General features: G+C 58.2%; 103 protein-coding genes, 1 tRNA gene and 3 pseudogenes (2 of these 107 only partly in view). 56 read left to right on the top strand and 51 right to left on the bottom strand.

The features are described from left to right. Positions 1-497, bottom strand: partial view of a nicotinate phosphoribosyltransferase gene (gene pncB / locus AAHA39_RS12315; RefSeq protein ID WP_041209470.1) — the 5' portion only. The gene continues 682 nt to the left of window position 1, outside the view; 497 of the gene's 1,179 nt are visible here — the first part of the coding sequence; the start codon lies at positions 495-497; its stop codon lies off the left edge, out of view. Position 498: 1 nt separating this feature from the next. Then, a complete protein-coding gene (locus tag AAHA39_RS12310; RefSeq protein WP_041209471.1) occupies positions 499-1,134 on the bottom strand; it encodes a nicotinamidase in 636 nt (211 codons plus the stop codon). 74 nt (positions 1,135-1,208) lie between these two features. On the opposite strand from AAHA39_RS12310, the gene AAHA39_RS12305 reads away from it, so the two are divergent. Both AAHA39_RS12305 and AAHA39_RS12300 read left to right on the top strand, forming a co-directional pair. After that, the gene (locus AAHA39_RS12305) at positions 1,209-1,859 is read left to right on the top strand and encodes an NUDIX hydrolase (RefSeq protein WP_042031952.1); all 651 of its coding nucleotides are present in this window, start codon (positions 1,209-1,211) and stop codon (positions 1,857-1,859) included. Next, entirely contained in the window at positions 1,856-2,359 is a 504-nt protein-coding gene (locus AAHA39_RS12300) for a DUF523 domain-containing protein (RefSeq protein WP_320655759.1), read from the top strand. The genes AAHA39_RS12305 and AAHA39_RS12300 overlap by 4 nt, the downstream gene beginning before the upstream one ends. On the opposite strand, the gene AAHA39_RS12295 is transcribed toward AAHA39_RS12300, so the two are convergent. The 3 genes and pseudogenes from AAHA39_RS12295 to AAHA39_RS12285 all read right to left on the bottom strand — a co-directional run. Next, positions 2,284-3,249 (bottom strand): acyltransferase, encoded by a 966-nt coding sequence (locus AAHA39_RS12295; RefSeq protein WP_320655758.1) that lies wholly within the window; start codon positions 3,247-3,249, stop codon positions 2,284-2,286. The two genes, AAHA39_RS12300 and AAHA39_RS12295, sit on opposite strands and share 76 nt — an antisense overlap. A gap of 6 nt (positions 3,250-3,255) precedes the next feature. Continuing rightward, a complete protein-coding gene (locus tag AAHA39_RS12290) occupies positions 3,256-4,155 on the bottom strand; it encodes an acyltransferase (protein ID WP_320655757.1) in 900 nt (299 codons plus the stop codon). 126 nt (positions 4,156-4,281) lie between these two features. Further along, a pseudogene (locus AAHA39_RS12285) lies at positions 4,282-4,983 on the bottom strand (ATP-binding protein); the annotation flags it as partial. A gap of 124 nt (positions 4,984-5,107) precedes the next feature. Here AAHA39_RS12285 and AAHA39_RS12280 point away from each other — a divergent pair. The 6 genes and pseudogenes from AAHA39_RS12280 (at position 5,108) to AAHA39_RS12260 (ending at position 11,087) form a co-directional block, all read left to right on the top strand. Beyond that, a complete protein-coding gene (locus AAHA39_RS12280) occupies positions 5,108-5,767 on the top strand; it encodes a heteromeric transposase endonuclease subunit TnsA (RefSeq protein WP_236326978.1) in 660 nt (219 codons plus the stop codon). Next, positions 5,760-7,688: a Mu transposase C-terminal domain-containing protein gene (locus AAHA39_RS12275; RefSeq protein WP_320655756.1), complete on the top strand. Its 1,929-nt coding sequence runs from the start codon at positions 5,760-5,762 to the stop codon at positions 7,686-7,688. The genes AAHA39_RS12280 and AAHA39_RS12275 overlap by 8 nt, the downstream gene beginning before the upstream one ends. Next, positions 7,685-8,575 carry a TniB family NTP-binding protein gene (locus tag AAHA39_RS12270; protein ID WP_236326989.1) on the top strand — a complete coding sequence of 297 codons (891 nt, stop codon included), beginning with the start codon at positions 7,685-7,687 and terminating at the stop codon, positions 8,573-8,575. The genes AAHA39_RS12275 and AAHA39_RS12270 overlap by 4 nt, the downstream gene beginning before the upstream one ends. Then, positions 8,572-9,000 (top strand): annotated as a pseudogene (locus AAHA39_RS20580) (TniQ family protein); the annotation flags it as partial. The gene AAHA39_RS12270 and the pseudogene AAHA39_RS20580, both read left to right, overlap by 4 nt. Before the next feature lie 108 nt (positions 9,001-9,108). Then, positions 9,109-9,648 carry a hypothetical protein gene (locus AAHA39_RS12265; protein WP_236326991.1) on the top strand — a complete coding sequence of 180 codons (540 nt, stop codon included), beginning with the start codon at positions 9,109-9,111 and terminating at the stop codon, positions 9,646-9,648. A 581-nt stretch (positions 9,649-10,229) separates the two neighbouring features. Further along, positions 10,230-11,087, top strand: coding sequence for a hypothetical protein (locus AAHA39_RS12260; protein ID WP_320655755.1), 858 nt, complete (start codon positions 10,230-10,232; stop codon positions 11,085-11,087). 36 nt (positions 11,088-11,123) lie between these two features. On the opposite strand, the gene AAHA39_RS12255 is transcribed toward AAHA39_RS12260, so the two are convergent. The 3 genes from AAHA39_RS12255 to AAHA39_RS12245 all read right to left on the bottom strand — a co-directional run bounded on the left by AAHA39_RS12255 (position 11,124) and on the right by AAHA39_RS12245 (position 15,330). Continuing rightward, positions 11,124-12,365 carry a hypothetical protein gene (locus tag AAHA39_RS12255; protein WP_320655754.1) on the bottom strand — a complete coding sequence of 414 codons (1,242 nt, stop codon included), beginning with the start codon at positions 12,363-12,365 and terminating at the stop codon, positions 11,124-11,126. Between the two features lies 1 nt (position 12,366). Then, positions 12,367-13,458, bottom strand: coding sequence for a nucleoid-associated protein (locus AAHA39_RS12250; RefSeq protein ID WP_320655753.1), 1,092 nt, complete (start codon positions 13,456-13,458; stop codon positions 12,367-12,369). A 69-nt stretch (positions 13,459-13,527) separates the two neighbouring features. Beyond that, positions 13,528-15,330, bottom strand: coding sequence for a hypothetical protein (locus AAHA39_RS12245; protein WP_320655752.1), 1,803 nt, complete (start codon positions 15,328-15,330; stop codon positions 13,528-13,530). 252 nt (positions 15,331-15,582) lie between these two features. Here AAHA39_RS12245 and AAHA39_RS12240 point away from each other — a divergent pair, with 252 nt between their 5' ends. Then, complete coding sequence (locus AAHA39_RS12240) at positions 15,583-15,765, top strand: helix-turn-helix domain-containing transcriptional regulator (RefSeq protein WP_320655751.1); 183 nt, start codon at positions 15,583-15,585, stop codon at positions 15,763-15,765. Positions 15,766-16,946: 1,181 nt separating this feature from the next. On the opposite strand, the pseudogene AAHA39_RS12235 reads toward AAHA39_RS12240, so the two are convergent. Then, positions 16,947-17,798, bottom strand: a pseudogene (locus AAHA39_RS12235) (YifB family Mg chelatase-like AAA ATPase); the annotation flags it as partial. A gap of 384 nt (positions 17,799-18,182) precedes the next feature. On the opposite strand from AAHA39_RS12235, the gene ilvG reads away from it, so the two are divergent. From ilvG to ompA, 6 genes are all read left to right on the top strand, one after another. Continuing rightward, complete coding sequence (ilvG, locus tag AAHA39_RS12230) at positions 18,183-19,829, top strand: acetolactate synthase 2 catalytic subunit (RefSeq protein WP_320655750.1); 1,647 nt, start codon at positions 18,183-18,185, stop codon at positions 19,827-19,829. Further along, on the top strand, positions 19,826-20,104 hold the full coding sequence (gene ilvM / locus AAHA39_RS12225; RefSeq protein ID WP_005342011.1) for an acetolactate synthase 2 small subunit: 279 nt from the start codon (positions 19,826-19,828) through the stop codon (positions 20,102-20,104). The genes ilvG and ilvM overlap by 4 nt, the downstream gene beginning before the upstream one ends. Positions 20,105-20,116: 12 nt before the next feature. After that, positions 20,117-21,061: a branched-chain amino acid transaminase gene (locus AAHA39_RS12220; RefSeq protein WP_320655749.1), complete on the top strand. Its 945-nt coding sequence runs from the start codon at positions 20,117-20,119 to the stop codon at positions 21,059-21,061. A gap of 144 nt (positions 21,062-21,205) precedes the next feature. After that, positions 21,206-23,047 carry a dihydroxy-acid dehydratase gene (gene ilvD / locus AAHA39_RS12215; protein ID WP_236765218.1) on the top strand — a complete coding sequence of 614 codons (1,842 nt, stop codon included), beginning with the start codon at positions 21,206-21,208 and terminating at the stop codon, positions 23,045-23,047. 3 nt (positions 23,048-23,050) lie between these two features. Then, a complete protein-coding gene (gene ilvA / locus AAHA39_RS12210) occupies positions 23,051-24,571 on the top strand; it encodes a threonine ammonia-lyase, biosynthetic (RefSeq protein WP_201913314.1) in 1,521 nt (506 codons plus the stop codon). A gap of 232 nt (positions 24,572-24,803) precedes the next feature. Beyond that, positions 24,804-25,895, top strand: coding sequence for a porin OmpA (gene ompA / locus AAHA39_RS12205; RefSeq protein ID WP_320655748.1), 1,092 nt, complete (start codon positions 24,804-24,806; stop codon positions 25,893-25,895). Between the two features lie 373 nt (positions 25,896-26,268). Here ompA and AAHA39_RS12200 read toward each other — a convergent pair whose 3' ends face one another. After that, a complete protein-coding gene (locus AAHA39_RS12200; RefSeq protein WP_320655747.1) occupies positions 26,269-26,571 on the bottom strand; it encodes a hypothetical protein in 303 nt (100 codons plus the stop codon). Between the two features lie 439 nt (positions 26,572-27,010). On the opposite strand from AAHA39_RS12200, the gene mgtA reads away from it, so the two are divergent. Next, positions 27,011-29,773 (top strand): magnesium-translocating P-type ATPase, encoded by a 2,763-nt coding sequence (gene mgtA, locus AAHA39_RS12195; protein WP_320655746.1) that lies wholly within the window; start codon positions 27,011-27,013, stop codon positions 29,771-29,773. 129 nt (positions 29,774-29,902) lie between these two features. On the opposite strand, the gene AAHA39_RS12190 is transcribed toward mgtA, so the two are convergent. From AAHA39_RS12190 to AAHA39_RS12165, 6 genes are all read right to left on the bottom strand, one after another. Beyond that, positions 29,903-30,937 carry a YeeE/YedE thiosulfate transporter family protein gene (locus tag AAHA39_RS12190; RefSeq protein ID WP_320655773.1) on the bottom strand — a complete coding sequence of 345 codons (1,035 nt, stop codon included), beginning with the start codon at positions 30,935-30,937 and terminating at the stop codon, positions 29,903-29,905. 205 nt (positions 30,938-31,142) lie between these two features. Next, on the bottom strand, positions 31,143-32,762 hold the full coding sequence (locus AAHA39_RS12185) for a methyl-accepting chemotaxis protein (protein ID WP_320655745.1): 1,620 nt from the start codon (positions 32,760-32,762) through the stop codon (positions 31,143-31,145). Positions 32,763-32,904: 142 nt separating this feature from the next. Next, positions 32,905-33,807 carry an EamA family transporter RarD gene (gene rarD / locus AAHA39_RS12180; RefSeq protein ID WP_071913728.1) on the bottom strand — a complete coding sequence of 301 codons (903 nt, stop codon included), beginning with the start codon at positions 33,805-33,807 and terminating at the stop codon, positions 32,905-32,907. A 113-nt stretch (positions 33,808-33,920) separates the two neighbouring features. Further along, positions 33,921-34,091, bottom strand: coding sequence for a hypothetical protein (locus tag AAHA39_RS12175; RefSeq protein WP_005341999.1), 171 nt, complete (start codon positions 34,089-34,091; stop codon positions 33,921-33,923). 125 nt (positions 34,092-34,216) lie between these two features. Further along, positions 34,217-35,713, bottom strand: coding sequence for an aldehyde dehydrogenase (locus AAHA39_RS12170; RefSeq protein ID WP_043850693.1), 1,497 nt, complete (start codon positions 35,711-35,713; stop codon positions 34,217-34,219). Between the two features lie 124 nt (positions 35,714-35,837). Then, a complete protein-coding gene (locus AAHA39_RS12165; RefSeq protein WP_041209486.1) occupies positions 35,838-36,380 on the bottom strand; it encodes a cupin domain-containing protein in 543 nt (180 codons plus the stop codon). 186 nt (positions 36,381-36,566) lie between these two features. Here AAHA39_RS12165 and AAHA39_RS12160 point away from each other — a divergent pair, with 186 nt between their 5' ends. From AAHA39_RS12160 to AAHA39_RS12135, 6 genes are all read left to right on the top strand, one after another. Next, entirely contained in the window at positions 36,567-37,898 is a 1,332-nt protein-coding gene (locus tag AAHA39_RS12160; protein ID WP_320655744.1) for an aspartate aminotransferase family protein, read from the top strand. 91 nt (positions 37,899-37,989) lie between these two features. Next, entirely contained in the window at positions 37,990-39,486 is a 1,497-nt protein-coding gene (locus tag AAHA39_RS12155; protein ID WP_021231495.1) for a CoA-acylating methylmalonate-semialdehyde dehydrogenase, read from the top strand. Between the two features lie 86 nt (positions 39,487-39,572). Beyond that, positions 39,573-40,301: a glutamine amidotransferase-related protein gene (locus tag AAHA39_RS12150; RefSeq protein WP_041209488.1), complete on the top strand. Its 729-nt coding sequence runs from the start codon at positions 39,573-39,575 to the stop codon at positions 40,299-40,301. Positions 40,302-40,456: 155 nt separating this feature from the next. Beyond that, positions 40,457-41,428, top strand: a complete 972-nt coding sequence (locus AAHA39_RS12145; protein WP_033114758.1) for a LysR substrate-binding domain-containing protein — start codon at positions 40,457-40,459, stop codon at positions 41,426-41,428. 106 nt (positions 41,429-41,534) lie between these two features. After that, positions 41,535-42,374: a PfkB family carbohydrate kinase gene (locus tag AAHA39_RS12140; protein ID WP_320655743.1), complete on the top strand. Its 840-nt coding sequence runs from the start codon at positions 41,535-41,537 to the stop codon at positions 42,372-42,374. A 323-nt stretch (positions 42,375-42,697) separates the two neighbouring features. Continuing rightward, complete coding sequence (locus AAHA39_RS12135; protein ID WP_033114760.1) at positions 42,698-43,150, top strand: Rrf2 family transcriptional regulator; 453 nt, start codon at positions 42,698-42,700, stop codon at positions 43,148-43,150. A 53-nt stretch (positions 43,151-43,203) separates the two neighbouring features. Here AAHA39_RS12135 and AAHA39_RS12130 read toward each other — a convergent pair whose 3' ends face one another. After that, positions 43,204-43,725 carry a ferredoxin-type protein NapF gene (locus tag AAHA39_RS12130; RefSeq protein ID WP_033114761.1) on the bottom strand — a complete coding sequence of 174 codons (522 nt, stop codon included), beginning with the start codon at positions 43,723-43,725 and terminating at the stop codon, positions 43,204-43,206. Between the two features lie 141 nt (positions 43,726-43,866). Here AAHA39_RS12130 and AAHA39_RS12125 point away from each other — a divergent pair, with 141 nt between their 5' ends. Together AAHA39_RS12125 and rmuC are read left to right on the top strand one after the other, a co-directional pair. Continuing rightward, entirely contained in the window at positions 43,867-44,082 is a 216-nt protein-coding gene (locus AAHA39_RS12125) for a hypothetical protein (protein WP_320655742.1), read from the top strand. Continuing rightward, on the top strand, positions 44,079-45,419 hold the full coding sequence (rmuC, locus tag AAHA39_RS12120; protein WP_320655741.1) for a DNA recombination protein RmuC: 1,341 nt from the start codon (positions 44,079-44,081) through the stop codon (positions 45,417-45,419). The genes AAHA39_RS12125 and rmuC overlap by 4 nt, the downstream gene beginning before the upstream one ends. A 95-nt stretch (positions 45,420-45,514) precedes the next feature. On the opposite strand, the gene AAHA39_RS12115 is transcribed toward rmuC, so the two are convergent. The 6 genes from AAHA39_RS12115 to glnA form a co-directional block, all read right to left on the bottom strand. Next, complete coding sequence (locus tag AAHA39_RS12115; protein ID WP_320655740.1) at positions 45,515-46,180, bottom strand: class I SAM-dependent methyltransferase; 666 nt, start codon at positions 46,178-46,180, stop codon at positions 45,515-45,517. 157 nt (positions 46,181-46,337) lie between these two features. Next, positions 46,338-47,339 (bottom strand): adenosine deaminase, encoded by a 1,002-nt coding sequence (gene add / locus AAHA39_RS12110; protein ID WP_042031978.1) that lies wholly within the window; start codon positions 47,337-47,339, stop codon positions 46,338-46,340. Positions 47,340-47,480: 141 nt separating this feature from the next. Further along, positions 47,481-48,899 (bottom strand): nitrogen regulation protein NR(I), encoded by a 1,419-nt coding sequence (gene glnG, locus AAHA39_RS12105; RefSeq protein ID WP_033135371.1) that lies wholly within the window; start codon positions 48,897-48,899, stop codon positions 47,481-47,483. 9 nt (positions 48,900-48,908) lie between these two features. Next, a complete protein-coding gene (gene glnL, locus AAHA39_RS12100) occupies positions 48,909-49,964 on the bottom strand; it encodes a nitrogen regulation protein NR(II) (protein ID WP_320655739.1) in 1,056 nt (351 codons plus the stop codon). A gap of 80 nt (positions 49,965-50,044) precedes the next feature. Then, the gene (locus AAHA39_RS12095) at positions 50,045-50,626 is read right to left on the bottom strand and encodes a DUF4124 domain-containing protein (RefSeq protein ID WP_320655738.1); all 582 of its coding nucleotides are present in this window, start codon (positions 50,624-50,626) and stop codon (positions 50,045-50,047) included. A gap of 114 nt (positions 50,627-50,740) precedes the next feature. Further along, complete coding sequence (glnA, locus tag AAHA39_RS12090) at positions 50,741-52,150, bottom strand: glutamate--ammonia ligase (RefSeq protein ID WP_320655737.1); 1,410 nt, start codon at positions 52,148-52,150, stop codon at positions 50,741-50,743. A gap of 351 nt (positions 52,151-52,501) precedes the next feature. Between glnA and typA the strand changes: the two genes are divergently transcribed. Next, positions 52,502-54,313 (top strand): translational GTPase TypA, encoded by a 1,812-nt coding sequence (typA, locus tag AAHA39_RS12085; RefSeq protein ID WP_041209495.1) that lies wholly within the window; start codon positions 52,502-52,504, stop codon positions 54,311-54,313. A gap of 493 nt (positions 54,314-54,806) precedes the next feature. On the opposite strand, the gene AAHA39_RS12080 is transcribed toward typA, so the two are convergent. The 5 genes from AAHA39_RS12080 to def form a co-directional block, all read right to left on the bottom strand. After that, positions 54,807-56,249, bottom strand: a complete 1,443-nt coding sequence (locus AAHA39_RS12080; RefSeq protein ID WP_041209496.1) for a TrkH family potassium uptake protein — start codon at positions 56,247-56,249, stop codon at positions 54,807-54,809. 96 nt (positions 56,250-56,345) lie between these two features. Then, positions 56,346-57,722, bottom strand: a complete 1,377-nt coding sequence (trkA, locus tag AAHA39_RS12075) for a Trk system potassium transporter TrkA (RefSeq protein WP_320655736.1) — start codon at positions 57,720-57,722, stop codon at positions 56,346-56,348. A 79-nt stretch (positions 57,723-57,801) separates the two neighbouring features. Next, positions 57,802-59,094: a 16S rRNA (cytosine(967)-C(5))-methyltransferase RsmB gene (gene rsmB, locus AAHA39_RS12070; protein ID WP_320655735.1), complete on the bottom strand. Its 1,293-nt coding sequence runs from the start codon at positions 59,092-59,094 to the stop codon at positions 57,802-57,804. 60 nt (positions 59,095-59,154) lie between these two features. Continuing rightward, a complete protein-coding gene (gene fmt / locus AAHA39_RS12065) occupies positions 59,155-60,099 on the bottom strand; it encodes a methionyl-tRNA formyltransferase (protein ID WP_320655734.1) in 945 nt (314 codons plus the stop codon). Positions 60,100-60,111: 12 nt separating this feature from the next. Next, positions 60,112-60,624 carry a peptide deformylase gene (gene def, locus AAHA39_RS12060; RefSeq protein ID WP_041209500.1) on the bottom strand — a complete coding sequence of 171 codons (513 nt, stop codon included), beginning with the start codon at positions 60,622-60,624 and terminating at the stop codon, positions 60,112-60,114. Between the two features lie 108 nt (positions 60,625-60,732). Between def and AAHA39_RS12055 the strand changes: the two genes are divergently transcribed. The 9 genes from AAHA39_RS12055 to AAHA39_RS12015 all read left to right on the top strand — a co-directional run bounded on the left by AAHA39_RS12055 (position 60,733) and on the right by AAHA39_RS12015 (position 67,474). Then, the gene (locus tag AAHA39_RS12055) at positions 60,733-61,824 is read left to right on the top strand and encodes a LysM peptidoglycan-binding domain-containing protein (protein WP_320655733.1); all 1,092 of its coding nucleotides are present in this window, start codon (positions 60,733-60,735) and stop codon (positions 61,822-61,824) included. 2 nt (positions 61,825-61,826) lie between these two features. Continuing rightward, positions 61,827-62,942, top strand: coding sequence for a DNA-processing protein DprA (gene dprA / locus AAHA39_RS12050; RefSeq protein WP_320655732.1), 1,116 nt, complete (start codon positions 61,827-61,829; stop codon positions 62,940-62,942). Beyond that, entirely contained in the window at positions 62,935-63,408 is a 474-nt protein-coding gene (locus tag AAHA39_RS12045) for a DUF494 family protein (protein WP_041209503.1), read from the top strand. Before dprA ends, AAHA39_RS12045 begins: the two co-directional genes overlap by 8 nt. A 55-nt stretch (positions 63,409-63,463) precedes the next feature. Next, on the top strand, positions 63,464-64,021 hold the full coding sequence (locus AAHA39_RS12040; RefSeq protein WP_320655731.1) for a DNA topoisomerase family protein: 558 nt from the start codon (positions 63,464-63,466) through the stop codon (positions 64,019-64,021). 74 nt (positions 64,022-64,095) lie between these two features. After that, positions 64,096-64,599 carry a 5-(carboxyamino)imidazole ribonucleotide mutase gene (purE, locus tag AAHA39_RS12035; RefSeq protein WP_033114778.1) on the top strand — a complete coding sequence of 168 codons (504 nt, stop codon included), beginning with the start codon at positions 64,096-64,098 and terminating at the stop codon, positions 64,597-64,599. Positions 64,600-64,720: 121 nt separating this feature from the next. Further along, the gene (locus AAHA39_RS12030; RefSeq protein WP_043850707.1) at positions 64,721-65,281 is read left to right on the top strand and encodes a Sua5/YciO/YrdC/YwlC family protein; all 561 of its coding nucleotides are present in this window, start codon (positions 64,721-64,723) and stop codon (positions 65,279-65,281) included. Positions 65,282-65,383: 102 nt separating this feature from the next. Next, entirely contained in the window at positions 65,384-66,292 is a 909-nt protein-coding gene (gene hemF / locus AAHA39_RS12025) for an oxygen-dependent coproporphyrinogen oxidase (RefSeq protein WP_320655730.1), read from the top strand. A gap of 103 nt (positions 66,293-66,395) precedes the next feature. Further along, a complete protein-coding gene (aroE, locus tag AAHA39_RS12020; protein ID WP_320655729.1) occupies positions 66,396-67,217 on the top strand; it encodes a shikimate dehydrogenase in 822 nt (273 codons plus the stop codon). After that, on the top strand, positions 67,214-67,474 hold the full coding sequence (locus AAHA39_RS12015) for a DUF1488 domain-containing protein (protein WP_041209509.1): 261 nt from the start codon (positions 67,214-67,216) through the stop codon (positions 67,472-67,474). The genes aroE and AAHA39_RS12015 overlap by 4 nt, the downstream gene beginning before the upstream one ends. A 776-nt stretch (positions 67,475-68,250) precedes the next feature. Here AAHA39_RS12015 and yihA read toward each other — a convergent pair. Then, positions 68,251-68,907 carry a ribosome biogenesis GTP-binding protein YihA/YsxC gene (yihA, locus tag AAHA39_RS12010; RefSeq protein ID WP_209297589.1) on the bottom strand — a complete coding sequence of 219 codons (657 nt, stop codon included), beginning with the start codon at positions 68,905-68,907 and terminating at the stop codon, positions 68,251-68,253. 142 nt (positions 68,908-69,049) lie between these two features. Here yihA and AAHA39_RS12005 point away from each other — a divergent pair, with 142 nt between their 5' ends. The 4 genes from AAHA39_RS12005 to hemN all read left to right on the top strand — a co-directional run bounded on the left by AAHA39_RS12005 (position 69,050) and on the right by hemN (position 72,947). Next, the gene (locus AAHA39_RS12005; protein WP_033114784.1) at positions 69,050-69,667 is read left to right on the top strand and encodes a c-type cytochrome; all 618 of its coding nucleotides are present in this window, start codon (positions 69,050-69,052) and stop codon (positions 69,665-69,667) included. An 841-nt stretch (positions 69,668-70,508) separates the two neighbouring features. Beyond that, a complete protein-coding gene (yihI, locus tag AAHA39_RS12000) occupies positions 70,509-71,090 on the top strand; it encodes a Der GTPase-activating protein YihI (protein WP_208737602.1) in 582 nt (193 codons plus the stop codon). A gap of 11 nt (positions 71,091-71,101) precedes the next feature. After that, positions 71,102-71,542, top strand: a complete 441-nt coding sequence (locus AAHA39_RS11995; protein ID WP_124242169.1) for a DUF2489 domain-containing protein — start codon at positions 71,102-71,104, stop codon at positions 71,540-71,542. Positions 71,543-71,573: 31 nt separating this feature from the next. Then, on the top strand, positions 71,574-72,947 hold the full coding sequence (hemN, locus tag AAHA39_RS11990) for an oxygen-independent coproporphyrinogen III oxidase (protein ID WP_208737603.1): 1,374 nt from the start codon (positions 71,574-71,576) through the stop codon (positions 72,945-72,947). Between the two features lie 727 nt (positions 72,948-73,674). On the opposite strand, the gene AAHA39_RS11985 is transcribed toward hemN, so the two are convergent. From AAHA39_RS11985 to AAHA39_RS11975, 3 genes are all read right to left on the bottom strand, one after another. Next, positions 73,675-74,043: a hypothetical protein gene (locus AAHA39_RS11985; RefSeq protein ID WP_033114790.1), complete on the bottom strand. Its 369-nt coding sequence runs from the start codon at positions 74,041-74,043 to the stop codon at positions 73,675-73,677. Position 74,044: 1 nt separating this feature from the next. After that, complete coding sequence (locus tag AAHA39_RS11980; RefSeq protein ID WP_041209517.1) at positions 74,045-74,692, bottom strand: AAA family ATPase; 648 nt, start codon at positions 74,690-74,692, stop codon at positions 74,045-74,047. A gap of 95 nt (positions 74,693-74,787) precedes the next feature. Beyond that, a complete protein-coding gene (locus AAHA39_RS11975; protein ID WP_165791442.1) occupies positions 74,788-74,964 on the bottom strand; it encodes a hypothetical protein in 177 nt (58 codons plus the stop codon). Positions 74,965-75,713: 749 nt separating this feature from the next. Here AAHA39_RS11975 and arcA point away from each other — a divergent pair. The 4 genes from arcA to AAHA39_RS11955 all read left to right on the top strand — a co-directional run bounded on the left by arcA (position 75,714) and on the right by AAHA39_RS11955 (position 80,556). After that, complete coding sequence (gene arcA / locus AAHA39_RS11970) at positions 75,714-76,934, top strand: arginine deiminase (protein WP_041209518.1); 1,221 nt, start codon at positions 75,714-75,716, stop codon at positions 76,932-76,934. 62 nt (positions 76,935-76,996) lie between these two features. Continuing rightward, positions 76,997-77,923, top strand: a complete 927-nt coding sequence (arcC, locus tag AAHA39_RS11965) for a carbamate kinase (RefSeq protein ID WP_005356275.1) — start codon at positions 76,997-76,999, stop codon at positions 77,921-77,923. 101 nt (positions 77,924-78,024) lie between these two features. Next, positions 78,025-79,029 (top strand): ornithine carbamoyltransferase, encoded by a 1,005-nt coding sequence (gene argF / locus AAHA39_RS11960; protein WP_033114793.1) that lies wholly within the window; start codon positions 78,025-78,027, stop codon positions 79,027-79,029. A 123-nt stretch (positions 79,030-79,152) separates the two neighbouring features. Continuing rightward, positions 79,153-80,556, top strand: a complete 1,404-nt coding sequence (locus tag AAHA39_RS11955; RefSeq protein ID WP_043850717.1) for a YfcC family protein — start codon at positions 79,153-79,155, stop codon at positions 80,554-80,556. 139 nt (positions 80,557-80,695) lie between these two features. Here the strand turns inward: AAHA39_RS11955 and AAHA39_RS11950 are convergent, their stop codons facing one another. The 4 genes from AAHA39_RS11950 to AAHA39_RS11935 form a co-directional block, all read right to left on the bottom strand. Further along, positions 80,696-81,187, bottom strand: coding sequence for an arginine repressor (locus AAHA39_RS11950; RefSeq protein WP_041209520.1), 492 nt, complete (start codon positions 81,185-81,187; stop codon positions 80,696-80,698). Positions 81,188-81,403: 216 nt separating this feature from the next. Beyond that, positions 81,404-81,868 carry an aspartate carbamoyltransferase regulatory subunit gene (gene pyrI, locus AAHA39_RS11945; protein WP_041209521.1) on the bottom strand — a complete coding sequence of 155 codons (465 nt, stop codon included), beginning with the start codon at positions 81,866-81,868 and terminating at the stop codon, positions 81,404-81,406. Between the two features lie 16 nt (positions 81,869-81,884). Continuing rightward, positions 81,885-82,805, bottom strand: coding sequence for an aspartate carbamoyltransferase (pyrB, locus tag AAHA39_RS11940; RefSeq protein ID WP_041209522.1), 921 nt, complete (start codon positions 82,803-82,805; stop codon positions 81,885-81,887). 276 nt (positions 82,806-83,081) lie between these two features. Continuing rightward, positions 83,082-83,624: a hypothetical protein gene (locus tag AAHA39_RS11935; RefSeq protein ID WP_320655728.1), complete on the bottom strand. Its 543-nt coding sequence runs from the start codon at positions 83,622-83,624 to the stop codon at positions 83,082-83,084. A gap of 201 nt (positions 83,625-83,825) precedes the next feature. Between AAHA39_RS11935 and AAHA39_RS11930 the strand changes: the two genes are divergently transcribed. Together AAHA39_RS11930 and AAHA39_RS11925 are read left to right on the top strand one after the other, a co-directional pair. After that, positions 83,826-83,902 (top strand) — tRNA-Trp (locus AAHA39_RS11930). Between the two features lie 224 nt (positions 83,903-84,126). Next, on the top strand, positions 84,127-85,497 hold the full coding sequence (locus AAHA39_RS11925) for a phosphatidylserine decarboxylase family protein (protein WP_041209524.1): 1,371 nt from the start codon (positions 84,127-84,129) through the stop codon (positions 85,495-85,497). Positions 85,498-85,551: 54 nt separating this feature from the next. Here the strand turns inward: AAHA39_RS11925 and AAHA39_RS11920 are convergent, their stop codons facing one another. Further along, on the bottom strand, positions 85,552-86,424 hold the full coding sequence (locus AAHA39_RS11920) for a LysR family transcriptional regulator (protein ID WP_320655727.1): 873 nt from the start codon (positions 86,422-86,424) through the stop codon (positions 85,552-85,554). A gap of 100 nt (positions 86,425-86,524) precedes the next feature. On the opposite strand from AAHA39_RS11920, the gene AAHA39_RS11915 reads away from it, so the two are divergent. After that, the gene (locus tag AAHA39_RS11915; protein ID WP_042031906.1) at positions 86,525-87,022 is read left to right on the top strand and encodes a lactoylglutathione lyase family protein; all 498 of its coding nucleotides are present in this window, start codon (positions 86,525-86,527) and stop codon (positions 87,020-87,022) included. Between the two features lie 209 nt (positions 87,023-87,231). Next, positions 87,232-89,124 carry a methyl-accepting chemotaxis protein gene (locus AAHA39_RS11910; RefSeq protein WP_185228103.1) on the top strand — a complete coding sequence of 631 codons (1,893 nt, stop codon included), beginning with the start codon at positions 87,232-87,234 and terminating at the stop codon, positions 89,122-89,124. A gap of 65 nt (positions 89,125-89,189) precedes the next feature. Here the strand turns inward: AAHA39_RS11910 and AAHA39_RS11905 are convergent, their stop codons facing one another. Genes AAHA39_RS11905 through AAHA39_RS11890 form a run of 4 tightly spaced genes read right to left on the bottom strand, consistent with a single transcriptional unit; the run spans position 89,190 to position 91,931 of the window. After that, entirely contained in the window at positions 89,190-89,654 is a 465-nt protein-coding gene (locus tag AAHA39_RS11905; protein ID WP_320655726.1) for a gamma-glutamylcyclotransferase family protein, read from the bottom strand. Then, positions 89,651-90,298 (bottom strand): pyroglutamyl-peptidase I, encoded by a 648-nt coding sequence (gene pcp, locus AAHA39_RS11900; protein ID WP_320655725.1) that lies wholly within the window; start codon positions 90,296-90,298, stop codon positions 89,651-89,653. The genes AAHA39_RS11905 and pcp overlap by 4 nt, the downstream gene beginning before the upstream one ends. A gap of 14 nt (positions 90,299-90,312) precedes the next feature. After that, positions 90,313-91,236 carry a DUF979 domain-containing protein gene (locus AAHA39_RS11895; RefSeq protein WP_320655724.1) on the bottom strand — a complete coding sequence of 308 codons (924 nt, stop codon included), beginning with the start codon at positions 91,234-91,236 and terminating at the stop codon, positions 90,313-90,315. Then, positions 91,236-91,931, bottom strand: coding sequence for a DUF969 domain-containing protein (locus tag AAHA39_RS11890; protein WP_041209532.1), 696 nt, complete (start codon positions 91,929-91,931; stop codon positions 91,236-91,238). Before AAHA39_RS11890 ends, AAHA39_RS11895 begins: the two co-directional genes overlap by 1 nt. 73 nt (positions 91,932-92,004) lie before the next feature. On the opposite strand from AAHA39_RS11890, the gene AAHA39_RS11885 reads away from it, so the two are divergent. Then, positions 92,005-92,337: a hypothetical protein gene (locus AAHA39_RS11885; RefSeq protein ID WP_320655723.1), complete on the top strand. Its 333-nt coding sequence runs from the start codon at positions 92,005-92,007 to the stop codon at positions 92,335-92,337. Between the two features lie 5 nt (positions 92,338-92,342). Here AAHA39_RS11885 and AAHA39_RS11880 read toward each other — a convergent pair whose 3' ends face one another. Continuing rightward, positions 92,343-92,855: a lipocalin family protein gene (locus tag AAHA39_RS11880; RefSeq protein WP_041209533.1), complete on the bottom strand. Its 513-nt coding sequence runs from the start codon at positions 92,853-92,855 to the stop codon at positions 92,343-92,345. A gap of 17 nt (positions 92,856-92,872) precedes the next feature. Further along, positions 92,873-93,775 (bottom strand): AraC family transcriptional regulator, encoded by a 903-nt coding sequence (locus tag AAHA39_RS11875; RefSeq protein WP_320655722.1) that lies wholly within the window; start codon positions 93,773-93,775, stop codon positions 92,873-92,875. A gap of 157 nt (positions 93,776-93,932) precedes the next feature. Between AAHA39_RS11875 and yqhD the strand changes: the two genes are divergently transcribed. The 7 genes from yqhD to AAHA39_RS11840 all read left to right on the top strand — a co-directional run bounded on the left by yqhD (position 93,933) and on the right by AAHA39_RS11840 (position 104,013). Further along, on the top strand, positions 93,933-95,096 hold the full coding sequence (yqhD, locus tag AAHA39_RS11870; protein WP_320655721.1) for an alcohol dehydrogenase: 1,164 nt from the start codon (positions 93,933-93,935) through the stop codon (positions 95,094-95,096). 507 nt (positions 95,097-95,603) lie between these two features. Then, the gene (pntA, locus tag AAHA39_RS11865) at positions 95,604-97,130 is read left to right on the top strand and encodes a Re/Si-specific NAD(P)(+) transhydrogenase subunit alpha (RefSeq protein ID WP_320655720.1); all 1,527 of its coding nucleotides are present in this window, start codon (positions 95,604-95,606) and stop codon (positions 97,128-97,130) included. Between the two features lie 11 nt (positions 97,131-97,141). Next, positions 97,142-98,626 (top strand): Re/Si-specific NAD(P)(+) transhydrogenase subunit beta, encoded by a 1,485-nt coding sequence (gene pntB / locus AAHA39_RS11860; protein WP_041209536.1) that lies wholly within the window; start codon positions 97,142-97,144, stop codon positions 98,624-98,626. A gap of 98 nt (positions 98,627-98,724) precedes the next feature. After that, positions 98,725-99,504: a substrate-binding periplasmic protein gene (locus AAHA39_RS11855; protein WP_320655719.1), complete on the top strand. Its 780-nt coding sequence runs from the start codon at positions 98,725-98,727 to the stop codon at positions 99,502-99,504. Between the two features lie 279 nt (positions 99,505-99,783). Then, on the top strand, positions 99,784-101,070 hold the full coding sequence (locus tag AAHA39_RS11850; RefSeq protein ID WP_215802840.1) for an L-cysteine desulfidase family protein: 1,287 nt from the start codon (positions 99,784-99,786) through the stop codon (positions 101,068-101,070). 134 nt (positions 101,071-101,204) lie between these two features. Then, entirely contained in the window at positions 101,205-102,605 is a 1,401-nt protein-coding gene (locus AAHA39_RS11845; RefSeq protein WP_042031893.1) for an L-cystine transporter, read from the top strand. A gap of 79 nt (positions 102,606-102,684) precedes the next feature. Beyond that, complete coding sequence (locus AAHA39_RS11840) at positions 102,685-104,013, top strand: CoA-disulfide reductase (RefSeq protein ID WP_320655718.1); 1,329 nt, start codon at positions 102,685-102,687, stop codon at positions 104,011-104,013. A 72-nt stretch (positions 104,014-104,085) separates the two neighbouring features. On the opposite strand, the gene arnF is transcribed toward AAHA39_RS11840, so the two are convergent. From arnF to arnB, 7 genes are read right to left on the bottom strand one after another with little or no spacing between them, the layout of a single operon-like run. Further along, entirely contained in the window at positions 104,086-104,493 is a 408-nt protein-coding gene (arnF, locus tag AAHA39_RS11835; RefSeq protein ID WP_320655717.1) for a 4-amino-4-deoxy-L-arabinose-phosphoundecaprenol flippase subunit ArnF, read from the bottom strand. Next, positions 104,490-104,834: an EamA family transporter gene (locus tag AAHA39_RS11830; RefSeq protein WP_320655716.1), complete on the bottom strand. Its 345-nt coding sequence runs from the start codon at positions 104,832-104,834 to the stop codon at positions 104,490-104,492. Before AAHA39_RS11830 ends, arnF begins: the two co-directional genes overlap by 4 nt. Continuing rightward, positions 104,834-106,477: a lipid IV(A) 4-amino-4-deoxy-L-arabinosyltransferase gene (arnT, locus tag AAHA39_RS11825; RefSeq protein ID WP_320655715.1), complete on the bottom strand. Its 1,644-nt coding sequence runs from the start codon at positions 106,475-106,477 to the stop codon at positions 104,834-104,836. The genes AAHA39_RS11830 and arnT overlap by 1 nt, the downstream gene beginning before the upstream one ends. A gap of 31 nt (positions 106,478-106,508) precedes the next feature. Next, positions 106,509-107,408 (bottom strand): 4-deoxy-4-formamido-L-arabinose-phosphoundecaprenol deformylase, encoded by a 900-nt coding sequence (gene arnD / locus AAHA39_RS11820; protein ID WP_320655714.1) that lies wholly within the window; start codon positions 107,406-107,408, stop codon positions 106,509-106,511. Beyond that, positions 107,401-109,392, bottom strand: coding sequence for a bifunctional UDP-4-amino-4-deoxy-L-arabinose formyltransferase/UDP-glucuronic acid oxidase ArnA (arnA, locus tag AAHA39_RS11815; protein ID WP_320655713.1), 1,992 nt, complete (start codon positions 109,390-109,392; stop codon positions 107,401-107,403). Before arnA ends, arnD begins: the two co-directional genes overlap by 8 nt. Next, a complete protein-coding gene (gene arnC / locus AAHA39_RS11810; protein ID WP_320655712.1) occupies positions 109,389-110,369 on the bottom strand; it encodes an undecaprenyl-phosphate 4-deoxy-4-formamido-L-arabinose transferase in 981 nt (326 codons plus the stop codon). Before arnC ends, arnA begins: the two co-directional genes overlap by 4 nt. Positions 110,370-110,375: 6 nt before the next feature. Then, the gene (arnB, locus tag AAHA39_RS11805; protein ID WP_320655711.1) at positions 110,376-111,512 is read right to left on the bottom strand and encodes a UDP-4-amino-4-deoxy-L-arabinose aminotransferase; all 1,137 of its coding nucleotides are present in this window, start codon (positions 111,510-111,512) and stop codon (positions 110,376-110,378) included. Positions 111,513-111,914: 402 nt separating this feature from the next. Here arnB and AAHA39_RS11800 point away from each other — a divergent pair, with 402 nt between their 5' ends. Then, entirely contained in the window at positions 111,915-113,282 is a 1,368-nt protein-coding gene (locus AAHA39_RS11800; RefSeq protein WP_279009327.1) for a UDP-glucose dehydrogenase family protein, read from the top strand. After that, entirely contained in the window at positions 113,269-114,951 is a 1,683-nt protein-coding gene (locus tag AAHA39_RS11795) for an ArnT family glycosyltransferase (RefSeq protein WP_320655710.1), read from the top strand. The genes AAHA39_RS11800 and AAHA39_RS11795 overlap by 14 nt, the downstream gene beginning before the upstream one ends. Before the next feature lie 213 nt (positions 114,952-115,164). Here the strand turns inward: AAHA39_RS11795 and AAHA39_RS11790 are convergent, their stop codons facing one another. Continuing rightward, on the bottom strand, positions 115,165-115,343 hold the end of the coding sequence (locus tag AAHA39_RS11790) for an outer membrane protein assembly factor BamD (protein ID WP_033114826.1). 577 nt of this gene lie beyond the right edge of the window; only the last 179 of its 756 coding nucleotides appear in the window; its start codon lies beyond the right edge, outside the window; its stop codon occupies positions 115,165-115,167.

Here is a 115,343-nt window from a genome sequence, read left to right as displayed (position 1 = left end):
TTGAACTCGCTCATCTCGTCGCGACTCAGCTCTCGCTCCAGCTTGTCGAGCTTCTGATCGAGCCGCTCCAGCGCGTGGCTGACGCCAAACTGGGGGTAGCGGAAGCGGTTGCGCATCTCGCTGATGATGGCGAGCACCGGGATCTCCCACAGGATCACATCCTGCCACGGCCCCTCGACCCGCACATTGATGCGGCCATCCTGTTCGAACACCTTCAGCAGGGAGGCGTCGAGCGGCTTGCGGCGCAGATGGTCGAGGTAGTCAGGGGTGAAGAAGGGGCGCTCGGCCAGAAAGTGGTGCTCGGATTTGGTCAGCCGCAGGGAGCCGGCGAGGCGCAGTTGCTCCTCGATCTGCCCCATCATGGGCAGCAGGTCCTCTTCGTTGCGGCTGTGGAATTCAGCCACCACCTCGGCATCCGGATAGCGATGAAACACCGCTTGCTGCATGTGCAGCTTGTAGGCGTCGGTGTCGAGCAGGCTGGTTAGGATAGGGGGCATATCAGGCGTCCAGCAGGCGTTGAACATCGGTCAGGGTCTGGGCCAGTTCGGCGCCAGCCTCGATCATCTGGGTGTGGGCGCTGGCAATCGTCTCGGGGGCGATACCACGGCAGGCATCGAGGTGGACGATCACCCGGAAACCGGCGCGGCGCAGTTGCAGCACGCTGGTCTTGACGCAGTAGTCGGTGGCCAGGCCGCCGACCAGCACAGTGGTGACACCACGGGCTTGCAGGAATTCGATGAGGCCGGTGCTGCGGCGCTCTGCCAGATCGTGGAAACAGGTGCCATAGGGGTGCAGATCCGGCTCGACTCCCTTCCAGATGAAGAAGTCGTAATCGATGGGAGCGGGCAGACCATCGAGCAGCTCGAACCCCTTGCTGCCGGGGACGCAGTGTACCGGCCAGGTGAGATCGGCGTTAGGAAAATCAAGCGGTTGCAGCATGGTAGCAGGCTCGCTGGCCACCCAGACCGCATTGGCGGGGTGGGCATCCTTGCTGCCGATGCGCAGGCTGGCGAGGGTGGCCTGAGCGTTGAGGGCCGCCACAATATCATCCCCGCCCGCGACGGGCAGTTCGTTCGGGCAGAGAGGGGTAAAGCCCTTCTGCGCATCAATATCCAGACTGGCGACGGTTCCCATGATTGGCTCCTGCACATACTATTCGTGTGATATTATCTACCAAACATTAATGGAAGGCGAGCAGGGCGATCGGGATGCTGAGAATGAGTCTGGATATGGTGGTGCTGCGGTTGCATGAGGAGCGGCTCGAACTGCTGCTCGAGACCCGCGATCGCCCCCCTTTTGCCAACTGCTGGCAACTGCCTGCCCTGCGCATCGACGAGACGCTGGACCGGGATCTGGATGCCGCCCAGCGCCGCCTGCTGGCGGAGTGGGGGCTGGGTGACTGCTACAGCGAGCAGGTCTGTACTCTCGGCAATCTGGAGCGGGATCCCCGTGGCTGGTCCACTACCCTGGTTTACCTCTGTCTGGTGGCGCCTGAAGTGGAGACCCGCCACGGTTGCTGGCATCCGGTTTCGACCCTGCCGGGCATGAGCCTCGCCTTCGACCATCTCCAGCTCATCGCCAAGGGATTGGAGCGACTGCGCATCAAGAGCCGCTACAGCACCCTGCCGCTGCAACTGCTTGGCACCGAATTCACCCTCTCCGAGGTGCAGCGCGCCTTCGAGATCATCCTGCAGACGCCGATGAATACGGCCGCCTTTCGCAAGCGGATCCACCGCGCCGACATTCTGGTGGACACCGGCCGCAAGCGTACCGGCAAGCAGCGCCCCGCCATTCTCTACCGGTTGGAAAGCCCCTGCTGCGTGATGTTCGATCAGGTGATGCACGGAGCGGAAGCGTGAGCGCATCCCCTGTTCGTGTGCTGGTCAGCGCGTGTTTGCTCGGTCAGCCTGTGCGCTACGACGGTCAAAGCAAGGGGATAGTCAGCGACTGGCTGAGTGAGCTGGGTGCCGAGGGGCGGGCTCTGGCGTTTTGCCCCGAAGTGGCGGGTGGTCTGCCGACCCCGCGCCCTCCTGCCGAGCGGCAGGGAGAGCGAGTGATGACGGCGAGCGGGCTGGATGTGACTGCCGAGTTTGATCGCGGCGCCGAGCTGGCGCTGGAAATCTGTCAGGCGCAGGGTATTCGCTTCGCCCTGCTGAAAGAGGGGAGCCCCTCATGTGGCAGCGGCCGTATCTATAACGGCCGCTTCGAAGGTGTTTCTGTGGCGGGCGAGGGCAAGACCGCCGCCCTGCTGCGCCGCCACGGTATTGCAGTGTTCTCCGAGGATCAGTTGGCCGAGTTGGCTTCTGCGCTCTCTTTGGATTCATCCCCGGATTTGGCGGCCACCGGCAGCGGCTCCTGACCGCTCTGCCACTCCTCCAGCACCTCGTCTTTCTCCTGCCAGCGCTGGTTTAGCCACTCCTGAAAACCGCGCTTGAACTGCTTGTCGTTGAAGTAATCCCCAATCAGGGCCTCATCCACCGGCAGCTCCTCGATCCGTACCTGAATGCGTTTTACCCGTCCCATCAGGAAGTCCTTGAACGGGGTCTCGGCGTTGTCCGGATAGCGGATGGTGACGTTGATCAGGCTGTCGAACTGCTCGCCCATGGCGGCCAGCGTAAAGGCCAGCCCTGCCGCTTTGGGCGGCATCAGGTGGCGATAGCGGGAGCGGGCGGCATCCCGTTTCTGCTCGGTGAAGCGGGTCCCTTCCACGAAATTGATGACGGTAGTGGGGATATGGCGAAACTTCTCGCAGGCGTTGCGGGTGGTCTCGATATCCTTGCCGCGCAGGTGCGGGTTGCGCAGCAGGAATTCCCGTGAATAGCGGCGCATAAATGGCATATCGAGCCCCCAGCAGGCGAGCCCCAGCAGAGGGATGTAGATCAGCTCGTGCTTCATGAAGAACTTGGGCACCGGCAGCCGATCCCGGAACAGGTGGCCGAGCACCACGATGTCGGTCCAGCTCATGTGGTTGCTGATGATGAGATACCAGCCATCCTTGCGCAGCCGGGTGCTGTCTTCCACCTGCCAGTCGATGCGGGTGGTGAGGCGGATCACCAGCGCGTTGCAGGCCAGCCACAGGCGCATGAAGCGGTTGTTGAGGCGGCTGCAGGCGCGGCCAAAGGCTGGCACCGGCAGCAGCAGTTTGGCCAGCGAAACCAGCAGGATCAGGCTGGCACACAAGGTGGTAAAGAGAATGGTCAGGCCGGCGCTGATGATCAGCACCAGCGGGCCGGGAAGCATGGATAACATGAGTGTTTACTGCGCCTTGGTTGCCAGCAGCTGGTTCAGGGTCTGGTCCTTCTCGTGCCAGACCCCGTTCAGCCACTGCTGAAACTCTTGTTGGAACTCGGGGTCATTGAAGTAATCCCCCACCAGTTTGCGGTCGATCGGCAAATAGCGGATCTGAACCTTGATTTGCCCGACCCGGCCACACATGAAATCCCAGTAGCTGGGAATACCGTCCGGATAGGCGATGGTGACATCCACCAGTTGATGCAACTGGTCACCCATGGCGGCCAGAGTAAAGGCGATGCCGCCTGCGCGCGGATGGAGCAGGTGACGGTAGGGCGAACCCTGCTTCTGATGTTTGCCCTTGGTGAAGCGGGTGCCTTCGACGAAGTTCATCACACTCACTGGAATGTGGCGGAACCGGGCACAGGCTTTACGGGTTGTCTCTATGTCTTTTCCCTTCAGATGGGGATGCTTTTCCAGAAATTTCCTGGAATATCGCCGCATGAAGGGGAAGTCGAGCGCCCACCATGCCAGACCGAGAAAAGGTACCCAAATCAGCTCTTTCTTGAGGAAAAACTTCAGGAAGGGAATTTTTTGGTTAAAAACCCGCTGCAGTACCAGTATGTCGACCCAGGATTGATGGTTGGCAATCACCATATACCACTCATTCCGGCGCCCTTTGTCCACTCCGACCACATCGAAAGGGGTTCTGATGATGGTTTTCTGGATCAGATTGTTGAAACCGATCCAGCAGCTGGCACAGCCATCCAGCAGCAAGTTGCAGAGGGTGCGCCACCCCTTGAGGGGGAGCAGAAGTTTGAGCAGACCCAGCGAGAAGATGGGAACAAACCAGAAGAGGGTGTTGAAAAAATAGAGCAGGGTGGAGAGGCTGCCGCGCAGTCGCTCTATCAGCTTGTTGGGCATGAGTCGGGTCCGTCTTGCTGTCGATAAAGGGCCATCAAGTGGTCAGATCTGTGGCCATAATATCAGCCGATGGCCCGTGAGACCATTCAGAGCCGTTACGGGGTTGGACTCACCCTTTCCCTTCTGTCAGCTGCTGCGCAGTCGCGATAGCAGCCGATCCATGGCCCGGTAGCCGAGCGCCTCGATAAGATGCTCCTTGCCGATAGCGGGTTGCCCGACCAGATCGGCGATGGTACGCGACACCCGCAGGATGCGATGCCAGGCCCTGATGCTGAGCCCCAGCTTCTGAATGGCACTCTCCAAAAATTCGGCATCTTGCGGTGATAGTCGGCAAATATCCTCTATTTCGCGACTATCCAGCAGGTTGTTGAGCTTGCCGTTGCGGCTCAGCATCCGCTCCCGTGCCGCCAGTACCCGATCGCGGATCTGCTGGCTCGACTCCCCTCGTTCTGCCTTGCCGGTCAGACTCCCCTTGGGCAGCAGTGGCACCTCCACCGTCAGGTCGAAGCGGTCGAGAAAGGGGCCGGAGAGCTTGCCGAGGTAGCGCAGGATCTGATCCGGGCTGGAGCGGGTCTGGCCATCGCCATAGTGGCCGCAGGGGCTGGGGTTCATGGCGCCCACCAGCTGGAAGCGGGCGGGGAAATCCACCTGACGGGCGGCCCGGCTGATGGTGATGTGGCCGGTTTCCAGCGGCTCGCGCAGGGAGTCGAGCACCTTGCGCTCGAATTCGGGCAATTCATCCAGAAACAGCACTCCGTTGTGGGCCAGCGATATTTCGCCGGGCCGCGGGTGGCTGCCACTGTAAGATATGGAAATAAGTGCAACACTACGAACGTCGGATCAATGAGTCCACGCAATAAGTGCACAAATTATTGCGACCAAAATCTACTGATTAACTGCAATGAGGATCGCTATGTATACCAATAACTGCGATGACGTACGGCCCAGACAGATGCGTAAGATCAAACCAACACGCCGTAGCGTTTCTGGGTTGTATATGTTCAATGGCCACTCATCTATTGCATACGAATCTACTTTGGAACGTGATTTTTTGATCCGTACAGAGTTTTCTCTGAGCGTACTCGACGTGATTCCTCAACCTGCTCAGATTCCTTTTGTCTCAGCAAATGGACGGACATACACATATACACCGGACTTTCTTATCTATTACCGTCTTGGTAGTTGCAGCTCTTACGATGACTATCCCAAGCCTGTTCTTGTAGAGGTCAAACCCGAGAAAGAATGGCGTAAGCACTGGCGTGAGTGGCTACCAAAATGGAAGGCTGCTTGGCGTTATGCTCGGTCCCAAGGATGGGAGTTTCATATTCGTGACGAGTCCCGAATTAGGGACCAGACGTTCGACAATATCCGCTTCTTGGAACGTTACAAGAGGATGTCATTTTCGGTAGAGGAAAGCCGATGGGTAATTGAGACAGTTCGTCATATGGGGTGTGCAACGATTGACTACCTGCTTGCCCGCCATTTCATGGGCATTTATCGAGCTGAAGGTGTGGCGCATCTTTGGCACTTGCTTGCTACTAGACAGCTGGATTGTGATATCAGCCGACCGCTCAACGAATTCAGCGAATTATGGATCTCCACTCATGAATAAAAATGATGAATTCGACATGCCGAATATAGCATTCGAGCCTAACCGAAAGCGGGTAAAAATTGATGTTGGGCAGTTTGTACAACAGGACAATACCGTTTATCAGATCGCACAGGTTCTTGATTTTGAGTCTGTTATTGGTGTTGCTGTAGAGACTGGACGCAGTGTCCCGCTGAGGATTGGCGATCTGCGATCAGTTGCTGATACCAAGGATACCAAACTTCAGATTGCACAAGACCTTGCAGAAATTTCGGATGAAGGTTGGCAAATCGCACAACAGCGCTTTGCTGCGATAAGTCCGTTCGTTGGTAAATTCCAAATTGGTCGAGATGAGGCAGAACGCCGGGCGAAAGAACTGGGGATTGATCCTTCAACTCTTTACCGTTGGCTACAACGTTACAATGCCTACGGTACCGTGACAGCGCTAATTCCCAAAAAACGAGGCTGGCAGGAAGGAAAAAGTCGCATTTCCCCAGATTGTGACGAGATTATCGAAAAGACGATCAGAGACTATTACCTGACGCTTCAGCGGCCTACTGCCAAGAAGACAATAACGGAGGTTCTGCGTTTGTGTGCCGAACGCGGAATCAAAGCACCAAACCACATGACCATTCGGGCGCGTATCGCTAAGGTTTCAGAGAAGGAACGGCTACGCGGCCGTGGGTTCAAGGAAAAGGCCCAGAATAAATTTCTACCCGTCCCTGGTAGCTTTCCAAATGCCGATTACCCCCTTGCAGTCGTGCAGATTGACCATACACCGGCAGATATAATCTTGGTCGACGATTTATATCGGAAACCAATAGGCCGTCCTTGGATCACGCTTGCAATGGACGTTCATAGCCGTATGGTTACTGGCTATTACCTATCCTTTGATCCACCTTCGGAAACATCCGTCGCTATGTGCGTAGCACATTCTATGCTACCCAAAGATGACTGGCTCTTACTCCATAAGGTTGATACCTCGTGGCCTATTTGGGGGGTTCCCAGAACTATTCACGTCGATAATGGCGCAGATTTTCGTTCGAACAACTTTCAGCAGTCGTGTCTTGCTTACGGTATTAATCTCGAGTTCAGACCGGTCAAACAGCCGCGCTACGGTGGTCATATTGAGAGGATGCTTGGTACCTTATTACGCGAGATCCATGACCTTCCAGGTACCACATTTTCGTCTATCAAGGCTCGTGAAGGTTACGATGCGGATAAGCATGCAGCGATGACCAAGTCTGAGTTCGAGACTTGGTTGGTAACACTGATCTGTAAGGTTTATCACCAGCGTCTACATGCTTCTATCGGGATGACTCCGCTGAAAAAGTGGGAGATTGGCGTTTTTGGTAATAATGATTGTCAGGGCGTTGGTGTGCCACCTAGACCAGGAGACAGGCTAACGATACTTCTGGATTTCTTACCAGCCTTCCGGCGCACAGTACAGACCTTCGGCGTGACTATCGACGGTATGACCTACTATGCCGAGGTACTACGCCCGTGGATCAATATAGAGGATTCGGAAACTAAGAAGAAATTGGCTCTCGTTTTTCGACGTGACCCTCGTGACATAAGTTCTATATGGTTTTTTGATCCAGACCTTCAGCAGTATTTCAAGATCCCCTTCGCTAACCAAGCTCTGCCAGCTATGAGCATTTGGGAATACCAGCAAGCCAAGGAGAATTTGAAACGTGAGGGCGTAGCCAGTGTCAATGAGCCTGGAATTTTACGTGCAATCACGGAGTTGCGAACGTATGTAGAAGAAGCCCAAGAACGAACTAAGAAAGCTCGCCGTCAAGCACAGAGACGTAAAGAGCACGAAAAAAATATATCACCGGCAGCACCACTACCAGTTAAGTCAACCCAGGTGGACGAGTCCTCCCGGCCAGCATTCATAGGCCTCATAGACGGCGACATTGATACTTTTGGAGACATCGCATGAGTCCACTCAAGCACATCCACTCAGATTTTCATCACATCATGTTGCTTTCCGATAAGGAGCGAATTGAGTTTCTGGATGAACCGCGGTGGATTGGTTACAAGACTGCTCAGCAGGTCATGGATACCCTCCAAGGTCTACTGCATAAACCGGTACGGCCACGTATGCCTAATCTCCTCCTCGTGGGCGATTCCAACAATGGCAAAACCACAATTGTTCGACGTTTTTTTGAACTGTGTGGGCAAGGTTATGTCAACGAGGACGCAGATCCAGTGAAGCCCATAATCCTCGCAGAGGCTCCGCCTAGTGCCGATGAAAAAGGTCTATATATTTCCATTTTGGAGCGTTTTTTTACTCCGTACAGGGCAACAGATCCAGTATCTAAACTGCGCTATCAGGTCATCCACCTTTTCCGTGCATGCCATGTTCGCATGCTCATCATTGACGAGTTTCATTCACTACTCACTGGGTCTGCTGTTAAACAGAGAGAGGTAATGAACGCCATCAAGTTGCTTTGTAACGAGCTCGCGATCCCTATCGTCGGCGTTGGGACTCGTGAGGCCGTAAGGGTCTTACACACCGATCCACAACACGCTAGCCGTTTTGATGTCATGAGTTTACCTGTTTGGGAACTGAACCCCGATTTCCAGCGTCTTTTGGCCGACTTCGAGAAGGTGTTACCTCTGAAGAATCCATCCCGGCTTCACCAACCTGAATTGGCCACAGCCCTGCATGCAATTTCCCAGGGCAACATCGGTAACCTCCATTGCCTCTTGGTTGAATGTGCTAAGGAGGCAGTCAAGAGCGGGAAAGAGCACATAGACAAGAACATCATAGAGTGTAAAGCCTGGGTTCGACCTACACGCGGCATCCGAGAGTTGATGGCGTGAGTACCTATTGGGTTGTGTCTGTAGCCATTTTGCCAGATGAGCTCTTTTCTTCTTGGCTTACGAGGGCTGCGTTAGTTCAGGGATGTGACCCATTGGTACTCACGGGTGTGCTCTGGCCTCGCTGGAGGGTCTGGACGAGTGATCCTGATCGTGGTTTGAATGAGGTGCGGCTTTCTACTCTGGCGGGTGTCTCTGGTATTGATGCATTGAGGCTTGAGATGGCAACTCTTCGTCCTATTGCATCGGCAATCACATCGGTATCTCTTGAACACTTGTCTCTCTGGCCATGGATACTTGCGTTGGGATCGAAGAACCGAAAACATCATGGAGGTTTGCAATACTGCCCCTGCTGTTTTCAGGCAGACAGGAAGCCTTACTACCGCCAGCAATGGCGGTTAGCATGGCATACATGTTGTCCGACGCATGGCATACACCTTCTAGACCGGTGTCCCGCCTGTAATGCTCCTTTGGAGCCTCACAGGTTATCAGCAGAAGACGGCCATCTGGCGAGATGTGCTACGTGCAAGTCCGACTTGCGTAAAGCCGATGCCGCAGTGACTCCGATGGCGGCACTCGCTTTCCAGCGTGCTGCCGATCATGTTCTGAAGACCGGACTAGGGGTTTACGGTACAGAGAGTCTTCATACTCACGATTGGTTCGAGCTTTCCCGGTACTTTGTGATGATTCTACGGAAGGCTGCTCTAATGAGGAATGAAGGGCTGTTGACGTTTGTACAAATGCTGGGCGTCAACACCGATAATCTGTGGTCACCTGCAACTGGACTTGCACTTGAGCTTCTGCCCTTTGGAGAGAGGGCGCTGTTGCTCGCTGGAGCCTGGGAAATGCTTAATGCTGGACCTGAGTGCTTTCTTGCCTCAGCCATGGGGGCGCGGCTCACCAAGGAATCACTCCATTATCGGAACCATCAGGTTCCCTATTTGATCGCTACCCTAATCCAAACACTACCAGGAAAAAAAATCACCCGGACACGTAAAATTCAGGATGGTATGGATAGGCCTCGGTCACGCCAAACCGTCATGCGTATGTTCGCTCGCTTGCAACGCAAACTGTAGGTGGTGACTCGGTGCAAGCGGCTCTAATTCTCCTGAGTTGTGATCAGTGCGGTCGGGAAATGATCAAGGCACATCGCATTTACAAGGGACATCGTTACTGCTCGACCTGTTATTCCCGCGTGTTCAAGCGCCGTATTTGCCCGAAATGTGGCGATTTTGCACGGCTTCCTGAGAGTGAGCCGGTCGCAGTGTGCCGAAAGTGTGAGAATGACAGGCCTTGCATTCGTTGCGGAAAAAACAGCTATGCCATAGGCAAGATCACGATCTATGGCCCAGTTTGCAATGCCTGCTCACCATATTTCCGAAAGCCTGAACAATGCGAGGTATGCGGCGTGCTTTCATCAAGGCTTACCCGGCTGAGCCGCCTTGGGGACGACCGCCGAGTCTGTCCAAAATGTGCTCGCGCTGATTATGGTACATGCCAAGCTTGTCGCCGCTATCGGTGGCTACTAGGGACTTCAGATGGTCGGATGTTATGTAAGATGTGCCTTGAGAAGGGTGAGGTGGCTTGCCCTAAGTGCCAGGAAGAGATGCCTGCAGGATATGGTAGTCAATGTCGGCAGTGTTATTGGCGAGGGGTGTTGGAAAAGCGCATCAAGATGGATTGTACAGCCTTTTCATTGCCCAGAATGGCGATGCATTTTGAGGTCTTTGGTCACTGGCTAATGGTTTTGGTGGGCGTAAACAAGGCGGCTCAGACAATCCATCGTTACCTACCATTCTTCATGGAAGTAGAACGTAATTGGAAGGATTTCCCCGAGTTTGCAGTGTTGCTGGCACACTTCGGTACCGCCAAGCTGCGCCACGTGTTTTTACCCATGAGGTGGATGGAGGTAACAGGCCTCGTGGTGCCTGATATGGCGGCAAAGGCTGACGATTCCGATCGCCGGCGTATTACAGCCACACTAGACAAGTTTGCTAAGGGGATGAAGGCTCGAGCGCTCCTTGAGGGCTATTACAAGACTCTCATGAAGAACATGAATGCAGGCAAGATGACATTACACTCGATTAGGCTGGCCCTGTCGCCCGCAGCCGCTCTACTGTGCAAGGCGAGTGAGATGGATCGCATTCCACCGAATCAAAGGGTGCTTGATATCTACCTAGCAAAGCGACCAGGTCAGCGGGCTACCATCTCCGGTTTTGTACGGTATCTACGTGAGGTACACGGCGCCAAGATTGCTTTACCAAAAGCCAATCGTGGTAGAGCATTACGGCAACGGCGAAAGAAGCTAGAAATCGAGCTACTATTACTTATGAGAGCCGGCTGTTACAGCAGTGAGTTAAAAAAGCAGTGGCTATCAGTCTCGTTGGCATATTTTCATGGGTTAAATAGAAAGGTCGGATTCCAGGTTTTGAATAAATATCTTAGTGAGTCTGATGATGGATTGGTTGTTGTGTGGAATAATGAATTATATTGGCTGCCTATGTATCCAAAATGAGTCATAACAATAGGTTATGATACGGAGTGTCTAGATTCACCCATACATAACCCAAAATAATATTGCACCAGAGACCGCTGGGAACCAAGCCAAAAATCTATATAGCGTTAGCCAGCATCGCGCAGTTTCGATATTTGAGTTCAATCTTTCAGACATGTCATCAATATCTTTTTTTAGCTTTTCTGGATAATTGTTTTTATTTCCCTCAAAAGACTGGTCCATCATGTTCTTAGAATGCTTTACTGACTCAAGTTGAGCTGATTGATTTATGATAACGCCAACAACTAGAATCGCAGCAATCAACAGGCCAAAAACAAGCAACATACTAATAAGTAAAGAGCTATCTTTATGAAGCATTGCAACAATCGCTGCAAGAGATACAGGGATCGAGAACAACTTACCAATTAGGTCGCTGGTGATTTTTGAAAGCTGCTCTGCGATTTTTATCTCAGCTTCGGCAATCTCTTTTCTGACTTTATGAAATGCAAAACCACTGAGATAGGTACCCAAATTGTTTTGATATATTTCTGCAAAAGCGGTCCAATTTTCAGAGAGTTTTTTGAATGCAGCCTTTGGCTCCATGCCTTTGACAAATTCATAAATTGAACTATATAGAATGCTTTTCCTTGGTTGGTAGTGAGGGTCTAAAACTGCATCTGATGACAATATAGATGTTAATAAAGACAGGTCGTCAAGATTCGCATTCATAATATCATCGGTAAGTTCAATATCAAGAACTACTGGGTGTGGTGTTTTATCTTCGGTAGATAGGAACACCAATTTATTTTTGTCATCAATTATTTTTGCATCATGATAGTGTGCAAGTTTCGATAGACTTTGCACAAGAGTACATATTTTCTGTAGTTGACAAATCTCAGCGCTCTCTTGATTGTCACTATCAGAGGAGAAAAAAATGTCCCTATCTAAAATATAAAATGAATCTGGTAATTTTAAACTCATCCGTATAGGGGATGTTAAGATGGATGGTACGTCATTATAAAATTTTTCAGAAGAACTTGATGCTAAGCGATAAGATAGGTTAATTATCTCGCCGTCAATCAATTCTCTAGAGTCATCCAGCCGGTCATCTCCATTGCTGGCGGTTGCCCATTTTAGTCTGCCATAACCATTATTGCTCTCCGTGGATGTAGCTATGCGTAAGGCCTCGAAATGAATTCGAGTCTCATCTGAGATAGCAAACGCCCCCTCAAAGACACTATTACACACTGGGGGGCGATTACACGCTCTGTAAATAGCAACTACATCACGTAGAGACATTTTACTTTGCCGTCGGATTGAAATGTTCGTTTAACATATTTTTTAGTCCATCGGGAAGCTCATTTATCACGAGCTTATCTCCAGTAAAGCAATATTTAGCACCATGGTCTTTACCCAGATCATCTTTATCAAAGATGATTTGTAAGTCGTCCCCCTTATACACAATATGTGTCATTTTCTGGAGTTTTGACTTATTGACCACGAATTCATATGGTACACCAATCTCGTCACTATTTAAATGCTCGACAAGATTTTCTGCATGCTTATCTGCACTATCAGCAGGGAAAAATTGCCTCGCAATCTTCTCTATCTCTGAAAGCTTAGCAGAGTCTTGGGTGTCCCGCTTACTTTCAAGGTAGTCATAAAGCTTGGAGCGTAATGGTATTGCGTAGTCTTTTAAGTCATCATTTTGCTTGAAATACGCAACGCTTTCAGTAACAACAGCCTGGGTAGCTCGTGCTGATGGTGCTCCAGCCTGACATCCGAAAGCTAGGATAAAGTAACCCGAAGTTTTATTACTAGCAGGGCTTACAAAACTAAGGTAATTAACGTCTTGTCGCTCTAGGTCATTTGCACTTTGATATTCGCCATATTTTTCAAAGCTTATCTTTGATGCTTGATGAAGGCGACTTAAATCAATATATTCTAAGTCCTCAATACTTAGCTCACCGGTTATTTTATAACCCGGTTTTTGTTTGATCATTGCGGTGATGAAATAACGAATATCATTGCTTATGTAGTCAGCAAATAGTATGTAGCCGCCACTGGCAAGTAATGTGTTCTCTGCTCTTGTAAAGAGCTCATCCATACCCACCAATGATATATCCCGAAAATTATCATCTGTAGAATTTTGAAGGTTATAATATTGGTCAAATGCGGAAGGAAAGTCCCCTTTTCCTTCTCCTGTTTTAAAAACCCCATATTGTGCACTATTGTTTTTCTTTCCGTATAACTCTACAACACCTTCTACCAAACTAATAATAGAAGGATTGGTTGCATCGATAACCTTATCCCTGATTACGGAAGGTTTAATTCCCTCTCTTTGTTCTTTTACCAGTTCATGTATAATTACTTTATTTAAAATGATACCCATTATTGTCTCGCATTGAATTGTTTTTAATGAGGCTACGCCTATCCATTCAGTCAATAGTGTAATATATTTTTACAAGTTAATCCTTAGCTTTCGTAGGGCTAAAAGTACTGTGTTTTCACATGTTACTTCTTCATTTTTGGATTCTGCATGAGAAAAAGTGTCTGCTGTCCCTGGGCATGTACCACTAATTTTTTTAAAAACACCCTCAGCATACCTAATGTTACTAAATAAATCGCCTAGCCATTCATGTAGATCAGATTCATTTTTTAATTTAAATACAAGACCTTGAAATGGTTCTTCAGCTTGATATGTATTGCCATGTTTATCTTTAGTTCTTCTCAGCTTTCGCTGAATCTCAACTATAAAAATTGACATCGAATCAATAACTATTCTTATGACAAGAAAGCCTCGAGCCTGTGTTTTCAATGAGTTAATGTAAACCCAGTTTCGTATGCTAGTCTCTATATCGTCATAAATTGAGAACTCTTTAGCTGGAATAAGTGCAAACTCATCGTGATCTGAGAATGTCTGGTCAGCACAATACCACGAAACAGATTTAACTCTTTGTGGATATTTTTGTTTTAGATATTTCATTGCATTCCACATATCGCGAAGAATACCATGTGTTTCTAGGGTTTGTACTGCATGTATCGATGCATAACCAGTAGAACCATTTGATCCCACTGGCTCTCCCGCAGAATAGTTTGTTGCGTCAAGACCCTCTCCTTTGCTTCCTGCCATAGACTTTGACTCTTTATTCCGAATATCAATCACATATCTTGGCTTTCCGGTAAGAATAAAGTCTTCATCATGAAGTTCAATCGCTGATACGGCATGCTGTGGATCAATATCACCAGTTAGATCAATAATAGATGGTGGTGTTATCAAGTGTTTTCTCGGGGTGCCCGCCCATGCCTTTGGAGTCAAATTTTCTCCTTTGGTTAAGGGGTTGTTTGGATTTTCTCTCGAACGTTCAATATCAAGCCCCCCCGGTTCACCACAACCAACTACATGCAAGGCCAAAAAGCTTTTGCCATCATCAAACGGGATTCCTCTAACAATTAACTTGGTTTTCTCTTGAAACCAAGGATTGATTTTTAAAAATATTGGGCCACGTTTAGACGGATCTTTTTTATTACTAGATGCTGTGCTTATAGTGCTAAAAATTAATTTTGCCTGCTTCTCTGCATATTTGTCATACTTCAGGTGAGCTAAAAACACAACATCGCTATTAACAAAGCGACGTTTAAGTTTTACCTTCCAAACGCCATTAACTTCTGGCTCATTTATGGTGGCATAAAACCTATCGATAACCCCATCACCAGGTACATCCCATGCGTAAGTGGTCAGTACCCTTTTTATTTCTGAAGAGCGACCGTAGCATCGAGAAAAAAACTCTAAGCATGGAATGACTAATTTCCCTTTAGAGGGTAAATCAAATTCAATCATCCAATTGCTGTCTGGCTGATAACCTAACTTGTAAAGTTCTGGAGGGAATGGAGGGGTAATATTGTGACTCTTTGCATAAAAGAAAGAGTTATTTCTATAGTTACCAAATGAAAAATCAACGATAAACTCGGCTTGTTCAAAAATCATTGCGTAATGTGATACGTTTTTTTCCCAAACACTCCCAATTTTTATTTGTCCTAACCAAGTTATAGGAACTTCTTTTTGTGAATAATAGTCACTTAGCATTCCATTCGTTAGTTCTCTGAAAATAATCTTCACATGGGGTTGAGAACCTTTTAATGGATTTGTGTGTACACCATGATACCACCATGCAACTTTCGGCTTGTCATCCTCAAAGAGCTCACCTAGAAGCTTAATAACTTGAGAGTATCTCTTTAATGGGTAAGGGTTTTTTGTTGCCATCACATCGCTCTAAGTATCAAACGCATCCTCATTTCCTTATACTTCGTATTGAATGCTTGTCGCAATAATTTTCATACCATTATTGGTGACTTTGTTCACATCAAGAGAAAATTATCTATGAATAGCACTTGTAGGGGCTTGGGGCTGAACTCAAGCGAGATAAGGATTGAAGATACCCTTCAACCCACTACAATTTGGGGGGTGGGTTAAGATACAGTGCATACCCATACTTGTGGAAATGCAGGAAATGTTATGGAAAAAGAGGTGTTTAGCAGATTTCAAGTGGCTGATTACCTGACTAGCGTCAGGGAGGCAGAAGCTTACATTGAAGCTGCAAAAGAGGAAAATGACCCAGTACTACTGGCTGCAGCTCTTGAGGATGTTCGTCAGGCTATATTGACTAAAAAATCCGAGCAGTCTCATGTGGGCGAGTAATAGAGTTTCATACCAGATCTGACGGTAGGCCAACTTTTCATGGTTTTGAATACCCCATCACGGATGTAATAGTGTTATGCCAACTGGCGAGATCTACGTCCATTGGATAACATCCAAGAGCAATAAAATGTCATACCGCCCTGTTTTATTGTTCCCTGAACCTATTTAACAGAACGTTTGATTATGCTCAGTCAGACCTGTAGGTAGAACAAAGGGGCCAGAGGCCCCTAGGCTGCTAGATTAGTTTTTTATCGTGGTGGATGCCCCTGAACTGTCGAGGCTTTTTTGCTGAAACCTTGGTGTTCCATTGTAGTCCTAAGCTCACACTTCCCGTTACTCAAGCTCTCTCCAATTTCGCCTTCTGTAACCGTAAGTTCTAGGCTAGTCCCATCCCTATGACTTGCCGTCACGAAGCAGCGTTCTTGTGCTGGGAGCTTCTTTTGATCCTTGAAAAACTGAATCAGTGCGTCTTTAGACTCAATACTGGGAATTATGAACACCTCAAATCGAGCTGATGGCGGGCGTTTTGGAGTTACGTGGAAACACCGAATTTCACCAACAGAGGGAACGTATAGCCTGTCACCGTCTCGGCTGTCATAGGCATTAGTCATGGAGATATCCTTGTAAAAAATGAAAATTGGCTTGGCTGGCTAAGGTTTAGCCATGCCAGATTTGAGAACAGCAGGTATATGCCTGTATTCGTAGTACGTGGGTACTTAAAGCAAAGCAAGGAGCTGATGCCGATAAAGCTAGCTATCGGCATCTTTTGCAACGTTGCTTGCATGATTAGGACGTGGCACTTTTTAGACACTAACAGCACAAAAGAGATCGTATCCCTCGCCTGTGGCTGGCGTGAGCATGGTTGTCTGGGAATTCCCCCCGTATTACTGGACGGAGAGGCTGTCGTTCAATAGATATTTGTACCGGATTCAGACGGTAAACCAACGGGGCGTGGCTACGGCCTAAGTAAGGATGAATCTTTATTGCTCGGTATGACACTTTGATACTTGGTATGGCACTTTATTACTCGCCCACATCTCAATACGACAATGATGCTCAATAAGTAGATACCCCCGAGTATTTGTGGTGCCACTCGGTGCTTTTCGATTCGAGGGTCTGACAATGGGTATGTATGAGTTACATCGCAGCTAATTTTAAGGTTGTCGCGAAATATTCTATATATGACAGCCACCGCCCACCAGCGCCACCGCCGAGGCGCTGTGGTGGGGTGTGCGGTATGGTCTGTGGTGCCAGTGGCCGGCGCGCGGAGTGAGGCCCCCGATGGAGTGGATGGCGGCGGTCTGCTGCGCCTCCTGCTCGCTCAGCGGCGGCAGAATGCCGGGCAGACGGCTCGCCAGCATGCTCTTGCCGGTGCCGGGCGGGCCGATGAACAGCAGGTTGTGGCTGCCGGCGGCGGCAATCTCCAGCGCCCGTTTGGCCTGTGACTGGCCGATCACATCCTGTAGATCCGGTACATCGGGCAGGCTCTCCGCGCTTTGTTGATCCGGCAGTGGCAGCTCGTACTGGCCGGCCAGCCAGGCGGTGACGGCCAGCAGTTGGTGAGCGGTGCGCACCTCGGCATCCTGAATAAGGGAAGCTTCGGGGCCGTTCTCCCGCGGTACCAGCAGGGTGCGCCCCGCATCGCGGCAGGCGAGTACGGCAGGCAGTACGCCGAGCACGGGACGAATTTCGCCGGTCAGGGCCAACTCCCCCAAAAATTCGTGATCGAGCAGATATTTTGCGGGTATCTGCTTGGAAGCGGCGAGAATTCCGATGGCGATGGCCAGATCGAAACGGCCCCCCTCCTTGGGCAGATCGGCGGGGGCCAGATTGACAGTGATGTGTTTGCTCGGGAACTCGAAATTGCCGTTGAGCAGGGCGCTGCGCACCCGATCCCGCGACTCTTTCACCGAGGTTTCCGGCAGGCCGACCATGTTGAAGGCGGGCAGGCCGTTGGAGAGGTGAACTTCCACTGTAACTTGCGGGGCCGCGATCCCGAGGCTGGCACGGCTATAAACCACAGCTAATGACATAAATCCCGTCCTTGAGTTGATATATGTTCTGACTAACTGCTTATTGTTGGTTTTTTATTCCATAGTTCCGGCTGAGGAATAGCCAAAATCAGTGGGTTGTCACAGAAAAAAGGCTTGCCCAATAAAAATCACCGTGCTAGTTCTAATAGCCATTCGCGGTAGAAACCGCCCCAATTTCACAGGATTTCCGGTTGTAACTATGAACATGGCCTCCCGTTTCGTCAGCATTATTGTGGTCCTAGTGGTGATTATTATCTCACCGCTCGGGGCTCGTTTAGCTGCACGGAACAAGGGATAGACCCACCACCGGACAGAACGAAACAAGCGACCCCCGAGCCTCACAGCTCGGGGGTTTTTTTTCGACCAAAGGACAGGATTTTCCACATGAACGGCGCGCAGTTTTTGGTACAGGCTCTCAAGAAACAGGGTGTGACCCAGGTGTTTGGTTACCCGGGCGGAGCCATCATGCCGGTCTACGATGCCCTGTATGACGGTGGTCTGGCCCATCAGCTATGTCGCCACGAGCAGGGCGCCGCCATGGCTGCGGTCGGTTATGCCCGCGCCTCCGGTCAGGTGGGGGTCTGCATCGCCACCTCCGGCCCCGGCGCCACCAATCTGGTGACCGGTCTGGCGGAGGCGCTGCTCGACTCGGTGCCGTTGGTGGCCATCAGCGGTCAGGTGCCCTGTGCCGCCATCGGCACCGATGCGTTTCAGGAGGTCGACGTACTCGGCATGTCCCTCTCCTGCACCAAACACTCCTTTATGGTGACTGATGCCGCCGATCTGGGGCGGGTGCTGGCAGAAGCTTTCGCCATCGCCACCGAAGGGCGCCCCGGCCCTGTGCTGATCGATCTCCCCAAAGATGTGCAGCTGGCCGCCGTGCCGCCCCAGAGCCCGCTGTTTGCGGTGGAGGAGCCCGAGCATCTCAATCCGGCCGAGCTGACGGCCGCCCGCACCCTGCTGGCTGCCGCCGAGCGTCCGGTGCTCTATGTCGGTGGCGGAGTGGGCATGGCCAATGCCGAGCAGCAGTTGCGTGACTTTGCCGCCGCCACCGGCATGCCAGCGGTCACCACTCTCAAGGGGATCGGCGCGCTCGACCCCGACAGTACCGTTTATCTGGGCATGCTCGGCATGCACGGCACCAAGGCGGCCAACTATGCGGTGCAGCAGTGCGATCTGCTGCTGGTGGTGGGCGCCCGTTTCGACGATAGGGTGACCGGCAAGCTGGAGGAGTTTGCCCCCGAGGCCAAGGTGATCCATCTCGATGTGGATGCCGCCGAGTTCGGCAAGCGCCGCGCCGCCGAGGTGGGTATCACCACGGATCTCAAGCAGGTGTTGCCACGCCTCGCCATGACTCTCGACATTGCCCCCTGGCGTGAACACTGCGCCGCCATGGCCCGCGAATATGCGTTTCGCTACGACCATCCGGGTCAGGCCATCTATGCCCCGGCTCTGCTCAAACAGCTATCTGCCAAGTTGCCGGAGAGCAGCGTGGTCGCCTGCGACGTGGGTCAGCACCAGATGTGGGTGGCCCAGCACATGCGTTTCACCAGCCCGCGCAACCACCTCTCCAGCGCCGGTCTCGGCACCATGGGTTTCGGTCTGCCCGCCGCCATCGGCGCCAAGATGTCGCGCCCGGAGGATGAAGTGGTGCTGGTAAGCGGTGACGGCTCTTTCATGATGAACGTACAGGAGCTCGGCACCATCCGCCGCGCCCAGCTCAAGGTGAAGATGGTGCTGCTGGATAACCAGCGCCTCGGCATGGTGCGCCAGTGGCAGGAGCTGTTCTTCGACGGCCGCTACAGCGAGACCATCCTCTCCGACAACCCCGATTTCGTCGCCCTGGCTGCCGCTTTCGGCATTCCGGGTGAGACCATCACATGCAAGGAGCAGATAGCCGGAGCCCTCGATCGTCTGCTGGCAAGCGAGAGTGCCTACCTGCTGCATGTGGCTATTTCAGAGGAAGAAAACGTCTGGCCCCTGGTTCCGCCGGGAGTCGCCAACCACCAGATGATGGAGCAACGCCCATGAACCCGCACACCCTTGCCCAGCCAGCATTTGCACAACACACCCTGCATATCCACGCCCAGCCCAGACCCGAAGTGATGGAGCGGGTACTGCGGGTGGTGCGCCACCGCGGCTTCAATCTCTGCGCCTTGAATATGGAGCAGGATTGCCAACAGCTGCGGATCACGGTTACTGTCGAGTCGGTGCGTCCCATCCAGCAGTTGTGGAGCCAGCTGGTGAAGCTGGTGGACGTCTCCCGGGTCGATGCACTGGAACAGCAACCCCGGATCAGAGCTTAAGGAGCCAAGCCAATGTCACAGCCTTCCCAATCCGCCACTCACCCCCAATACATCTGGTTCAACGGCAAACTGGTGCCTTGGCAGGATGCCCAGGTGCACGTGATGAGCCACGCCCTGCACTATGGCTCCTCGGTGTTCGAGGGGGTACGCGCCTACGATACCCCCAAGGGCACCTGCATCTTCCGTCTGCAGGAGCATACTCGCCGCCTGTTCGACTCCGCCAAAATCTACTGGATGGACGTCCCCTACAGCGAGTCCGAAGTGAATGAAGCCTGCCGCACCGTGGTGCGCGAGAACGGCCTGAAGAGCGGCTACCTGCGCCCGCTGGCCTTTGTCGGCAGCGTGGGGCTGGGGCTGCATCCGCCGCTGGATGCCAAGGCTGACCTGATGGTTGCCGCTCTGCCGTGGGGCGCTTATCTGGGGGAAGAGGGGCTGAAAAACGGGGTGGATGTGTGCGTCACCTCATGGAACCGGCTCGCGCCCAACACCATTCCCACCGGCGCCAAGGCGGGCGGCAACTACCTCTCCTCCCAGCTCATCAGCCGCGAGGCAAAGCGCAACGGCTTTGCCGAGGGGCTGGCGCTGGATGTGAACGGCTACCTGAGCGAAGGGGCGGGGGAGAACCTGTTTCTGGTGAAGAACGGCGTGCTGTTTACCCCGCCCGCTACCGCCGCCATCCTGCCCGGCATCACCCGTGACACCATCATGACGCTGGCGCGTGACTTGGGTTACGAGGTACGCGAGCAGGCGTTGCCCCGTGAGGCGCTCTATGTCGCAGACGAAATCTTTATGACCGGCACCGCCGCCGAAGTGACCCCGGTGCGCTCCGTCGATCGGATGAAGGTAGGGGCTGGCAGCCGTGGCCCGGTGACCGAGCGGCTGCAGAACGCCTTCTTCGGCCTTTTCAATGGCAAGACCGAGGACAAGTGGGGTTGGCTGACGCCCGTCAATGACTGATGAGAGAGGGGAGGCGCTGTGCCTCCCCGAGTCGCTTCCGGTGAGTGCTTCCCAGAGGAGTCTTCACCAGGATCGATTCCGATCCACTCGTATCATCACCGCATAACGCATCGAGCCCATATGGGCATTCAGGGAGTAGAGACAATGCCGAAGTTGAGATCCGCCACCACCACCCACGGACGTAACATGGCCGGGGCCCGCGCCCTGTGGCGTGCCACCGGAATGACCGATCAGGATTTCGGCAAACCCATCATCGCCGTGGTCAACTCCTTCACCCAGTTCGTACCGGGCCACGTCCACCTCAAGGATCTGGGCCAGCTGGTGGCGCGCGAGATTGAAGCCGCTGGCGGCGTCGCCAAGGAGTTCAACACCATCGCCGTGGATGACGGCATCGCCATGGGCCACGGCGGCATGCTCTACTCCCTGCCGTCGCGGGAGCTGATTGCCGATTCGGTGGAGTATATGGTCAACGCCCACTGCGCCGACGCCATGGTCTGTATTTCCAACTGCGACAAGATCACCCCGGGGATGCTGATGGCCGCCCTGCGCATCAATATCCCGGTGATCTTCGTCTCCGGCGGCCCGATGGAAGCGGGCAAGACCAAGCTCTCCGACCAGATCATCAAACTGGATCTGGTGGACGCCATGATCCAGGGCGCCGATCCCAAGGTATCGGACGCCCAGAGCGAGCAGGTGGAGCGCAGCGCCTGCCCCACCTGCGGCTCCTGCTCCGGCATGTTTACCGCCAACTCCATGAACTGTCTGACCGAGGCGCTTGGCCTCTCCCAGCCGGGCAACGGCTCCATGCTGGCGACCCACAGCGACCGCGAGCAGCTGTTCAAGCTGGCGGGCCAGCGCATCGTGACTTTGGCCAAGCGCTGGTATGAGCAGGACGATGCTTCGGCACTGCCGCGCAATATCGCCACCAAGGCGGCGTTCGAGAACGCCATGGCGCTGGATATTGCCATGGGCGGCTCCACCAATACCGTGCTGCACCTGTTGGCGGCGGCGCAGGAGGCCGGTGTCGACTTCACCATGGCCGATATCGACCGCATGTCGCGCAAGGTGCCGCAGCTCTGCAAGGTGGCGCCCTCCACCCAGAAATACCATATGGAAGATGTGCACCGCGCCGGTGGGGTGGTCGCCATTCTGGGCCAGCTGGAGAAAGCGGGTCTGGTGCATGGGGATGCCCGTACCGTGCTGGGTTGCACCCTCGTCGAACAGCTCAATGAATATGACGTCAGCCGCCAGCCAAGTCAGGAGGTGGTGGACTTCTACCGCGCTGGCCCTGCCGGCATCCGCACCACCAAGGCGTTCAGTCAGGATTGCCGCTGGCCGGAGCTGGATCTGGACCGTGCCGAAGGGTGCATCCGCTCGCTGGACAACGCCTACAGCCAGGAGGGTGGTCTGGCGGTGCTCTCTGGCAACCTCGCTGTCAATGGCGCCATCGTCAAGACTGCCGGGGTGGATGAGGAGAACCTCACCTTCCGTGGCCCGGCCCGGGTGTTCGAGAGTCAGGAGAGCGCGGTGAACGGCATCCTCGACGGTACCGTGAAAGCGGGCGAGGTGGTGGTGATCCGCTACGAAGGGCCGAAAGGGGGCCCGGGCATGCAGGAGATGCTCTACCCCACTACCTATTTGAAATCCATGGGATTGGGCAAGGCGTGTGCCCTGATTACCGACGGCCGCTTCTCCGGCGGCACCTCGGGTCTCTCCATTGGCCACGTCTCGCCGGAGGCCGCTTCCGGCGGCACCATAGGTCTGGTGGAGGATGGCGACATCATCAGCATCAACATCCCGGCCCGCAGCATGGTGCTGGAGGTGGCCGATAGCGTGCTGGCTGCCCGCCGCGTCGCCGTCGAGGCTCGGGGCTGGAAGCCGCTCGATCGTCAGCGTCAGGTCTCCTTTGCCCTGCGCGCCTACGCCATGTTCGCCACCAGCGCCGACAAGGGCGCGGTGCGCGATCGCACCCTGTTGGGGGAATAAATCATGGTCTCTGCGGCTGATTATCTACGCAAGGTGTTGCTCTCTCCCGTCTATGAGGCGGCGCGGGTCACCCCCTTGCAAACCCTGAAGAAACTCTCCGAGCGACTCGGCAACCATGTCAGCCTGAAGCGGGAGGATCTGCAACCGGTCCACTCCTTCAAGCTGCGCGGCGCCTACCACAAGATCGCCACCCTGACCGAGGAGCAGAAGGCGCGCGGCGTTATCGCCGCCTCTGCCGGCAACCACGCGCAGGGGGTCGCCCTGTCGGCCGCCAAGCTCGGCATCAAGGCGATCATAGTGATGCCCAAGACCACGCCGGACATCAAGATCGATGCGGTGCGCCGTCAGGGCGGCAACGTCATGCTGTTTGGCAACAGTTTCGACGAGGCCTACGGCGAGAGCCGCCGCCTCGCCACGCTTGAGGGCTACACCCTGATCCCGCCGTTTGACGATGTCGAGGTGATCGCCGGGCAGGGCACCATCGGCAAGGAGCTGCTGGAGCAGGATACCCATCTCACCCACGTCTTCGTGCCGGTGGGTGGCGGCGGACTGGCCGCCGGGGTGGCGGTCTACATCAAACAGCTGCTGCCGGATGTGAAGGTGATCGGGGTGGAGGCGGAGGGCTCCGCCTGTCTCAAGGCCGCGCTGGCGGCCGGCGAGCCGGTCAATCTGGAGCGGGTCTCGCTGTTTGCTGACGGTGTAGCGGTCAAGCGGATCGGCGAGGAGACCTTCCGCCTGTGCAACCAGTATCTGGACGAGGTGGTGACCGTCTCCAACGACCAGATCTGCGCCGCGCTGAAAGACATCTTCGATGACTGCCGCGCCATTGCCGAGCCGTCGGGCGCCCTGTCGCTGGCGGGCCTCAAGGCCTACAGCGAGCGGGAGCAGGTCAAAGGGGGGCGGATGGCGGCCATTTTGTCCGGCGCCAACGTCAACTTCCACAGCCTGCGCTACGTGTCGGAGCGCTGCGAGATCGGCGAGAAGCGCGAGGGCATGCTGGCGGTGACCATCCCCGAGCGCAAGGGGGCCTTCCTCGACTTCTGCCGTCAGCTCGGGCCGCGCATGGTGACCGAGTTCAACTATCGCTACGCCGATGCCGAGCAGGCGTCGCTGTTCGTCTCGGTGCGCCTCACCGGCGGTGACGAGGAGCTCGGCCAGATCATCGATCAGCTCGGCGGCAACGGCTACCCGGTGGTCAACATGACCGAGAGCGAGCTGGCCAAGAACCACGTGCGCTACATGATTGGCGGCCGTCCGGCCCGGCCCCTCGGCGAACGTCTCTACAGCTTCAAGTTTCCGGAGCAGCCTGGCGCTTTGATGCGTTTTCTCGAGACCCTGGGCTGTCGCTGGAACATCAGCCTGTTCCACTACCGCAACCACGGTGCCGACTACGGCCGGGTGCTCTGTGCGTTCGAGCTGCCGGACGAGGACGTGGCCGCCTTCCACGACTACCTGCACGAGATTGGCTACGGCTGGAAAGAGGTGAGCGACGACCCTGCCTACCGACTGTTTCTGGCCAGTTGATGGCGCGATCGCGATGAAGAAGGAGGGAGACGTTGGCCTCCCTTTTTTATTGGCAGGCCACTAACTGGCTGTTTTTAGCGCAGATATTGCAGGCAAGTTCACACTCCTGATGGCTTGGTCATTTGAGGCTGGCAGTGGATGGGATAACCTGAATGCGGCGAGGCCGCCTGACGGCTTCACACAGGGAGAGTGCGCATTCAGGCGCCTAAACGACTTATTGCAGAGGCTGAACATGAATAAATCGATGCTTGCCGTGTTGGTCGGCGGATTGCTGGCTGCGGGCGCCGTGCAGGCGGCTGCTCAGGACAACACCTGGTATGCCGGTGGCAAGGCCGGTTGGTCAAACTACTACGGTGTAGATAAAAACCAGGATATCGCCAGTGCCTTCAATGCTGTAGGCAACAACAGCGAGGACAAGAACGATCTGGGGTTGGGTGTATTCGCCGGTTACCAGCTCAATCCCAATCTCGGGTTTGAACTGGGCTACGACTGGCTCGGCAAGTACAAGATGAGTGGCGGCAGCGGGGTGACGACACTCGATGGCGAGGCGAAGAGCCAGCTGGTACAGGCCACAATGAAGATCAGCTTCCCGGCGACCAGTGCTCTTGATCTCTATGGTCGTCTGGGTGGTGGCTATGCCTGGACGGATAGCAAGATCAGCTTTGGCGGCGCGAGCGATACCGGCAAGAAACATGGTGCCGCCTTTGTCGGGGCGCTGGGGGCCGAGTACACCATCGACCAGAACTGGGCGGCGCGGCTGGAGTATCAATACACCACCCCGCTGGGCGACACCTCCATCGATCGTTCAGGCATCGAGCTGGACAACGGCTTGCTGGCGTTTGGCATGCTCTATCGTTTCGGCCAGCAAGGGGAGGCCGCCCCGGCTCCAGCTCCGGTAGTTGCCGCCCCGGCTCCGGCCGTGGTGGTAGCACCCAAGGAGTTCAGCCTGAGCTCCGACGTGCTGTTCGAGTTCAACAAGGCGACCCTCAAGCCGGCCGCCAGCGAGGCACTTGACGCTCTGTTCAGCCAGATCGTGGCCGCCAATCCGAAGGACGGAGTGGCCACCGTGATCGGCTATACCGACCGCATCGGTTCCGACAATTACAACCTCGCCCTCTCCGAGAAGCGGGCCCAGAGTGTGGCCAGCTATCTGGTGGCCAAGGGACTCTATGCCGACAAGGTTCGGGTCGAGGGGCGTGGCAAGGCCAATCCGGTGACTGGCAACAGCTGTGCCAGCCACTCCAAACAGGCGCTGATCGCCTGTCTGGCGCCGGATCGCCGGGTCGAAGTCCATCTGGAAGGGGTTTCCCATCCGGCTCAATAAGATGGCAAGAAAAGCGGGAGGCCTGGCCTCCCGTTTTTTTATGGACAACAGGTCGTGCAAGACAATGAATCAGCGAATATTTTCGATATGGAAAATATCGGTGATATGGGAGGTAAATAAATAGATGAAAAAATATCGATTTAAACTTTGCTCCCGCAGAGCCTTTTGGTTAGAATCCCTGCGTGTTATCAACAGATGGATGAATATTATGGACTGCGACAGTTGTAGCCGATTGCAAATCGCGATGCGGGTTTACCAGAGCTGAGGCCGAATATTCTCTCTTTTCCTCCTCACTCTGATTGCTCGAACGTAGCATTAGAGTGCAGCATTTCAATGAGTCACCAATGACTCCCGCAACAGCCAAGGCCCCGTTTTAACAGGGATTGCCGTTGCAAACCGGATTGTTCCACTCATCTGCGAGCCGCACCGCCTCGCGAATCATGTAATCGCACGCTTCATCGTCGCCCCTGTTGCGCCGCAAGTCCGTGTTGCCGTCGAGCAGCATCTGACTGGCCGCTGTGCAGCCGGAGCGCGAGCGGGCGTCGAAGAACAAGATGAATTCTACCATATTGAAAACGGCTCTGTTTTCGATAGGCGTGGTTGCAAATAAATATATATTGGATGTGTGTGAAATATATATTTGGTGGTTTTTATTTTCCGCTGAAATATATTCCATGGTCTGTCACTTCTCTGTGAATGGCCAAATGAAATATGCCTGATATTATTTGACTCGCGCCATTATCTTGTAGTTCGCAATTGTTATCCTGATTTTCATTATCACTTACTGACACTGCTGGCGGATACCCATATCCGGCCATGTGCCCTGGCAAACTCGGAGGAAAATCGATGACCGAAGAGCCCAAACCTAGACCCTCGGGGTCCACGCCTCCCCACTCCTGATCCCCCTGCGGGGACGGGATGCGGTGTCCTGACCCCTGATCTGACCCAACCATGCTGGTTAGCGCGACGGCAGACATTTGTCTGACGGGCCGCCCCGTGCGCGGCGATTGAGCGCATCGGCAGCGTGTTGGGTTCACAGCCTTCGATATCAGTACTGACGCCAGGCCAAGCCCGCGACGGGGCCCGCTTGCGCGTAAAAATCAGGATAAAGAGTCATGAAACAACAACATACCGCCAGCCGGCACAAGCAGAAGGGCTTTGTTGCGCCGGGCACGCAGAGAGAGAAAATATCCTCCCGGGTGCTCGACGAGGCCGATAAATCCCTCGAGTACACCCTCACCGCCGTGCGCAGCAACATCGACGGTCTGACCGCGACCGAGGCAGCCAACCGGCTGGCCGAGTTCGGTCTCAACGAGGTGAATCACGACAAGCCGCCCCATGCGCTGATCCAGCTGCTGCAGGCGTTCAAGAACCCCTTTGTAATGGTGCTGATCGCGCTGGGTCTGGTCAGCTACGTCATGGATGTACTGATGGCCGAACCGGGTGACGAGGATTGGGTCAAGGTGATTATCCTCGGCGTGATGGTCAGCCTGAGCGGCCTGCTCCGTTTCTGGCAGGAGTATCGCTCCGCCAAGGCGGCCGAGGCGCTCAAGTCACTGGTACGCAATACCGCCACCGTGCAGCGCCGTCCCTCGCCGGGGGCGACACCCCAGCGCAAGGAGGTGGCGATGACCGAGCTGGTGGTCGGTGACATAGTGCACCTGCAGGCGGGGGATATGATCCCGGCCGACATCAAGCTGATCGAATCCCGCGATCTCTTCATCAGCCAGGCAGTGCTGACCGGCGAAGCGCTGCCGGTCGAGAAGTACGACACCTTGGGCGCCGTGGCCGGCAAGTCGGCGGAAGGCACCGGTGCTGGCGATGGCGGGATGCTCGATCTGCCCAACATCTGCTTTATGGGGACCAACGTGGTGAGCGGTACCGCCCGCGCCGTGGTGGTGGCCACCGGCAGTGATACCTACTTCGGTTCGCTGGCCCGCAACGTGGTGAGTCACAAGCGTATCGAAACCAGCTTCGATCGCGGCGTAAACAGCGTCACCAGGCTGCTGATCCGCTTCATGCTGGTGATGGTGCCCATTGTCTTTATGCTCAACGGCATCAGCAGTGGCGACTGGATGTCGGCGCTCACCTTCGCGCTGGCGGTGGCGGTGGGCCTTACCCCAGAGATGCTGCCGATGATTGTCTCCGCCAACCTGGCGCGTGGCGCGGTGGCCATGGCCAAGCGCAAGGTGGTGGTGAAGCGGCTCAACTCGGTACAGAACTTCGGTGCCATGGACGTGCTCTGCACCGACAAGACCGGCACCCTGACCCAGGACAAGATCATCCTCGAGCACCACTACGATGTGCGTGGCAACCGGGACGACCGGATCCTGCAGCTGGCCTGGCTCAACAGCTTTCACCAGAGCGGCATGAAGAACCTGATGGATATCGCGGTGATCGAACACGCCGATGCCCTGGGTGAGAGCTGCAAGCCGGCCAACTATGGCAAGGTGGACGAGCTGCCGTTCGACTTCGTGCGCCGTCGTCTGTCGGTGATAGTGCAGGACGATCTGGGCCAGCAGCTGATGGTCTCCAAGGGGGCGGTGGAAGAGATGCTGGCCGTCTCCGGCCATATCGCCGATGGCAAGGAGATCCGCGCACTGACCGACGCCGATCGCCGTGCCCTGTTGCGCCAGAGTGAGGAGTTCAACGCCGAGGGCTATCGGGTACTGATCGTGGCAACCCGCGAGATCCCGGCGGGCGAGCGCAAGCAGAGCTATCGCACCAGTGACGAGGTCAATCTGGTGGTGCGCGGCTTCCTCACCTTCTTCGATCCGCCCAAGGATTCGGCTGCACCAGCCATCCGCGCGCTGAACGACTATGGCGTGGCGGTCAAGGTGCTGACCGGTGACAACCCCATCATTACCAGCAAGGTGTGTCGCGATGTGGGGCTGGAGCCCGGCGTGCCGCTGCTCGGTAAGGATATCGAAGGGATGGACGACGTGGCGCTCTGCGAAGCGGTCAAACAGACCACCATCTTCGCCAAGCTCACCCCGCTGCAGAAGTCGCGGGTGGTGAAGGCACTGCAGGCCAACGGCAACACCGTTGGTTTCCTCGGTGACGGCATCAATGACGCGCCGGCGCTGCGGGATGCGGACGTGGGGATCTCGGTGGATAGCGGTGCCGACATCGCCAAGGAGACCGCCGACATCATCCTGCTGGAGAAGAGCCTGATGGTGCTGGAGGAGGGGGTAATCAAGGGGCGCGAGACCTTTGGTAACATCTTGAAGTACCTCAACATGACCGCCAGCTCCAACTTCGGCAACGTATTCTCGGTGCTGGTCGCCTCCGCCTGGCTGCCCTGGGCACCCATGCTGGCGATGCAGATGCTGATCCAGAATCTGGTGTATGACGTTTCCCAGATGCTGCTGCCGTGGGACAAGATGGATCCCGAGTTCCTCAAGCGGCCGCGCAAGTGGGAGGCGAGCAACATCAAGCGCTTCATGCTCTGGCTTGGCCCAACCTCGTCGGTGTTCGATATCAGCACCTACTGCCTGATGTGGTTTGTGTTCGGTGCCGGGGCCCTCTATGCCACCGCCAACGGCAGCATGGATCCGCTGGTCAACGGTCAGGCCATCATGAACTCCGGCTGGTTTATCGAGGGGCTGGTGTCGCAGACGTTGGTGGTACATATGCTGCGTACCCGCAAGATCCCGTTCCTGCAGAGTACCGCTACCCTGCCGGTGCTGCTCTCCACCTCGATCGCCATTGCCATCGGCTGCTACCTGCCGTTCTCGCCTGTAGCTGAGCACTTCGGCTTCATCACTCTGGATGGGCCCAAGTACTTCATGTGGCTGGTGATCACCATGCTGGCCTACATGGGGCTGACCCAGACCGTCAAGACCATCTACATCAAGCGCCACGGCCAGTGGTTCTGATGACGTGCTAGCTGACGGGCCGGTGTGATCCCGGCGCGACAGAAAAAAGAGAGCCAGCCCGCGCAAGCGGACTGGCTCTCTCTATTTGGTGTGACCCGACTCCCTTGTTGGCGAGTACCGGTCTGTGGCTCAGAGCTTGAACAGCGGGCGCAGGCGAATACCGATCAGGCTGCCGGCGAGGGCCATCAGCATCCAGACCCAGCCGTGCAGGCTGCCGGAGGCGGTACCGTCGAAGAAGCCGCCGAGGTTGCAGGCGCTGTACATGGCGCCCATCCCCATCAGCAGGCCGCCGAGGATGGATGCCAGACTGTTGCCGATCCGCATCGGGGCGAAGTTACCACCACCGTTAATGCAGCGCGCCAGCATGGCCCCCAGAATGCCGAGCCAGAACATGCCGACCATGGGATTGATGAAGAGTGGCTGGGCCAGCTTGGGGTTGCCCTCGAACAGGCCGAACAGAGAGGCGCCGCGCAGCGCCATGTCATAGACGGCGCCGGTGATGGTCCAGGCCGAGCCGTGCAGGGCGACGACAGTGGAGTTGAGTATGGCGATGATGATGCCGCCGGTCAGCACGGTGAAGCGGCCATCGCGCCAGAACAGATTGCCGCCGCTGAAGAGGGGCTTGAGCTCGCCGGTGCGCTTGAGTTCGCTGTTGCGAAACAGCAGGAACAGCGCGGCGACCAGCGCCAGGTTGAGCAGCATGCCGCTCCAGATATTGCCGGTCAGATCCTTGGCCAGCACTACATGGCTGGAGAAGGTGGCCTCCAGTTCGGGGCGGAACTGGTTGCTGATGAGGGTGCCGATGCCGTAGCAGATCAGCACCAGCCAGAAGCGGGGTTGCCCCTCGCCGCAGCAATAAAGAGTACCGGTGGCACAGACGCCTGCCAGTTGCATACCGATGCCGAACAGGAAGGCACCGACGATGAAAGGAATGCCGATAGCCATCACATTACCCACCATGGCATCGCCAAACAGGGCGTGACTAAAGGAGAGGAAGGTGGTGAATAGCAGAATTTCGATGGCGATGGTGAGCAGGTGAACCCGCACATAGTAGCTGTTGCGCTTGGTCAGCATCTCGCGCCAACCGAACACGATGCCGAAGCGGCTGAAGGAGAGGGTGAAGCCGAAGCCGAATCCGATCAGGGCCATCAGAGCCCATTTCATACCAAAGGTGTTGCCGAGCCAGAGTAACGCTCCCCCCGCGATTGCCACGATGGGGAGCGACCATTTTCGATTCATGCCAGTTGATCCTTGTAGTTGGTTATTGGAGGGGCGGATCCTATTCCCTCAGGGAGTCCAACACCACCCATTTTGCCAATGATTGAAAAAATGGGCGGTGGAGTCGCTCGGCTATGGCCGACCGGGTGATTCAGTGCTGCAGAGTGTCGAGATGGAAATGACGGGTCTGTTTGGTCAGGATGCGGGCATGCTGGGCCACCATGGTCGCCTCTTCGGCGGCGTGGCTGGCGTTTTGATTTACCTCGGTTGCCAGTCGGGACAGTTCGCTAACCTGATGATGGATCCCCTGCACAAGCCGGGTTTCATCGCCTATCAGCTGATCGACCTGAGCGATGCGCTGGTTGATCTCCTCGCAGCTCTGTTCTATCCGGGCGACGCTCTGGCGTGCTGTCACCGCGTTGGTGACCGCCTGTTCGACCCGAGTCAGTTCGGTATCCATCTCGTTGGCGGCGCGCTGGCTGACATCCTGGATCTTGCCGATGATGGTATTGATCTCGGTAGTGGCGCTGCCGGTGCGGGTCGCCAGCGAGCGGACTTCATCGGCCACTACGGCAAAACCGCGCCCCTGTTCGCCTGCCCGGGCTGCTTCAATCGCGGCGTTGAGCGCCAGCAGATTGGTCTGCTCCGCAATATCGTGAATGGCGCCAGCCAGCCCGGCAATCTGCTGCGAGAGGCCAGCCAGATCTGAAATGGTGCTGGATACCCGCTTCACTCCAGTGGCTTGCTCCTCGATCACCTGCTCCACGGTGCGCATGGCGCGCGATGCTTCTTGTGCCCGCTCGGCTGACTGGAGGGTTCGGTCCCCCACTTGATGGAGTTGGCTACCCGCCTGCTCGATGGAGTTAGTGAGCTGTTCGATAGCCTGTTCGATATGTTGAGCTGCCCCGACCTGCGCCTGGCTGTCATCGGTGTACCGTTGTGCCATCGACGTCAGGTTTGTGGCACGATCATCGAGAGTGCTGGCGCTGCGCTGCAGCGACTCGACCAGGGTGGCAAGCTGATCGCGCATGGTTCCGATCTGGCGGATTAGCTCGCCGATGGCATCGAGGCCAGGTTCCGGCATGGGACGGTTCAATTCCCCTTCGGCAATGGCGGCGGTAGCCTTGCCGGCGGCCATCAGGCGCTGCTGGGTGGGTCGCCCCAGCCAGAAGATGAGTCCGCCGCCCAGCAGAGCAGCGCACAGCAACAAGCCATAGCAGAGCCGGGTTGTACTGGCGAGATGGGCCATCTGCTCGGCGGCATACTGGTTGCCGCTGATGACGGTGGCATCTACTCCGATCCGGTGGGCGTTATAGAGGGTTCGCAGGCGTGCGGCGATGGCACCCGCCTGTACCAAATCGCCTGTCTTGATTGCGGGTACAAATTGCGTATTGAGCAGTTGCCAGAACAGCTCCCCCTGCTGTTTCTGTTCCCCCAATAGCAGCAGCTTGAGTGGCTCGTTCAGGTTGCTCTCCTGCCAGAAGCGGTTGCGCTCTTCGAACTCTTTTTGCAGGCGTGCGAGAGTCTGTAGCAACCCCTCCCGCTCCTCCGGTTTGGCATGGAGCAGGGTATAGACCTGCAGTTGGGATTCGATGAGATAGAGCGGAGGTGGCAGGATGTCGGCGACCACGTCCTTGCCTTGTCCCATCTGATCGGCTGCACTTCTGACTGAATAGAGGCCAAAAAAGCTGATGGATATCAGCACGATAATGACCAGCACCCCAAGCAGCTGGCTAAAGAGCAGTGAACGATCGTGAATTTGCCTGAACATGATGCCTCCATGCGGTGTTGTCCATGGATAGCATAGCTTCATTATCAGGAAGGTGATTCAATCGTGACTGGCGTGAGATGACGAGAAAAATTCTGCTGCCGAGGTTTGCCCCGGCACGACGGCCGGGGCAGGATGACAGGGTTTACTCTTTGGTCGGTGCAGACTTGGTGTTGCCGCTGCGCAGCCCATCCAGCGTAAAGATCACCAGTGCGCTCCAGATGCAGGCGAAGGTGATGAGCTTGTCCATTGCCAGCGCCTCACCGTAAAGGGTGACGGCCAGGATGAACATCATGCTGGGGCCTATGTACTGGAAGAAACCCAGGGTGGAGAGCTTGAGCCGGGTGGCGGCTGCGGTGAAGCAGAGCAGGGGAGCCGTAGTGACGGCGCCGGCGGCGATCAGCAGCAGGTTGAGCTGCCAGCCGTTCTCCGTCATGTGGCTGGTCGGGCTGTCGGCGATGCCCCACAGGTAGAAAGCGGCCGCAGGCAGCATGATGAGCGTCTCCAGCAGTAGGCCGGTGAGGGCATCAAGGGCCAGCTTTTTGCGCACCAGACCATAGAGGGCGAAGCTCGACGCCAGCACCAGCGCGATCCAGGGCAGGGAGCCGAAGGCGATGAGCTGGATTGCCACACCGATAAAGGCGAGGGCGACCGCCCACCACTGCAGGCGGCGCAGCTTCTCGCTCAGAAACAGCATGCCCAGCAGCACGTTGAACAGCGGATTGATGTAGTAGCCGAGGCTGGCATCCAGCATATGGCCGTTGTTGATGGCCCAGATGAACAGCAGCCAGTTGCCTCCCACCGTGAAGGAGGTAAAGGCGAGGGTAAGCAGCACTTTCGGCCGACGCAGCACCGCCTGCACCTTGTGCCACTGGCGGCCCAGCAGTACCAGCACCATCAGCAGGGCGCATGACCAGATCACCCTGTGGGTGAGGATCTCGATGGCCGGCACGGCGGCAATGGTTTTGAAATAGATCGGGGCTATGCCCCAAAGGGTATAGGCGCTCAGGGCGTAGATGATCCCCTCGCGCTGGGTCTGTTGCGACATGCAGATAGCCTTCACTGGAGTGCGGATGTTGGAAAAACATCGCAAAAAATCAGTGTAGCGATCCTTGTGCGGGGAAAGAAGCGAATAAAGCGCAGTCTGGGGGAGGAGGGGGATCAGCCTTTACCGCGGCGGATCTTGTCCACATCCATCAGCAGCCACAGCATCAGGGCGATAGCGGAGATCCAGGGGCCCCAGGTCACGTAGGCCTCGCCGTGCCCCAGCACGAAGAACAGCAGGGGCAAACCGATCACTAGAAACAGGACACTTCCCAGAAAAAATAGCATTTTTGTCTTTATATTTAATGGCTTGCTTATTTGATGATTATATCGATTGTGCCGCCTGATGGAAGACCGAAATGCAAAAGGGGGGATTTCTCCCCCCTTGCTGATGATGATGGCTGTTTATCCCCTTATTCGAGCTGGATCCAGGTACTTTTCAGCTCGGTATATTTCTCCAGCGCGTGCAGCGACTTGTCGCGACCGTTGCCGGACTGTTTGAAGCCGCCAAACGGCATGGTCATGTCGCCGCCATCCCAGTTGTTGACGAAGACGGTGCCGGCGCGCAGGGCGCGTGAGCCCTTGACCGCCTTGTTGAGATCCGCTGTCCAGATTGCCGCGGCCAGTCCGTAGTCAGTATCGTTGCCGAGCGCGATAGCCTCCTCCAGCGTATCGAAGCCGGTCACAGCCAGCACCGGGCCGAAGATCTCCTCGCGGAAGATACGCATCTGCGGAGTGACTTCATCGAAAATAGTGGGTTCGATATAGAAGCCGCCGCTCACTGTGTTGGTGCGGTTGCCGCCCAGCAGCAGCTTGGCCCCCTCCTGTTTGCCAATTTCGATATAGCGCAGCACCTGCTCCATCTGGATGTGATCCACCATGGCGCCGATGCGGGTAGCGGGGTCGAGCGGGTTGGCCGAGATCCACTCGCGGGCATGGGCCAGCAGTCGCTCCATAAATTGCGGCTTGATGCTGTTTTGCACCAGCAGCCGGGAGGCTGCGGTACACACCTCGCCCTGGTTGTAGAAGATGGCACCTGCGGCGCTTCTGGCGGCAGCGTCCAGATCGGGCACGTCAGCCAGAATGATGTTGGGGCTCTTGCCGCCGCACTCCATAAAGGCGCGCTTGAGGTTGGACTTGCCAGAGCACTCCACCAGATGCTTGCCGATTTTGGTGGAGCCGGTGAAGGTGATGCAATCCACATCCATGTGCATGGCCAGCGCCTCGCCTACGGTATGGCCAAAGCCGGGCAGCACGTTGAATACGCCGTCGGGAATACCCGCCTCCTTGGCCAGACCCGCGATGCGCAGGGCGGTCAGGGGGGACTTTTCGGAAGGCTTGAGGATCACCGAGTTGCCGGTGGCGAGCGCCGGGCCCAGCTTCCAGCAGGCCATCACCAGCGGGAAGTTCCAAGGCACGATGGCGGCGACCACCCCGAGTGGTTCGCGGGTCACCAGCGCCAGAGCGGACTCCTCGACCGGTGCGACCTGATCGTAAATCTTGTCGATCGCTTCGGCGTTCCAGGCGATGCAGTTGGCAGCGGCCGGAGCGTCATAGCCCATGGCATCGCCGATGGGTTTGCCCATGTCCAGCGACTCCAGCAGCGCCAGCTCCAGTTTGTTGAGGCGCATCAGTTCGGCGAAGCGCTGCATGATCTGCTTGCGCTGTTTCGGTGGCAGGCCGCTCCAGCGTTTATCATCGAATGCGGCACGAGCGGCCTGTACCGCCAACTCGGCATCGGCGGCGTCGCAGGCGGCCACTTTGGTCAGCAGCTTGCCGTTGGCCGGGTTGATGCAGTCGAAGGTGGCGCCATTGATGGCATCCCGATAGCTGCCATCGATAAAGGCTTGCGAGGGCAGGGTCAGGTGGGAGGCCTTGTGTTGCCACTGGGCCAGGGTCAGGTCACTCATGTTCACTCCTTGAACCGGCAAAAGTCACTATCCGCGTATCAATATGCTAAACATCCTGCCGCTTGTAAATCCATTATGTAACAATTCATTAAACATTGGGCTGTTTTTAACCGATGCCAGTCAGTTAGAAACTGGCGGGAGTATTGGCTGAAATCAGCACGCACTCCTGCTCGCCCACGTTGCGAAAACGGTGGGGGGTTCGGCTGTCGAAGTAGTAGCCATCGCCCGGCGTCAGCAGGTAGATCTGCTCGCCGACGGTCACCTCAACCTCGCCCTTGATGACGATGCCGCACTCTTCACCCTCGTGGCTCAGCATGTCGTCACCGGTGTCGGCTCCGGCAGGCAGGATCTCCTGCATCATGCCGATGGCGCGGTTGGCACGGCTGTGGCCTACCAGTCGGTAACTGATGGGATGGGTGCCGAGATCCGGCATATCGGCGGCGCGAAAGACCACTTCGGAGTCCATTTCGGTCTCGTCGGTAAAGAAGCTGGCCAGCGACATGGGGATCCCTTCCAGCACCTTGCGCAGGGAGGCAACCGACGGGCTCACCTGATTTTTCTCGATCTGGGAGATGAATCCGTTGGTTACGCCGGAGCGTTTGGCCAGCTCGCGCTGGGAGAGGCCGGCTTTGGTGCGAACCGCCTTGAGGCGGTGGCCGATATCCATCGATAGACACTCCTTGACTGTTTACTATTATTAAATTTGTGTTAAATATCTTATACCACCCCGTTCAGCACAGCTAGTTGGGGTGAGATCAGATAGGGCCATAATGAGCCCTTTTTTAAGAATTCAGGTGTTTAATTTAATAGGCAATGGCCGATAGTTGCTAAACACCTTAAGGATGAGGTGACCATGAAACCGATCAGCGACATCAATACCCCCTCCGACATGTCCGCCTTCTGGATGCCGTTCACCGCCAACCAGCAGTTCAAGGCGGCGCCGCGCATCCTGAAGTCGGCGGAGGGGATGTATTATCACTCAGAGGATGGCCGCAAGATACTGGATGGCACAGCCGGACTCTGGTGTTGCAACGCGGGCCATGGTCGGCGCGAGATTGCCGAGGCGGTCTCCCAGCAGATTTCCCACCTCGATTTCGCCCCCACTTTCCAGATGGGCCACCCCCTGCCGTTCGAGCTGGCCAACAAGCTGGTGGAGATCGCCCCCAAGGGGTTCGGCCATGTCTTCTATACCAACTCTGGCTCCGAGTCGGTCGATACCGCGCTCAAAATCGCGTTGGCATGGCAGCGGGCGCGCGGTCAGGGCACTCGCACCCGGCTGATTGGCCGCGAGCGTGGCTATCATGGGGTCGGCTTCGGTGGCATCTCGGTGGGGGGCATTCCCGGCAACCGCAAGTGGTTTGGTTCCCTGCTGACCGGGGTGGATCATCTGCCCCATACCCTCAATATCGCCAAGAATGCCTTCACCAAAGGACTGCCCGAGGAGGATGTGGCGCTGGCCGACGAGCTGGAGAAGATCGTCTTTCTGCACGATGCCAGCAATATCGCGGCGGTGATCGTCGAGCCCATCGCCGGCAGTACCGGCGTGCTGATGCCGCCTAAAGGCTACCTCAAGCGGCTGCGCGAGATCTGCACCAAGCACGGCATCCTGTTGATTTTTGACGAGGTGATCACCGGTTTCGGTCGCCTCGGCTCCGCCTTCGCCGCCCAGGAGTTCGATGTCATTCCCGACATGATCACCTGCGCCAAGGGGCTGACCAACGGGGCTATCCCGATGGGGGCGGTGCTGGTGCAGAAGCACATTTATGACGACATGATGGCGGCAGGCAAGGGGGCCATCGAGCTGTTCCACGGTTACACCTACTCCGGCCATCCGGTGGCTGCTGCTGCGGGTCTGGCGACCCTCGAGATCTATCGCAACGAGAACCTGCTCAGCCGCGCCGCCGATCTGGCGGGCTACTGGGAGGAGGCGGCCCATTCGCTGAAGGGCTGCAAGCATGTTAAGGATGTGCGCAACTACGGGCTGGTGGCGGGCATCGAGCTGGAGTCCATGCCGGATGCGCCGGGCAAGCGCGCCTACGAGGTGTTTGTTCGCTGCTTCGAGAAGGGGGCGCTGATCCGGGTGACCGGCGACATCATCGCCCTGTCGCCGCCCCTCATCATCGAGCGCAGCCAGATCGACGATCTCTTCACCCTGCTGCAGGATGCCCTGCAGGCTCAACCCTAACCCATTTGGTGGCCCCGCTCTGGCGGGGCCTTGCGTTGCCTCGTTTTGACGAGCGCTGCGCTACCACGATATCAGTCATCACGGAGGATACATGACATACAGGGTCAGCAACTTCATCAACGGCCAGCCGCAGGAGAGTCGTAGCGAGCGCCAGGGGGCCATCTTCAATCCCGCCTGTGGCAAGCAGCAGGGGAGCGTGGGGCTTTCCAGCGCCGCCGAGTGTCAGGAGGCGATCGCCATTGCCGAGCGCGCCTTTGCCGACTGGTCGCAAACCCCGCCGCTGGTGCGGGCCCGGGTCTTTTTCCGCTTCAAGGAGTTGATGGAGCAGCACAGGGACGAGCTCGCCCAGCTCATCAGCCGTGAACACGGCAAGGTCTTCTCCGATGCGCAGGGTGAGCTGACCCGCGGGCTGGAGGTGGTGGAGTTTGCCTGCGGCATTCCCCATCTGCTCAAGGGGGAGCACTCCCTCAACGTCGGTCGCGGGGTAGACAGCTACTCCATGATGCAGCCGGTCGGGGTTTGCGCCGGTATCACGCCGTTCAACTTCCCGGCCATGGTGCCGCTCTGGATGTTTCCGGTCGCCATCGCCTGCGGCAATACCTTTATCCTCAAACCCTCCGAGAAGGATCCCTCCCTCTCGCTGCGGATGGCCGAGCTGCTCAAGGAGGCCGGTCTGCCGGACGGCGTGCTCAACGTGGTGAACGGTGACAAGGAGGTGGTGGATGTGCTGCTGACCGACCCGCGAGTGGGGGCCGTGTCGTTTGTCGGCTCCACCCCCATCGCCCAGTACATCTATGCCACCGCCTCGGCCCACGGCAAACGGGTGCAGGCGTTGGGCGGCGCCAAGAATCACATGGTGGTGATGCCGGATGCGGACCTCGATCAGGCGGTCTCCGCCCTGATGGGGGCTGCTTATGGGGCGGCGGGCGAGCGCTGCATGGCTATTTCGGTGGCCGTGGTGGTGGGTGACGAGACCGCCGATGCGCTGGTGGCCAAGCTGACGCCGCTGGTGGAAAAACTGCGGGTGGGTCCGGGGCTGGGCCAGAGCCCGGAGAACGAAATGGGGCCGCTCATCAGCAAGGAGCATCTGGCCAAGGTGCGCGGCTACGTGGATCAGGGGGTGGCCGAAGGGGCCACGCTGCGGGTCGATGGCCGCACGCTGAGCCACGACGAGGGTTACTTCATCGGTGGCTGCCTGTTTGACGAGGTGACCCCCGAGATGCGCATCTACCGCGAGGAGATCTTCGGCCCTGTGCTCTCCATCGTGCGGGTGCCGGACTACGAGACGGCGCTGCGCCTTATCAACGAACACGAGTATGGCAACGGTACCGCCATCTTTACCTGTGATGGTGACACCGCGCGGGACTTCACGGCGCGGGTGCAGGTCGGTATGGTAGGGGTGAACGTCCCCATTCCGGTGCCGATGGCGTTTCACAGCTTTGGCGGCTGGAAGCGCTCCATCTTCGGGCCGCTCAACATGCACGGGCCGGACGGGGTTCGCTTTTATACCCGGATGAAGACGGTGACGGCGCGCTGGCCCCAGAGCCTGCGCAGTGGTGCCGAGTTCTCCATGCCAACCATGAAGTGATGAGCCAAAGGCTCACCACCATGATTTGATTCTCTTGCCCCCGCAGATCGCTGGTCTGCGGGGGCACTTCTGTAAAGGAGCAACAGATGCGATTGGGAATTCTCGATTGTGACCGGCTGGATCCCGATCTGGCGGATCGTTTTGGCCCCGTCTACTCCGAGATGTTTATCAGGGGGTTTCAGCCGCTGGCACCCGAGCTGGAGTTTCGGGTCTGGTCAGCCATCGATGGCGAGTTGCCGGAGGATCTGCATGAGTGCGATGCCTGGCTCATCACAGGTTCGCGCCATGATGCCTATAGCGATATCCCCTGGATTCAGGCACTGCGCGGCTGGATCCGCCGTGCCCACGATGCCGACGTCAAGCTGGCCGGGATCTGTTTCGGCCATCAGGTGATCGCCCAGGCGCTCGGTGGCGAGGTGGTGAAGTCCACCAAGGGGTGGGGGCTGGGGGTATCGGTTCACCCCATGCTGGAAGATGCCCCCTGGATGGCGCCGGCGCGGGATCATATCCGCATTCTGGCGAGCCATCAGGATCAGGTGGCGCTGCTGCCACCCGGAGCAACCCGGCTGGCGGGCAACGATTTTTGTCCCAACTTCATGTTCCTGCAGGGGGACAACATAGTGGCCATTCAGGGGCACCCCGAGTTCTCGGTGGAGTACAACCGGGCGCTGATCGAACGGCGTCGTGGCCTGCTGCCCGACGAGCGTTACCAGAGCAGCCTCTCCTCGCTGGAGGGGGAGGTGGATTCGACAACCATGATGCAGTGGTTGCTGCAGTTTTTGGGGATCCTGCCGCTGCGGGCCGGCGCGGCCTGAGCCCGGTTTGTCAGCGACCCCCTTCGGGTGCTAGATTTTGTAGCAAAATGAAGGATCAAGCGCTGCGATGTCGGGATCGGATGATACACTGGCCGCCCTTTGTGGCGGCCTGTTTGTCTGGCGTGATCGCCGCACCAGCTTGAGAGGGTGAAGCCTTGAAACTACAGCAATTGAAGTACTTGATCGCGATCCGGGACCACAACCTCAACGTCTCGGTGGCGTCCGATGCGCTCTATACCAGCCAGCCCGGGGTCAGCAAGCAGATCGGCCTGCTGGAGAGCGAGCTGGGAGTGCGGATCTTCGAGCGCCGTGGCAAGCATCTGCACCGCATCACCCCGGTGGGTGAGGAGATCATCAAGTGTGCCGAGGCGATGCTCAATATCGAGAGCAAGATCAAGGCGATTTCCCGCGAGTATCTGGATCCGACCGTGGGCACCCTCAACATCCACACTACCCACACAATCGCCCGCTATCTGCTGCCCAAATCGGTTACCTACTTCACCAAGAAGTACCCCAAGATCTCGTTCCACCTCCATCCGGTAATGTCGGCGAGCAAGGAGCAGATCAGCAAGGGTTACTCCGATTTCTCCATCGTTGCCCACGAAATTGGCTTCGACAAGGAGCTGATCGCGCTGCCCGCCTACCTTTGGACCCTATCGCTGGTGGTGCCGCAGGATCACCCGCTGGCCAAGGTGAAGAAGCCGACCCTGGAGCAGCTCTGCCACTACCCCATCCTCAGTTACGAGAGCGGAGCCACCGGTCGGCAGGTGCAGGACGAGGTGTTTCAGGCGGCGGGGCTGACCCCGAGCTACTACATGACGGTAATGGATGCCGGAGTGATCAAGCGCTACGTGGAGCTGGGCTTTGGCATTGGCATCATCTCCTCGCTGGTGGCCAACGACACCGACAGCCCCGGGCTGGTCTCCATCAATCTGGAGCACCTGTTCAAGCCCTGCCCGGCCCAGATCTGCTTCAGCAAGAGTATTCTGCTGCAGAACTACATGTATGACTTCATCAGCTCCTTCTCGCCCCACCTCACCAAGGAGGTGATCCAGAGCGTGATGCAGCAGCCGACCCAGGCGCGCATCGACGAGCTGCTGGCCGGGGTGGAGCTGCCCATCTATTGATCCCGATCGGATTCCCGATCGCTGCCGGTTGTCTCTTCTGTCAGGCTGGGCTCTACTCGGGGTTCAGCCTGTCTCTTTTGGGCTATCTCCATCGTCCGAGGTCTCTATGTCGCGCATTCTGCTGCTTGCCAATCTCAACTGTGATCATGTGCTCTCCCTCTCCGAACCGCTGGTGGCAGGGGCCCGGCTGCAATATGTGGATCAGGGGCGCAGGTTGGGGGGCGGCGCGGCCAACACCGGCATCGGGCTGGTATGGGCGGGTCACGAGGTGACCATCGCCTCCCGCATCGGACTGGACGAGACCGGCGACTGGCTGCTGGAGCAGGCGGCTGGTTACGGGCTGGATTGCAGCCATGTGGAGCGCTTTGGCGGCGAGACCGGCGAGCTGCTGATTCTGGTGGACTCCACCGGCGAGCGCACCATACTGCGCCGCCCGAGGCGTCCCGATCTGCCCGGTGATCTGCCGCTGGAAGGGGTGGATTGCCTCTATGTGAACTATCCCGGTACCGCCATCATCAGCTACATGCGCCAGATGCTCGGCAAGAGCTTCGTGGTGGCCCAGTATCCCAAAGGGGGGCAAGCGCGCCGTCCTTGCCACGTACTGGTGGCCTCCCGTTCCGATCTTGGCGAGGTGAGCGACCCCTGGCAACATGCCCGCCAGCTGGCGGGGGAGCAGCTGGAGTGGCTGGTGATGACCGAGGGTAAGGCGGGTGCCGTGGCCATCCACGGTGAGGAGCAGATTAGGGTCGCCGCCCGGCCAGTATCCGTGGTCGATACCACGGGGGCAGGGGATGCTTTCGCTGGGGGATTGATCCATGGTCTGGCACGAGGCATGGCGATCAAGGATGCGTTGCAGTGTGCGGTGGACTGGGGCGCATTTGCCGTCGCCTCCGAGAGTTCCATCCCCTCGGTCGCGCTGAAAAACTGGCTGAAACAGCCGCACTGACGCCCCGTTCATTCACTGTTCGAAGGGGGATTTCCCCTCTTGTCTGTTGGGTGCGGCGGTGAGGAATTTCGGGAAATTTAGCCGCCAGAATGGAGGTAAACGCCGGGCTAACCCGGCAAGTTTGCGATCAATCAAAGAAAGTGTCGATTTATGTGCATCTTCATCGACACCCGGTTGTGCTGCTCTTAACCTTGTCACTCCGCAACTCAGATTAAGAGACAGGCCCCCCCCTCTGGTGGACAGAGGCAAACCGGTTGTCTCCTGCCTCTTAGCTCAATGTTGTCGTCCTGATTCCTGGCTTGTAGTAAGAGGCAAGTGCGACCATGCAACTGACACGATTTACCGACTACGCCCTGCGTACCCTGACCTTCCTGGCGGTGCAGCCGGGCGATCGCCTGTCGACCATTACCGAAGTGGCCGATACCTTCGGCATCTCTCGCAACCACGTGGTCAAGATAGTGCACCAGCTCGGCATCAAGGGGTACATCGAGACGGTGCGTGGCAAGCATGGCGGTATCCGGCTCGGTCGCTCCGCGGTCTCCATCAACCTGCGCGATGTGGTGATGGACATGGAGCATGTGCTCTGTCCGGTCGACTGCAAGCGCGAGAACTGCCGTCTCTCCGGCGGCTGCCGCATTCAGGGCATCCTGCGCCGCGCCATGAACGCCTTCCTCGAAGTGCTGGGTGAGTACACCCTGGCCGATGCGGTACGCGATCCGAACCGTCTCTGCCATCTGCTGGGCATCGAGCAGGAGTCCATTCTGGCAATGGCCTGATGGGCAGGAAACAAGAACAGATAGGAAAGGGGCCTGATGGCCCCTTTTGCTTGTCAGCGATTGCCCGGCTGGCGGATCAGGGTGATGGCGCCGTGCAGACAGGCGAGACCACAGGCACCGCAGCCATTGCAGGCATCCATGTTGACGTTGATGCCATCGGCTGTGGCCTTGATTGCCTGCTGGGGGCAGGCATCTTCACAGAGCAGGCAGTAGAATCCCTGACGGGCCTGACAGCTCTCTTCAATCTGGACCCGGGTCTGCACCTGACGGCCCAGTTGCAAGTCGAGTGCGCCGGTCGGACAGGCTCTGGCGCAGCTGCCGCAATAGCTGCACTGGCCGCAGGCGAGATCGAGCACCGGGGTGCCGGCAATCGGGCTCCCCTCGTACTCCTCCTGGGTGGCCGGTTTGAGCAGACCGCGCGGGCAGGCCTTGAAACACTCGCCACAGCGGGTGCAGAGGGTGAGGTACTGGGACTCCTCGATCGCCCACGGCGGGCGCGCTTCATGGCAAACCACCGCGGGTTTGCGTGAAGCTTGCCAACCTTGTGTCAGCCAACGGAGGAAATAATGAGTCATGCCCACCCCTGATACCTATTAGGGGTTAATTTTATCGAAGTTTGCGAGGGCAGGCCAGAGAATAGCAGCCGTCAGGATCGCAAGGGCTGTTGCCCTTGTGTAAGCTAGGCGGGTCTCTTTTCCGTGGTTGAATGAAAACATATGTGGTTATTTCTCTGGCGTTCGTCCCTGCTCTATATCTTTCCCCTGCTGATGTGGGGCTACTGCCGCATCAAGGGCATCGAGTTCGTCGAGCTCGATAGCGGGGTCAACAGCCACAAGTGGGTGGTGCTCGCCGCCTACCTCATCTACGTGCTGCTCTGGCTGCTGGCCAACCGCTATCTCGAACTCTTCCTGCGCCAACGGAGCCGTAAATGATCGAGCCCGGGCTCTGGGTCATCCTGCTGCCAGCCGCCCTGCTGGCACTCGGAACAGGCTGGCTGATTGGCCGGCGCAGCAGCACGGCGCAGACTCAGGAGCTGCTGCTGGCACAGGAGCGTTATCAGGCGCTGCAGGGGCGTTTTGACGAACTGCAGGATGAGCGGCAACAGGGGCAGCAGAAGCTGGATCAGCAGCAGACCCTGCTGATCAAACTCACCGCCCGTCTCAAGGATGCGGAAGCAACCCTGCGCAGCGAGCGGCTGGCCGCCGCCGAGAAGCTGCAACTGCAACAGGAGGCGGAGCAGCGCCTCAGCCAGCAGTTCGAGAACCTTGCCAACCGGATCTTCGAGCAAAACTCCGGCAACTTCCGTGAACTCAACCAGAACAGCCTCGATCTGCTGCTCACTCCGCTCAAGGAGCAGCTGGAGGGTTTCCGCCGTCAGGTAGGGGAGACCCACGCGCAGGAGACGGCCCAGCGCCACAGCCTCAAGTTCGAGCTGGAGCGCCTCGCCGAGCTCAATGCCCGCATGACCGAAGAGGCTGCGGCACTGACCAGAGCCCTTAAGGGCGACAGCAAGCAGCAGGGCAACTGGGGTGAGGTGGTGCTGGCGCGGATCCTCAGCGAGTGCGGTCTGCGCGAGGGTCACGAGTACCACACCCAGGTCAATATCGAGGTGGAGAAGGGTAAGCGCTACCAGCCCGACGTTATTGTCCACCTGCCGCAGGAGAAGGACATCATCATCGACGCCAAGGTGTCGCTGACCGCCTACGAGCGCTGGTACAACGCCGAGGACGAGCTGGAGAAGGCTGTGGCGCTGAAAGAGCACGTCGCCTCGGTGCGCAACCATATCCGCGAGCTGGGTCGCAAGGATTACCAGCAGTTGCCCGGGGTGCGCACCCTCGACTATGTGCTGATGTTCGTGGCGGTGGAGCCCGCCTTCCTCACCGCGATGGAGGCCGATCCCTCGCTGGTGCGTTACGGTCTCGACAACAATATCCTGCTGGTGAGCCCCACCAACCTGATGGTGGCGCTGCGCACCATCGAGAACCTGTGGCGCTACGAGCGGCAGAATCAGAATGCCCGCCAGATTGCCGAACGGGCCGGTCGCCTCTACGAAAAGCTGCGGCTGTTTGTCGAGGAGATGCAGCAGATGGGCGGCAGCCTGCACAAGGCGCAGGAGAGCTACGACAAGGCGATGGGACGGCTGGTCAACGGCCGTGGCAACCTGATTGCGCAGGTCGAGCGTTTCCGCGAGCTGGGGGTGGAGGTGACCAAGAGCCTGCCCGAGCCGCTGGTGGAACGGGCGCTGGAGCGCGACAAGGAGCGGGAGTAGTTTTCCCCTGCATCGGCATCAGCAAAAGGCCCAAACCCGGTTTGGGCCTTTTGCTGATTTGGGCTCTGTTTTTAAGAAGAGAACGATAAGTAGGACTATTTCTTTAACACCGCCAGATAATTCCCATCAGTTTCTATATCGATTATTTCAGTAGAAAAGTCATATTTAGCCGCCTCCCTGCTCAGCTGATCCTGAGCGATATCCAGCCAACTGATGGGCGCCTCGGTTTCTCCTTTATAGGTAAAAGAGAGCTCTCGTATAACGGTCTGGTTAGTACTCCCGTTCGTTGAGTTCAAAATGATTTGACCTTTCGGCGAAATATATTGATGAGCAAGTTCGAAAAATTTCCCCAACATTTCAATGTTGCCCACGGCTCCGATACTGCGACCGAGTAGCAACCAGGTATCAAACGGGGCGTCAAAACTAGCCGAAAAGATATCGGCATTGATGACTCTGCTGACGCCTCTGGCTTGCATCACCTCACAGGCCAATGGAGAGATATCGAGGGCGGTCACATCAAAAAGCTGCTGTTGCAAAAAGAGCGAGTGTTCACCCGTTCCAGCTCCTATATCCAGCGTCTTTCCCCTGCATAAAGATAACGCCCGGCGATCAATCTGGTAGTAGTCGGCTGGTCGAAAAAAGATAACGAGCGGGAGACAATATGGTTCTTGCCCGCTGATGTTGATCTGCAAGGTTTCATCACCCTTGTTCTCATAGTGCTCTTTCAGCGCCTTGCCAAATAGATCCAGACTTTTCAACATGACCATCTCCCCATAATGCTCTAATCGGCAGGAATATTTTCATGTATACGATATGACATCTGTTAATCGAACCGCGGGCTTGAAGTTGCGGGATCTCCGCCACAAATAAAAACGGCCCACCGAAGTGGGCCGTTTTTATTTGCATTGCCGGTGTTAATCAGCGGCTGGCGGCGCGGGCGCTCAGTTCGGCTTTCTCGCTATCGCTCAGGAAGGCCAGGGTCAGGCCGTTCTGCTGGGCGGTGCGGATTTCGCTGGCGGTCATGCCGGCGGCCGGAGCAGCCACTTCATATTCGTGGGGCAGGTCGATGCCTTCCACCGCCGGATCGTCGGTGTTGAGGCAGGCCAGCACACCGGCAGCCAGGAACTGGCGGATCGGGTGTTCGGTCAGGCTCGCCACCGTGGTGGTCTGGACGTTGGAGGTGAGGCAGGACTCGATGCCGATGCGGTGCTCGGCCAGATAGGCCATCAGGGCCGGATCCTGAATCGCTTTGACACCGTGGCCAATACGTTCGGCACCCAGCTCGCGAATGGCCTGCCACATGCTCTCGGGGCCGGCTGCTTCACCGGCGTGCACGGTGACGCGCATGCCTGCATCGCGCACCTTGCGGAAGTGGTCGACAAAGAGTTCTCCCGGGAAGCCCAGCTCGTCACCGGCCAGATCGATGGCGACCAGCTTGTCGCGATGGGCCAGACAGGCGGCCAGCTCCTGATTGCACTGCTCGGTGCCGAAGGTGCGGCTCATGATGCCGATCAGGTTGGCCTTGATGCCGAAGTCACGGCTGCCCGCGGCCACGCCGTCGATGATGGCTTCCACCACACCCTGCGGGTGCAGCTTATGGGCCATCGCCATATAGGCCGGGCTGAAGCGCAGCTCTGCATAGTCGATACCGGCGCGCAGCAGGTCTTCTACGTTCTCGTAGGCAACCCGGCGGCAGGCGTCGTAGTCGGCCAGCACGGCAACACCCCAGTCCAGCTTCTTCAGGAAGGCGACCAGACTTGGCTCGTTCTCGACGATCTGTACGTGGGGGCGCAGCGCCTCCAGCTCGAAGGCGGGCAGCTGAATATTGTGTTGGCGACCCAGCTCGAGGATAGTCTGCGGACGGATGTTGCCGTCCAGATGGCGGTGCAGGTCGGTCAGGGGGAGAGATCTGTCAATCATGATGGCGCCTTCTTCGAGTCGGGTTTGAAAGCCTGCCATTCTAGGCGGGGCTTTCAAAAAAGATACCCCGTTTGCTGGCAAACGGGGTCTTATTGGTCGGTGATTTATCAAGGCGTGATGGGAATCGTTTTTCCCCGGGACTCAGGAGAGATCGAGTTCCTTCAGCTTGCGGGTCAGGGTGTTGCGACCCCAGCCAAGCAGGCGCGCCGCCTCCTGCTTGTGGCCGTGGGTGTGCTCCAGCGCCGTCTCCAGCATGATCCGTTCGAACTGGGGCATGGCATCGGCCAGGATGTCTGTCTCTCCCAGCGCCAGCTTGCTGGCCACCCACTCCTGCAACTGTTGCTGCCAGCAACCGGGCAACGCCGGTTGACCGGGCTCGGCGTTGTGGGTGATGGGGGTAAGCAACTCGGGGGGAAGATCGCTCACCAGTACCTCCTGCCCGGAGGCCATCACGGTGAGCCAGCGGCAGACGTTCTCCAGCTGGCGCACGTTACCCGGCCAGGGCAGGCGGCTGATATAGGTCTGGGTATCCGGGTGCAGGCTCTTGGCCTCCACATTCAGCTCTTTGGCGGCGCGCAGCAGGAAATGACGAGCCAGCTGGGGAATATCCTCACGGCGCTCCTTGAGGGCGGGAATATGGATGCGAATGACGTTGAGGCGGTGAAACAGATCCTCGCGAAACTCGCCATCGGCGACCCGTTTCTCCAGATTCTGGTGGGTGGCGGCGATGATCCGTACATCAACCTGCACCGGCTGGTGGCCACCGACCCGGTAGAACTGGCCATCGGCCAGCACCCGCAGCAGCCGGGTCTGCACATCCAGCGGCATGTCGCCGATTTCGTCGAGAAACAGGGTGCCGCCGTCGGCCTGCTCGAAGCGGCCGTGGCGGATGTTGTTGGCGCCGGTGAAGGCCCCCTTCTCGTGACCGAACAGCTCAGATTCGATGAGATCTTTGGGGATAGCCGCCATGTTGAGGGCGATGAAGTTCTTGTGGGCGCGCGGGCTGTGTTTGTGCAGCGCATGGGCGACCAGCTCCTTGCCGGTACCGCTCTGACCGTTGATCAGCACCGAGATGCTTGAGCGCGACAGGCGGCCGATGGCGCGGAACACCTCCTGCATCGCCGGTGCTTCACCGATGATTTCGGGAGTGGCGGTGGCTTCTTGCTGGCGAGACTTTCGCTTGGTCCGCTGCTCTTTGAGGTGATTCTCGGCGCGGCGCACCAGGGTCACCGCTTCGTCGATGTCGAATGGCTTGGGCAGGTACTCGAAGGCGCCACGCTGGTAGGCGTTGACCGCGCTGTCGAGATCCGAGTGGGCGGTCATGATGATGATGGGCAGATCGGCCTGACGGCGGTGGATCTGCTCCAGCAGGCTCAGGCCGTCTATACCGGGCATCCGGATATCGGAGAGGATGACATCGGGCGAGCGCAGCTCAAGGGCGTGCAGCAGCGCTTCACCATCGGCAAAGCTTTCGCAGTTGAAGCCTTCGCTGCCGAGGGTGCGTTCCAGCACCCAGCGGATAGAGCTGTCATCGTCGACGATCCACACTTTGGCTGTCATGGTGTTCCCTTACTTGCGAAGCGGTAGAAAAATGGTGAATTCGGTGTGGCCCGGCCAGCTGATGCAGTCGATTTTCCCCTTGTGCTGGTCGATCAGGTTCTGGGCGATGGAGAGGCCAAGCCCGGTGCCGCCCTCTTTGCCGGTGATCATGGGATAGAACAGGGTGTCGCGGATGGCATCGGGAATACCGGGGCCGTTGTCGATGATCTTGATCTCCGCCGCCAGCCGGTAACGCTGGCCATGGATGGTGATCTGGAACGCAGTGCGGGTCTTGATGCGGATAAGCCCGGTCTGATCCCCCAGCGCTTCGGCGGCGTTGCGCACTATGTTGAGAAACGCCTGCTGCAGCTGATCCGGCTCCATCTCGAATTCGGGGATGCTGGGGTCGTAATCCCGCTCGATGCGGATCGAGGAAGGCAGCTCCAGCTCCACCAGTCGGCGAACCTGCTCCAGCACCGAATGGACATTGTGCATCTGGTGGCGACCGGGGCGTTGGGGGCCGAGCAGCCGATCGACCAGTACCCGCAGCCTGTCAGCCTGTTCGATGATGATGCCGGTATATTCGCGCAGGGCCGGGTCGGGCAGCTCCTTTTGCAGCAGCTGGGCTGCGCCGCGCAGGCCGCCGAGGGGATTCTTGATTTCGTGGGCGAGACCGCGCACCAGCTCTTTGGCTGCCAGCTGCTGGGCATGTTGCTGCTGCTCCTGACTGATCTTTTTCTGCTGGTCGATCTTGCGAAGCTCCACGACCAGCAGACGCTGTTCGTGGTCGGCCATCGGGGTAGCGCTCAGCTCTACCAACCGCGGTTCTCCCTCTACCACCAGAGTCACTTCGCTATCGGTAAAGCCCTGCCCTGAAACGAGGCACTGTTTCAGTCGTTGCAGGTCGAGGGAGATATGTTCCAGCAGATGGGGCAGTTCGATGCCGATCAGCCGCCGTTCACTGAGAGAGAGCAGCTGCTCGGCGGCGGGATTGACGAACTGGATGCAGAGCCGCTCATCCATCAGGATCACGGCGGTCAGCAAATTATCCAAGAGTGTTTTGGCATTGTCCGAGCGGGTTGGCACAGGTTTCTCCCTAAAACGGTGCTGTGCACCTGCAATGCACCGATATGGTGCATTGAGTTTACCCGCATCGGTGCGTTATATCACCCCTGGTTGGCTTTGGGGGTGGGTTTGGGAGCCGGATCCACGCTTGCTCTATGCAGGTAAAAGGTGACTGGAGTCGATTTAGCAAGGATCGTACCGTCTTTGGCGAGCAGTTCTAGCTGGGCCTCGTGGGCGCCGCGATCGACGTTTTCGACCCGGATCGAGAGGCTGTTGCTGACAAGGGGAGCCGCTTTGCCATCCAGTGTCAGCCGCACATCATACTGGGTGGGTGGTTTGGGGCTGATCTGGCCCTGGAAGACGATATTGCCGGTGTTGTCGCGCAGAGTGCTGCCCTGTTCCGGTGAAAGCAGGGCGATGACCAGCTTGGTCGCCTCTTTCTTCTTGTTGGCATCGACGCCGGTCAGGGAGTTGAAGTTCTGCACCTGTACCGAACGGGGGGCTCCGCTGAGGAAGGGGGCCGTGCGCAGATCGACTTCTTTTACCTTCTTGCCGGGAGGAGGGGCATCCGTGTAGTGGGTGACGCCATTGCCATCGACCCAGGAGTAGACCTTGGCTGCATGCGTACCAAACGAGGTCAGCAACAGGAGGGCGACAAGCCCGATGCCATACTTGTTGTTCATCCATCTCTCCTTGACGGTATCTTGCTTAATCCTATCAGAGAAAAAACCCGCCAGATGGCGGGTTTTGTCACGATTGGGCAAGCTGGTTCGATTAACCGGACAGCTGTTCCAGGCTTAGACGGAGTAGTACAGCTCGAACTCCAGCGGGTGCGGGGTCATGCGCACACGGTCAACATCCTGCTGTTTCAGTTCCAGGTAGGAGTTGATGAAGTCATCGCTGAACACGCCGCCACGGGTAAGGAACTCGCGGTCTGCATCCAGAGCGGACAACGCTTCGTCCAGAGAACCGGCAACGGTCGGTACTTCTGCGGCTTCTTCCGGCGGCAGGTCGTACAGGTTCTTGTCCATTGCATCGCCCGGATGGATCTTGTTGATGATACCGTCCAGACCGGCCATCAGTTGGGCTGCGAAGGCCAGGTACGGGTTGGCTGCCGGATCCGGGAAGCGCACTTCGATACGACGGGCTTTCGGGCTCGGTACCACCGGGATACGGATGGAGGCAGAGCGGTTGCGGGCTGAGTAGGCCAGCATGACCGGTGCTTCATAACCCGGAACCAGACGCTTGTAGGAGTTGGTGGTCGGGTTGGCGAAGGCGTTGATGGCCTTGGCGTGCTTGATGATACCGCCGATATAGTGCAGCGCCATCTCGGACAGACCGCCATACAGGTCGCCGGCGAACAGGTTGACGCCGTTCTTGGCCAGAGACTGGTGGCAGTGCATGCCGGAGCCGTTGTCACCGAACATGGGTTTCGGCATGAAGGTCACGGTCTTGTTGTAGGCGTGGGCCACGTTGTGGATCACGTACTTCAGTACCTGCACTTCGTCCGCTTTCAGGGTCAGAGTATTGAAGCGGGTAGCGATCTCGTTCTGACCGGCAGTCGCCACTTCGTGGTGGTGAGCTTCAACAACCTGGCCCATCTCTTCCAGCACCAGACACATGGCGGCACGGATGTCCTGGGAGGAGTCAACCGGCGCAACCGGGAAGTAACCGCCTTTCACGAACGGACGGTGACCCTTGTTGCCATGCTCATAGGCTGTACCGGAGTTCCATGCAGCTTCTTCGGATTCGATCTTCACGAAGCTGTGGCCCATGGTGTTGGAGAAGGTGATGTTGTCGAACATGAAGAATTCCGGCTCCGGCCCGAACAGCACGGTGTCAGCGATGCCGCTGGACTTCAGGAAATCTTCGGCGCGCTTGGCGATGGAGCGCGGGTCGCGGTCGTAGCCCTGCATGGTGGCAGGCTCCAGCACGTCACACACGATGTTCAGAGTGGTCTCTTCGGTGAAGGGATCCAGCTTGGCGGAGGCGGCATCCGGCATCAGTACCATGTCGGATTCGTTGATGCCTTTCCAGCCACCGATGGAGGAGCCGTCGAACATCTTGCCGTCTTCGAAGAAATCTTCATCAACCTGATGGGCAGGGATGGATACGTGCTGCTCTTTGCCCTTGGTGTCGGTAAAGCGCAGATCAACAAACTTGACTTCGTGTTCCTGGATCAGGGCCAAAACGTTCTGGACTGACATGCTAAATAACCTCCGGTGTTAAAACTCTCTGGGTGAATGCGTCGTCGTATTCACATAAGCCAGTATCGTGCCAAGTTTGTGACAGCCTGATTTCAGGGCAATCCCGTCTCGGTGGTTCCCCAAAAGCAGGCAATCTCGACTGGTGTTGCATCAAAATAGTGCGACCACGGATCGTTTTGGTGCACTGAAATAGTGCGCAAGATGCGGTCGCACCCCATATAAGCAGGGTTTACAGACGAGGTCTATGATCCAGATCCGTTGTCATGCGCGAATGTACTGCAATTCTGCTAGGCAGATCACAAAGGCAAGAGTACAATTAGCGCCCAATTTTACCCGGTGATTGAGGCGAGAATGTTAGAGAATTTACGCAATATTGCGATTATTGCGCACGTTGACCACGGCAAAACGACGCTTGTGGACAAACTGCTGCAGCAGTCCGGTACCCTGGACCGCTCCACGGAAGGCCAGGAACGGATCATGGACTCCAATGATCTGGAACGGGAACGTGGCATCACCATTCTCGCCAAGAACACTGCGATCCGCTGGAATGACTACCGCATCAACATCGTTGATACCCCGGGTCACGCCGACTTCGGTGGTGAAGTTGAGCGCGTTCTGTCCATGGTTGACTCCGTGCTGCTGCTGGTTGACGCCGTAGACGGCCCGATGCCGCAAACCCGTTTCGTGACCCAGAAAGCGTTCGCTCAGGGTCTGAAGCCGATCGTGGTCATCAACAAGGTTGACCGTCCGGGTGCTCGTCCTGACTGGGTAATGGATCAGGTATTTGACCTGTTCGACAACCTGGGCGCGACTGACGAACAGCTGGACTTCAAAGTGGTTTACGCCTCTGCACTGAACGGTTGGGCCACCATGGATCAGGACGTCGAGTCCGAGAACATGGAGCCGCTGTTCCAGGCCATCGTCGACAACGTGGAAGCCCCGAAAGCTGACACCGAAGGCGCGTTCCAGATGCAGATCTCCCAGCTGGACTACAACTCCTACGTGGGCGTTATCGGTATCGGCCGTATCACCCGTGGTCGCGTCAAGACCAACCAGCAGGTCACCATCGTTGGTGCCGACGGCAAGACCCGCAACGGTAAAGTCGGTCAGGTGCTGGGCTATCTGGGCCTGTCCCGTACCGAAGTTGCCGATGCGCAAGCAGGCGACATCATCGCCATCACCGGTCTGGGCGAGCTGAAGATCTCCGACACCATCTGCGACAACGGTGCTGTTGAAGCGCTGCCGCCGCTCTCCGTTGACGAGCCGACCGTGAACATGACCTTCCAGGTCAACACCTCACCGTTCGCCGGTAAAGAGGGCAAGTTCGTGACCTCCCGCAACATTCTGGAGCGTCTGAACCAGGAGCTGGTCCACAACGTGGCCCTGCGCGTGGAAGAGACTGATGATCCGGACAAGTTCCGCGTATCCGGTCGTGGTGAACTGCACCTCTCCATCCTGATCGAAAACATGCGTCGCGAAGGTTACGAGCTGGCGGTATCCCGTCCGGAAGTAATCCTGCGTACCGTTGACGGCGAACTGCAAGAACCGTTCGAAACCGTAACTGTGGACGTTGAAGAAGCGCACCAGGGTTCCGTGATGGAGCAGCTGGGTCTGCGTAAGGGCGAAATGACCAACATGACCCCGGATGGCAAGGGTCGTGTCCGTCTGGACTTCATGATCCCGAGCCGTGGCCTGATCGGCTTCCAGACCGAGTTCATGACCATGACCTCCGGTACCGGTCTGCTGTACCACACCTTCGACCACTACGGTCCGCACAAGGGTGGCAGCATCGGTGAGCGTCAGAACGGCGTGCTGATCTCCAACGCTACCGGTAAGGCACTGACTTACGCCCTGTTCGGTCTGCAAGACCGCGGTCGTCTGTTCATCGGTCACGCGACCGAAGTGTACGAAGGCCAGGTGATCGGTATCCACTCCCGTTCCAACGACCTGACTGTTAACTGCCTGAAAGGCAAGCAGCTGACCAACATGCGTGCCTCCGGTACCGACGAAGCTCAGGTTCTGACTCCGCCGATCCGCATGACTCTGGAACAAGCTCTCGAGTTCATCGACAACGATGAACTGGTAGAAGTCACTCCGAAGAGCATCCGTATCCGTAAGAAGCTGCTGACCGAGCTGGATCGCAAGCGCTCTGGCCGTGGTTAATCCCATGTGCTGAGTCTCGGTAGCCCTCGCGGTTGCTGACGATTCGCTGATAGAAAGGCCCAAACCTCAGGTTTGGGCCTTTTTTTATCTGCGTTGGGCTGTGCGGTTCGGTTGCACCTTGCCTTGTGGATAAGTGCTGCTGCCGGGCGTGGCAGGCTCTCAATGGGCGTTCTTTTTGGCGCTGTATCTGGCTTGCTATGGCTGGATGATGAGGGCGTGTTCTTGAAAGCAAGGCTCTGCAGATCGGAAGATGGTCTTACCGGGTCTGCTGGCAGGGGCGGGCTCTTATGGGTGAGCCAAAGCAATCGCTATAAATTTAATTTATGGATTTTGTCTTAATGACCCAGCTCTACCTTATGTGAGCAAAGTGGGCTGCCTGAAGCACTCTGCGGCTTATGCCAGGCCGTTACAGGGCGGTGCCCGATCAGGGGGATAAAAAACGACGCCCTCCACCGGTTGCTATCAACCGATGGAGGGCGTCGCTGCTTGCGCGTTATTGGCGCCAGAACGAGGGGAAGAAGAGTACGGCGACCGTCAGGATCTCCAGTCGTCCCAGCAGCATGCCGAACGACAGCAGCCACTTGGCCGAGTCGGGCAGACTGGCGAAGTTGGTGCTGGGGCCCACCACCGGCCCCATCCCTGGCCCCACGTTGGCAACCGCGGTGATGGAGCTGGAGATGGAGGTGAGGGGGTCGAGCCCGATGGCTGCCAGCAGCGCCGCGATCACCAGAATGATGGCGAAGTAGGCCAGCACGAAGGAGATCATCGAACGGATGATGGCGTCGTTGACCGTCCGGCCGTTGTATTTCTGGGGAAATACGCCGGAGGGGTGCATCAGCTGGCGCATCTGCTTCTTGAACAGGGCAAAGGCCACCTGTACCCGGAAGATCTTGAGCCCGCCCGCAGTCGAGCCCGAGCAGGCGCCAAGCGCCAGCAGCACGATGAAGGTGATGCTGGCCAGCGGCCCCCAGGTGCCGAAGTCACCGAGGCCAAAGCCTGTGGTGGTGAGCACCGAGACGATGTTGAAGCAGCTGATGCGCAGGGCATCCCAGAAGTCGAACAGGTTCCGCTCCCACAGGTAGAAGGTCATGATGGCGGTGACCCAGACTACCAGCCAGAAGAAGCCGCGCACCTGGGCATCCTTGAACAGGCTGTAATCCCGGTGGTTGAGGCTCTGCACGTAAAGCAGGAAGGGCAGGCCACCGAGGAACATGAACAGGGTGCCAATCCAGTGTGCCGAGTTGGAGAAGTGGGACATGGATTGATCGGAGGTGGAGTAGCCGCCGGTACTGAGGGTGGTCATCGAGTGGTTGATCGCCTCGAACAGCGTCATGCCACTGGCCCAGTAGGCCATCATACAGAGCATGGAGAGCACCAGATAGACCAGCACTATGTTGTTGGCCACCGTCTTGGCCCGTGGCGCACTTTTATCCGACCAGTCCGAGCTCTCGGTCTGGAACAGCTTCATGCCGCCGACGTTGAGGTAGGGCAGCACAGCTACCGCCATCACGATAAAGCCGACCCCGCCCAGCCACTGCAGGATGGATCGCCATAGCAGGATGCTGTGGGCCATGTTGTCGAGGCCGGAGAGCACGGTAGAGCCGGTGGTGGTCACCCCCGACATAGTCTCGAAGTAGGCGTCGGTAAAGTTGATGTGGGTGATGAAGACAAAGGGCAGCGCCCCGAAGATACAGGCCACCACCCAGACCGAGGTGGTGAGCAGGAACATCTCCCGCACCCCCAGATGAAACTCCGCCTTGCGCCCGTAATGGAGGCAGAGCAGGGCGGCGCCGTGGGTGATGAGCACCGATTTGAGAAACTCGACGAACCCCTCGGAGCCGGTCAGCAGAGCCAGCAGGGTTGGCAGCCACATGAAGAGCGCCAGCTTGGAGAGCACCAGCCCGAGAGTAAAGATGATGGGACGCAGCTTGATCATGTTCGATAACCTGGTCGGTGATTGAAAAAAGACCCGGAGCATCCCCCTGGTGGGGCTGAGCCGGGTCTGGCGTGACAGTGAGCGGCCATGGGCCCGTTACAGGAAGAAGGGGCTGGGCTGGAACAGCCGTTCCACTTCCGGGATGTACTTCTTGTCCACCAGGAACATGACCACGTGGTCATCCTGCTGGATCCTGGTGCGATCGTGCGCGATCAGCACCTCATCCCCGCGCACTACGGCACCTATGGTGGTGCCCGGCGGCAGCTTGAGCTCGCCTACCGTCTTGCCGACCACCTTGGAGGTGTTCTCGTCGCCGTGGGCAATCGCCTCAATCGCCTCGGCAGCGCCGCGGCGCAGACTGTAGACGTTGGCGATATCGGCCCGGCGCACGTGGGTCAGCAGGGCCGAGATGGTGGCCTGCTGCGGCGAGATGGCGATATCGATGGAACCGCCCTGCACCAGGTCGACGTAGGCGCCGCGCTGGATCAGCACCATGGTCTTCTTGACCCCCATCTTCTTGGCGAGCAGGGCCGACATGATGTTGGCCTCATCCTCGTTGGTGACGGCGATGAAGACGTCGATCTGGTCGATGTGCTCCTCGGCCAGCAGCTCCTGATCAGCCGCATCGCCGCAGAAGACGATGGTGTTCTCCAGCAGTTCGGAGAGCTGCTCCGCCCGCTTCTGGTTGCGCTCGATAAGCTTGACGCTGTAACGCTTCTCCAGCTGACGGGCGAGACCGGCGCCGATGTTGCCACCGCCGACGATCATGATACGGCGGTAGGGGCTCTCGAGGCGCTGCAGCTCCGACATCACGGCGCGGATATGGCCCGCGGCGGCGACGAAGAACACCTCGTCATCCGCTTCGATGATGGTGGTGCCTTGCGGGCGGATCGGGCGGCCCTGACGGAAGATGGCTGCTACCCGGGTCTCGATGTTGGGCATGTGCTCGCGCAGGGTGGAGAGGGCATTGCCCACCAGCGGGCCGCCGTAGTAGGCCTTGACCGCCACCAGACCGACGCGGCCACCTGCGAAATCAACCACTTGCAGGGCGCCCGGATACTCGATCAAACGACGTACATAGTCGGTCACCAGCTGCTCCGGCGCGATCAGGTGATCCACCGGCACCGATTCCGGCAGGAACAGGCGATCCCGCTCGGTCAGATAGGCGGGCGAACGGATCCGCGCCACCTTGTTCGGGGTGTTGAACAGGGAGTAGGCGACCTGACAGGCGATCATGTTGGTCTCGTCACTGTTGGTGACGGCGACCAGCATGTCGGCATCCTGAGCGCCCGCTTCGCGCAGCACCTTGGGGTGAGCGCCATGGCCGTTGACCACCCGCAGGTCAAACTTGTCCTGCAGTTCGCGCAGGCGCTCGCTGTCGGTATCGACGATGGTGATGTCGTTGTTCTCTCCGGCCAGGTTCTCGGCCAGAGTGCCGCCGACCTGGCCGGCTCCCAAAATGATGATTTTCATAGGGAACGTCTACTCACGTTGAGGCAGTAAAGGGGCATTCCGCCAGCATGGCGATTGCCCCGGAAGAAGCATGTCAGCGTCACAGCTTGACCAGCTTGGCGTAGTAGAAGCCATCCATCTCGGCTTCACCCGGCAGGAACTGGCGACCCGGGCAATCCGGAGTGTCCTGTTCGTGCAACGGTACCAATTTGGCATCTTTGGTCGCGGCAAGGAAGGCGCGAATCTGTTCGCGGTTCTCTTCCGGCAGGACGGAGCAGGTGGCGTAGAGCAGGGTGCCACCGCTCTTCAACTTGCCCCAGAGGGCATTGAGAATCCGGCGTTGCAGCTCGGCCAGCTCACGAATGTCCTGATCCCGGCGCAGCCACTTGATGTCGGGGTGGCGACGGATAACGCCGGTGGCGGAGCAGGGGGCATCCAGCAGGATGCGGTCGAACTGGCCCTCCGGCCACCACTGTTCCGGTGCCGCGGCATCGCCGTGGATCACTTTGGCGGTCAGGCCGATGCGATCCAGGTTCTCCTGCACCCGCTTGAGGCGGTTCTCGTCGGCATCAACGGCGACCACGCCAGCCAGCTTGGGCTGACGCTCCAGCAGGTGGGCGGTCTTGCCGCCAGGGGCGGCGCAGGCATCCAGCACCCATTCACCCGGTTGAGGATCGAGCAGGGCGGCAGCCTGTTGTGCTGCGCCATCCTGTACCGAGCAGTCACCGACTTCGAAGCCGGGCAGCTTGGTCACATCGCAGGGACGCTCCAGCAGGATGCAATCCTCGCCCTCTTCACCGGCCACCGCATTGATGCCGGCTTCGGCCATGCGGGCCAGCATCTGCTCGCGGCTCTGGCGCTGGCTGTTGTTGCGGATCCACATGGGGGGGCGCTGGTTGTTCGCCTCCATGATGAACTCCCACTCGTCGGGATAAGCCTGACGCAGGCGCTTGGTGAGCCACTCGGGGTGACCGAGGCGCACGCTCGGTACGCGGTCGATACGCAGCAGAATCACTTCGGCGCTGCGCTGGAAGTTGCGCAGCACACCGTTGATGAGGCCACGCAGGGAGGTGCCCTTGAGCAGCTTGACCGCGTTGACGGTCTCGGCCACCGCGGCGTGAGCCGGAATGCGGGTGTAGATGAGCTGGTAGAGGCCGACCAGGATGAGGTAGTGGAAGATGCGGCTCTTGTTCTTGAGCGGCTTGTCCATCATCTCGTCGACCGCCGCATCGAGGCGGGGCAGCCAGCGCAGGGTACCGTAGCAGAGTTCTTGCAGGAGGGCGCGATCGCGGGGCGCAACCTTCTCCTGGGCAGCAGGCAGAACGGCGGAGAGGGACTGGCCCTGATCCAGCACCTGTTGAATAACGAGAGCAGCCTGTGCGCGTGTTTTCATAGAGTTACCTTAGATGCGCAAGTCGGGGCCTGGGCCCCGCTTGTGTCAATTCAATCCAGTTCAATTCAATTGCGTGCCGGGTTCAAACCAGTCGCGGCGAGAGTTGAGCAGGTCCGTCACGGACATCGCCTTCTTGCCGGGCGGCTGCAGGGTCAGCAGGCGCAGCACCCCTTTGCCGGTGGCGATATCGATCCCCTGCTTGTCGGCCTTGAGCAGGGTTCCGGCGCGCTGGCCATGGTCGCTGTCGATGACGGCGGCTTGCCATACCTTGACGGTCTGGTCAGCCACTTCGAACCAGCTGATGGGCCAGGGATTGAAGGCGCGGATGCAGCGCTCGATGGCGACGGCCTCCATCGACCAGTCGATGCGGGCCTCTTCCTTGGAGAGCTTCTCGGCGTAGTTGGCCAGCGCATCGTCCTGCACTTCGGCCGCAGTGTCGCCGGCGGCCATGGCATCGATGGTGTCGACCAGTGCCTGCGGGCCCAGCTCGGCCAGCTTGTCATAGAGACTGGCGGAGGTCTCGTCGGCGGCGATGGGGCAGGTCACTTTGCGGATCATGGCGCCGGTATCCAGCCCCACATCCATCTGCATGATGGTGACGCCGGTTTCGGCATCGCCCGCCCAGATGGAGCGCTGGATCGGTGCGGCACCGCGCCAGCGTGGCAGCAGGGAGCCATGGACGTTGATGCAACCCAGACGCGGGGTATCGAGCACCGCTTTGGGCAGGATCAGGCCATAGGCCACCACCACCATCAGGTCGGCGCCAAGGGCTGCCAGCTCGGCTTGCGCCTCTTCCTTGCGCAGGCTAGCCGGTTGATAAACCGGCAGATTATGAGCCAGCGCCAGCTCTTTGACCGGGCTGGCGGTGAGCTTCTGGCCGCGACCGGCGGGCTTGTCCGGCTGGGTATAAACGGCGACGACCTCGTGGTCGGAAGACAACAACGCCGCCAGGTGACGGGCGGCGAAGTCGGGAGTACCGGCAAAAATCAGTTTCAACTTATTCAACGGGGCAGATCCTCAGAGGGCTTTGCGATCTTCACGGGCCATCTTTTCCAGCTTCTGGCGAATGCGCTGGCGCTTGAGCGGGGACAAGTAATCCACAAACAGCTTGCCCATCAGGTGATCCATCTCGTGCTGGATGCAGATGGCGAGCAGATCGTCCGTTTCCAGTTCAAACGGCTTGCCGTGGCGATCCAGCGCGCGGATCTTGATCTGTTCGGCGCGCGGCACCAAAGCACGGCTGCCGGGCACGGAGAGGCAACCCTCTTCGATGCCGGTGCTGCCACACTGGGAGATGACTTCCGGATTGATCAATACCAGAGGGTCTTCACGGTTTTCAGAGACATCGATCACTATGATGCGCTGATGAATGTCCACCTGTGTTGCAGCCAGGCCGATGCCTTCCTCTGCGTACATGGTTTCGAACATATCATCTACAATTTGCTGTAACTCGGGTGTAAAGGTCTCGACAGGGGCTGCGACGGTGCGCAAGCGCTCATCGGGAAAACGCAATACATCTAGAATGGCCATAGTTTTTTCTTTAGTTTCGTATAAATGCAGTCAATATTGGCGTAATTCTAGTCATTTACGCCGACAAAAAACAGCAACACTTTGCGCGCAGAAGTAACAGGGAGTGTTATGTATCTGAAGCGAACCATCCTGGCCTGTCTGCTGGTTGCCGCGAGCCCGACTCTGCTGGCCGACCAGCTGAAGCTTAAAGCCGGCTATCCCGAGAGCTATGTCGTGCAAAAAGGCGACACATTGTGGGACATCTCCGGCAAATATCTCTCCGAGCCCTGGCTCTGGCCCCGTCTCTGGAATATCAACCCTCAGATTGCCAATCCCCACTGGATCTACCCGGGTGACGTGCTGCAACTGAGCTGGGTCAATGGCGAACCCCGTCTTGGCAAGGCGATGCAAGGGGGCAAGCAGGTCATCCGCCTGAGCCCGAAAAACCGCTACGAGAGCAAAGCCAATCCGATTCCTACCCTTCCTATCAGCGAGATTGGCCCGTTTTTGCAGACCGACCATATCCTAGCCAACGCTCAGGAAGGCAAAAAACTGCCATATCTGCTGGGGTCGGATGAAAAACATATCGGCATGCTGGAGGGGGACACCCTCTATGTCCAGGGGGCTTTGACCCTGGGCCAGATGTATGGTGTGTACCACCCAGGTGCAATCTACAAGGATCGCGATACAGGCGAACTGCTTGGGCAGGAGGCCGTGCTCACCGGCATAGTTCGGGCGGTGGCGCGCCTGGATGGTGATCGCACCGAAGTTACTCTGACTCACAACCAGAGGGAGGTGTTGCAGGGTGACAAGGTGATGCCGCTACCCGAGCAGGAGAGTATGCCTGCCGTATTCATGCCCAAGGCGGCACCTGCCATCCAGCCGGGTTATGTCGTCGACCTGCCAAGCAAGGCGCGAGGTGGTGGCAAGTTCGACGTGGTGCTCATCAACAAGGGGAGTCGGGATCAGCTGTCGGCTGGCGATGTGCTCGATATCCGTCGTCCCGGCGCTGCGCTGGTGACCAAGAACGGTACTGTCCAGTACAAAGAGCTCTCGTCGGTCTACAACAAGGTGTTTTACAGCAGCAACAAAAAGGCGCCACTGCCTTCCGAAGCGATTGCCCGGGTCATGCTGTTCAAGGTGTATGACAAGCTGAGTTACGGCCTCATCATGCAGAGCAAGGACATGGTGAGTACTGGTTATCAGGTAACTCACTTCTGACCGTGCACTATCCTGACGATCGCCTTGCACTCTGGCTCGCGCTGGATGCCGTCACCGGGATTGGTCCGGTGACGGCATCCCGTCTGCTGGAGCGGGTTAGCGGCGATATTCAGCAGCTGTTTCAGTGTGACGAAACGCAGTTGCACCAGATGGGGCTGTCGCCAGAGCAGATCCGCCAATTGCGCTGGCCATCACCTGTTGTCGAGCAGAGCCTGATGTGGGCTACTCAGCACGGCAATGCACTACTCCCGCAGGATCATCCCGCTTACCCTCCCTTGCTCAGGGAGATCCCCGCCGCCCCCTTGCTGCTCTACTGCCGTGGCGAGCTTTCTGCTTTGTCTCTTCCACAGCTGGCGATGGTGGGGACCCGCCATCCAACCTATGCCGGCAAGGATAATGCAGCCCGTCTTTGTAGCGAGCTGGTTGGCTGTGGCTTGGCAATTACCTCGGGTCTCGCGCTTGGCATCGATGGCGTCTGCCATCAGCAGGCCCTGACCGCCGGAGGCATGACCCTGGCGGTGTTGGGGTCAGGTCTGGATCAGCTCTATCCCAAACGTCATCACGCGCTGGCGGCGGCGATACTCGAGCGGGGCGGCGTATTGATTTCCGAGCTGGCGCCGGACAAAGGGCCGCTGGCTGAACATTTTCCCCGCCGCAACCGTATCATCAGTGGCCTATCCCTTGGCACTCTAGTGGTTGAGGCAACCGAGCAGAGTGGCTCGCTCATTACGGCGCGCTATGCGCTTGAGCAGGGCCGCGAGGTATTTGCGGTGCCCGGAGCGCCGCAAAACGGGCAGGCAACCGGGTGCAATAAATTAATTCAGCAGGGGGCCAAACTTGTGTTGAGTGCGGCCGATATAGTGGAAGAGCTGCCCGAATGGGCTGTGCGGTTGCCGGAACCGGTCGTATCATCTGAGCAATCGCATAATAGCGAATTGCCTTATGCAGATTTGTTGGATAACGTAGATTACGAGACCACAAGTGTGGATACCGTCGCCGAGCGGGCCCAGCTTCCTGTCGAAGTGGTATTAGGCAGGTTGGTAGAGCTGGAGCTGGCCGGAGCAGTCACGGCGGTCGCCGGTGGATACGTCAGAGCGAGGAGGGTGAATCATGTTTGATGTATTGATGTACCTTTTCGAGACCTACATCCACAGCGATGCAGATGTGATGGTCGAGCAGAATGAACTCACCGACGAGCTGAGCCGTGCCGGCTTTGACAAGGAAGAGATCGACAAGGCGCTGACCTGGCTGGAGCGGCTGGCCAATCTGCATGACAGCGAGCGGGAGGTCTATGTAGCCGCCAGCGCGCAAGGTTCCATGCGTATCTATGCTCCGCAAGAGCTGGCTCGTCTCAGCACCGAGTGCCGCGGTTTCCTGCTGTTTCTGGAGCAGGCTCAGGTACTCAACGCCGAGACCCGCGAGATCTGCATCGAGCGCTTGCTCGAGCTGGATAAGCCGGACATCGAGCTGGATGACCTCAAGTGGGTCGTCATGATGGTGCTATTCAACGTGCCGGGCAGTGAAAATGCCTACCAGCAGATGGAAGAGCTGGTGTTTGACGAGTCAGACGGCGTCATTCACTGACAGTCTGGTGCCGCGCTGGTAGAATTCAGACCATCTGGATTTAAAGGCGCGGCCCATGTCAAAAATCGATCATCACCTCTTTTCAGCCCACGAACATGCCTTCGAGCGCGAGACGTGCCCGCAGTGCGGGGCCGAGCTGGTGATCCGTCAGGGCAAACATGGCCCTTTTCTTGGTTGTTCTGCCTACCCCGCCTGTGACTATATTCGTTCGCTGACGCCATCCGGCCGCGATATCGAGAAGGTGCTCGAGGGCTCTGCCTGTCCCGAGTGCGGTCAGCCGCTGGCGATCAAGAAGGGGCGCTATGGTCTGTTTGTCGGCTGTACCCACTATCCGGCCTGCCAGCATATCGAATCCCTGCAGGAGAGCGACGATACCCAGATCCTCTGCCCGGAGTGTGGCAAGGGCCATCTGGTGAGCCGCACCTCCCGCTACGGCAAGCAGTTTTACTCCTGCGACGGCTATCCACACTGCAAATATGTGGTGAATGACAAGCCGGTTCCCATGCCTTGCCCGCAGTGTGGCTGGGGCATCATGGTGGAGAAAAAGGTGCGGGGAACGCTGCGCTGGGTCTGTCCGCAAAAGAAATGCGGCCATCAAAGTGAGCGGGTATAATCGCGCCGCCATAACGGAACTAAAACGTTTTCGGCGAACTTCAACCCCCCACTTGGAGTAAGGAAATTCCCACCATGAAGAAACCCTTTGTTGCCGTACTGATGGGCTCGGACTCTGATTTCCCCGTGATGCAAGCCACCCTTGAAGTGCTCAAGTCGTTTGATATCACAGTGGAAGTCAAAGTGACTTCAGCCCACCGGACTCCGGCTGCGACCCACCAGTATGTGACCGATGCCGAGGCCCGTGGCTGCAAGGTATTTATCTGTGCTGCCGGTCTGGCTGCCCATCTGGCAGGGGCAGTTGCAGGTATCACCACGCGTCCCGTGATCGGGGTGCCCATCGATGGTGGCCCGCTGAAAGGGCTGGATGCGCTGCTCTCTACCGTGCAGATGCCGGGCGGCGTACCGGTAGCGACGGTTGCCATCGGCAAGGCGGGAGCCAAGAATGCCGGTTATCTGGCAGCCCAGCTGCTGGCTGTCGCTGACGACGAGCTGGCCGCAAGAGTGCGTGCCGAACGCCAGAAGAGCGCCGAAGAGGTGATGGCGAAAGATGCTGCCCTGCAGGCGCAGCTCAAGTAAGTTTCTAGGTGGCCGCCAGTTACACGACCTTCCCCTCCGGGATGCCGGGTTTGCAACGGTGGCCATTGTGTTGATAGCAACCCAATGATGAGGCGGCAGCTGGACTGCCGCATTTTTTCTGATGCAAAACGAATTTGAACAAGCGGTTGCCGCGCTCGAGAGCGAAGGGGTGATCGCCTATGCAACCGAGGCGGTCTTTGGCCTGGGTTGTGATCCGGACTCTGAACTGGCCGTGCAGCGTCTGCTCGATATCAAGCAGCGTCCGGTGGAGAAGGGCTTGATCCTTATTGCGGCCGAGCTGGGGCAATTGCTCGATTATATCGATCTGAGTCAGCTCACCGCAGAGCAGCTGGCTCGGGTTGAGGCCAGCTGGCCAGGCCCTTTTACCTGGATCATGCCTGCCAAGCCCGACACACCCTCATGGCTGACCGGTCAGTTCGATACGTTGGCAGTGCGGGTCACGGCGCATCCGCAGGTACAAGGGCTGTGTCGGGCCTTTGGCAAGCCGCTGGTCTCTACCAGCGCCAACCTGACTGGCGAAGAGCCGGCTCGCCGCGTGGCCGATATCGGCGAACTGCTGGCAAGCAAGCTGGCCTATATCCTGCCGGGTGAGGTGGGTGGACAAGCCAACCCCTCCGAAATCAAGGATGCCAGAAGCGGCGCAATCATCCGCCCTTCCTGAGTGGCAGACCGCTTTGCGGCCATGCCGGCGGGCTAGCCCGCCTGTAATATCACTATAAAAAATGAGCGGGACTCTGTAGATCCCGCCTGAGCTGGAGACAAGATGAGCAAACCGGATGTGGCCCGGGTCAAGGCCTTTCTGCTGCAGTTGCAGGACGAGATCTGCCGTGGCCTGGAGCAGGCCGATGGCAGCGGACACTTTGTGGAAGATGCCTGGAGTCGTGAAGGCGGTGGCGGCGGTCGCACCCGCGTGCTGCGCCATGGTGCAGTGATCGAGCAGGGTGGGGTCAACTTCTCCCATGTGTATGGGGATGCCATGCCGGCTTCTGCCACCGCTCATCGACCCGAACTGGCCGGTCGCAAGTTCGAGGCGATGGGGGTCTCTCTGGTGATCCATCCGCACAACCCCTATGTGCCGACCAGCCACGCCAACGTCCGTTTTTTCATTGCCGAGAAAGAGGGCGAAGAGCCCATCTGGTGGTTTGGCGGTGGTTTTGACCTGACGCCTTTCTATCCGTTCGAAGAGGATGTTCGCCACTGGCATCAGGTTTCTCACGACCTCTGTCAGCCGTTTGGAGCGGATATCTATCCGGAATTCAAATCCTGGTGCGATCGCTACTTCTTCCTCAAGCATCGGGACGAGACACGCGGCGTCGGTGGCCTCTTCTTCGACGACCTGAATCGCTGGCCCTTTGCCGACAGTTTTGCCTTTATGCAGGCGGTGGGTAACGGCTACCTTGCGGCCTATCTGCCGATTATCGAACGACGCAAAGATCTTGCCTATGGCGAGCGGGAGCGGGAGTTCCAGCTCTATCGTCGCGGACGTTATGTGGAGTTCAATCTGGTGTTCGATCGGGGCACCCTGTTCGGGCTGCAAACCGGTGGCCGTACCGAGTCGATCCTGATGTCGATGCCGCCTCTGGCTCGTTGGGAGTATGACTGGCAACCGGCCGCAGGCAGTCCGGAAGCCTTGCTCTACACTGATTACCTCAAGCCACGCGAGTGGTTGTGAACGAAGGGGCCATAACGGCCCCTTTTTGTTAGCCGATATTCGACTTGTTCCCGCAGGGGAAAAACCGTTAAATCGGGAGATTGCCCTATAAAGGAACTGTTTGATGGATCGTTATCTGGTTTTTGGCCACCCGGTGCGCCACAGTAAATCCCCTTTCATTCACACCCTGTTTGCCAGACAGACCCAGCAAGAGCTGGAGTACGGGTTGGCCGAACCTGCGGTGGATGAATTTGCCAACACTCTGCGGGACTTCTTTGCTCGGGGCGGCAAGGGTTGCAACGTCACTGTGCCGTTCAAGGAGCAGGCATTTGCGCTGGTTGACCGGCTGAGCCCAAGGGCAAAACGGGCGGGGGCAGTCAATACCATCAAACTGACCGATGACGGTGTGCTGCTTGGCGATAACACCGATGGTGCCGGGCTGGTGGTGGATCTCAAGGCACATGGTGTGACATTGACCGGCAGCCGGATCCTGCTGCTGGGGGCAGGAGGCGCCGCTCGAGGTGCTCTGGCTCCACTGCTGGCCGAACATCCGGCCGAGGTGGTGATCGTCAACCGTACCCACGCCCGGGCAGAACAACTGGCTGCCGAATTCCGCGACCTGGGTAGTGTCAGCGCCCTGACGTATGAACAGCTGGCCGGTCATTTCGATCTTGTTATCAACTCCACATCGGCCAGTCTGCAGGGTGAGCTGCCGCCGCTGGCTCCCGGTCTGATCCACGCCGATATTGCTATCTACGACATGATGTATGGTGCAACGGATACCCCCTTCATTGGTTGGGCCAAGCAACATGGCGCCCGTCAAACCATGGATGGGCTCGGCATGCTGGTCGAACAGGCTGCCGAGGCGTTTACCGTGTGGCGTGGAATCCGTCCCGGGACTAAACAGGTATTGAGAGAGTTGAAGCGTAACTTGGGGGTGATATGAACCAGGGTATTCTGTTTCCTGATCTGATGGAGTGGCAGGCCCAGGAGATGCGAGTGCATTTTCCTGCCCAGCAGATGGGGGCTCTGATCAACTGCTATATCAGCCTGCGTCGGCTGGAGAAGATGACTGGTCTGGCTCTGAGCCGAGAGGATGACATCCTGCGAGCGTTCGAAAGCGTACGTTTTGATATTGAGGATTTTGCGGAAAAACTCATTGAAGAACAATCATTTGCTGAAGATGGCGCCATCTATCTGTAGATTTTCAAAGTTTTTTTCCTTTGCAGCGGAACTTCATCGATTTTCTGCTGACTAACTTGATAGTTGAGGAAGTGCTAGCTAGTCACCTTTATAACTCCCCGGTATTCGTACTGGGGATTTTTTTATCTACTTGAAATAAAAGTATTTTTTATAAAGCAAAAACTCGTGAAACTAAATTACATAAATTACTTTCACTTTTTGCTGCTTTGCTGTACAGTTGTCTGCGTAGGGTACAGAGGTAAGATGTTCTATCTTTCAGACCTTTTATTTCACGTAATTGAATGTGGCTGAATAGCGGCCCCGATGAGTTTCTCGTCGGGGTGTTTTTTTATGTGCAGCATTTAGAGTAAAAGCTTTAATTTGTCGATGCGTTTGCTAAAATGGGGTCGATTCTTGAGGTACACCGGTCGTCTGGTGCTCGAGATTCAGCTTCTTCCCAATTTTTTGAACTTATTGTTTAAGGCTGGATGGCAGAACTGTCGTCCGGCCTCATTTTTATCCCTTCTCTGCTCGCGATGTAATTAAATTTCATTTTTTGTCGTTTTTGGTGATTTTCATCCCTGATGTGGGGGCAGATATGAAAACGATATCAAAAACATGAAAAGTTAATTATTCTCGAGAATTAATTGTCTATCTATATGAATTTCAACCACTAACTCGCTCTTGCCAGGAGTGATATCTGATGTGTGGGCTGGGTTGTGAGGACTGTAGGGATCTGAAAGTCTTTCAATCAGCGGAGGGGGACTCCGCCAATTGCGAGACTAGCGAGGAGTGGATCACTCCCCGGCGGGTTCTTGCTCATCCGCTGCAATGTGAGAGTCATCGGCTCCGGCGACATACCAGTTGGTCAGGGTCTGGGCCAGTTTTTCTACCCCGATATTGCTGAGGGAAGAGAAGGCTTCAACCTGGATCTGGGAACCCAGGCTGGCTACGGCCTGGCGCACCTTGATCACCTGATTGTTGCGAGGGCCGGGGCTCAGCTTGTCGGCCTTGGTCAGCAGCAGCATAACCGGCAGCTCGCGATGAGCGCTCCACTCCAGCATGTTCATATCGGTATCTTTGAGCGGATGACGGATATCCATCAGGATTACCAGTCCTTTCAATGACTCACGACGTTGCAGGTACTCTGCCAGTGACTTTTGCCACTTGAGCTTCATTTCCAGTGGAACCTGGGCATAACCATAACCCGGCAGGTCGACCAGACGTTTGCCCGGTTCCAGCTCAAACAGGTTGATCAGCTGGGTGCGGCCGGGGGTTTTACTGGTTCGGGCCAGGTTCTTGTGTTTGGTTAACGTGTTCAATGCAGATGACTTACCGGCGTTGGAACGGCCAGCAAACGCGATCTCGACACCCCCATCATTTGGCAGGTGGCGGATGTCGGGTGCGCTGGTCACAAAATGCACCTTATTGAAATTGAGAGTTTGTGTATCCAACGTAAATTCCCCATGGAGATAGAGGGTTATAGAGTTACTTTTTTGTAAAAAGGTGTAAAATGGCGTCGCTTAAACGCGTTTATTTTAACATGCCTTCAGCGGCATGGGATCTGGAAGCCTAATAACTAAAAGTTGGAACGCCATGAAGAACCTAGTCATTACTCTTGCTCTGATGGTTGGCGTAACGGGGATGGCACAAGCCAAAGGCGATGCCGCTGCGGGACAGGCCAAGGCTGCAGTTTGTGCGGCTTGTCATGGACCGGACGGAAACAGCCTGATTGATATGTACCCCAAAATTGCTGGTCAGCACGCATCATATATCAAAAAGCAGTTGGTTGAACTGAAGGCTGCCGCTTCTGGCCAAATTGGTCGGGTTGCGCCCGTTATGGGGCCGATGGCTTTGCCTTTGTCGGATCAGGACATGGATGACCTGGCGGCTTACTTCTCCAGCCAGAAAGTGACTCCGGTGGCCGTTCCTGATGACGTTGTTGCTGCAGGCAAGGCGCTTTATATGGGTGGCGACATGAGTCGCGGCCTGCCAGCCTGTACTGCTTGCCACGGACCGCGAGGTTCCGGGGTGGAGCAGGCCAAATATCCCAGTCTCTCCGGGCAGCACCCTGCCTATATCAAAGCGCAGCTGACCGGTTTCCGTGCCGGTACTCGGGACAACGACCCGAATGGCATGATGCGCGACGTTGCCAAGAAGCTGACTGATCAGGATATCGATGTGTTGTCCAAGTATGTTGCAGGACTGCACTAAGCTGATTGCGTTACCTGCAATTGATGAGAAACGGGGAGCTTGGGCTCCTCGTTGTTTTTATGGTTTTCAGATCATTCTCGGTTTAATCCTCTCGTTATGTAAGAGATCTTCCATTCCCGCGGCAGGCCAAGGCTCATAGATTTGTATAAAATTTAAAATAAAAGATATTTATCAATGGCTTATTGCTTTGTTGCGATTTTCTGAGGCATTGGGATCTATTCAGGTAGATTGAGCGCCTTTATAGAGCTGATACATTAAGTTCAATGGATTTATCCACGGAATGGATAGCGGTTTCACAGTGGGATGCTGTGAGCACAGGATGTTTGGCATGGCGGGATGCCATGGGTTCGCAAGAACTGGCAAGGGATTGAAAGATCAGGATGGTGACCATCTCCGGAGCGGGATGGAGTTGCGGGATGCAGGCTCCCCGGCACGATGGCAGGATGCGGTCGGAACGGGTCAAACAGGCACACGCACATTCAGGAACGACCACAAGAAGGTCAGGATGACCATATAAAGATATGATGTGGCAACAAGTCGTCATGGACGGGACAAAACAGGCTGTTTTGCCATTCAGGATGATCCTCACACAGACATATCAAGGCAGCTTCGGCTGCCTTTTTTCTTATTGGGTCATTAACCCGATCAGCCTTTCTGTGTCAAAATACCAGCAATATGCCCAGAGGATACCGATCCTGCGGTGTTCAGTGGCCCTGACGGGCCGGATTGATGCGGGATCCTGCTGATGTTCCGGTTTCACTGTTCCCCAGAATTGCATCCCGCCGGGTGAGATCATCCCGGAGTCGGGCTCAATCCAGTTATTTTTCGGAGTTATCCATTCATGTCTGCCAAACAACCCAATCGCAAGCCTGCTGGCAAGCGCAAAGAATCAGAAGCCAGTGCTCAGGAAGGTCGTGAGCGGAAACGTGCGGCCAAGCGCAAGGGCTTGAAAGCGGGCTCTCGCCAGCAAGTCGAGCAGCAGAAAGGCAAGTCAGCCGGCAAACAGGCCAAGGATCCGCGTATCGGTTCACGCAAGCCGGTCGCTCTGATTGTTGAAGAGAAGGGCTCCAAGTCCACCGTATCCAAAGCGATAAAAGAGAAGAAGCTGGTGATGACTCCGGAGCAGGAGCTGGCATCCATCGAGAATGATGACCGTCTCAATGATTTGCTGGATCGCCTCGATGCCGGTGAAACCCTGGAAGCGGCCGAGCAGGCCTGGGTTGACCAGCGGGTTGACCGCTATCAAGAGCTGATGGATGAGCTTGGCATCATCGACAACGACGATGATGAAGAGACCGACGAAGCCTTCGAGGAGAGCGACTATGAAGAGTCGTTCCAGCCGGCTTCCGAAGATGAGCTGTGGGATCGCTTTACCCAGGTCGATTATCAGCCCGAGACCAAGCCTGAGCCGAAGAAGAAGTGATGAGTGGATGGATGCTGGCCGCCCTGTCGGGCGGCCTGATTTTGTCCGGACTGGCCATCTATGCAGGTATGCTGCTGGCCAGACTCCGACGCCAGCAGGCGATGCAGTGGCAGGCCATTGCAGCTCGCAATGAACGAATCCTGGAGAGCGTGCGGGTTATTGCCCATGCGGTGCAGGAGGGGCAGTGCGACTACTCCGAAGGAGCCATTCGGCTGACCAATCTGCTGGATGCGCTGCAGATCAAGGATGGGCGCCCTTTTGCCAGCGAATTTCCCGGTCTCTACGGGTTATACGAGAAGGTGAAGGATATGCCGACCCATGAGGCGCGGCGTGCACTCAAGCGCAATGAAGTGATGAAGATGGATCTCGAGCGCAGCGGTTATGAGGCCGAGCTGGAAGCCCAGATCCTCAAGGATGTGGCACAACTGAAGGATTTTCAGTTAAGCCGATAAGCCATTGATAACAAAAAGAGAGGAAGCGAGCGTGCAAGCAGGACAGATTGTGTGGGATCAGGCCCTGATCGAAAAATATAACTACAGCGGCCCGAGATATACCTCCTATCCCACGGCACTGGAGTTCAACGAGAACTTCGGTTATCCGGATTTTGTTCGTGCTGCCGGGCAGTACCCCGAGCGCCATCTTTCTCTCTACGTTCACATCCCCTTCTGTCACAAACTTTGTTACTACTGTGGCTGCAACAAGGTCATTACCCGTCATCAGCACAAGGCTGACGAGTACCTCGATTATCTCGAACGGGAGATCAAGGCGCAGGCTCCGCTATTCAAACAGCGGCTGGTTACCCAGCTGCACTGGGGCGGTGGCACTCCTACCTATCTCAATGAAAGCCAGACCCGGCGTCTGATGGCCATGCTGCGCGAGCACTTCCATTTTGCTGATGAGGGCGAATTCAGTATTGAAGTCGATCCGCGCGAGATTGAACTGTCGATGCTGGATGTGTTGCGAGAAGTCGGGTTTAACCGTATCAGCCTGGGCGTGCAGGACTTCAACAAGGATGTGCAGGTTGCCGTAAATCGCGAGCAGGATAACGACTTCATTCGCGCCATGCTGGAACGAGCCAGAAAGCTGGGCTTTCGCTCAACTAATCTCGACCTGATTTACGGTTTGCCGCATCAAAACAAAGAGAGCTTCCATCATACGTTGGAAGAGGTGCTCAAGACGGATCCGGCGCGTCTCTCCATCTTCAACTATGCCCATCTGCCCAGCCGCTTTGCCGCGCAGCGCAAGCTGAAGGAAGAGGATATGCCTGCTCCGCAGGAGAAGCTGGCCATGTTGCAGGGGACTATCGCGTTCCTTACCGGCCGCGGTTATCAGTTCATCGGCATGGATCACTTTGCCAAGCCGGATGACGAGCTGGCTGTGGCACAACGCGAAGGCAAGCTGCATCGCAACTTCCAGGGCTATACCACCCAAGGGGATTGCGATCTGCTTGGGCTGGGCGTCTCCTCCATCAGCATGATCGGCGATGCCTACTCGCAGAATCAGAAAGAGCTCAAAACCTATTACGGTCAGGTCGAGGAGTTGGGGCATGCACAATGGAAAGGGTGCTCGCTCAATCAGGATGACCTGATCCGCCGTGAAGTGATCAAGCGGCTTATCTGTGACTTTAGTTTGAACTTCATCACCATTGAGCGGACATTTGGCTTGGATTTCAAAGAGTACTTCGCCGAGGATCTCAAGCTGCTACAGACCTTTATCGACGATGGGCTGGTGCGTATGACGGATACGGGGCTTGAGGTGTCTTCCACGGGGCAGCTGTTGATCCGCAATATCTGCATGTGCTTCGACGTCTACCTGCGCAACAAGGCTCGCCAGCAGCAGTTCTCTCGCGTGATATAAGTTTTGCTTGCTGGTCAGAAAACAGAAAGGGGCGCCATCAGTGGCGCCCCTTTCATATGCATGTCTTTTGCTTGAGCCAGTGACGCTGGAAAGTCTTGGCAAGAAAGAGCTGCGAGTGGGGCAAGCAATTGCCCGGTGAAACGCAGATAAAAAGATGGGGGCGACTTGCGTCGCCCCCGGTAGTCGTATCGCTCATATCCTTGAACGAAGTTGCTCCCTGCAATCCCTGACTGTTTACCTCTTCCTTTAGGTTTCCCCTTCCCAATCCTTTGGGGTGTCCTTTAGCCATCTTGGCCTGACGAGTCATCCTGTCCCGCCGCACTTTCTCCGTCCTGGGAGGTGTCCTTTGCCACATCCTGTGACTAGTCCATTTGCCCAACCCTGGCAGCCAGTCTTCCTGACCGACTTCATTGCGTCCGTGCATGAGTAACTATAAGGATTTTCCAGGAGGCGACAATGGCAAGATGGAAAACGTTTTTGTGTTGATAGTTAACGAAAGCAATGTCTTTCGATTTATTTGATATAAAACATTGTGTTATTGGATTTTACTGCTGTTTTTAAGACGTTATCTTCCGATTATTTCGAGAACATTTTGAGCGTATTGCTCACATCCTTAATGGCTGATCTCTTACGAGGCATTATGGTTGCTTTGGAAACCAATATGTCGTCCTGATGGTGATGTCTTTCACCAGCAGGAAAAGGGGAATTTGAGCAAGAAAAGGCGGTGTCAGGAGCGCTGATTGAGCCGTTCGTATATGGTCTGCCGCTCTTCAGGGCTGAGCGATGAGAAGTAGTGAGTAAAGAGGCGCAGTAGCAGAGATTTGTTCATGCCGTCCTGCTGGGTCAGATTGCCTAACTCATCGATGGCGACGGTACTCATGGAGAAGGTCGCCTTCTTGTAACTGGGCTTGAGGTGTTCACCGCTCTCGATGAATGCCAGTGCCGTCAGTGCTTCGTCCCGGTGCAGGCTCAGCTCCAGACTGACCACCTTGGGCTTGCCTTTGGCGTAGAACTCCGCATCTTCGATAAACTCGTCGACGGTAAAGTTCTTCTGGTGATGAAGCTGGTGCTTCTTCTTCAGATCGGCCAGACCCATCTCACACCCCCACTTGCAGGAACTCTTTGGCAATGGCTCGGATCTCTTCGGCGGATTTGCCATCCGGCTCGATCTCCATCACCGATAACCCCTTCTCCTCGCTGTCGTCGTAGACGTTGCGTCCATAGGTGATGGCATTGAGCACATCTACCCCAAAGGAGGAGCAAACCTCTTTCGCTTCCAGAATCCGTTTTACCTGATTGGGCAGGGACGGGCACTGGGTCAGCACCACAGCCGCATTGAGGGCAGGGTTGACCATCTTGCAGGTGGTGATGAGATCTTCCATATGGGGCAGGGTCTTGAGATCCCGGCGTTTGGGGCGCAGCGGTATAAGAGCGTGGGTGGCGACTGCCATGGTAGAACGTAGCGCCCGGTTGTCTTGTCCACCACAGTCAACGATAACGTAGTCGTAGCGGTTTTTCAGACTGAGCAGGTCGTTACGGATATTGCCGTAGAGCTGGACGCAGTTGATTTGTGGCAGTTCCGGATTGTCATTGCGTTCCTGAATCCAGTCGGAGGTGGTGCGCTGGGGATCGCAGTCGACCAGCAAAACTTCCCCCTGAAACTGGGATCTGAGGTAGACCGCCAGATTTTGCGCCAGGCAGCTCTTGCCACTCCCTCCTTTTTCTCCGCCAACCAACAAGATCATGACGTTCCCCTATCCATGAGAAAACCGCTGTTTTCAGTATAGGAGGGGCTGCTCTCATAACAAGGCAGGAGGTGGTTTGCCTCCCGCCCAATCTATTAGTAGTGCTGACTACCGCCGCTGGAGCGGCACACATAGTCGGGTACCAGCGTCTGGGGAGCCTTGTCGACATGGCATACCACCATGGGCACGGCCGGGGCTCCTTCTGCCTGCGTGAGGCTGGGTACGAGAGGCAGCAACAGGGTTGCGAGCAGCAGCATGGACTTCATTTTCATAACAACTCCTTGGTAACACCATTCATACGTGATCTGGATCACTTTTTGAGTTAAGCCGAGGTTCGACCCAGCGCAAGGAAGAGCGAATAAATTCAGCCAATGAAAAAACTCTCAAAAGGAACCTGATGGCAGGTACTGAATCTCTGGCGGCCAAGATGCTGACTTTGTGCATATTAATGAGCAACAGATAGCTGGGGGGTAATGATATGAGCCGCAGTGCGACCAAGCTGGCGTGAATGCCATGATCTGGGACAAGAAAACAATTATGCAGAGTGAGAAGGATGGGTGACTTTTTATTTGTTGGTTAGAGGCTATGAGAGGGTGACATTATTCATATTAGTGCATGGTAAATTCACGGAATATTTTTGATTCAACTTAACTTATTGAAATTAATGACATTGCCTTTTTATCTCTATCCATTTTGAGAGTGATGACATGAATGAAATGGCTTTCAATATGAAATATAAAGGGCTTTTTTTAAGTATGTATGCGGGCTTGGTGAATAAGAGAATGTGGGATCTGTTACCCTTATCAAAGATCTTTTCATGAATTTATTCAGTTCTGAGTGAATGTGATCAATCTCTAAGTTTGCAGTGATTGGCAGGTCTAACCTCGCTCTCGAAAGGCAAGGGCAGGATAGAACATAAGCCGAGTACCCTACATAAAGAATATCCCGCCTTAGCCACGAGCATGAATAGAAGGAATCTATTCAATCACTCGCAGGGACCACTGCTAGACGGAATATAATCATGAGCAAATTTTATGTAGGTTCTGAAGTTGGCCAATTGCGCCGTGTCATGTTGCACCGCCCCAACCTCAGTCTGAAGCGTCTGACTCCTTCCAACTGCCAGGATCTGCTGTTCGATGACGTCCTGTCTGTTGAACGCGCCGGTCAGGAGCACGACAAATTCGCTCAGGTACTGCGCGATCAGAATGTCGAAGTTTTCCTGCTGACCAATCTGCTGGCCGAGACTCTGGATGTGCCGGAAGCCAAAACCTGGCTGCTGCAACATCAGGTCTCCGACTATCGCCTCGGTTCTTCTTTTGCCAACGACGTGCGCTGCTTCCTGGCTGACATGCCGCACCGCGAGCTGGCCCGCATTCTCTCCGGTGGCCTGACCTACTCCGAGATGCCCTACAGCGGCGTCAACATGGTAGTAGGCATGCACGCACCGACCGATTTCATCATCGAGCCGCTGCCCAACCACCTCTTTACCCGCGACACCTCCTGCTGGGTTTATGGTGGCGTCTCCATCAACCCGATGGCCAAGGCCGCTCGTCGTCGTGAGACCAACCATGTGAAGGCCATCTACCGCTGGCACCCGCAGTTCGCTGGTCAGGACTTCATCAAGTACTTCGGTGACGAGGATCGCGACTACGACAACTCCACCATCGAGGGTGGCGACGTACTGGTCATCGGCCGCGGCGCCGTGCTGATCGGCATGTCCGAGCGCACCACCCCGCAAGGTGTAGAGCATCTGGCTCGCGGCCTGTTCAAACATGGCCAGGCCAAACAGGTTATCGCCATGCAACTGCCAAAACACCGCAGCTGCATGCACCTAGATACCGTGATGACTCACATGGATATCGACACCTTCTCCGTCTATCCGGAAGTCATTCGCAAGGATGTGAACTGCTGGAGCCTGACTCCGGGCGGCGCTACCGGCATGAACATCAAGGAAGAGGGTTACTTCGTCACCGCCATCGAGAAGGCGCTGGGTGTCGATCAGCTCAAGCTCATCACCACTGGTGGTGACACCTTCGAGGCCGAGCGCGAGCAGTGGAACGACGCCAACAACGTGCTGACCGTGCGCCCCGGCGTGGTGGTGGGTTACGAGCGCAATACCTACACCAACGAGAAGTACGACAAGGCTGGCATCACAGTGCTGCCCATCCCGGGTGAAGAGCTGGGACGTGGTCGCGGCGGCGCCCGCTGCATGAGCTGCCCGATGGAACGCGACGGCATCTAACAAGACGGCGTGGCGCCGGCAGAAGCTGGCGCCACACAGAACCAAACTCGAGATTAACCACTATGAAAAAACCAACTGTCGTCGTCGCTCTGGGTGGCAATGCTCTGCTCCGTCGTGGTGAGCCCCTTGAAGCGGATATCCAGCGCAAGAACATCGCCACCGCCGCCAAGACCATCGCCCTGATCGCTCAGGAGTACAACGTGGTGCTGGTGCATGGCAACGGCCCGCAAGTCGGCCTGCTGGCCCTGCAAAACAGCGCCTACACCAAGGTATCCCCCTATCCGCTGGATGTGCTGGGTGCCGAGTCCCAGGGCATGATCGGCTACATGCTGATCCAGGAGCTGAAAAACCTGATGCCGAGCCGCAACGTTACCGCGCTGCTGACTCAGGTGCAGGTCGATCCCAAGGATCCGGCATTCGCCAACCCGACCAAATTTATCGGCCCCGTCTATGAAGAGGCTGAAGCCCGCACCCTGGCAGAAGAGAAGCACTGGGTGGTCAAGGCTGACGGCAAGTTCTTCCGCCGCGTAGTGCCGTCCCCGCTGCCCCAGCGCATCGTCGAAGGCGACGCCATTGAAACCCTGATTGCCCAGGGTCACCTCATCATCTGTACCGGTGGTGGTGGTATCCCGGTGACCTGGGATGGCCAGAGCCTGACCGGTATTGAAGCCGTCATCGACAAGGACATGTCTGCCGCCTATCTGGCCAAGCAGATCAAGGCTGACGCCCTGCTGATCCTGACCGATGCCGATGCCGTCTACCTGGATTGGGGCAAACCGACCCAGCGTCCGCTGCGAGTCACCAGCCCGGACGAGCTGGCCGGGGTCAAGTTCGACGCAGGTTCCATGGGACCGAAAGTCGAAGCCTCCTGTGAATTTGTCAAAGCGACCGGCGGCATGGTCGGCATCGGCTCTCTGGAAGATGGCCTCGCCATCCTCAAGGGTGAAGCCGGTACCAATATCGTCGCCACCCGTACCGTGAATGCGTAATTGAAACTCGGCCCTCCGGGGTCTGCACAAATCTGTACTGAAGAATGCGTAGTCAACACTACTGCCTAAATTGGTCTGAACAAATATAGAGAGAACTCATCATGGCTTTTAATCTGCGTAACCGTAACTTCCTGAAACTGCTGGACTTCACCCCGCGCGAAATCCAATACATGATCGATCTGGCCATCGACCTGAAGAAAGCCAAATACGGTGGCTACGAGCGCAAGCATCTGGTCGGCAAGAACATTGCCCTGATTTTCGAGAAGACCTCCACCCGCACCCGTTGTGCGTTTGAAGTGGCGGCCTTCGACCAGGGCGCGCAAGTCTCCTACCTTGGCCCAAGCGGTTCCCAGATCGGTCACAAGGAGTCCATGAAGGACACCGCCCGGGTACTGGGTCGCATGTATGACGGTATCGAATACCGTGGCTACGGTCAGGAGATCGTGGAAGAGCTGGGTGCCTACGCCGGTGTACCGGTGTGGAACGGCCTGACCAACGAATTCCACCCGACCCAGATCCTGGCTGACTTCATGACCATGCTGGAGCACGGCAAGGGCAAGCGTCTGGATCAAATCAAGTTCGCCTACCTGGGTGATGCCCGCAACAACATGGGTAACTCCCTGATGGTCGGCGCCGCCAAAATGGGTATGGATATCCGTCTGGTTGCTCCGAAAGCCTTCTGGCCGGAAGAGGAGCTGGTTGCCAAGTGCCGCCTGATCGCCGAAGAGACCGGCGCACGCATCACCCTGACCGAAGATGTCAAAGAGGGTGTGCTGGGCACCGACTTCCTCTACACCGACGTTTGGGTATCCATGGGTGAAGCGAAAGAAGCCTGGGATCAGCGCGTCAAACTGATGACTCCGTATCAGGTCAACATGGATGTCATCAACGCCACCAAGAACCCGGATGTGAAGTTCATGCACTGCCTGCCGGCGTTCCACAACGACGAGACCACCATGGGCAAGGAAGTGGCTGACAAATATGGCATGAAAGGTCTGGAAGTGACCGAGGACGTGTTCGAATCCGAGCACAGCATCGTGTTCGACGAGGCCGAAAACCGGATGCACACCATCAAGGCAGTGATGGTTGCTACGCTGGGCGACTAAGGTCGCAGTAGTGGTGCCGGGGGGTGACCCCCGGCTTTTCGACCATGTGACAGCGGCATAATACCTCTAACCCTACAACCCGCAGCCTGCATGGATACCACACCCACAGAAGGAAGCTGGACCATGACCAAATTCAAGTTCCCGTCAGCCTACACGATACTGTTTGTGCTGATCGCCCTGGTGGCCGCCCTGAGCTGGATAGTGCCGGCCGGCAAATATGAGATGACCATGAACGAAGCCCTCGGCAAAGAAGTGCCGGTGGCGGGTACCTACAAGCTGGTAGAGGGCAATCCCCAGGGGATCGTCGACGTGCTGCTGGCGCCGATCGATGGTCTCTACAACCATGACACCTATCAGGCAGGCGCCATCGACGTCTCCCTGTTTATCCTGATCATCGGTGGTTTTCTTGGCATTGTGACCAAGACCGGTGCTATCGATGCCGGTATCGAACGCGTGACCGACCGTCTGCGTGGCCGTGAAGAGTGGATGATACCGATCCTGATGGCGCTGTTCGCCGCAGGCGGCACCATCTACGGCATGGCCGAAGAGTCGCTGCCGTTCTACACCCTGCTGGTGCCGGTGATGATGGCCGCCCGCTTCGACCCGGTGGTGGCTGCTGCAACCGTATTGCTGGGCGCCGGTATCGGTACTCTCGGTTCCACCATTAACCCGTTTGCGACCGTTATCGCTGCCAACGCGGCCGGTATCTCCTTCACCGATGGTATCTGGTTGCGTGTCGCCATGTTGGTGGCCGGCTGGCTGATCTGCGTTGCCTACGTCATGCGTTACGCCAAGATGGTGCGCAACGACCCGAGCAAATCGCTGGTGGCTGACAAGTGGGATGAAAACCGTGCCCATTTCCTCGGCAACAAGAGCGACCAGATGCTGGAGTTCACCCTGACCCGCAAGATCGTGCTGGGTATCTTCGTCGCCGCCTTTGCCGTGATGATCTACGGTGTGGCCGTGCTGGGCTGGTGGATGGCGCAGATCTCCGGCGTTTTCCTGGCTGCTGCCATCATCGTCGGCCTCATCTCCCGCATGAGCGAGGAGGAGCTGACCTCAAACTTCATCGACGGTGCTCGCGACCTGCTGGGCGTAGCCCTGATCATCGGTATCGCCCGCGGTATCGTGGTGGTGATGGACAACGGCATGATCACCCACACCATCCTGCACAGTGCAGAAGGGATCGTGACCGGCCTCTCCACCGTGGTGTTCATCAACGTGATGTTCCTGCTGGAAGTGGTGCTCTCCTTCCTGGTGCCGTCCTCCTCCGGTCTGGCCGTGCTGACCATGCCGATCATGGCGCCGCTGGCCGACTTCGCCAACGTAGGCCGCGAGCTGGTGGTGACTGCTTACCAGTCTGCCTCCGGTCTGGTGAATCTGGTGACCCCGACCTCCGCCGTGGTTATGGGCGGTCTGGCCATCGCCAAGGTGCCTTATGTGCGCTACCTGAAGTGGGTGGCTCCGCTGCTCGGTATCCTGACCGTGCTGATCGTGGCCTGCCTGAGCCTGGGTGCCATGCTCTAATCCAGAGACAAGATAACGCTGAAAACGGGAGCCGCTGGCTCCCGTTTTTTATGGGCGCAAGTAGTGATGGACACAAAGTAGCGGCCAACAAAAAGGCGACCCTGAGGTCGCCTTTTGCTTGTTCTATGTGTGGCAGTAGCTAGCGCGCCTGCTCCAGCGTACGCACCACGGCGGCGTGGGCCTGACGGGTACGGCTGATATGGCGCGGCGCGACCAGCACCACGTCGTTGCCGGCCACAGCGCCCATGATCTCGGGATTGGCGTTGCGATCGAGCAGGCGGGCCACCACGGTGGCGGCGCCGGGAGTGGTGTGGATCAGCACCATCTGCTGGTTGTGCACCACTTCGCGCACCATGTCGTGGATGGAGCGGGTGCTGCCGGCGGGCTCCAGCTGCTCGTCGACCAGGGTGTAGACCTTCTTGCCGTTGGCATTCTGCGCCTTGGCGACGCCGAGACGGCGCAGCAGGCGGGAGATGGTGGACTGGCTGATGTCGGCAAAGCCCCGCTCCGACAGCTCGCGGCGGATCTCTTCCTGAGTGCTGTAGCAGTGCTGGCCGATGATCTGGCGACAGGCATCCAGCTGGGCCAGATCGGGCTCTTGGGCAACGGGACGGCTGAGGGTTTTGACCACGGCGACTTCCTTTGACGATGATCGGGAATGAGCGCTCGATATCTGCCAAATTTGCTGCTTGTTAGCGGAAAATCGGGGCAATCGTGTGATTGGCAGAGAATGAGCGGGCCTTACCATATTGGATGGCAAATTATAGCCGACTGGGAATTTGGTGATGTGACAGGGTTCAAAAATGGGCCCCTTGGGGCCCACATGAATATCTTTTGAGTCTGGCTATCAGTAGCGTTCGCTGACGATGTCCTGAGTGAAGGACTTCTCGCAGTATTTGCACTTCATCCGCACCGCACCTTTCACTTCGCGTACCCGGAAGTAGCTCTCTACCGGTTCGTTGTGGGAGATGCAGTTGGAGTTGGGGCAGTGGAACACCCCGGCGATGAACTCCGGCAACTCCAGCTGATGCTTCTTCACCACATTGAAGTCTTCGATGATGTTGACGGTCGCTTTCGGGGCGAACAGCGCCAGCTGGTTGGCCTGCTGCTCGGTCAGGCGGGTGTTCTCGATCTTGATGAGATCTTTTTTGCCGAGCGCGCCGGATTTCAGGTTGAAGCCGACGGTGATCCGCTCCTGGGTCTCCACCAGCTGGAACAGCTTGAGGATTTTGATGCCCTGGCCGGCGGGGATGTGGTCGATGACGGAGCCGTGACGGATGGCTTCGACTTGCAGTTGGTTCTTGTCAGACATGTTGTTCCCCTTTCCCTTAGACAGTTTCGTTCAGTACCAGTGCCAGCAGTGCCTGGCGTGCATAGACCCCGTTCTCCGCCTGCTGGAAGTAGTAGGCGTGGGGGGTCTTGTCGACCGCCACATCGATCTCGTCGACGCGGGGCAGGGGATGCAGGATCTTCATGGTGGGCTTGGCCCCTTCCAGGGTCGCCAGCTCAAGGATGAACTTGGCGGCCATGTGCTTGTACTCGGTCTCGTCGAAGCGCTCTTTCTGGACGCGGGTCATGTAGAGGATGTCCAGCTCCGGCATCACCTCTTCCATGGTCTCGTGGATGCTGAACTGAATGCCCTTCTCTTCCAGCTCTTCGCAGATGTAGTCCGGCATCGCCAGCGCTTCCGGGGAGATGAAGAAGAAGCGGCAGTTGAACAGGCTGAGAGCCTGCGCCAGCGAGTGGACGGTGCGGCCGTACTTGAGGTCACCGACGAAGGCGACGTTGAGGCCGTCCAGCTTGCCCTGGGTCTCGCGGATGGAGAAGAGGTCGAGCAGAGTCTGGGTCGGATGCTGGTTGGAGCCGTCGCCGCCGTTGATGACCGGCACGCGGGAGAACTCGGAGGCGAGGCGGGCAGCCCCCTCTTTCGGATGACGCATCACCACCGCATCGGTGTAGGAGCCGATGATCTTGATGGAGTCAGCCAGGGTCTCGCCCTTCTTGGCGCTGGTGTTGCCACCGTCGGCGAAGCCGATGATGTTGCCGCCGAGGCGCTGCACCGCGGTCTCGAAGGAGAGGCGGGTGCGGGTGGAGGCTTCGAAGAAGCAGCTGGCAACCAGCTTGTCTTTCAGCAAGCGGGTGTCGGGCTCGGCCTTCAACCGTTGTGCGGTTGAGACTACCAGTTCCATTTCAGACCGGGTCAGGTCCGTGATGGAGATGACATGTTTCTTGTAGAGTGGATTGGTCATCGTCTGCATTCCCTTTGACATCATTGGAGGTTTTTCGGGCACAAAAAAAAAGCCCCTGGAAACAGGGGCTTTTTTTAAAAATAACTGGGGAACATCGGGTCGGAAACCGGAAACAACGGGGCCGCTCTGGTGCGCTCCACCCGTTTGCAAAGCTGTTTTTTTCATCAAAAACGGCATCTTCCTGTCCCGACCTTGTTCAAAACCGGACAGATTATAGGGCTGCATTTTTAATTGTCAAAATTTTATTTTCCATGCCTGTTTTGGCCTGAAAAACGTTTAAGTGTCGCGAATGGGACGGCAAACCCACACCTGATGCACTGCCTGCAACGGCTCGCCATCGCGGGCCATGGCGCGCAGATAACCGAGTCTGTGGTGTCCCTCCAGCAGGCAGAAGGGGTGGGGCAGGGGATGGCCATTCGGGTAGTTGGCTCCCGCCTCCGGCGCCAGCACGATGACCGGCTCGGGCCAACTCCCTTCGCTCAGCATCTTCTCGCCGAGCCAGGAGCGACGGACATAGCGATTGCTGCGCAGCATCTCGCCCCAGCGCTCGATCACCTCCATATGGCGGGAGTCTATCTGCTCGATAATCTGCGCGGTGGGCCAGCTTTCGCATGCGAACTGGTGGCTGGCGAGATCGATAAAGCTCCAGTTGGACTCAAAACCGCGCCAATGACGGTAAATCCACTGGGAAAGCACATTTTCGGGGATGAAGGGCACCAGCGGGGCGACCCGGGCCAGGTAGTCGGGCAGGGACTCTGTTTTGCGTTCGTCCCTGAAGTTGAGGGGCGCAAGTTGTTGTAGCAGTCGGTAATTGAGCATAAGCAGCCTCCCGGTACCTGCTTTCACCCTACCCCCATTTATGCCCCATTCCTACCCCGCTGAGTCTGGAAATACAGCAAGTTACCCCTCGTTGCTGCACAAATCGGCGCGACTTGTTCGGGATTTGTGCAATCGCATTAAAAGTGTGAAAAAAGCCTTTACCTTTGAAACCCGCTTTGTATACTACGCCTCGTTTGTTGCAGGGGCGTAGTTCCAATTGGTAGAACAGCGGTCTCCAAAACCGATGGTTGCGGGTTCGAGTCCTGCCGCCCCTGCCATTTAATTCAAGAAAAGCCAGCTCATTGAGCTGGCTTTTCGCTTTCTGGCGTTTGCCACTCTCCCTGCTAGCTCTCTTTCTTGCCGTTTGCCTCTGCCACATCTGTCAATTGAGGCCCCTCTACCCCTGTGCTACACCTTGCTTCTTGTCAGATGGTGCCCTGTTGCCCGGCGTCTGTACTGCATCCGGTTGGCCTGAGGCGCTTCAATCCAAGGAGACAGATCGATGAACAAAGCGGTGGAGACTCGTCACAATCACACCCACGCTGGCGGCTGGGTACCCCGGGATCAGGTGCATGTGGAGCGCTGGGTGCAGCGGCTGCGGCAGGCGGTTACCCGTCAGCCCCGCCCGCTGGTGGCACCGATCGCCGAGCTGAAGGCGCTGGTCGAACAGGAGCCGGCGCTGCATCTGCAGGCGCAGGCGATGTTTGACGAGGCGTGGCAGCACAAGCACAGAACCCCGCTCGGTCAGGTCGAGGTACGCAGCTTCGAAGAGTTTCTGCTGCTGCTCAACGGCATCATGACCACGGCGCCGGAAGCCTATCAGGATGTGCAGAGCCACGAACCTGCCGGGCTCATCGGCTTTCCCATCAATGCCCTGCTCAACTGGCCCATGGCGACGGCCGCCGGTTACGGCTTCTTTGCCAACGAGCTGGTGAACCAGCAGCTGCGCAAGATCCTCGGCTACTGGGCCAATTTCCTGCAAAGCCCGGCGTCACGCTATGTGCTGACCGAGTCGGTCAGTCCGCTCGATCGTCAGACCCTGATCGTCCCCTGGCTGGGGGACGTGGCGAAACGGGAGATGGTCAAGGTGGCGCAAGGGGCGCTCGGTGCCGGTGACAACCCCACACCGGACAGCTTCGAGGGGATCTTCCACTCCACTCCGGGTGCCGAATATGAAGGGTTTGCCAGCTGGGACGACTTCTTCACCCGCCGCTTTCGCCCCGGCGTGCGGCCGGTAGCTGCCCCCGACGATGACAACGTGATCGCCAACGCCTGCGAATCGGCCCCGCTGCAGGTGGCCAAAAGAGTGCGCCGGCAGGACTCCTTCTGGCTCAAGGGGCAGCCCTACTCGCTGGACAACCTGCTCGACTTCGACCCGCGCGCCGCCCAGTTCGAGGGGGGCACCATCTATCAGGCCTTCCTCAGCGCTCTCAGCTATCACCGCTGGCACAGCCCGGTGAGCGGCACAGTGCGCTCGGTCAAGGTGGTCAACGGCAGCTACTACCTGGCCAACCGCCATCAGGGTTTCGGCAACCTCGACGGCGCCGACCCGAGCGCCCCCAACCAGTCGCAACCCTTCCTCACCGCGGTGGCGACCCGCGCCCTGATCTTTATCGAGGCGGACAATCCCAAAATCGGTCTGATGTGCGTGGTGCCGGTCGGGATGGCCGAAGTGTCGAGCTGCGAGGTGACGGTGCAGCCGGGGCAGCGGATCGAGAAGGGTGAACAGCTCGGGATGTTCCACTTCGGTGGCTCCACCCACTGCCTGCTGTTCCGCCCCGGGGTCGAGCTGGAGTTCGATTTCTATGGCCAGCAGCCGGGACTGGAGGCGACCAACCTCAGGATCAATACGGCGCTGGCGCGGGTCAAATAACCCTGCCGCCGGACAGTAAAAGGCCGCCCTTGAGGCGGCCTTTTTGTTTGTGCATCAGCTGGCGCCGACCTGCGTCTTGAGGGTTTCCACCAGCCGCTGGTGGCGGGCGGGGAGCGGCCACTCGGCGCGGTAGATAAGCCAGAGGGTGTCGATCACCTCGATCCGGCTCTGGAGCACCCGGATCTTCTCCTGTTTGGCAAAGGCGGTGACGGCGAAGCGGGGCAGCACGGTAAAGCCGAGGCCACGGGCGACCGGCTCCAGGATCAGGCCGATCTGGTTGGTAAAGCCGCGCAGCGGGATCTCGTCGAAGCGCTGGCCGGGATAGCGTCGTCCCAGCAGGCGCTGAGCCATGCTGCGGCCATCCGGGTGATCGATAAAGCCGAGCTGACAGAGGTGCTGCCAGCTCTGCTCCTCGCCATCGTTGGGCACTACCAGACAGAGGGGCTCGCGGGCGAAGGGCTCGGCGGCGATGCTGGGGTGCTCCGGCGGTTGATCCACCAGTCCCAGATCGCTGCGCCCTGCCAGTACCGCCTGCACTATGTCGGGGGTGGGGGCAAAGCGGTGCTGGATGGTGAGTCCGGGATGCTCCTGTTGCTGGTCGAGCAGCAGGGGATAGAGCAGCAGGCCGATGCTGCCGGGTGTGCTGAGGGTGATGGCGCCGCGGTGAGGATCGTCGTCAGAGAGACGGGCTCGCAGCTGTTCGGCGGCCTGCTCCTGCTGGCGGGCGAAGTCGAGCAGCACCAGCCCGCGCGGGGTGAGCTCCAGCAGACGGGGTTTGCGCAGCAGCAGGGGGCCAAATTCGGCCTCGAGGCGCGAGATATGCTGACTGACGGCGGCCTGAGTGAGATCCAGCCGATCGGCGGCACGGGTAAAACTGCCGGTTTCATGCACCACCACCAGGGTGTGGAGCCAGAGTGGATTAACCATAAATTTAATTTATGCCTTCCATTAGTTTGACCTTATTTTTCATTATGGCGCCTCTTCCTATCATGTCACCTGTTTCCCACACACAATTTCAAGGTGACTTATGACTTACCCGCGCAACTTCTCCCACATCGGCATCACGGTGACTGACCTCGACAAGGCAGTCGAGTTCTATACCAAGGTGATGGGCTGGTATCTCATCATGCCGGCGACCACCATCAGCGAGGATGACTCCGCCATCGGCGTGATGTGCAACGACGTGTTTGGCCCTGGCTGGGGCTCCTTCCGCATCGCTCACCTCTCCACCGGCGACAAGATCGGCATCGAGCTGTTCGAGTTCCCCAACAGCGAGCAGCGCGAAAACAACTTCGAATTCTGGAAGACCGGGGTGTTCCACTTCAGCGTGCAGGATCCGGATGTCGAGGGGCTGGCGGCGCGCATCGTCGCGGCGGGTGGCAAGCAGCGGATGCCGGTGCGCGAGTACTACCCGGGCGAGAAGCCCTACCGCATGGTCTACATGGAAGATCCCTTCGGCAACATCATCGAGATCTACAGCCACAGCTATGAGCTGACCTACTCCGCCGGTGCATATCAGGGGTAAGTGACAGGCCGCCTTCGGGCGGCCTGCTGCTTTGTTGTTGTGATGGTCAGCAGCATGGAATAGCGATCTTGCTCACACGGATAGCGGCTTCTGTTGTTGATAGATGTAAAAATATACAGATTCACTAAAGTCTGTTCAGAGAGTGGCCGATAGCCTCTATTACATCAGGGTCTTTCCCTGCTTCGTCACAACAACAAGGATCTGTCGTCATGACCCTCTCTTTGCGCGGCAAGCTGCTGGCAACCAGTCTGGGGGTGGTGCTGCTGATGGCATCACTGCTCGGCATCGTTGCCTTTCACACCCTCAAATCCCGCACCATGAGCGCCATCCAGAGCGAGGCGGTCAACTATGGTCACGCCTACTCGGTCGCCATCGGCGACTGGATGGCGGATCGCAAGAACACGGTGCACGCGCTGGTGAACCTGATCGCCGACAACCCGCAGGCCGAGCTGGTGCCGCACCTGAAGCAGGCCTATACCTCGGGCGGCTTCGGCCTCACCTACTTTGGTTCGACTCAGGGGGTGATGACCCGCCAGGATCCTTCCCTCAACACCGGCAACTATGACCCGCGCGAACGCCCCTGGTATCAGGATGCGGTGAAGGCGGGACAGCTGATCGTCACCGCCCCCTATGTCAGCGTCACCATGCAGAAGCTGGTGGTCACTCTCTCCGAGCCGGTGCGCCATCAGGGCGAGCTGGTCGGCGCCGTGGGGGCCAATCTGGCGCTCGACAAGCTGATCGACGAGGTGCTGGCGATGCAGGTGCAGGGCGAGGGGTACGCCATGCTGCTCGACAGCAGCGGCCTCATCGTCGGCCACCCCAACAAGGAGCTGGCGCTCAAGCAGATTGGCGAGCTCTCCCCCGATCTGTCGGCGGCTACCTTCCAGCAGTGGGGTCGCGAGAACAACGAACTGCACGCAGCTACCCTCGACGGGCGCGACGTGCTGCTGGCGGTACAGCCGGTGCCGGGCACCGACTGGCTGCTGGCCATGGTGATGTATCGCGACGTGCTGGAGGCGCCGCTCGCCTCCCTGCTGTGGCAGCTGGTGGGGCTGACGCTGGTGCTGATGCTGGTGTTCAGCGCCCTGCTCACCGCCATGTTCAAGTATCTGTTTGCCGATCTGGGCCGGGTGGCCGGTGCGCTGCACGACATCGCTCACGGCGAGGGGGATCTCACCGTCCATATCGACACCCGCAGTCAGGATGAGGTGGGCCAGCTGGCGCGCAACTTCAACCAGTTCGTGGCCCGGCTGCACGGCATCGTCAGCCGGCTGCGCGATGTCACCGTCGAGCTGGCGGCCCAGTCCCGCGCTCAGGCGTCTGGCGCCCACTCCCGCAGCCAGCGGGTGCGTCAGCAGCAGGACGAGATCGTGATGGTGGCGACCGCGGTGACCGAGATGGCCTCCGCTACGCAGGAGATCGCCGGCAACGCCGAGTTTGCCGCTACCACCTCCGGCGAGGCGGTCAAACTGGCGGTCGCCGGTCAGTCGCAGGTCGGTCAGAGCCAGCGCAGCATTACGGGGTTGGCGGATGAGGTGGCCGACGCCAGCCAGATCATCAACGAGCTGGATGCCCACGCCCAGAAGATCAGCGGCATTCTGGCCACCATCAGCGGCATTGCCGAGCAGACCAACCTGCTGGCGCTCAACGCGGCCATCGAGGCGGCGCGGGCCGGTGAGCAGGGGCGCGGTTTTGCGGTGGTGGCGGACGAGGTGCGGGTGCTGTCGCGCCGCACCCACGACTCCACCGACGAGATCCAGCAGATGATCGAGACCCTGCAGCAGACCACCCGTCGCGCCGTGGGGGGCATGGAGACCAGTCGCCAGCTGGCGGGTACCAGCGTCGAGGATGCGGAGTCCGCCAACCAGAGTCTGGCGCGGATCAACGAGGCGATCGGCTCCATCAGCGACATGGCGACCCAGATCGCGGCGGCGGCCGAAGAGCAGACCTCGGTGACCAGCGAGATCAGCCGCAACACCGAGAATATTCGTCACGTCTCGCAAGAGCTGGCCGAGCAGGCCAATCAGGAGGCGGCGCAGGCGGCCGAGCTGAAGGCGCTGACCGAGCGGCTGGAACAGGAGATCGGCCGTTTCCGGCTCTGATCCTCAGACCATCTTCCATGAAAAAGGGCAGCCCGCGGGCTGCCCTTTGTTATTGTCGCTGACCGTCAGGCTGCGCTCTCCAGCTGCGCCAGATAGAAGGCTCGCCAGTTGCCGTCGGGCAGGTAGTGCTTGCCCTGCTGCCATTTGGGATCGTGCTGCACCACGTAGCGGTAGTGGTAGGCCTGCTGCTGGCCGACATAACGCCCTTGCGCCGGGTCGAAGATCTCCACCTCGATGAGCTGGCGCAGATATTCGCTCTGGGGATCATCCTCGCCGTGGAAGTTCTCCATCTCGTCGAGCGCCGCGATGGCGGCAGGGAAGTCGTCCAGCACAAACAGCTCGCCATAGACCCAGTCATCCCCTTGCAGCAGGGCGGGGTAGCCCTTGTGCTGCAGGTGATAGAGGGCGCCGCGCACCCGGGCGCGCCGGGGCGTCTGGCTCACGTGGTGAGCCAGATAGCGGCGGTAGTTGAACAGCCCGTCCATCAGGCTGCCGTAGACGAACAACGGGCGTGGCTGGCAAAGGCTCATGAGATCTCGCCGCCCACGACCTTGATATCGCCATCCTGCTGCAGCACTACCGCCTCGATGGCCAGCGCCAGCGCGCGGGTAATCTCGCTCATGGCGAGGCAGGGCTGGTTCACCTTGTCCGCTACCTGCTCGGTGATGTAGGGAACGTGGATAAAGCCGCCGCGCACCGCCGGGAACTCTTTCTCAATCAGGTAGTGCAGCTGGTACATGATGTGGTTGCAGACGAAGGTGCCGGCAGTGTTGGAGACCGCCGCCGGAATGCCGTTCTCCTTGATGCGCTGCACTATCCCCTTGAGGGGCAGACGGGAGAAGTAGGCCGGTGCGCCATCGGCCTGAATCACTTCGTCGATGGGTTGCAGCTGCTCGTTGTCGGGGATGCGGGCATCGTCGATGTTGATGGCGACGCGCTCCGGGGTAATGGCGAAGCGGCCGCCTGCCTGACCGACGTTGATCACTACGTCAGGCTGGTGCTGGCGCATCAGCTCCGCCAGCAGGGTGGCTGACTTGCCAAAGACGGTGGGGATCTGCGCCTTGATCACGGTGGCGTTCAAAATGGTCTCTGGCAGGCGCTTGACCGCCTCCCATGCCGGGTTGATGGGCTCGCCGCCGAAGGGGTCAAAACCGGTAATCAGTACTTTCATCATCTTCTCCCGAATGGTCAGAATGCCCAGAAATACATGAGTGCGATATGGATCAGCACCAGCGTCAGCGCCATCGGCACCTGCACCTTGATCACCTTGTTGAGATCCTTCATCTCCAGCAGGGCGGCGGGCAGGGCGTTGAAGTTGGCAGCCATGGGGGTCATCAGGGTGCCGCAGAAGCCGGCGGTCATCGCCAGCGCACCGGCCACCACAGGGTCACCGCCCTGGGCGATGACGAAGGGGATGCCGATACCGGCGGTGATGACGGTGAAGGCGGCATAGGCGTTGCCCATGATCATGGTGAAGACCATCATGCCGAGGCAGTAGGCCACCACGCCGACGAAGGGGCTGCCGACCGGCACCACGGTGGAGATCCCGTGGGAGATGACATCGCCGACGCCGGATTTGTTGAAGATCACCCCGAGCGCGGCCAGCAGTTGCGGCAGAATGCCGGTGATGCCGACCTGCTGGATCATCCGGTCGGAGTCACCCACTACGGTAGCGGGGGTGGCACGGGTCAGCAGTACCGTGATGACGAAGGCGATGACCGCCGCCAGACCGATACCGACCTGACCGCCAAGGGGGGTGAACTGGGCGATCACCACCGCCAGCACGGCCAGCAGGATGCAGGGGAGGAAGATCCGGTTGCCGATGCGGTTGGCGTGGCGCTGGGACTCCTCCTCGCTCGCCTGCTCCAGCTTGCCGATCTTCACCTGCTTGAGCAGGGTGATGACCCCCATGGCGAGGATCAGCACGCCATTGATGACATTGGGGATATAGCTGCCGAAGGCGAACAGCACACCCAGAATGGTCCAGAACAGGGCGGTGCCGATTTTGGCCGGGTGGTTGGGGTCACGCAGGACGCGCCAGGCGCTGCTGAACAGGATGACGCCGATCAGCACATAAAAGAGTTCGAGCATGTTGGGGATGAGGGTCGCCATTATTGTTGCCCCTCCTTGTCGCTGCTCACGGTATATGTCTTGGCCATCTGACGGTCAAACCACATATTGGAAATAGCCACCATCAGCAGGGCGATAATGGCGATCGGCATGGATGCCTTGGCAATATCGACGGCAGAGACGCTATATCCAAGAGATTCAAATGTACCGACGATCAGCAATACCCCGGCTGAGGCGACGAAGGTATTCTGGGCAAAGAAATTGCCGTAGTTTTCGGTGGCGGAAACCCGCGCCTTGATATATTCCTCATCCTCTTCGCTTAATTTGCCGTGCACCTTGGTGGCGGCTGCCTGAGTCATGGGGTTGACCAGCGGCCGAATAAACTGGGTGTGACCCTGAACCCGCACCGAGAAGAGACCGGCCAGTTCGCGGATAAACATATAGAGGGTCATGAACTTGCCCGGGGTGAGCTTCTTGATCCGCTCGATCAGGGTGACAGCCTGCTGTTTGAGGCCGTAGCGTTCACAGATGCCGATCATCGGTAAGGTCAGCAGAAACAGCGTCACCATGCGGTTGGAGACGAAGGCTTCCCCCAGCAGGGAGAGGCAATCGGTCATGGAGAGACCGGAGACCAGCGCCGTGGTGACGGCGGCCACCAGTACGACAGCCAGGGTGTCGAGTTTGAAATAAAAACCCAACAAAATAATAAGAATGCCGCTCAGTTTAATCCATTCCAATTAGCCACCTCGTTAAAGTGAATATTTATGTGTAATTTTTGGTAGCCGAGTTGTTTATCACCAGACTCCGGGGATGGCAACAAATAATCACTTTGGTGGGATTCGTTTGGTTTTTAATTACGTTTCGCTGTTGGTTTATTGCTCTCTGGTCAACGGTGAATCCCGTTATTTCGACGCTATTTCGTTTCACCTTAATCAGCTATGGCAATCATTGCCGGTGCCTGCGTGGCAAGGCAGAACTGACAATATGGCTATTATTTGTTGCGTTATTGGCATGGCACGATGCAGCTTCGCAATATATTGGCAACAACCAACCGGCGGTATTTTTATGGCGGTGAAGGTGGGGGCGGGGTATTCACTGGAAATGAGAAACAAGCCGGTGGCGAAGGCGTTTCGCCACCGGTAGCGGGGTCAATGACTCTGTTTGACCCAGATAAGTTGGTCGGTGGCAAAGCCCAGCGACTTCGCCTTGGCGACCAGCGCATCCACCTTCGCCTTGGGCGGGTTGGGTGAGCGGGCGAGGATCCAGAGGTAGTCGTGGTTGTAGCTGGTCACCAGCGAGAGCTGGTAATCGGGGTCGAGGTCGATGACGTTGTAGCCGCCGTAGAAGGGGCCGAAGAAGCTCACCTTGAGCCGCGCCTCGTCAGGGCTGCCGACGAAGTAGGCCTTGCCTTCGGCTTCGCGCCAGCTGCCATCGCTCTGCTTGCCGCGGTTGAGCACCTTGACGCCGCCATCGTCCCGCAGGCTGTAGGTGGCACTCACCTGCTCCAGCCCGCGTTCGAAACCGTGGTCGAGGCGGGCAATCTCGTACCAGGTGCCGAGATAGCGGTCGAGCTGGAAGCCGGTGACGGGGCGGATGCCGTCGGCGAGGCCGGTGCAGGCTGTCAGCAGCCAGACGGTAAACAGACAAAGCAGTGAACGCATAGGTAATCCCTCTCTCGTTATCCCTCTATGATGCGAAGCTGGCCATCCCGAAAGCGGGAGGCCTGATCTGTCGGCGTGCTGCCGAAGAACCGTTTGTACTCCCGGCTGAACTGGGAGTTGCTCTCGTAACCGACTCTGGCGGCCGCCGCCCCCGCCTTGATGCCGTCGTGCAACATCATCAGGCGCGCCTTGTGCAGACGAAACGACTTGATGTACTGCAGCGGCGAGGTGGCGGTGACTGCCTTGAAGTGGTGGTGAAAGGCGGAGACGCTCATGTTCACCTCCCGCGCCAGCTCCTCCATGGTGAGGTTGTCGGCGTAGCGCTGCTCTATCATACGCAGCACCCGGGCAATCTGGCCCACATGATTGTGGCGGTTGGCGAGCGCCTGCAACGCCGGGCCGCCCCCCTCGGTGAGGGCGTGAAACAGCATCTCCCGCACAGTCTGCGGCCCCAGCACCTTGGCGTGCAGCGGATTGTCCATCAGCTCGATCAGCCGCTCGGCGGCGCAGAACATGGTCTCCGACAGGGGGACCGAGTGGACGCCGCTCTTTTGCGAAGCGGGGGCGGGCAGGGCATCGCCCAGCTCAAGCAACAGCTCCTGCAGGATGACCAGATCGATCTCGATGGAGAAACCGATCAGGGGCTGCTCGGGGGAGGCGAAACACTCGCACTCGCAGGGCAGCGGCAGGGTCATCAGCAGGTAGTGGTTGGGGTCATAGCGAAATACCTGATCCGCCAGATAACCCACCTTGTGCCCCTGCAGGATCACTATCATCCGCGGCTGGTAGAGCACCGGAGTACGGCCGTGGTACTCGGTGGTGTAGATGAGATTGACCTGTTTCACCGGTGACGGGGAGATGCCGGGAGTGGTGACGTGGCGGGCCACTCTGGCGGCGAGGTCGCTGTAACGGTTTTGCATGGGGGCTCTTTGATTCGACTGTTTTGGTTTTCACTGCTTTGTAGAAATAGGCAAGAATCAAGCAGGATGTTGTCTTGATGGTAGGGGTGTTCTGGAGAAAAATGCAATCACGATTTCGCGGCCAGGCCGCCCTGACTATCAGAAGAAGGCAATGTCGATGAACAACTTTACTCTCCATACCCCGACCAAAATCCTGTTCGGCCAAGGGCAGATCGCCCAGTTGCGCGAGCAGCTCCCGAGCGATGCCCGCGTCATGATCACCTATGGCGGCGGCAGCGTGGTGCGCAGCGGCCTGCTGGAGCAGATCTGCAACGAGCTGGCTGGCATGACCCTGTTTGAATTTGGCGGCATCGAGCCGAACCCGGCCTACGAGACCCTGATGGGGGCCGTGGAGCTGGTCCGTGCCGAGCGGGTCGACTTCCTGCTCGCCGTTGGTGGTGGTTCCGTGCTCGATGGCACCAAGTTTATCGCTGCTGCCGCGCACTACGATCTGGCCAGGGATCCCTGGCACATTCTCGAGACCGTCGGCAGCGAAGTGCGTTCCGCCATCCCGCTCGGCTCAGTGCTGACCCTGCCGGCGACCGGTTCCGAAATGAACATGGGTGCCGTCATCACCCGTCGCAGCAGTGGCGACAAGGTGCACTTCTTCTCGCCGTTCGTGATGCCGCGCTTTGCCGTGCTCGATCCGGTGCTCACCTACACCCTGCCCGAGCGTCAGGTGGCAAACGGGGTGGTGGATGCTTTCGTCCACATCGTGGAGCAGTACCTCACCTATCCGGTCAACGCCAAGGTGCAGGATCGCTTTGCCGAAGGCTTGCTGCTGACCCTGATCGAAGAGGGCCCCAAGGCGCTGGCCGAGCCGCACAACTACGAGGTGCGCGCCAACATCATGTGGAGTGCCACCATGGCGCTGAACGGCCTGATCGGGGCCGGTGTGCCGCAGGACTGGGCCACCCATATGCTGGGTCACGAGCTGACCGCTCTGCACGGCCTCGACCATGCCCAGACTCTGGCGGCCGTGCTGCCCGCCCTGCTGCAGGCCAAGCGCAAACAGAAGCATGCCAAGCTGCTGCAATACGCAGAGCGGGTATGGGGTCTGCGCAGCGGCAGCGAAGCGGAGCGCATCGACGATGCCATCGCCGCGACCCGCGACTTCTTCGAGCGGATGGGGGTCAAGACCCGACTGCGCGACTACGGTCTCAAAGATCTGGGTATCGATACCCTGATCGGCAAGCTGGGTGAGCACGGCATGAGCCGTCTGGGCGAGCACGGCGATATCGATCTGGTGCAGAGTCAGCATATTTATGAAGCTGCCTGGTAAAAGCCCCGGATCGGGCGCCAACCGGCGAAACGATTGAATATCGAGGGCCGCCTCCTGCCAGCTGGCGGGAGTGCGGCCCTGTCATTGTTGTGAAATTGTTATTTTTCGGCCTTTGCCGCAGCCGTACAGAGCTCCGGCGCATTTCGTAAGAACAAAAAACGCTAAGATAGAGAGCCGGTGAAACATTTTTTTTGACTGGTTGGATCACTTTTTTCAGCCGTTTTTACTGGTATAAGCCTCTAATTTGGTTTGTTTTTTTTAATCCTCGGCGGGGATGGGCTGAAATCTGTACGCGTGCTGTCGGGCGTGCGGTTGTAATAAAACTCCAAAATTTGATACTAATCACCTTCGCGCCTGAAAAGCGGGGGCCTGACCATGACAGGAGGTTGAGGTAAAGCCTACTGATTTTCATAACAAAGAGCCCAAGACCTGCACTTTGGTCATGTCTTGTTTCGCCAGAAATGAGACACTGGGCAGCGATTGTTTATTAACCATCAGGGAATAGTCATGCAGATTGGAATACCGAGAGAGAGTCTCGTCGGTGAGACCCGGGTCGCAGCGACCCCGGCTACCGTCGAGCAGCTGAAAAAGCTCGGCTTCGAGGTCGCCATCGAGACCGGCGCAGGCCTGTCGGCCAGCTTCGATGATGCCGCCTTCGAGGCTGCCGGTGCCAGCGTGGTGCCGAATGTCTGGCAAGCCGACCTTATCTTCAAGGTCAATGCGCCGACCGATGCCGAGATCGCACAAATTAAAGATGGCGCCACTCTGATTAGCTTCATCTGGCCTGCCCAGAACCCCGAGCTGGTCAAGAAGCTGTCCGAGCGCAACATCAATGTAATGGCGATGGATATGGTGCCGCGGATCTCCCGTGCCCAGTCCCTCGATGCCCTCTCCTCCATGGCCAACATCGGTGGCTATCGTGCCGTTGTTGAAGCTGCGCACCAGTTCGGTCGCTTCTTCACCGGCCAAATCACTGCTGCCGGTAAAGTGCCGCCTGCCAAGGTGCTGGTGATCGGTGCCGGCGTAGCCGGTCTGGCTGCCATCGGTACTGCCGGTTCCCTCGGTGCCATCGTGCGTGCCTTCGATACCCGTCTGGAAGTGGCCGAGCAGATCGAGTCCATGGGTGGCGAGTTCCTCAAGCTCGACTTCGGCGGTGAGGATGGTTCCTCCTCCGATGGTTACGCCAAAGTGATGAGCGAAGAGTTCATCAAGGCCGAGATGGAGCTGTTTGCCCAGCAGGCCAAAGAGGTGGACATCATCATCACCACCGCCCTGATCCCGGGCAAGCCGGCTCCCAAGCTGATCACCAAAGAGATGGTCGACAGCATGAAGCCGGGCTCCGTCATCGTGGATATGGCCGCTCAGGCTGGCGGCAACTGTGAATACACAGTGCCGGGCGAACTGCATGTCACCGCCAACGGCGTCAAGGTGATTGGTTACACCGATCTGCCGGGTCGCCTGCCTGCCCAATCCTCCCAGCTCTACGGTACCAACCTGGTCAACCTGATGAAGCTGATGTGCAAGGAGAAGGACGGCAACGTCGCCATCAACTTCGAAGACGTGGTTCAGCGCAACATGACGGTGATCCAGGCCGGTGAAGTGACCTTCCCGCCGCCCGCCATCTCCGTCTCTGCTGCCCCGCAGAAACCGGCCGCCGCCAAACCGGCAGCCAAGAAGGAAGAGGCCAAGCCCTCCAACAAGAAGTTCGTGTTCGGTGCTCTCGGCATCGCCGCCTTCGGCTGGATCGCCTCCGTTGCCCCGGCAGCCTTCCTCTCCCACTTCACCGTATTCATCCTGGCCTGTGTGGTCGGTTACTACGTGGTGTGGAACGTCTCTCACGCCCTGCACACGCCGCTGATGTCGGTCACCAATGCCATCTCCGGCATTATCGTGGTCGGTGCCCTGCTGCAGATCGGGCAAGGGTCGACTCTGGTTACCGCATTGGCCTTCATCGCCGTGCTGATTGCCAGTATCAACATCTTCGGCGGCTTCACCGTCACTCAGCGCATGCTGAAGATGTTCCGTAAGGATTAAGGGGGTTTAACGTGTCTCAAGGACTGGTAACAGCATCCTATATCGTTGCCGCCGTGCTCTTCATCCTCAGTCTCGCGGGACTGTCGAAGCAAGAGACGGCCAAACATGGCAACCTGTTCGGTATCGCGGGTATGGCCATCGCCCTGATCGCGACCGTGTTCAACCCGGAGACCAGTGGCGTTCACTGGATCATTCTGGCCATGGTGATCGGTGGTGCCATCGGCGTGCGTCTGGCGCTCAAGGTCGAAATGACCGAGATGCCCGAGCTGGTGGCCGTGCTGCACAGCTTCGTGGGTATGGCGGCAGTGCTGGTGGGCTTCAACAGCTTCATCGATCTGCACCCCTCCGCACCGGCTGAAGTGGTTGTCTCCGTCGGTTCCAATCTGGATGCCACTCTGGCAGCTGCCCGTGCGGCGTTCGAGCAGGCAGCCAGCGTTGCCCAGGTCGAGCACCTGACCGGCGCCATGCTGAACATCCACCTGGTCGAGATCTTCCTCGGCGTCTTCATCGGTGCCGTGACTTTCACCGGTTCCGTGGTGGCCTTCGGCAAGCTGCGTGGTCTCATCTCCTCCAAGCCGCTGATGCTGCCGCACCGCCACAAGCTGAACCTGCTGGCCGTGGTCGCCTCTCTGGCGCTGATGGTCTACTTCGTCAACGCCGGTGGTTCCACCTTCGCTCTGCTGGTGATGACCCTGATCGCCTTCGCCTTTGGCTGGCACCTGGTTGCCTCCATCGGCGGTGCGGACATGCCGGTCGTGGTCTCCATGCTGAACTCCTACTCCGGTTGGGCGGCGGCGGCGGCGGGCTTCATGCTCTCCAATGACCTGCTGATCGTCACCGGTGCTCTGGTGGGTTCCTCCGGTGCCATCCTCTCTTACATCATGTGCAAGGCGATGAACCGCTCCTTCATCTCCGTGATCGCCGGTGGCTTCGGCTCTGATGGCGTGGCCTCCACGGCTGATCAGGAGATGGGCGAATACCGCGAAACCAGCGCCGAGGAAGTGGCTGACCTGCTGAAGAACTCCAGCTCCGTCATCATCACCCCGGGCTACGGTATGGCGGTTGCACAGGCTCAGTATCCGGTTGCCGAGATCACCCAGAAGCTGCGTGACCGCGGCGTCAAGGTACGCTTCGGTATTCACCCGGTTGCCGGTCGTCTGCCTGGCCACATGAACGTGCTGCTGGCGGAAGCGAAAGTACCGTATGACATCGTGCTGGAAATGGACGAGATCAACGAGGACTTCGCCGATACCGATACCGTGCTGGTGATCGGTGCCAACGACACCGTCAACCCGGCCGCGATGGAAGATCCGGGCAGCCCGATCGCCGGCATGCCGGTGCTGGAAGTGTGGAAAGCGCAGAACGTCATCGGTTTCAAGCGCTCCATGAACACTGGCTACGCCGGTGTCCAGAACCCGCTGTTCTTCAAGGAAAATACCCAGATGCTGTTTGGCGATGCCAAGGCCAGCGTCGAGGCAATCCTGAAAGCACTGTAAGTGCCATTCAGAGAGTGGATATCAAGGAGGCTTCGGCCTCCTTTTTTATTGCCCATCCCTTGTATATCCTCAATCCATACGGACCATGAGGGATCTCCATGATGTGGTGTCAGGGTTGGCGAAGGATCGGGTTGTACGGCTGGCTGCTGGCCTCCCTGTTTGGTACTGGTTCGGCCATGGCGGCGGACGAGCCGCCGACCCTGACGCTGCTGACCGAGCTGTGGCCGCCCTACGTGATGCGTGATGATGGTGGTCGACTGGTGGGAGCCGATCTCGATCTGGCTCGAATCGTGCTGCAGCAGCTTGGCTATCGCACCGAAATCAGGGTGCTCCCCTGGAAGCGGGTGTTGCAGCAGGCGATGCTGCGTGAAGGAGATGCGGTGATCGACATCTTCTATGCCGAGGCTCGCAAGAGCTGGCTCCACTATCCCGAAGAGCCGCTCTCCTACAGTGGCGAGGTGCTCTTCTATCCGGTGGATCGCCCGCTCCACGTTGCCCGGCTAGCCGACCTCAAGGGGTTGCGGGTCGGCATTCAGGCCGACTATGCCTACAGCAAATCCTTTCTGACCGATACCGGGGTGATCCGGGTGCCGATGACGGGGGAGGGGAATGCCGTCAAGCAGCTCCACCTGATGATGGCGGGCAGGCTGGACGGAGTGGTGCTCAACGAGCTGGTCGGGCGCTATCTGCTGCACACCCAGGGGCTGCAGGATCAGGTGAGCCACGGCTCCTATATGTTGACCGACGATAGCCGCAACTTTCTCGGATTTACCCACAAACCCGGCCACGATCAGCTGGCTATCCGTTTCTCCGCCGCCCTGAAACAGTTCAAGCAGACCCCAGCCTACAAGCAGCTGCTGGCCCGCTATCACCTCTAGGCGGGCTCGCCCGCTGTGCGTTGCCTCACAATTTGTCGCACTTTGTTAAAAGACGGGCATAATGGCGCTGAAAAAAGCGATATTGCGCAACTTAATTTGATTTTATTGATATTAGAATCAAATTCAGTTGATTTGCATGGAGCTGCCATCAGGCGGCTACCTCTCTCGCGACGCCGTTGCGGCGCGCCCCGAATTGATGCTGACCCCCGGTCACCCTTTTTGCCATGCTGTTGCCTGTGGCGATGACAGGCATTGCGCCACCAAGATGAGATTGCACAGATGAAAGCACAATGGACCGACTTTATTACCCTGCTCAAGCGTGAAGTGGTGCCGGCCCTTGGCTGCACCGAGCCGATGTCGGTCGCCCTGGCTGCGGCCAACTGCCGCAAGCTGCTGGGGCAGGATCCGACCCGTATCAGTGTCTGGGTCAGCGGCAACCTGTTCAAGAACGGCATGGGAGTCGGGGTGCCGGGCACCGGCATGATCGGCCTGCCGGTGGCCGCTGCGGTCGGCATCACAGGGGGCAACCCGGATGCCGGGCTGGAGGTGCTCAAGAGTCTCACTTCAGAGCAGGTGGAAGCCGCCAAGGCGCTGCTGCCCGCCATCAAGGTGGACGTGAAGGATGTGCCGGACGTGCTCTACGCCGAGGTGCTGGCCGAGGTGGAGGGTCACAGCGCCCGGGTGGTGATCTGTACCGACCACACCCGCATCATCCTGATGGAGAAGGATGGCGAGGTGCTGATGCAGCAGGACAACGCTCCCGGCGTGCAGATCCAGCCAGCCAAATCCGCCAAACCGACCATGACCTTGCGCGAGATCGTCGATTTTGCCCTGCAGGTACCGCTGGCGGAGATCGACTTCATCCGCGAGGCGGCCACCATGAATCAGGCGCTGGCGGACGAAGGGCTGCAGGGTTATGGCCTGCGCATCGGCAAGATCCTCACCGAGCAGGTGGAGCGCAAGCTGCTCTCCGATGACCTGATGACGCTGGCGATGCGCCTCTCCTCCGCTGCTTCCGATGCGCGGATGGATGGTGCCATGCTGCCCGCCATGTCCAACTCCGGCTCCGGCAATCAGGGCATTGCCGCCACCATGCCGGTGGTCGCCGCCGCCCGCTTCCTCAAGGCGAGCGACGAGCAGCTGACCCGGGCGCTGGTGATGAGCCATCTGGTGGCCATCTACATCAAGACTTATCAGAACAAGCTGTCGGCCCTCTGCGCCGCCAGCACCGCCGCCATGGGCTCCGGCGCGGCCATCACCTGGCTGCTGGGCGGCCAGTTCGAGCAGATCAGCCACTGCATCAACAACATGATTGGCGATGTCTCCGGCATCATCTGTGACGGCGCCGGCAGCGCCTGCTCCATGAAGGTCTCGACCTCGACCTCGGCGGCGGTGAAATCCTCCCTGATGGCCATCAACAATCTGCATGTGCCCCAGAGCGAGGGGATCGTCTCCGACGATGTGGACCAGACCATCGCCAATCTGGGCCGCCTCTCCAAAGAGGGGATGCTGGATACGGATATCGAGATCATCAACATCATGCGAGCGAAACAGCAGAAGCCATAAGTTTGTAAAACAAAGGGGGCTCAGACCCCCTTGTTTATGTCGTGACGGGTCAGGCCGTCCGACACGGTTGCCAGGGCATGCGTCGTGCTTGCTCTTGTTTCCCGGGCATTGCCCGCTTTTTGGGGGGTCATCTCATGACACTTAGCGTTATCGGTAATCTGGCCATTGCGGCCTTCTTGCTGTTCTTCCTCTATCGGTTGCAGCAAAAACATGTGAGCTTCACCCGCCGGGTGTTTGCCGGTTTGGGGCTGGGTATCCTGTTCGGGGCTGCCCTGCAGCTGCTCTACGGAGCGGGGTCTGCGGTGATTGGCCAGACCATCGACTATCTCGATATCGTCGGTAGCGGCTATGTGAAGCTGCTGCAGATGATCATCATCCCGCTCATCATGGTCTCCATCATCAGCGCCATCCTCAAGCTCAACGGCGGTACCGCCCTTGGCAAGATCAGCGCCATGACCATCGGCGTGCTGATCTTCACCACCGCTATCGCGGCAGGGGCTGGCATCCTGATGTCCAACCTGTTTGGTCTGACTGCAGAAGGGCTCACTGCCGGTGCTGCGGAAAGCGCTCGCGGTGCGGCGCTGCAGAGCACCCTCGGCAGTGTCGAGAGCATGTCCTTTGCCAAGATGGTGCTGGAGTTCATTCCGGCCAACCCCTTCCTCGACATGACCGGCGGTCGCAAGACCTCCACCATCGCTGTGGTGATCTTCTCCATCTTCATCGGTCTGTCGGCTACCGGCATTGCCCGCAAGAAGCCGGAGATCTTCGCCAGCTTCAGCCACTTCATCGCCGTGGCCCACGCCATCGTGATGCGGATGGTGACCCTGGTGCTGCGCCTCACCCCGTTCGGTGTGCTGGCCCTGATGACCAAGGTGGTATCCGGTTCCAACTACGCTGACATCATCAATCTGCTCAGCTTCGTGATGGCCTCTTACGGCGCGATTGCCATCATGTTCGCCGTGCACCTGCTGCTGGTCGGCATGGTCGGCATCAACCCGGCTCGCTTCCTGAAGAAGATCACGCCGGTGCTGGCCTTTGCCTTCACCTCCCGTACCAGTGCGGGCTCCATCCCGATGAACGTGCAGACCCAGACCAAGTCGCTGGGTATTCCGGAGGGGATCGCCAACTTCGCCGCTTCTTTCGGTTCCACCATCGGTCAGAACGGCTGCGCTGGTATCTATCCGGCCATGCTGGCTGTGATGATTGCACCGACTGTCGGGGTTAACCCGATGGATCCGAGCTTCATCATGACTCTGATCGCCATCATCACCGTCAGCTCCTTCGGGGTGGCCGGCATTGGCGGCGGCGCCACCTTTGCCGCGCTGATCGTGCTCTCCGCGCTGGACTTCCCGGTGGCGCTGGCCGGTCTGCTCATCTCCATCGAGCCGCTGATCGACATGGGCCGTACCGCGCTCAACGTCTCCGGCTCCATCACCGCGGGCACGGTCACCAGCCGCCTGCTGGGGGAGACCGACATGAATGTATTCAACAGCGATCACGAAGTGAGTCTGGACGGCGAAGAGTCCACCATCTGATCCGCTGCGGGAGGGGCAACCTTCCCGCCATCAACCACAGGGAGGGCATGCCCTCCCTGCGTCATTGACAGGAGCAACTATGAGAATCGTGATCATCGGTGGCGAAGCCGCCGGTATGAGTGCGGCCGCCAAGGCGCGCCGGTTGGCCATCGATGCCGAAATCGTGGTGTATGAGGCATCCGAGGTGATCTCCTTCGGTGCCTGCGGCCTGCCCTACTTCGTCGGCGACGAGTTTCAGGAGCCCGGCTACATGGCCGAGTTCACCCCGGAGCAGTTCGCCGCCAAGGGGATCGAGGTCAAGATTGGCCACCGGGTGCTGAGTCTGGATGCTGCCGCGCAGACGCTGACAGTCGAGCACAACGGCGACACCTTCACCGATCGCTACGATCGGCTGATGATCGCCACCGGCGCCCGCGAAGTGATGCCACCCATCCCCGGCTTGCAGCAGGAGGGGGTATTCGGTCTGCGCCGGATGGCCGACGGACTGGCGCTGAAGGCGGCGGTACAAGACAAGAACAATCGCCGCGCCGTGGTGATCGGCTCCGGCTTTATCGGGCTGGAGGTGGTCGAGGCGCTGGTACATCAGGGCAAAGAGGTGCGTCTCATCGAGCTGGCGGATCGGGTTATCCCCGATGCGTTTGATGGCGAGATCACCCAGCACATCGAAACCGAGCTGCGCGAGCAGGGAGTCTCCCTCCATCTTGGTGAGCGGGTTGAAGCGCTGCTGGGGGATGGCCGGGTGACCGGCGTGCGTACCAGCCAGGGTGAGTACGAGGCAGATATCGTGGTGGTCTGTACCGGGGTCAAGCCCAACACCGAGTTTCTGGCCGATACCGGCATCGAGCGGCTCGGCAACGGCGCCATCAAGGTGGATCGCCAAGGGCGCAGCTCGCTGGCCAACGTCTGGTCGGCCGGTGACTGTGCCAGCGTCTGGCACAGCGTGAAGCAGCAGCAGGTCTATGTGCCGCTCGCTACCATCGCCAACAAGCTGGGGCGCATGGTGGGCGAGAATCTGGCGGGTGCAGAGCAGGAGTTCCCCGGCACTCTGGGGTCCGCCGCGCTCAAGGTGCTGGGGCTGGAGGCGGGCCGTACCGGCCTCTCCGAGCAGGAAGCCAGGGCGATGGGGATCGACTATCGCACCGTGGTGATCAAGGACAAGTGCCATACCAACTACTGCCCGGGTCAGTCCGACATTCACGTCAAGCTGCTCTACGAGGCGGGCAGCAAGCGGCTGCTGGGGGGCCAGATCCTCGGTCGCAAGGGGGCGGTACACCGCATCGATGCACTGGCGGTTGCCATCACCATGGGGGTGACCACCGAGCAGCTCGGCATGCTGGACTTTGCCTACGCGCCGCCCTTCTCCCGCACCTGGGATGCCCTGAACGTGGCGGGCAACGTCGCGAAGTAACAGGCGCTGGTCAGGCGGAAAATGAGAAGAGGCGGCACAGGGTGCCGCCTCTTCTTTTTGCTTAAAGCTGCCTCAGGGATTGGCAGGGGGATCTTGCCGATCCGGCTTGTCAGTTGCCGGTTTGCTGCCGACCAGCACGGCGCCGAAGAAGATAAGCGCAACGCCTGCCGCCTTGCTCGCCACCAGCGGTTCGGCAAAGGCCGGCATGCTTACCGCCAGCAGATAGACCAGCCCGTAACTGGTGCTGAGCAGCGGGTAGGCGATATTGAGCGGCGTCGAGTGCAGTGCCGCCAGCCAGCAGAGCAACGACAGCCCATAGCAGAGGATGCCGATGGCGATGGTGAGGAGTGGCAGGGGGTGAGCCAGCATCACGGCAGGCTCGGCCTGCCACGCAGGGAGGCTTATCGCCCCCCACTTCATGCAGAGCTGCGCCACTGTCACCAGCACTATGCTGCCCAGTACATAGAGATAACCCTTCATAGCAGACCTCCCAGCAGCAGGGCGCCGACAATGATGGCGGCAGCCCCCAGCCAGTTGCGGCTGCTCACCGGCTCGCGGAAAAAGAGGCGCGAGCCGAGCAGCACCAGCACCAGATTGAGGCTGAGCATGGGGTAGGCCATGCTCAGCGGCAGCCGTTGCAGCAGATAGATCCAGAGCAGCATACCGCAGCCAAGGGCCGCAATGCTCCCCAGCAACCAGGGAGAGGCGAGCTTCTGCCAGTGGTCGTGCGGTGTGCGTTGCCAGCTGATGACCGCCTGCTTTTGCAGCATCTGGCCCGCACTGGTGAGGAGGCTGACCAGCAGGAGGAGCAGGATATCCATCAGCGATTCCCGTGGTAGACGAGCAGGGTGAAGCGGTGGCTGCGGATGGTCTTGTCTGCCGGGGGCAGCGCAGCGATCTCCTCGTCATCATCGGTGCGCAGCAGCAGGGCGACCTGCCCCTCCTGGCGAGCCTGTGCCAGCCAGTTCGGGAACTCCTCTTGCGTGACGTAGCGTCCCTTGCCCTGCGGATAGCCAAGGCCATATCTCAGCTCGCCCATGCTGTCGAACAGGTTGACCTCGCTGCGCTTGGTCTCCCAGGCGATGGAGGAGGCGGTGCCCACCTCGTTGGCCAGCAGGGTGTGGGATTCCATCAGGATCTCCCGGTTGGCCTTGATGAAGTGCTCCGGCAGTTTGGAGTCCACCAGCGATAACGGCAGCGCCAGCGGCAGGGCGACGGCCAGCACCATGGGGCAGAGGGCACTCAGCTGCCAGCTGCGGACGGGAGCCACCAGTTGGATGAAGCCGAGCAGTGACCAGCCGGCGAAGATCGCCATGGCAATGGCCAGCTTGCCCATCTCGTAGCGGCCGTAGACCGCATGTTGTGGCGAGAAGGCCAGTACCGCCAGCACCCCTACGCAGATGAGACCGAACAGGCCGTTGATCCAGGCGTTGAGGCGAAATGGCTGATCGCGCCCCTCCCTGAGGGCGTTGACTGCGCTGTTGGCGAGCAGGATGGCCAGCGGGGCGAAACAGGGCAGGATATAGGTGAGCAGCTTGCCCTTGGCGATGCTGAAGAAGATAAAGGGCAGTACCAGCCAGGCCAGCAGATAGAGAGTCTGCGGGCCAATCTTGCGCTCCTGCCACCCCTGCTTCAGCGCGCCCGGCAGCAGCCCCAGCCAGGGCAGGGTGCCGAGCAGTCCCATCGGCAGGTAGTACCAGAAGGGGGACTTGTGCTGGGCATCTTCCGAGGCGAAGCGCTGGATGTGCTCAATCCAGAAGAAGTAGTGCCAGTAGTCCGGCTCCCGCTGATGAATGGCGATGGCCCAGGGGGCGGCCAGCAGGGCTGCACTCAGGATGGCCAGCGGCCCGAAGCGCACCAGTTCGAGCAGGCGTCCCCGGGTCAGCATATATGGGACCAGCACGATGACCGGTACCGCCAGCGCGATAAAGCCTTTGGTGAGGAAACCCATGCCGCAGGCGAGACCAAACAGCAGATAGCCCGCCATCCTGCGGCCGGGCGGCCCCTCCTGCCGGATGAGGTAGAAGCTCACCATGGCGGCGTTGAGCCAGAGGGTCACCATGGCGTCCAGCACGCTGTAGGTGCCGATGCCGTAGACAATCAGGGTCGAGAGATAGATGAGGCTGGCGAACCACGCCTTGCGCCGGCACTGCCAGAGCTGGAGGGTAAACCAGAAGACCAGCAGTGCGCTTAGCCCGGTCGAGGCAGCCGAGGCGAAGCGGACGGCAAAGTTGCTCTCGCCGAACATCAGCTGGCTGAGGCTGTTGAACCAGTAACCGGCGATGGGTTTCTCGAAGTAGCGCAGGCCGAGGAAGTGGGGCACCACCCAGTCACCCGTGGTGACCATCTCCCGGCTGATCTCGGCGTAACGGTTTTCGTCCGGGCTCCACAGCATCCGCTGGTTGAGCGGCAGCAGGTAAAAGAGCAGAAAGAAAAGGGGCAGGGCCCATCGGGTCATCTTCATGAGATCCTCGGTTGCAATCTGGTGAGCTGGTTCATGGGGCTGCCTTGCAGCCGAGCCACCCTTCGCGTCCCGGCAGGGTGCCGCGCAGCAGGTGACCAGTCGGTAGTTGAGTCGGGTCGGACGGGAGCAGCTCGCCAAGGGGGACGAAACGGATGCCGTGCGCTTTGGCTTCGCCGAGCAGGGCATCGAACTGAGCCGCCATGACGATCCCCTCCACCTCGGCGTGGATGGTGTAGACATGGGGGCCCGGTTGCGGTGTCGCGGTCAGCTGCTCCAGCAGGAAGTGGTTGAAACCGTCGACCGTCACCTGATGCCCCACCACCTCGTCAAAGGTGGGCAGGTTGACCGGGATCTGCGGGGTGCCGGGCCGTCCATCCTCCAGAATGGGGCGGAACAGGCCGCAGCCGCGGCAGTCGCTGTTGTAGCGAAAGCCGAACTGCTCCTTGGCCTGGGTGGTGAGCGGATCGGCTCGCCAGCCTGCTGCTGCGGAGCAATCCACTTCGCGCCCCAGGATCTCGCTCAGGGCATCGACTCCGAGCCGGGTCTGGCGGATCAGCTCGGCCTCGTCCCAGCGACCGGTGTTGGCCTGCCAGCCGTGGTGATCCCAGGCGTGCAGCCCCACCTCGTGACGGGCGCTGCCGGTGTCGCGCATCAGGGAGCCCAGCTCTCTGCCGATAGGCTTGCCGGGCCAGGCGGTGCCGGCCAGCAGGATATCGAGCCCATACAGAGATGCTGCGTTGGAGCGCAGCATCTTGAGCAGGAAGCGGGGCTTGAGCAGGCGCCACAGGTGGCGCCCCATGTTGTCGGGACCGACCGAGAAGAAAAAACTCCCCTTCACCTGATGCCGGTCGAGCAACTGCAGCAGGCGGGGAACCCCGTCACGGGTCCCCCTGAAGGTATCGACGTCGATCCGCAGACCCACTTCAGTCATGCTCGACTCCTGTGGTGACCGCCCCTTGCAGGAAGAAGTCCAGCGTCTTGCCGATGGTCTCTTCCATCTCGATGGTCGGTTCCCAGTCGATCAGCTTGCGGGCATTGCGGATGCTCGGACGACGGTGGGAGACATCCTGATAGCCGTCGCCGTAGAAGGACTTGCTCTCTACCAGCTTGAAGCCGGCGAACGGCGGGAAGTGGTCGCGCAGCGGGTGGGCATCGAATTTGGCGAGCAGCACCTCCGCCATCTCGCGAATGCTCGCCTCGTTGTCCGGGTTGCCGATGTTGATGATCTGGCCGTTGCAGCGATCGCCCTTGTTCTCGACGATGCGGAACAGGGCTTCGATGCCATCCTCGATATCGGTGAAGCAGCGCTTCTGGGTGCCGCCATCCACCAGCTGGATCGGGGTACCGTCCACCAGATTGAGAATGAGCTGGGTAATGGCGCGAGAGCTGCCGATGCGGGCAGAGTCCAGACTGTCGAGGCGCGGCCCCATCCAGTTGAAGGGGCGGAACAGGGTGAAGTTGAGCCCCTCTTTCTTGCCGTAGGCCCAGATGACCCGATCCAGCAGCTGCTTGGAGACGGAGTAGATCCAGCGCTGCTTGTTGATGGGGCCGACGATGAGGCGGGATTCATCCTCGTCGAAGCTGTGATCGTCACACATCCCGTACACCTCGGAGGTGGAGGGGAAGATGATGCGCTTGTGGTACTTGACGCAGTAGCGGACGATCTTGAGGTTCTCCTCGAAATCGAGCTCGAACACCCGCAGCGGGTTGCGGGTGTACTCGATGGGGGTGGCGATGGCCACCAGCGGCAGGATCACGTCGCACTTCTTGATGTGGTACTCGATCCACTCGGTGTGGATGCTGATGTCCCCCTCCACGAAGTGGAAGTTGGGGTGACCGATGAAGCGATCCACGGCGCTGGAGCCGATGTCGAGGCCATACACTTCGTAGCCGCCATCCTGGAGCAGACGCTCGGTGAGGTGGTTGCCGATAAAGCCGTTGACGCCGAGGATCAACACTCGGGTCAGGCGTGCCTTGCGCAGGGCATTGCTCGCCTTGGTGCCGATCTTCATTCCTTCGACCAGCCCCAGTTCGCGGGCCAGTTGGGCGCCGCGTACATAGAGCCCCCCTTCGGCCTGACCGGCCAGGATCTCCAGCACTCCTTCACCACAAGCCACGCGCAGCGGGTCGTGGGAGAGAATGGTGCCCGGCTGCCGGTCGCTCTGGATCGCCAGCGGCTGCGACTTCCAGACCGTCAGCTTGCGATCGCCGGCAAAGCTGAAGGCCCCCGGATAGGGCTGGGTGACGGCGCGTACCAGATTGTTGAGCTCGCTGGCCGGGCGGTGCCAGTGCAGCTCGCCATCGGCCGGGGTGCGGCGGCCATAGTAGCTCGCCTTGCTCTCGTCCTGCGGGGTGAAGCGGCTCTCCCCGCGTTTGAGTTTGACCAGTTCACCTTCCAGCAGGGCATGGGCAGCTTGGCGTACCTTGCCATGCAGGGTCAGCGCCGTATCGTCGTCGGCAATGGCCACCGCCTGCTGGGCGACGATATCACCGGCATCGGGTTTGGCCGTCATCCGGTGCAGGGTGATGCCGGTCTCGGTCTCGCCGTTGACCAGACACCAGTTGATGGGCGCGCGGCCGCGATAGGCGGGCAGCAGGGAACCGTGCAGGTTGAAGGCCCCGACGCTCGGGATATCGAGGATCTCCTGCTTGAGCATGTTGCGGTAGTAGAAGGAGAAGATGGCCTCCGGTGCCAGCTCGCGAATGCGCTCAATCCAGAGCGGATGGTTTACGTCTTCGGGGGAGAAGACCGGCAGGTCGTGCTCGGCACAGAGCTGGGCGACCGAGTCGAAGAAGCGGTTCTCGCCCGGGTCGTCGGCGTGGGTAAAGACTGCCTGGATCTGATAGCCGGCCTGAAGCAGGGACTCGATACCGGTGCAGCCGATATCGTGATAGGCAAAGACGACAACTTTCATGATTGAGTTTCCTGTTGCGAAGCATCCGGGGTGGAGCGAACGATTTGGTGAATGAAGTAGCGGGGGCGAGCGCGCACATCGGTGTACATGCGGCCGATGTACTCACCCAGCAGCCCCATCCCGATCAGCTGCACGCCGACAAAGGTAAAGAGAATGGCAAACAGGGTGAAGACGCCGTCTGCTGCCCAGTCGGCGCCCATCAGCAGGCGCAGCAGGATCAGCAGGATCGAGAAGGTGAAGCCGATCCCCGCCACCACGCTGCCAACGATGCTGAGCAGGCGCAGCGGGGCCGTAGTCATGCAGGTGACCAGGTCGTACATCAGGTTGATGAGATGCATCAGGCCATATTTGGATTCGCCGTGGGCGCGCTCGGCGTGGCCCACCTCCAGCTCGGTGGTGCGACGGGCAAAGCTGTTGGCCAGAATGGGGATGAAGGTGCTGCGCTCCTGACAGCAGAGCATGGCGTCGATGATGTGGCGGCGATAGGCGCGCAGCATGCAGCCGTAGTCGCTCATCTGGACGCCGGTGGCCCGCTGTACCGACTTGTTGATAAAGCGCGAGGCCGTCTTGCGAAACCATGAATCCTGCCGGTTGCGGCGGATGGTGCCGACCACGTCGTACCCTTCCATGGCGGTGGCGACCAGCCGCGGGATCTCTTCCGGCGGGTTCTGCAGGTCGGCGTCCAGGGTGATCACCAGATCCCCCTTGGCCGTCTCGAAGCCAGCCATGATGGCGGCATGCTGGCCATAGTTGCGGTTGAGCAGCACAGCGACCAGCTTGCTTCCTTCGCGGGCAGCGGCCTCGCTGATGATGGCGGCGGAGCGGTCGCGGCTGCCATCGTCGATCAGGATCACCTCGTAATCCTGACTCAGCTGCTCGCAGGACTCGGTGACGCGCCGCAGCAGCTCGGGCAGGCTATCCTCCTCGTTGTAAACGGGGATGATGACGGATACCCGCTTGATATCGTTATGGTTCACGTGTCGTTACTCCAGTATGTCGGTCAGGGCTGCCACGACCCGATCCACGTCGGAGAGCGTCATGTCGGGGAAGAGGGGCAGGGTGCAGAGCCGTGACGAGTTCCACTCGGTATTGGGCAGCGAGAGCGTCGGGTAGCGCTCCCGGTAGTACTTCTGGGTATGGGCCGCCTTGAAGTGCAGGCCGGTGCCGATGCCGCGCTCCTGCAGTGCCTGCATCAGTTGATCGCGATCGAGGCCGCAACGGGCCGGATCGACCCGCACCATGAAGAGGTGCCAGGCGTGAAGGTGGGCATAATCGGGGATAGCGAGCGGCTCGAACGGCAACCCCTCCAGCAGCTCACGATAGCGGGCAACCAGGATGGCGCGCCGGGCGTTGAGCTCGGGCAAGCGGGCCAGCTGTACCAGCGCGATGGCGGCGTTGATGTCGGCCAGGTTGTACTTGAAGCCCGGCATGATCACCTCTGCCTGCGGCTTGCGGCCCAGCGTCATCCGGTCGAAGGCATCGACCCCCAGACCGTGGAATTTCAGCATCCGCACCTTGTCGGCCAGCGCTTTGTCATCGGTCACCAGCATGCCCCCTTCGGCACAGGTGAGGTTCTTGATGGCGTGGAAGGAGAAGATGGCGGTGCCGGTCTCGCCGATCCAGCGGGCGCGATAGCGGGTGCCGACCGCATGGGCGGCATCTTCGATGACCGGAATATCGTGCTGGCGACCCAGGGCGAGGATGGGGTCGAGGTCGACCGGCGCCCCGGCGTAGTGCACCGGGATGATGGCCCGGGTGTTGGGGGTGATGAGCGGCGCTATCTGCCCGGCGCTGACCATCAGGGTATCCCTGTCCACATCGACAAAGACGGGGGTGGCCCCCAGCAGGGTGATGATGTTTATGGTGGAGACCCAGGTCTGGGAGGGGGTGATCACCTCGTCACCCGGGCCAATCCCCAGTGCCATCAGGGTGACATGCATACCGGCCGTTGCGGAGCAGAGCGCTACCGCATGCTGGCAGCCAAAGGTCTCGCAGAAGCGCTGCTCCAGCTCATGATTTTTCGGGCCTGTGGTGATCCACCCTGATTGCAGAACCTCGCTGACGGCGTTGATCTCGGCCTCGCACATGGCGGGTTTCGAGAATGGCAGAAAGTTTTTCATACGACTCCAGTCTTAATGTCGCAAGAGATCAAATGGCGATGAAAATCGGTGTTGCCGATTTTCATTGGAAATATGCACGGCACAGATATCTATTTCGCTCGATATATTTTCGAAAGTAGCTGAATAGCGAGTTTTTATTCAAGCGCACAGCAACACTTGGTAACAATTGCTGGAGTTTTTATGGATGACCAAATCTGGAAATATCTCGTAACAAAATATTGCTTGGTTTTATTTTGAATTGGTGTTTAGCCGCTTATTTTTAGTGTTGTTACTCGATTTATTGGCCATTGCTGAATAGTTGCAATGTCATTCAGCATTGAAATTGCTTGTTACAAATTGCCCGTAGTGCAATTGGGGAAAGGATGTAAAGTTTCCAGCATCACGCATTATGGAATAGTCGTTATGAATATCACCGTTTTTGGCAGTGGCTATGTCGGCCTGGTACAAGCAATTGTATTGGCCGATGTCGGCCATCAGGTTGTTTGTATTGATCTCGATGCAGAAAAAATAAGTCGATTGTCCCGTGGCGAATTACCTATTTATGAACCCGGGCTGGATTCATTGCTGCATCAGACGCTACAAAATGGCTCGCTGAAATTCACCACGGATATATCCATGGCGGTTACCCACGGTGACGTGCAATTCATCGCCGTCGGTACGCCCCCTGATGAGGATGGTTCGGCCGATCTGAGCGCCGTCAGGGCGGTGGCGAGGTCGATTGCCCAACATCGTGTCGACGAGGTGATCATCGTCAACAAATCCACCGTGCCGGTCGGTACGGCAGACAAGGTATTCCACTGGGTCAGGGAGCAGCAGGCAGAGCTCGGCAAGCAGTTCGAGTTCGATGTGGTCTCCAATCCCGAGTTTCTCAAAGAGGGGGCGGCCGTCCGTGATTGCCAGCGCCCGGATCGCATCGTCATCGGCACCGGCAAGGAGCGTTCCAGAGCCGTGATGCGCGAGTTGTACGAACCCTTCAACCGCAATCACGACCGCATTCTCTTCATGGACGTGCGCAGTGCCGAGCTGACCAAGTACGCCGCCAACTGCATGTTGGCTACCAAGATCAGCTTCATCAACGAGATTGCCGGGCTGGCCGAGCGGGTTGGTGCCGATATCGAGCTGGTGCGGCAGGGGATCGGTGCCGATCAGCGCATCGGCTACCAGTTTATCTATCCCGGTTGCGGCTATGGCGGCTCCTGTTTTCCCAAGGATGTGAGGGCGTTTTTGGCGACAGCCGCCGCCCTCGACTACGACACGCCGCTCATCCGCGCGGTGGAGCGGGTCAACGAGCGGCAGAAGTTCAAGCTCTTCGATACGCTGGCCACTCACTTTCAAGAGCGGGGCGAGTCGCTGGCGGGCAAGACCATCGCCATCTGGGGGCTCGCCTTCAAACCCAATACCGATGACATGCGGGAAGCGCCGAGCCGGGTGCTGATGGAGGCGCTGTGGCAGGAGGGGGCGCGGGTGCAGGCCTTTGACCCGGTGGCGATGAAGGAGGCGCAGCGCATCTATGGCTGTCAGCCCGAGCTGTCGCTGATGGGCACCAAGGAGGCTGCACTCGCGGGGGCCGATGCACTGGTCATCTGCACCGAGTGGAACGAGTTCAAGGCGCCTGACTTTGCCCAGCTCAAGAAGATGCTGGCCATGCCGCTCATCATCGACGGCCGCAATCTCTATGACCCGCACAAGATGAAAAGCCAGGGCTTCTCCTACTACGCCATCGGGCGCGGGGAGACCATTGCAGAAGGAATGAGCCATGCCACGCCCTGAGATATCGGGGCGCAAGCTCGGCTGGATGTTGCTGCTGGTGACTCTGGTGCTGCTGTTTGGCCAGTTTGATCATCAGCTCTGGACGCCTGATGAGCCCCGCGAAGCGGCCATTGCACTCGAGATGTACCGCAGTGGTGACTGGGTGGTGCCTACCCTGGGCGGGCGCAGCTTTATCGAGAAGCCGCCGCTCTTCTACATGGCCGCTCTGCCGTTTCTTGATGGGTTTGCATCCTGGCTGGGGATAACCAATACCCTGCGTTTGGCGGGCGTGGTCTGGGCGGCAGGCATGCTGCTCTTCACCGGCCTGCTGGCCTATCGCCTGCTTGGCAACAGGTCAGCGGCACTCTGGTCGGTCATCGCGCTGGGCACCATGGAGGGATTTATTATCAATACGCACTGGATCAGGACGGACAGTGCGCTTGCCTTCTTTGTCGTATTTACCCTCTGGGCATTCGCCGAATATTATCTGGCGCATCGCAACTTGATGGCGATTATTGCCGGACTGGGTCTGGCTGGCTGTTTTATGGCAAAAGGACCAATCGGGCCGTTGACGGTGTTTTTCGGCTGGTTGCCCCTCTTTCTCTTTGCTGCCCGCAAAGCAGTAAACGAGAAAAGTGTTCCCGTTTTTATATTCCAACACTTGTTGGTGTTGTTGTTTTTTATATTGCCAGTTGCAGCCTGGGTTCGTGAGCTAATTAATCATGTCGATGGCGATGCCTTGTGGCATGAGTGGTTCTGGCAGAATCAGGTTGGCCGTCTTACCGGCACTTCGACCGAACTGGGTCATATCAAGAAAGGTGCCTATCTCTATTACTTGTGGGGCATGGTGGAATATACCATCCCATGGTTGCCATTCATTGTTTATTGGGGCTGGCAAACGGTGAAACAGCGGGAGTGGAGCCGTGAGCGGCTACTTCTGCTGTGCTGGGCGCTTGGGACTCTTTTATTGTTAACTCTCTCTTCGACCAAACGTACCCTCTATCTTTTCCCGCTATTGCCGGTATTTGCCATCATGCTGGGTCAGGTCAGTCTGAGCTGGCCGTTGTGGACTGCCCGTTATGGTCGGGGGTGGCTCTACTTCATGCTGCTGTTTTGCGTCGCCATCATTGCACTCCCTCTGCTGGGTCTGCCGCTGCCGTTTGCCAGCCAGATTCCGGCAGAAGTTCAGCAAGCAGCCAGCAAGCTGGGATGGCGGTACATTCCCGCCATCATCCTGTTCGTGATGGCGCTGGAGCTATTGTTGCAGCGCAAGGAGGTACATGGCGCCATTCATGTCACCAGCTCGGTGGCCATCATGTTTCTGCTCATTTTTGCGCTGGTCTACCCGCTGATCGATGCCGCCAAGGGGGTTTCGGGCAAGATGACTCATCTGTTGGAGGGGATACCGCTCGAGACGCGGGATCGCATCGCCGGCTGGCGGCTGGGTGAAACCGAGCTAGGTCTGCTCTCTGTCTATGAAGAGATGCAGGTAGTGAATCTGGACGGGAAGGGGGTGAGGAATGTGCTTGCCTGTCACGATGCCAGATTCGATGCGGTGCTGGTCAACGGTACGGCGCAGGAGATGGCAAATCTGCTGGAGGGGATCCCCTATCAGCAGCTGGCACAGACCTCGCTTCGTTCGGACAAGGGGCAGCTGCTGACGCTGGTTGCCGCAGAGCAGTGCCATTGATCTGTCTATTTCCACTTCAGGATCGTCGGATGACGCAATATGTTCGTTTGGTCATCGCACTGTGGTAGCGCCGGTTGCCATGCAGTGGGATGCCCGCAGGGTGGGGTTGCACTACCGCTATTGATGACGGGTTTTCCCCGGCCGGGCTAATTGCAGATATAAAAAAACCGATGCCAAGGCATCGGTTTTTTACTGTTACCGGTTTATTCGCACTCAACTGCGGGCGAGGCGGTTTTCCGGGTAGTTCTTGGCCAGCACTTCGCGGGCATGCTTGGCCAGCTCCGGCATCTTCAGGGTGTCGTAAGACTCGACCATGATCTCCAGCGCCTTTTCGGTTTCGGCTGTGTCGGGGTAGGTTTCGACAATCAGCTTGGCCCGGTTGGCGGCCGCGA

The organism is Aeromonas sp. SE22 (assembly GCF_038739755.1).
GTDB lineage: Bacteria > Pseudomonadota > Gammaproteobacteria > Enterobacterales > Aeromonadaceae > Aeromonas > Aeromonas jandaei.
Note: the sequence above shows the minus strand (reverse complement) of the source record. Positions and strands in the feature narration are given on the sequence as shown.

Bases quoted from the DNA above. Each gene is read 5' to 3' on its own strand.
- mgtA (WP_320655746.1), top strand. From the start codon at position 27,011: ATGAAACAACAACATACCGCCAGCCGGCACAAGCAGAAGGGCTTTGTT.
- AAHA39_RS12095 (WP_320655738.1), bottom strand. From the start codon at position 50,626: ATGAACAACAAGTATGGCATCGGGCTTGTCGCCCTCCTGTTGCTGACC.
- AAHA39_RS12155 (WP_021231495.1), top strand. From the start codon at position 37,990: ATGACATACAGGGTCAGCAACTTCATCAACGGCCAGCCGCAGGAGAGT.
- pntA (WP_320655720.1), top strand. From the start codon at position 95,604: ATGCAGATTGGAATACCGAGAGAGAGTCTCGTCGGTGAGACCCGGGTC.
- typA (WP_041209495.1), top strand. From the start codon at position 52,502: ATGTTAGAGAATTTACGCAATATTGCGATTATTGCGCACGTTGACCAC.
- AAHA39_RS11920 (WP_320655727.1), bottom strand. From the start codon at position 86,424: ATGGTTAATCCACTCTGGCTCCACACCCTGGTGGTGGTGCATGAAACC.
- AAHA39_RS12005 (WP_033114784.1), top strand. From the start codon at position 69,050: ATGAAGAACCTAGTCATTACTCTTGCTCTGATGGTTGGCGTAACGGGG.
- AAHA39_RS12240 (WP_320655751.1), top strand. From the start codon at position 15,583: ATGGAAAAAGAGGTGTTTAGCAGATTTCAAGTGGCTGATTACCTGACT.
- AAHA39_RS11830 (WP_320655716.1), bottom strand. From the start codon at position 104,834: ATGGATATCCTGCTCCTCCTGCTGGTCAGCCTCCTCACCAGTGCGGGC.
- AAHA39_RS12280 (WP_236326978.1), top strand. From the start codon at position 5,108: ATGCGTAAGATCAAACCAACACGCCGTAGCGTTTCTGGGTTGTATATG.
- AAHA39_RS11850 (WP_215802840.1), top strand. From the start codon at position 99,784: ATGAAAGCACAATGGACCGACTTTATTACCCTGCTCAAGCGTGAAGTG.
- arnB (WP_320655711.1), bottom strand. From the start codon at position 111,512: ATGAAAAACTTTCTGCCATTCTCGAAACCCGCCATGTGCGAGGCCGAG.
- AAHA39_RS11935 (WP_320655728.1), bottom strand. From the start codon at position 83,624: ATGCTCAATTACCGACTGCTACAACAACTTGCGCCCCTCAACTTCAGG.
- AAHA39_RS12130 (WP_033114761.1), bottom strand. From the start codon at position 43,725: ATGACTCATTATTTCCTCCGTTGGCTGACACAAGGTTGGCAAGCTTCA.
- pcp (WP_320655725.1), bottom strand. From the start codon at position 90,298: ATGATGAAAGTACTGATTACCGGTTTTGACCCCTTCGGCGGCGAGCCC.
- AAHA39_RS11925 (WP_041209524.1), top strand. From the start codon at position 84,127: ATGAACAAAGCGGTGGAGACTCGTCACAATCACACCCACGCTGGCGGC.
- AAHA39_RS11955 (WP_043850717.1), top strand. From the start codon at position 79,153: ATGACCAAATTCAAGTTCCCGTCAGCCTACACGATACTGTTTGTGCTG.
- AAHA39_RS12160 (WP_320655744.1), top strand. From the start codon at position 36,567: ATGAAACCGATCAGCGACATCAATACCCCCTCCGACATGTCCGCCTTC.
- rsmB (WP_320655735.1), bottom strand. From the start codon at position 59,094: ATGAAAACACGCGCACAGGCTGCTCTCGTTATTCAACAGGTGCTGGAT.
- ilvA (WP_201913314.1), top strand. From the start codon at position 23,051: ATGGTCTCTGCGGCTGATTATCTACGCAAGGTGTTGCTCTCTCCCGTC.
- ilvM (WP_005342011.1), top strand. From the start codon at position 19,826: ATGAACCCGCACACCCTTGCCCAGCCAGCATTTGCACAACACACCCTG.
- arcA (WP_041209518.1), top strand. From the start codon at position 75,714: ATGAGCAAATTTTATGTAGGTTCTGAAGTTGGCCAATTGCGCCGTGTC.
- AAHA39_RS12015 (WP_041209509.1), top strand. From the start codon at position 67,214: ATGAACCAGGGTATTCTGTTTCCTGATCTGATGGAGTGGCAGGCCCAG.
- hemF (WP_320655730.1), top strand. From the start codon at position 65,384: ATGAGCAAACCGGATGTGGCCCGGGTCAAGGCCTTTCTGCTGCAGTTG.
- AAHA39_RS12185 (WP_320655745.1), bottom strand. From the start codon at position 32,762: ATGTTCAGGCAAATTCACGATCGTTCACTGCTCTTTAGCCAGCTGCTT.
- AAHA39_RS12135 (WP_033114760.1), top strand. From the start codon at position 42,698: ATGCAACTGACACGATTTACCGACTACGCCCTGCGTACCCTGACCTTC.
- AAHA39_RS12150 (WP_041209488.1), top strand. From the start codon at position 39,573: ATGCGATTGGGAATTCTCGATTGTGACCGGCTGGATCCCGATCTGGCG.
- rarD (WP_071913728.1), bottom strand. From the start codon at position 33,807: ATGTCGCAACAGACCCAGCGCGAGGGGATCATCTACGCCCTGAGCGCC.
- AAHA39_RS11845 (WP_042031893.1), top strand. From the start codon at position 101,205: ATGACACTTAGCGTTATCGGTAATCTGGCCATTGCGGCCTTCTTGCTG.
- AAHA39_RS11995 (WP_124242169.1), top strand. From the start codon at position 71,102: ATGCTGGCCGCCCTGTCGGGCGGCCTGATTTTGTCCGGACTGGCCATC.
- AAHA39_RS12250 (WP_320655753.1), bottom strand. From the start codon at position 13,458: ATGGGTATCATTTTAAATAAAGTAATTATACATGAACTGGTAAAAGAA.
- glnA (WP_320655737.1), bottom strand. From the start codon at position 52,150: ATGTCAGTCCAGAACGTTTTGGCCCTGATCCAGGAACACGAAGTCAAG.
- AAHA39_RS12270 (WP_236326989.1), top strand. From the start codon at position 7,685: ATGAGTCCACTCAAGCACATCCACTCAGATTTTCATCACATCATGTTG.
- AAHA39_RS12305 (WP_042031952.1), top strand. From the start codon at position 1,209: ATGCTGAGAATGAGTCTGGATATGGTGGTGCTGCGGTTGCATGAGGAG.
- AAHA39_RS12040 (WP_320655731.1), top strand. From the start codon at position 63,464: ATGTCAAAAATCGATCATCACCTCTTTTCAGCCCACGAACATGCCTTC.
- rmuC (WP_320655741.1), top strand. From the start codon at position 44,079: ATGATCGAGCCCGGGCTCTGGGTCATCCTGCTGCCAGCCGCCCTGCTG.
- AAHA39_RS11885 (WP_320655723.1), top strand. From the start codon at position 92,005: ATGGCAACAAATAATCACTTTGGTGGGATTCGTTTGGTTTTTAATTAC.
- AAHA39_RS12245 (WP_320655752.1), bottom strand. From the start codon at position 15,330: ATGGCAACAAAAAACCCTTACCCATTAAAGAGATACTCTCAAGTTATT.
- glnG (WP_033135371.1), bottom strand. From the start codon at position 48,899: ATGACAGCCAAAGTGTGGATCGTCGACGATGACAGCTCTATCCGCTGG.
- AAHA39_RS11910 (WP_185228103.1), top strand. From the start codon at position 87,232: ATGACCCTCTCTTTGCGCGGCAAGCTGCTGGCAACCAGTCTGGGGGTG.
- add (WP_042031978.1), bottom strand. From the start codon at position 47,339: ATGATTGACAGATCTCTCCCCCTGACCGACCTGCACCGCCATCTGGAC.
- AAHA39_RS11985 (WP_033114790.1), bottom strand. From the start codon at position 74,043: ATGGGTCTGGCCGATCTGAAGAAGAAGCACCAGCTTCATCACCAGAAG.
- ilvD (WP_236765218.1), top strand. From the start codon at position 21,206: ATGCCGAAGTTGAGATCCGCCACCACCACCCACGGACGTAACATGGCC.
- yihI (WP_208737602.1), top strand. From the start codon at position 70,509: ATGTCTGCCAAACAACCCAATCGCAAGCCTGCTGGCAAGCGCAAAGAA.
- AAHA39_RS12170 (WP_043850693.1), bottom strand. From the start codon at position 35,713: ATGAGTGACCTGACCCTGGCCCAGTGGCAACACAAGGCCTCCCACCTG.
- purE (WP_033114778.1), top strand. From the start codon at position 64,096: ATGAAGAAACCCTTTGTTGCCGTACTGATGGGCTCGGACTCTGATTTC.
- aroE (WP_320655729.1), top strand. From the start codon at position 66,396: ATGGATCGTTATCTGGTTTTTGGCCACCCGGTGCGCCACAGTAAATCC.
- AAHA39_RS11895 (WP_320655724.1), bottom strand. From the start codon at position 91,236: ATGGCGACCCTCATCCCCAACATGCTCGAACTCTTTTATGTGCTGATC.
- AAHA39_RS12290 (WP_320655757.1), bottom strand. From the start codon at position 4,155: ATGCCCAACAAGCTGATAGAGCGACTGCGCGGCAGCCTCTCCACCCTG.
- AAHA39_RS11840 (WP_320655718.1), top strand. From the start codon at position 102,685: ATGAGAATCGTGATCATCGGTGGCGAAGCCGCCGGTATGAGTGCGGCC.
- pyrI (WP_041209521.1), bottom strand. From the start codon at position 81,868: ATGTCTGACAAGAACCAACTGCAAGTCGAAGCCATCCGTCACGGCTCC.
- AAHA39_RS12295 (WP_320655758.1), bottom strand. From the start codon at position 3,249: ATGTTATCCATGCTTCCCGGCCCGCTGGTGCTGATCATCAGCGCCGGC.
- AAHA39_RS12255 (WP_320655754.1), bottom strand. From the start codon at position 12,365: ATGTCTCTACGTGATGTAGTTGCTATTTACAGAGCGTGTAATCGCCCC.
- arnA (WP_320655713.1), bottom strand. From the start codon at position 109,392: ATGAAAGTTGTCGTCTTTGCCTATCACGATATCGGCTGCACCGGTATC.
- AAHA39_RS11800 (WP_279009327.1), top strand. From the start codon at position 111,915: ATGAATATCACCGTTTTTGGCAGTGGCTATGTCGGCCTGGTACAAGCA.
- AAHA39_RS12220 (WP_320655749.1), top strand. From the start codon at position 20,117: ATGTCACAGCCTTCCCAATCCGCCACTCACCCCCAATACATCTGGTTC.
- arnF (WP_320655717.1), bottom strand. From the start codon at position 104,493: ATGAAGGGTTATCTCTATGTACTGGGCAGCATAGTGCTGGTGACAGTG.
- arnT (WP_320655715.1), bottom strand. From the start codon at position 106,477: ATGAAGATGACCCGATGGGCCCTGCCCCTTTTCTTTCTGCTCTTTTAC.
- AAHA39_RS12125 (WP_320655742.1), top strand. From the start codon at position 43,867: ATGTGGTTATTTCTCTGGCGTTCGTCCCTGCTCTATATCTTTCCCCTG.
- AAHA39_RS12165 (WP_041209486.1), bottom strand. From the start codon at position 36,380: ATGGATATCGGCCACCGCCTCAAGGCGGTTCGCACCAAAGCCGGCCTC.
- AAHA39_RS11905 (WP_320655726.1), bottom strand. From the start codon at position 89,654: ATGAGCCTTTGCCAGCCACGCCCGTTGTTCGTCTACGGCAGCCTGATG.
- AAHA39_RS12055 (WP_320655733.1), top strand. From the start codon at position 60,733: ATGTATCTGAAGCGAACCATCCTGGCCTGTCTGCTGGTTGCCGCGAGC.
- AAHA39_RS12175 (WP_005341999.1), bottom strand. From the start codon at position 34,091: ATGCTATTTTTTCTGGGAAGTGTCCTGTTTCTAGTGATCGGTTTGCCC.
- AAHA39_RS12190 (WP_320655773.1), bottom strand. From the start codon at position 30,937: ATGAAATGGGCTCTGATGGCCCTGATCGGATTCGGCTTCGGCTTCACC.
- AAHA39_RS11980 (WP_041209517.1), bottom strand. From the start codon at position 74,692: ATGATCTTGTTGGTTGGCGGAGAAAAAGGAGGGAGTGGCAAGAGCTGC.
- ompA (WP_320655748.1), top strand. From the start codon at position 24,804: ATGAATAAATCGATGCTTGCCGTGTTGGTCGGCGGATTGCTGGCTGCG.
- AAHA39_RS11795 (WP_320655710.1), top strand. From the start codon at position 113,269: ATGCCACGCCCTGAGATATCGGGGCGCAAGCTCGGCTGGATGTTGCTG.
- def (WP_041209500.1), bottom strand. From the start codon at position 60,624: ATGGCCATTCTAGATGTATTGCGTTTTCCCGATGAGCGCTTGCGCACC.
- AAHA39_RS11880 (WP_041209533.1), bottom strand. From the start codon at position 92,855: ATGCGTTCACTGCTTTGTCTGTTTACCGTCTGGCTGCTGACAGCCTGC.
- ilvG (WP_320655750.1), top strand. From the start codon at position 18,183: ATGAACGGCGCGCAGTTTTTGGTACAGGCTCTCAAGAAACAGGGTGTG.
- AAHA39_RS11975 (WP_165791442.1), bottom strand. From the start codon at position 74,964: ATGAAAATGAAGTCCATGCTGCTGCTCGCAACCCTGTTGCTGCCTCTC.
- trkA (WP_320655736.1), bottom strand. From the start codon at position 57,722: ATGAAAATCATCATTTTGGGAGCCGGCCAGGTCGGCGGCACTCTGGCC.
- AAHA39_RS11915 (WP_042031906.1), top strand. From the start codon at position 86,525: ATGACTTACCCGCGCAACTTCTCCCACATCGGCATCACGGTGACTGAC.
- AAHA39_RS12045 (WP_041209503.1), top strand. From the start codon at position 62,935: ATGTTTGATGTATTGATGTACCTTTTCGAGACCTACATCCACAGCGAT.
- AAHA39_RS12275 (WP_320655756.1), top strand. From the start codon at position 5,760: ATGAATAAAAATGATGAATTCGACATGCCGAATATAGCATTCGAGCCT.
- AAHA39_RS12115 (WP_320655740.1), bottom strand. From the start codon at position 46,180: ATGTTGAAAAGTCTGGATCTATTTGGCAAGGCGCTGAAAGAGCACTAT.
- AAHA39_RS12310 (WP_041209471.1), bottom strand. From the start codon at position 1,134: ATGGGAACCGTCGCCAGTCTGGATATTGATGCGCAGAAGGGCTTTACC.
- AAHA39_RS12140 (WP_320655743.1), top strand. From the start codon at position 41,535: ATGTCGCGCATTCTGCTGCTTGCCAATCTCAACTGTGATCATGTGCTC.
- yqhD (WP_320655721.1), top strand. From the start codon at position 93,933: ATGAACAACTTTACTCTCCATACCCCGACCAAAATCCTGTTCGGCCAA.
- pyrB (WP_041209522.1), bottom strand. From the start codon at position 82,805: ATGACCAATCCACTCTACAAGAAACATGTCATCTCCATCACGGACCTG.
- AAHA39_RS12030 (WP_043850707.1), top strand. From the start codon at position 64,721: ATGCAAAACGAATTTGAACAAGCGGTTGCCGCGCTCGAGAGCGAAGGG.
- AAHA39_RS12200 (WP_320655747.1), bottom strand. From the start codon at position 26,571: ATGGAATATATTTCAGCGGAAAATAAAAACCACCAAATATATATTTCA.
- AAHA39_RS11875 (WP_320655722.1), bottom strand. From the start codon at position 93,775: ATGCAAAACCGTTACAGCGACCTCGCCGCCAGAGTGGCCCGCCACGTC.
- AAHA39_RS12080 (WP_041209496.1), bottom strand. From the start codon at position 56,249: ATGATCAAGCTGCGTCCCATCATCTTTACTCTCGGGCTGGTGCTCTCC.
- argF (WP_033114793.1), top strand. From the start codon at position 78,025: ATGGCTTTTAATCTGCGTAACCGTAACTTCCTGAAACTGCTGGACTTC.
- arnD (WP_320655714.1), bottom strand. From the start codon at position 107,408: ATGACTGAAGTGGGTCTGCGGATCGACGTCGATACCTTCAGGGGGACC.
- AAHA39_RS11855 (WP_320655719.1), top strand. From the start codon at position 98,725: ATGATGTGGTGTCAGGGTTGGCGAAGGATCGGGTTGTACGGCTGGCTG.
- arcC (WP_005356275.1), top strand. From the start codon at position 76,997: ATGAAAAAACCAACTGTCGTCGTCGCTCTGGGTGGCAATGCTCTGCTC.